The organism is Paenibacillus cookii, from assembly GCF_018333375.1.
Taxonomy (GTDB): domain Bacteria; phylum Bacillota; class Bacilli; order Paenibacillales; family Paenibacillaceae; genus Paenibacillus_AQ; species Paenibacillus_AQ cookii.
The window spans coordinates 1-115,343 of sequence record NZ_BORW01000011.1 but is presented as its reverse complement, the minus strand read 5'-3'; the positions used below and the strand labels follow the sequence as shown (position 1 = coordinate 115,343).

The 115,343-nt window shown below is 54.0% G+C and carries 100 protein-coding genes and 3 pseudogenes (1 of these 103 running past the window's edge); 25 read left to right on the top strand and 78 right to left on the bottom strand.

What is annotated here, in order from left to right; all coding sequences use genetic code 11:
- On the bottom strand, window positions 1-226 hold the 5' portion of the coding sequence (locus KI367_RS12705; RefSeq protein WP_036707437.1) for an IclR family transcriptional regulator. 515 nt of this gene lie to the left of the window's left edge; only the first 226 of its 741 coding nucleotides appear in the window; it begins with the start codon at window positions 224-226; the stop codon falls past the left edge of the window.
- Between the two features lie 281 nt (window positions 227-507).
- Here KI367_RS12705 and KI367_RS12700 point away from each other — a divergent pair, with 281 nt between their 5' ends.
- Complete coding sequence (locus KI367_RS12700) at window positions 508-1,539, top strand: alpha/beta hydrolase (RefSeq protein WP_212950055.1); 1,032 nt, start codon at window positions 508-510, stop codon at window positions 1,537-1,539.
- A gap of 111 nt (window positions 1,540-1,650) precedes the next feature.
- Here the strand turns inward: KI367_RS12700 and folE are convergent, their stop codons facing one another.
- From folE to KI367_RS12670, 6 genes are all read right to left on the bottom strand, one after another.
- Window positions 1,651-2,244, bottom strand: a complete 594-nt coding sequence (gene folE, locus KI367_RS12695; RefSeq protein WP_036707435.1) for a GTP cyclohydrolase I FolE — start codon at window positions 2,242-2,244, stop codon at window positions 1,651-1,653.
- A 61-nt stretch (window positions 2,245-2,305) separates the two neighbouring features.
- A complete protein-coding gene (locus tag KI367_RS12690) occupies window positions 2,306-2,548 on the bottom strand; it encodes a YneF family protein (protein WP_081992101.1) in 243 nt (80 codons plus the stop codon).
- Between the two features lie 93 nt (window positions 2,549-2,641).
- Window positions 2,642-3,676 carry an HD-GYP domain-containing protein gene (locus KI367_RS12685; protein WP_212950053.1) on the bottom strand — a complete coding sequence of 345 codons (1,035 nt, stop codon included), beginning with the start codon at window positions 3,674-3,676 and terminating at the stop codon, window positions 2,642-2,644.
- A gap of 48 nt (window positions 3,677-3,724) precedes the next feature.
- Entirely contained in the window at window positions 3,725-5,491 is a 1,767-nt protein-coding gene (gene queG / locus KI367_RS12680; protein ID WP_212950126.1) for a tRNA epoxyqueuosine(34) reductase QueG, read from the bottom strand.
- Window positions 5,492-5,539: 48 nt separating this feature from the next.
- The gene (gene lepB / locus KI367_RS12675; protein WP_212950051.1) at window positions 5,540-6,145 is read right to left on the bottom strand and encodes a signal peptidase I; all 606 of its coding nucleotides are present in this window, start codon (window positions 6,143-6,145) and stop codon (window positions 5,540-5,542) included.
- Window positions 6,146-6,353: 208 nt separating this feature from the next.
- Window positions 6,354-6,782 (bottom strand): GNAT family N-acetyltransferase, encoded by a 429-nt coding sequence (locus KI367_RS12670; protein ID WP_036707425.1) that lies wholly within the window; start codon window positions 6,780-6,782, stop codon window positions 6,354-6,356.
- Between the two features lie 478 nt (window positions 6,783-7,260).
- Here KI367_RS12670 and KI367_RS12665 point away from each other — a divergent pair, with 478 nt between their 5' ends.
- The gene (locus KI367_RS12665) at window positions 7,261-7,875 is read left to right on the top strand and encodes a superoxide dismutase (protein WP_036707423.1); all 615 of its coding nucleotides are present in this window, start codon (window positions 7,261-7,263) and stop codon (window positions 7,873-7,875) included.
- Window positions 7,876-8,149: 274 nt separating this feature from the next.
- Window positions 8,150-8,599, top strand: coding sequence for a class I SAM-dependent methyltransferase (locus tag KI367_RS12660; protein ID WP_036707419.1), 450 nt, complete (start codon window positions 8,150-8,152; stop codon window positions 8,597-8,599).
- A 120-nt stretch (window positions 8,600-8,719) separates the two neighbouring features.
- On the opposite strand, the gene mutY is transcribed toward KI367_RS12660, so the two are convergent.
- Both mutY and acpS read right to left on the bottom strand, forming a co-directional pair.
- Window positions 8,720-9,880 (bottom strand): A/G-specific adenine glycosylase, encoded by a 1,161-nt coding sequence (gene mutY, locus KI367_RS12655; protein ID WP_212950049.1) that lies wholly within the window; start codon window positions 9,878-9,880, stop codon window positions 8,720-8,722.
- Window positions 9,881-9,921: 41 nt separating this feature from the next.
- Window positions 9,922-10,317, bottom strand: coding sequence for a holo-ACP synthase (acpS, locus tag KI367_RS12650; protein ID WP_036707416.1), 396 nt, complete (start codon window positions 10,315-10,317; stop codon window positions 9,922-9,924).
- 528 nt (window positions 10,318-10,845) lie between these two features.
- Between acpS and KI367_RS12645 the strand changes: the two genes are divergently transcribed.
- A complete protein-coding gene (locus KI367_RS12645) occupies window positions 10,846-11,430 on the top strand; it encodes a helix-turn-helix domain-containing protein (protein WP_212950047.1) in 585 nt (194 codons plus the stop codon).
- Window positions 11,431-11,451: 21 nt separating this feature from the next.
- Window positions 11,452-11,889: a VOC family protein gene (locus tag KI367_RS12640; RefSeq protein ID WP_212950045.1), complete on the top strand. Its 438-nt coding sequence runs from the start codon at window positions 11,452-11,454 to the stop codon at window positions 11,887-11,889.
- 38 nt (window positions 11,890-11,927) lie between these two features.
- Here KI367_RS12640 and KI367_RS12635 read toward each other — a convergent pair whose 3' ends face one another.
- The 10 genes from KI367_RS12635 to KI367_RS12590 all read right to left on the bottom strand — a co-directional run bounded on the left by KI367_RS12635 (window position 11,928) and on the right by KI367_RS12590 (window position 25,997).
- Window positions 11,928-14,006: a beta-galactosidase gene (locus KI367_RS12635; protein WP_212950043.1), complete on the bottom strand. Its 2,079-nt coding sequence runs from the start codon at window positions 14,004-14,006 to the stop codon at window positions 11,928-11,930.
- Window positions 14,007-14,026: 20 nt separating this feature from the next.
- The gene (locus KI367_RS12630; protein WP_246536882.1) at window positions 14,027-15,067 is read right to left on the bottom strand and encodes a glycoside hydrolase family 53 protein; all 1,041 of its coding nucleotides are present in this window, start codon (window positions 15,065-15,067) and stop codon (window positions 14,027-14,029) included.
- Window positions 15,068-15,078: 11 nt separating this feature from the next.
- Window positions 15,079-15,957, bottom strand: coding sequence for a carbohydrate ABC transporter permease (locus KI367_RS12625; RefSeq protein WP_036707412.1), 879 nt, complete (start codon window positions 15,955-15,957; stop codon window positions 15,079-15,081).
- A gap of 17 nt (window positions 15,958-15,974) precedes the next feature.
- Window positions 15,975-16,871, bottom strand: a complete 897-nt coding sequence (locus KI367_RS12620) for an ABC transporter permease (RefSeq protein WP_212950040.1) — start codon at window positions 16,869-16,871, stop codon at window positions 15,975-15,977.
- Window positions 16,872-17,056: 185 nt separating this feature from the next.
- Window positions 17,057-18,721 carry an extracellular solute-binding protein gene (locus tag KI367_RS12615; protein ID WP_373316230.1) on the bottom strand — a complete coding sequence of 555 codons (1,665 nt, stop codon included), beginning with the start codon at window positions 18,719-18,721 and terminating at the stop codon, window positions 17,057-17,059.
- 129 nt (window positions 18,722-18,850) lie between these two features.
- Window positions 18,851-20,491, bottom strand: a complete 1,641-nt coding sequence (locus tag KI367_RS12610) for a response regulator (RefSeq protein WP_212950036.1) — start codon at window positions 20,489-20,491, stop codon at window positions 18,851-18,853.
- Complete coding sequence (locus KI367_RS12605) at window positions 20,488-22,254, bottom strand: sensor histidine kinase (RefSeq protein WP_212950034.1); 1,767 nt, start codon at window positions 22,252-22,254, stop codon at window positions 20,488-20,490. Before KI367_RS12605 ends, KI367_RS12610 begins: the two co-directional genes overlap by 4 nt.
- 475 nt (window positions 22,255-22,729) lie before the next feature.
- Window positions 22,730-23,539: an NAD(+) synthase gene (nadE, locus tag KI367_RS12600; protein WP_212950032.1), complete on the bottom strand. Its 810-nt coding sequence runs from the start codon at window positions 23,537-23,539 to the stop codon at window positions 22,730-22,732.
- A 150-nt stretch (window positions 23,540-23,689) separates the two neighbouring features.
- Entirely contained in the window at window positions 23,690-24,124 is a 435-nt protein-coding gene (locus KI367_RS12595; RefSeq protein ID WP_036707403.1) for a BrxA/BrxB family bacilliredoxin, read from the bottom strand.
- A gap of 115 nt (window positions 24,125-24,239) precedes the next feature.
- Window positions 24,240-25,997 (bottom strand): two-component system sensor histidine kinase NtrB, encoded by a 1,758-nt coding sequence (locus KI367_RS12590; RefSeq protein ID WP_246536881.1) that lies wholly within the window; start codon window positions 25,995-25,997, stop codon window positions 24,240-24,242.
- 267 nt (window positions 25,998-26,264) lie between these two features.
- Here KI367_RS12590 and KI367_RS12585 point away from each other — a divergent pair, with 267 nt between their 5' ends.
- Window positions 26,265-27,551 (top strand): BaiN/RdsA family NAD(P)/FAD-dependent oxidoreductase, encoded by a 1,287-nt coding sequence (locus KI367_RS12585; protein WP_212950030.1) that lies wholly within the window; start codon window positions 26,265-26,267, stop codon window positions 27,549-27,551.
- A gap of 126 nt (window positions 27,552-27,677) precedes the next feature.
- On the opposite strand, the gene KI367_RS12580 is transcribed toward KI367_RS12585, so the two are convergent.
- Together KI367_RS12580 and KI367_RS12575 are read right to left on the bottom strand one after the other, a co-directional pair.
- Window positions 27,678-28,985 carry an ABC transporter permease gene (locus KI367_RS12580; protein ID WP_212950028.1) on the bottom strand — a complete coding sequence of 436 codons (1,308 nt, stop codon included), beginning with the start codon at window positions 28,983-28,985 and terminating at the stop codon, window positions 27,678-27,680.
- A gap of 25 nt (window positions 28,986-29,010) precedes the next feature.
- On the bottom strand, window positions 29,011-29,730 hold the full coding sequence (locus KI367_RS12575; RefSeq protein ID WP_212950026.1) for an ABC transporter ATP-binding protein: 720 nt from the start codon (window positions 29,728-29,730) through the stop codon (window positions 29,011-29,013).
- A gap of 299 nt (window positions 29,731-30,029) precedes the next feature.
- On the opposite strand from KI367_RS12575, the gene KI367_RS12570 reads away from it, so the two are divergent.
- On the top strand, window positions 30,030-30,497 hold the full coding sequence (locus KI367_RS12570; protein ID WP_212950024.1) for a MarR family winged helix-turn-helix transcriptional regulator: 468 nt from the start codon (window positions 30,030-30,032) through the stop codon (window positions 30,495-30,497).
- Window positions 30,498-30,654: 157 nt separating this feature from the next.
- Here the strand turns inward: KI367_RS12570 and KI367_RS12565 are convergent, their stop codons facing one another.
- The 7 genes from KI367_RS12565 to KI367_RS12535 form a co-directional block, all read right to left on the bottom strand.
- Window positions 30,655-32,175, bottom strand: coding sequence for an MDR family MFS transporter (locus KI367_RS12565; protein WP_036707395.1), 1,521 nt, complete (start codon window positions 32,173-32,175; stop codon window positions 30,655-30,657).
- Window positions 32,176-32,219: 44 nt separating this feature from the next.
- Complete coding sequence (locus KI367_RS12560) at window positions 32,220-33,752, bottom strand: ABC transporter ATP-binding protein (RefSeq protein ID WP_212950022.1); 1,533 nt, start codon at window positions 33,750-33,752, stop codon at window positions 32,220-32,222.
- Window positions 33,733-34,350 (bottom strand): ECF transporter S component, encoded by a 618-nt coding sequence (locus KI367_RS12555; protein ID WP_212950020.1) that lies wholly within the window; start codon window positions 34,348-34,350, stop codon window positions 33,733-33,735. Before KI367_RS12555 ends, KI367_RS12560 begins: the two co-directional genes overlap by 20 nt.
- Window positions 34,351-34,431: 81 nt before the next feature.
- Window positions 34,432-35,202 carry an energy-coupling factor transporter transmembrane component T family protein gene (locus tag KI367_RS12550; RefSeq protein ID WP_036707387.1) on the bottom strand — a complete coding sequence of 257 codons (771 nt, stop codon included), beginning with the start codon at window positions 35,200-35,202 and terminating at the stop codon, window positions 34,432-34,434.
- Window positions 35,186-35,806: a GNAT family N-acetyltransferase gene (locus KI367_RS12545; RefSeq protein ID WP_246536880.1), complete on the bottom strand. Its 621-nt coding sequence runs from the start codon at window positions 35,804-35,806 to the stop codon at window positions 35,186-35,188. The genes KI367_RS12550 and KI367_RS12545 overlap by 17 nt, the downstream gene beginning before the upstream one ends.
- A 259-nt stretch (window positions 35,807-36,065) precedes the next feature.
- The gene (locus tag KI367_RS12540) at window positions 36,066-36,515 is read right to left on the bottom strand and encodes a disulfide oxidoreductase (protein ID WP_036707384.1); all 450 of its coding nucleotides are present in this window, start codon (window positions 36,513-36,515) and stop codon (window positions 36,066-36,068) included.
- Between the two features lie 30 nt (window positions 36,516-36,545).
- Complete coding sequence (locus KI367_RS12535; RefSeq protein ID WP_036707381.1) at window positions 36,546-37,271, bottom strand: DsbA family protein; 726 nt, start codon at window positions 37,269-37,271, stop codon at window positions 36,546-36,548.
- A gap of 297 nt (window positions 37,272-37,568) precedes the next feature.
- Here KI367_RS12535 and KI367_RS12530 point away from each other — a divergent pair, with 297 nt between their 5' ends.
- Window positions 37,569-38,579 carry an alpha/beta hydrolase gene (locus KI367_RS12530; protein ID WP_212950018.1) on the top strand — a complete coding sequence of 337 codons (1,011 nt, stop codon included), beginning with the start codon at window positions 37,569-37,571 and terminating at the stop codon, window positions 38,577-38,579.
- Between the two features lie 215 nt (window positions 38,580-38,794).
- On the top strand, window positions 38,795-39,274 hold the full coding sequence (gene msrC, locus KI367_RS12525; protein ID WP_036707379.1) for a free L-methionine (R)-S-oxide reductase MsrC: 480 nt from the start codon (window positions 38,795-38,797) through the stop codon (window positions 39,272-39,274).
- A gap of 117 nt (window positions 39,275-39,391) precedes the next feature.
- Here msrC and KI367_RS12520 read toward each other — a convergent pair whose 3' ends face one another.
- Together KI367_RS12520 and KI367_RS12515 are read right to left on the bottom strand one after the other, a co-directional pair.
- The gene (locus tag KI367_RS12520) at window positions 39,392-41,458 is read right to left on the bottom strand and encodes an endonuclease MutS2 (protein ID WP_212950016.1); all 2,067 of its coding nucleotides are present in this window, start codon (window positions 41,456-41,458) and stop codon (window positions 39,392-39,394) included.
- 576 nt (window positions 41,459-42,034) lie between these two features.
- Entirely contained in the window at window positions 42,035-43,726 is a 1,692-nt protein-coding gene (locus KI367_RS12515; RefSeq protein WP_212950014.1) for a glycoside hydrolase family 13 protein, read from the bottom strand.
- A gap of 307 nt (window positions 43,727-44,033) precedes the next feature.
- On the opposite strand from KI367_RS12515, the gene KI367_RS12510 reads away from it, so the two are divergent.
- Window positions 44,034-45,314 (top strand): ArsB/NhaD family transporter, encoded by a 1,281-nt coding sequence (locus KI367_RS12510; protein ID WP_212950012.1) that lies wholly within the window; start codon window positions 44,034-44,036, stop codon window positions 45,312-45,314.
- A gap of 91 nt (window positions 45,315-45,405) precedes the next feature.
- Window positions 45,406-45,696, top strand: a complete 291-nt coding sequence (locus KI367_RS12505; RefSeq protein ID WP_036707373.1) for a hypothetical protein — start codon at window positions 45,406-45,408, stop codon at window positions 45,694-45,696.
- A 255-nt stretch (window positions 45,697-45,951) separates the two neighbouring features.
- Here the strand turns inward: KI367_RS12505 and KI367_RS12500 are convergent, their stop codons facing one another.
- On the bottom strand, window positions 45,952-46,881 hold the full coding sequence (locus KI367_RS12500) for a hypothetical protein (protein WP_212950010.1): 930 nt from the start codon (window positions 46,879-46,881) through the stop codon (window positions 45,952-45,954).
- Between the two features lie 195 nt (window positions 46,882-47,076).
- Here KI367_RS12500 and KI367_RS12495 point away from each other — a divergent pair, with 195 nt between their 5' ends.
- From KI367_RS12495 to KI367_RS12485, 3 genes are all read left to right on the top strand, one after another.
- Complete coding sequence (locus KI367_RS12495; RefSeq protein ID WP_212950008.1) at window positions 47,077-47,817, top strand: peptidylprolyl isomerase; 741 nt, start codon at window positions 47,077-47,079, stop codon at window positions 47,815-47,817.
- Between the two features lie 182 nt (window positions 47,818-47,999).
- Entirely contained in the window at window positions 48,000-48,734 is a 735-nt protein-coding gene (locus KI367_RS12490; protein WP_212950006.1) for a ZIP family metal transporter, read from the top strand.
- Window positions 48,735-48,932: 198 nt separating this feature from the next.
- Window positions 48,933-50,282 carry an Nramp family divalent metal transporter gene (locus KI367_RS12485; RefSeq protein WP_212950121.1) on the top strand — a complete coding sequence of 450 codons (1,350 nt, stop codon included), beginning with the start codon at window positions 48,933-48,935 and terminating at the stop codon, window positions 50,280-50,282.
- A gap of 91 nt (window positions 50,283-50,373) precedes the next feature.
- Here KI367_RS12485 and KI367_RS12480 read toward each other — a convergent pair.
- From KI367_RS12480 to KI367_RS12470, 3 genes and pseudogenes are all read right to left on the bottom strand, one after another.
- Window positions 50,374-51,233, bottom strand: a pseudogene (locus tag KI367_RS12480) (MFS transporter).
- 231 nt (window positions 51,234-51,464) lie between these two features.
- Window positions 51,465-51,776 carry an ArsR/SmtB family transcription factor gene (locus KI367_RS12475; RefSeq protein WP_212950004.1) on the bottom strand — a complete coding sequence of 104 codons (312 nt, stop codon included), beginning with the start codon at window positions 51,774-51,776 and terminating at the stop codon, window positions 51,465-51,467.
- A gap of 59 nt (window positions 51,777-51,835) precedes the next feature.
- Window positions 51,836-52,312: a MarR family winged helix-turn-helix transcriptional regulator gene (locus tag KI367_RS12470; RefSeq protein WP_036707363.1), complete on the bottom strand. Its 477-nt coding sequence runs from the start codon at window positions 52,310-52,312 to the stop codon at window positions 51,836-51,838.
- 183 nt (window positions 52,313-52,495) lie between these two features.
- On the opposite strand from KI367_RS12470, the gene KI367_RS12465 reads away from it, so the two are divergent.
- Entirely contained in the window at window positions 52,496-53,770 is a 1,275-nt protein-coding gene (locus KI367_RS12465) for a serpin family protein (RefSeq protein WP_212950002.1), read from the top strand.
- 161 nt (window positions 53,771-53,931) lie between these two features.
- On the opposite strand, the gene KI367_RS12460 is transcribed toward KI367_RS12465, so the two are convergent.
- The 3 genes from KI367_RS12460 to KI367_RS12450 all read right to left on the bottom strand — a co-directional run bounded on the left by KI367_RS12460 (window position 53,932) and on the right by KI367_RS12450 (window position 58,080).
- Window positions 53,932-55,881, bottom strand: coding sequence for an ATP-dependent DNA helicase (locus tag KI367_RS12460; protein WP_212950000.1), 1,950 nt, complete (start codon window positions 55,879-55,881; stop codon window positions 53,932-53,934).
- Between the two features lie 145 nt (window positions 55,882-56,026).
- Window positions 56,027-56,902 (bottom strand): YwqG family protein, encoded by an 876-nt coding sequence (locus tag KI367_RS12455; RefSeq protein WP_212949998.1) that lies wholly within the window; start codon window positions 56,900-56,902, stop codon window positions 56,027-56,029.
- Between the two features lie 239 nt (window positions 56,903-57,141).
- Window positions 57,142-58,080: an AraC family transcriptional regulator gene (locus KI367_RS12450; RefSeq protein WP_212949996.1), complete on the bottom strand. Its 939-nt coding sequence runs from the start codon at window positions 58,078-58,080 to the stop codon at window positions 57,142-57,144.
- Window positions 58,081-58,262: 182 nt separating this feature from the next.
- On the opposite strand from KI367_RS12450, the gene KI367_RS12445 reads away from it, so the two are divergent.
- Window positions 58,263-59,000, top strand: coding sequence for an SDR family oxidoreductase (locus KI367_RS12445; RefSeq protein ID WP_036707357.1), 738 nt, complete (start codon window positions 58,263-58,265; stop codon window positions 58,998-59,000).
- Window positions 59,001-59,130: 130 nt separating this feature from the next.
- On the opposite strand, the gene KI367_RS12440 is transcribed toward KI367_RS12445, so the two are convergent.
- Window positions 59,131-59,568: a GNAT family N-acetyltransferase gene (locus tag KI367_RS12440; RefSeq protein ID WP_212950119.1), complete on the bottom strand. Its 438-nt coding sequence runs from the start codon at window positions 59,566-59,568 to the stop codon at window positions 59,131-59,133.
- A gap of 333 nt (window positions 59,569-59,901) precedes the next feature.
- On the opposite strand from KI367_RS12440, the gene KI367_RS12435 reads away from it, so the two are divergent.
- Complete coding sequence (locus tag KI367_RS12435) at window positions 59,902-60,558, top strand: glycosyl transferase (RefSeq protein ID WP_036707353.1); 657 nt, start codon at window positions 59,902-59,904, stop codon at window positions 60,556-60,558.
- A gap of 98 nt (window positions 60,559-60,656) precedes the next feature.
- Here KI367_RS12435 and KI367_RS12430 read toward each other — a convergent pair whose 3' ends face one another.
- The 24 genes from KI367_RS12430 to KI367_RS12315 all read right to left on the bottom strand — a co-directional run bounded on the left by KI367_RS12430 (window position 60,657) and on the right by KI367_RS12315 (window position 89,614).
- Window positions 60,657-61,241: a serine hydrolase domain-containing protein gene (locus tag KI367_RS12430; protein ID WP_212949994.1), complete on the bottom strand. Its 585-nt coding sequence runs from the start codon at window positions 61,239-61,241 to the stop codon at window positions 60,657-60,659.
- A 146-nt stretch (window positions 61,242-61,387) separates the two neighbouring features.
- On the bottom strand, window positions 61,388-62,539 hold the full coding sequence (locus KI367_RS12425) for an AI-2E family transporter (protein WP_036707350.1): 1,152 nt from the start codon (window positions 62,537-62,539) through the stop codon (window positions 61,388-61,390).
- 3 nt (window positions 62,540-62,542) lie between these two features.
- Window positions 62,543-63,853, bottom strand: a complete 1,311-nt coding sequence (locus KI367_RS12420) for a hemolysin family protein (RefSeq protein ID WP_036707348.1) — start codon at window positions 63,851-63,853, stop codon at window positions 62,543-62,545.
- Window positions 63,854-64,182: 329 nt separating this feature from the next.
- Window positions 64,183-65,682 carry a DHA2 family efflux MFS transporter permease subunit gene (locus KI367_RS12415; RefSeq protein ID WP_212949992.1) on the bottom strand — a complete coding sequence of 500 codons (1,500 nt, stop codon included), beginning with the start codon at window positions 65,680-65,682 and terminating at the stop codon, window positions 64,183-64,185.
- A gap of 47 nt (window positions 65,683-65,729) precedes the next feature.
- Window positions 65,730-66,356, bottom strand: coding sequence for a TetR/AcrR family transcriptional regulator (locus tag KI367_RS12410; RefSeq protein ID WP_036707526.1), 627 nt, complete (start codon window positions 66,354-66,356; stop codon window positions 65,730-65,732).
- Between the two features lie 489 nt (window positions 66,357-66,845).
- Window positions 66,846-67,505: a response regulator gene (locus tag KI367_RS12405; RefSeq protein ID WP_036707341.1), complete on the bottom strand. Its 660-nt coding sequence runs from the start codon at window positions 67,503-67,505 to the stop codon at window positions 66,846-66,848.
- Window positions 67,483-69,858, bottom strand: coding sequence for a sensor histidine kinase (locus KI367_RS12400; RefSeq protein ID WP_212949990.1), 2,376 nt, complete (start codon window positions 69,856-69,858; stop codon window positions 67,483-67,485). The genes KI367_RS12405 and KI367_RS12400 overlap by 23 nt, the downstream gene beginning before the upstream one ends.
- A 56-nt stretch (window positions 69,859-69,914) precedes the next feature.
- Window positions 69,915-70,088, bottom strand: coding sequence for a competence pheromone ComX (gene comX, locus KI367_RS12395; protein WP_156124503.1), 174 nt, complete (start codon window positions 70,086-70,088; stop codon window positions 69,915-69,917).
- Window positions 70,089-70,245: 157 nt separating this feature from the next.
- Complete coding sequence (locus tag KI367_RS12390) at window positions 70,246-71,166, bottom strand: polyprenyl synthetase family protein (protein WP_212949987.1); 921 nt, start codon at window positions 71,164-71,166, stop codon at window positions 70,246-70,248.
- A 218-nt stretch (window positions 71,167-71,384) separates the two neighbouring features.
- On the bottom strand, window positions 71,385-72,170 hold the full coding sequence (locus tag KI367_RS12385) for a hypothetical protein (protein WP_212949985.1): 786 nt from the start codon (window positions 72,168-72,170) through the stop codon (window positions 71,385-71,387).
- Window positions 72,171-72,187: 17 nt separating this feature from the next.
- A complete protein-coding gene (locus tag KI367_RS12380; protein WP_212949983.1) occupies window positions 72,188-73,015 on the bottom strand; it encodes a SagB/ThcOx family dehydrogenase in 828 nt (275 codons plus the stop codon).
- Window positions 72,999-73,913 carry a thiopeptide-type bacteriocin biosynthesis protein gene (locus KI367_RS12375; protein ID WP_212949981.1) on the bottom strand — a complete coding sequence of 305 codons (915 nt, stop codon included), beginning with the start codon at window positions 73,911-73,913 and terminating at the stop codon, window positions 72,999-73,001. Before KI367_RS12375 ends, KI367_RS12380 begins: the two co-directional genes overlap by 17 nt.
- Before the next feature lie 16 nt (window positions 73,914-73,929).
- Window positions 73,930-75,867: a TOMM precursor leader peptide-binding protein gene (locus KI367_RS12370; RefSeq protein ID WP_212949980.1), complete on the bottom strand. Its 1,938-nt coding sequence runs from the start codon at window positions 75,865-75,867 to the stop codon at window positions 73,930-73,932.
- Window positions 75,864-77,195 (bottom strand): hypothetical protein, encoded by a 1,332-nt coding sequence (locus tag KI367_RS12365; RefSeq protein ID WP_212949978.1) that lies wholly within the window; start codon window positions 77,193-77,195, stop codon window positions 75,864-75,866. The genes KI367_RS12370 and KI367_RS12365 overlap by 4 nt, the downstream gene beginning before the upstream one ends.
- Window positions 77,176-78,276: a hypothetical protein gene (locus KI367_RS12360; protein ID WP_212949976.1), complete on the bottom strand. Its 1,101-nt coding sequence runs from the start codon at window positions 78,274-78,276 to the stop codon at window positions 77,176-77,178. The genes KI367_RS12365 and KI367_RS12360 overlap by 20 nt, the downstream gene beginning before the upstream one ends.
- Window positions 78,257-80,836, bottom strand: coding sequence for a lantibiotic dehydratase (locus KI367_RS12355; protein ID WP_212949975.1), 2,580 nt, complete (start codon window positions 80,834-80,836; stop codon window positions 78,257-78,259). Before KI367_RS12355 ends, KI367_RS12360 begins: the two co-directional genes overlap by 20 nt.
- On the bottom strand, window positions 80,808-81,998 hold the full coding sequence (locus KI367_RS12350) for a M20 metallopeptidase family protein (RefSeq protein ID WP_212949973.1): 1,191 nt from the start codon (window positions 81,996-81,998) through the stop codon (window positions 80,808-80,810). Before KI367_RS12350 ends, KI367_RS12355 begins: the two co-directional genes overlap by 29 nt.
- Window positions 81,999-82,003: 5 nt before the next feature.
- On the bottom strand, window positions 82,004-82,729 hold the full coding sequence (locus KI367_RS12345; RefSeq protein ID WP_036707305.1) for an ABC transporter permease: 726 nt from the start codon (window positions 82,727-82,729) through the stop codon (window positions 82,004-82,006).
- Window positions 82,726-83,589 (bottom strand): ABC transporter ATP-binding protein, encoded by an 864-nt coding sequence (locus KI367_RS12340; protein WP_212949971.1) that lies wholly within the window; start codon window positions 83,587-83,589, stop codon window positions 82,726-82,728. Before KI367_RS12340 ends, KI367_RS12345 begins: the two co-directional genes overlap by 4 nt.
- 106 nt (window positions 83,590-83,695) lie before the next feature.
- Window positions 83,696-85,537 (bottom strand): YcaO-like family protein, encoded by a 1,842-nt coding sequence (locus tag KI367_RS12335; protein WP_212949969.1) that lies wholly within the window; start codon window positions 85,535-85,537, stop codon window positions 83,696-83,698.
- On the bottom strand, window positions 85,516-86,631 hold the full coding sequence (locus KI367_RS12330) for a hypothetical protein (protein ID WP_212949967.1): 1,116 nt from the start codon (window positions 86,629-86,631) through the stop codon (window positions 85,516-85,518). The genes KI367_RS12335 and KI367_RS12330 overlap by 22 nt, the downstream gene beginning before the upstream one ends.
- Window positions 86,632-86,653: 22 nt before the next feature.
- Complete coding sequence (locus KI367_RS12325; protein WP_212949965.1) at window positions 86,654-89,092, bottom strand: hypothetical protein; 2,439 nt, start codon at window positions 89,090-89,092, stop codon at window positions 86,654-86,656.
- Window positions 89,093-89,215: 123 nt separating this feature from the next.
- The gene (locus KI367_RS12320; protein WP_081992076.1) at window positions 89,216-89,386 is read right to left on the bottom strand and encodes a thiazolylpeptide-type bacteriocin; all 171 of its coding nucleotides are present in this window, start codon (window positions 89,384-89,386) and stop codon (window positions 89,216-89,218) included.
- A gap of 57 nt (window positions 89,387-89,443) precedes the next feature.
- Entirely contained in the window at window positions 89,444-89,614 is a 171-nt protein-coding gene (locus KI367_RS12315; RefSeq protein WP_156124501.1) for a thiazolylpeptide-type bacteriocin, read from the bottom strand.
- Window positions 89,615-89,943: 329 nt separating this feature from the next.
- Here KI367_RS12315 and KI367_RS12310 point away from each other — a divergent pair, with 329 nt between their 5' ends.
- The gene (locus tag KI367_RS12310) at window positions 89,944-90,525 is read left to right on the top strand and encodes a DUF6609 family protein (RefSeq protein ID WP_052146805.1); all 582 of its coding nucleotides are present in this window, start codon (window positions 89,944-89,946) and stop codon (window positions 90,523-90,525) included.
- Between the two features lie 210 nt (window positions 90,526-90,735).
- Window positions 90,736-91,047, top strand: coding sequence for a hypothetical protein (locus KI367_RS12305; RefSeq protein WP_212949964.1), 312 nt, complete (start codon window positions 90,736-90,738; stop codon window positions 91,045-91,047).
- Here the strand turns inward: KI367_RS12305 and KI367_RS12300 are convergent.
- The 3 genes from KI367_RS12300 to KI367_RS12290 all read right to left on the bottom strand — a co-directional run bounded on the left by KI367_RS12300 (window position 91,034) and on the right by KI367_RS12290 (window position 93,462).
- Window positions 91,034-91,207, bottom strand: a complete 174-nt coding sequence (locus KI367_RS12300) for a hypothetical protein (RefSeq protein WP_197069917.1) — start codon at window positions 91,205-91,207, stop codon at window positions 91,034-91,036. The genes KI367_RS12305 and KI367_RS12300 overlap by 14 nt on opposite strands.
- 2 nt (window positions 91,208-91,209) lie before the next feature.
- Entirely contained in the window at window positions 91,210-91,584 is a 375-nt protein-coding gene (locus tag KI367_RS12295; RefSeq protein ID WP_036707284.1) for a hypothetical protein, read from the bottom strand.
- Between the two features lie 180 nt (window positions 91,585-91,764).
- Window positions 91,765-93,462, bottom strand: a complete 1,698-nt coding sequence (locus KI367_RS12290) for a DUF4127 family protein (protein ID WP_212949962.1) — start codon at window positions 93,460-93,462, stop codon at window positions 91,765-91,767.
- 394 nt (window positions 93,463-93,856) lie between these two features.
- On the opposite strand from KI367_RS12290, the gene KI367_RS12285 reads away from it, so the two are divergent.
- From KI367_RS12285 to KI367_RS12275, 3 genes are all read left to right on the top strand, one after another.
- The gene (locus KI367_RS12285; RefSeq protein WP_036707277.1) at window positions 93,857-94,486 is read left to right on the top strand and encodes a flavin reductase family protein; all 630 of its coding nucleotides are present in this window, start codon (window positions 93,857-93,859) and stop codon (window positions 94,484-94,486) included.
- A 127-nt stretch (window positions 94,487-94,613) separates the two neighbouring features.
- Window positions 94,614-95,288, top strand: a complete 675-nt coding sequence (locus KI367_RS12280; RefSeq protein ID WP_081992074.1) for a M50 family metallopeptidase — start codon at window positions 94,614-94,616, stop codon at window positions 95,286-95,288.
- Between the two features lie 274 nt (window positions 95,289-95,562).
- The gene (locus tag KI367_RS12275; RefSeq protein ID WP_052146823.1) at window positions 95,563-96,939 is read left to right on the top strand and encodes an Nramp family divalent metal transporter; all 1,377 of its coding nucleotides are present in this window, start codon (window positions 95,563-95,565) and stop codon (window positions 96,937-96,939) included.
- Between the two features lie 67 nt (window positions 96,940-97,006).
- Here the strand turns inward: KI367_RS12275 and KI367_RS12270 are convergent, their stop codons facing one another.
- The 5 genes from KI367_RS12270 to KI367_RS12250 all read right to left on the bottom strand — a co-directional run bounded on the left by KI367_RS12270 (window position 97,007) and on the right by KI367_RS12250 (window position 103,004).
- The gene (locus KI367_RS12270; protein ID WP_212949960.1) at window positions 97,007-97,915 is read right to left on the bottom strand and encodes an ROK family protein; all 909 of its coding nucleotides are present in this window, start codon (window positions 97,913-97,915) and stop codon (window positions 97,007-97,009) included.
- A gap of 75 nt (window positions 97,916-97,990) precedes the next feature.
- Complete coding sequence (locus KI367_RS12265; protein WP_212949958.1) at window positions 97,991-99,466, bottom strand: glycoside hydrolase family 32 protein; 1,476 nt, start codon at window positions 99,464-99,466, stop codon at window positions 97,991-97,993.
- 99 nt (window positions 99,467-99,565) lie between these two features.
- Window positions 99,566-101,164 (bottom strand): ABC transporter substrate-binding protein, encoded by a 1,599-nt coding sequence (locus KI367_RS12260; RefSeq protein WP_212949956.1) that lies wholly within the window; start codon window positions 101,162-101,164, stop codon window positions 99,566-99,568.
- Window positions 101,165-101,221: 57 nt separating this feature from the next.
- Window positions 101,222-102,103, bottom strand: a complete 882-nt coding sequence (locus KI367_RS12255; protein WP_212949954.1) for a carbohydrate ABC transporter permease — start codon at window positions 102,101-102,103, stop codon at window positions 101,222-101,224.
- 16 nt (window positions 102,104-102,119) lie between these two features.
- The gene (locus KI367_RS12250; protein WP_212950118.1) at window positions 102,120-103,004 is read right to left on the bottom strand and encodes an ABC transporter permease; all 885 of its coding nucleotides are present in this window, start codon (window positions 103,002-103,004) and stop codon (window positions 102,120-102,122) included.
- Window positions 103,005-103,543: 539 nt separating this feature from the next.
- Here KI367_RS12250 and KI367_RS12245 point away from each other — a divergent pair.
- On the top strand, window positions 103,544-104,584 hold the full coding sequence (locus tag KI367_RS12245) for a LacI family DNA-binding transcriptional regulator (RefSeq protein WP_212949952.1): 1,041 nt from the start codon (window positions 103,544-103,546) through the stop codon (window positions 104,582-104,584).
- Between the two features lie 169 nt (window positions 104,585-104,753).
- Window positions 104,754-106,109, top strand: a complete 1,356-nt coding sequence (locus KI367_RS12240; protein WP_212949950.1) for a sodium-dependent transporter — start codon at window positions 104,754-104,756, stop codon at window positions 106,107-106,109.
- 123 nt (window positions 106,110-106,232) lie between these two features.
- Here the strand turns inward: KI367_RS12240 and fsa are convergent, their stop codons facing one another.
- The gene (fsa, locus tag KI367_RS12235; protein ID WP_036707271.1) at window positions 106,233-106,898 is read right to left on the bottom strand and encodes a fructose-6-phosphate aldolase; all 666 of its coding nucleotides are present in this window, start codon (window positions 106,896-106,898) and stop codon (window positions 106,233-106,235) included.
- Between the two features lie 68 nt (window positions 106,899-106,966).
- The gene (gene zwf, locus KI367_RS12230) at window positions 106,967-108,502 is read right to left on the bottom strand and encodes a glucose-6-phosphate dehydrogenase (RefSeq protein ID WP_212949949.1); all 1,536 of its coding nucleotides are present in this window, start codon (window positions 108,500-108,502) and stop codon (window positions 106,967-106,969) included.
- Window positions 108,503-108,649: 147 nt separating this feature from the next.
- Here zwf and KI367_RS12225 point away from each other — a divergent pair, with 147 nt between their 5' ends.
- Window positions 108,650-109,528 carry a LysR family transcriptional regulator gene (locus tag KI367_RS12225; RefSeq protein ID WP_212950116.1) on the top strand — a complete coding sequence of 293 codons (879 nt, stop codon included), beginning with the start codon at window positions 108,650-108,652 and terminating at the stop codon, window positions 109,526-109,528.
- Window positions 109,529-109,789: 261 nt separating this feature from the next.
- On the opposite strand, the pseudogene KI367_RS12220 reads toward KI367_RS12225, so the two are convergent.
- From KI367_RS12220 to KI367_RS12195, 6 genes and pseudogenes are all read right to left on the bottom strand, one after another.
- A pseudogene (locus KI367_RS12220) lies at window positions 109,790-110,368 on the bottom strand (dihydrofolate reductase family protein).
- Window positions 110,369-110,649: 281 nt separating this feature from the next.
- Window positions 110,650-110,946, bottom strand: a complete 297-nt coding sequence (locus tag KI367_RS12215) for an immunity protein TriTu family protein (protein ID WP_212949947.1) — start codon at window positions 110,944-110,946, stop codon at window positions 110,650-110,652.
- Between the two features lies 1 nt (window position 110,947).
- Window positions 110,948-111,286: a TreTu family toxin gene (locus tag KI367_RS12210; protein WP_444544267.1), complete on the bottom strand. Its 339-nt coding sequence runs from the start codon at window positions 111,284-111,286 to the stop codon at window positions 110,948-110,950.
- 58 nt (window positions 111,287-111,344) lie between these two features.
- Window positions 111,345-111,677 (bottom strand): annotated as a pseudogene (locus KI367_RS12205) (transposase); the annotation flags it as partial.
- 89 nt (window positions 111,678-111,766) lie between these two features.
- Window positions 111,767-112,147, bottom strand: coding sequence for a hypothetical protein (locus tag KI367_RS12200; protein WP_212949943.1), 381 nt, complete (start codon window positions 112,145-112,147; stop codon window positions 111,767-111,769).
- A gap of 11 nt (window positions 112,148-112,158) precedes the next feature.
- Window positions 112,159-114,933, bottom strand: coding sequence for an RHS repeat-associated core domain-containing protein (locus KI367_RS12195; protein ID WP_212949941.1), 2,775 nt, complete (start codon window positions 114,931-114,933; stop codon window positions 112,159-112,161).
- Window positions 114,934-115,343: the final 410 nt, after the last annotated feature.

Below are 115,343 nucleotides of genomic sequence, written 5' to 3'. Positions count from 1 at the left end.
TGGACAGCTCCCATACCTTCAGCCCCAGGCGGTATTTTTCCGTTGCCGCATCCCGCGCGACGAACCCCTTCTCCTCGAGCGTCGTCATCAAACGATGCACCGTGCTTTTGTGCAGGCCGATCTGCCCGGCGATTTCGGTCAGCCCGAGCTCGCTGCTTTTGGTAAAACACATCAATATGTCAAGCGCGCGCTCGACGGCGCGTACGGTTAATTTGCGGTCTTCCATTCCTGTTCCCGCCCCTCTTAATGTTTCACCAAATGAAACATGGTTACAATAATTATAAAAAATTCAGCCCCCAAAGTCTACTTTTTCGCTAAAAATCTGTTTCGGCGGCGCTAAAAAAAGAAACCGTTTTTTTGGGCCAGGCCGATTGACTTTAGGCGATCTACCGCATAGGATATAGAGTAAAATTTTTTCTGTTTCCGAATCGGGTGTATAATAGGTAAACTAGAGACAGGCTCGAAATTTGTAGAATCCTGAAATTTTGATATAAAGGAGGGGCTCTCATGAATATGGCAACCCGAAACGACGCCCAAATTTCTCCCCCCCTGACCGAGACACCCATTCCACTCACCCCGCGGCTGATCCGCGTGAAGCATATTCTCGTTGCCTTGCTGCTGTCGGTCGTGTTTTTCCTTCTATTTTGTTTTATCGCCTTGCACGCGTACATCGCTTGGGTGCTTTCGAACCCGACCGTTGCGCCGCTGTATTCGAATCCGAAGCAGGCAAAAAACATGGCCTATGAAAACGTGACCTTCCCCGCCTTGGACGGCAGCCGGATGATGCAGGGCTGGTACATTCCCGCCGCCGGATCGAAAAAAACGATCGTGTTCAGCCACGGCTACGGCGCAAACCGCGAGGAAACGTGGATTCCGATGTACGATCTGGCCCATTACGCGCACCGGATGAATTTTAACGTCATCATGTTCGATTACGGCTTCGCGTCCCAGACCAGCAAGGCGGTGGCCACCGGCGGCAAAGCCGAATCGCAGCAGCTGCTCGGGGCGATCGAGCTGGCCAAACAACGCGGCGCGAAGCAGATCGTCGTGTGGGGCTTTTCGATGGGAGCCGGGACGGCGCTTCAAGCCGGGCTGCAAACCAAGGATATCGACGCGATGATTTTGGACAGCACCTTTTTGCTGGAGCCGGACACGTTGTACCATAATATCAAAAACCAAATCGACCTGCCGCGCCATCCGTCGCTCGAAATTTTGGAGCTGCTGTTCCCGGTGCTTAACGGAACGAGCCTCCACCAAATTCCTTACCAGCAGGTCAAAAAGGAAGATTACCCGTTCCCGATCTTTTTCGTTCACGGCACGGAGGACGAGAAGGCCCCTTACCCGATTGCCGAAAAATTGGCATCCAACCAGTCGAATCCGTATTCGGACGTTTGGATCGTCAAAAACAGCCATCATGAGCTCATTTTCCGCGAGCATCCGCGCGAGTATCTTCGCCGCGTCTCCTCCTTCCTCGCCAACGTGAAGCTTGCCGAACGGAAGGACATCGACAATGCGCCCGTGATCCAAAACAAACGGTAAACAGCCTTTCGCCCAATTAGGCCAAGGCGCTTCCGAAGCCCGGGCATACAAAAAGGCATCATCGAAGATCCGATTCGGGTCTTCCATGATGCCTTTTTTATGATGTTCCGATTATTCTTTGATCAAAGACAAAAACTCGGCTCTGGAAGCCGGGTCCTCGCGGAAAATGCCGCGGACCGCGGATGTCACCGTTTTGCTGCCCGGCTTTTTCACGCCGCGGGCGCACATGCACAGATGTTCGCCTTCCACGACCACCATGACGCCATGAGGCTGCAGAACTTCGACCATGATGTCGGCAATTTGCGACGTGATGCGTTCCTGGACCTGCAAACGGCGCGTGATCGCCTCCACCAAACGGGCCAGCTTGCTCAGTCCCGCGATTTTGCCGCTCGGAATGTACCCGATATGGACTTTCCCGAAAAACGGCGCCATATGATGCTCGCATTGGCTGTAATAAACGATATCCTTGACGATCACGAGCTCCTCGTGGTTTTCATCGAAGGTAACGCCCAGCACATCCCTCGGGTCCACTTCGTACCCCGCAAAAATTTCCTCGTACATCCGCGCCACGCGCGCAGGGGTTTCAAGCAGGCCCTCCCGCTGCGGGTCTTCGCCGATCAATTTCAAAATTTCCGCGATGTGGTGTTCCACCTGTTCACGGTTTTCCCGAACCTTGTTGTTTACGTAATCTTTAACGCCGGCCACGGCACTTCCCTCCTCTCGCGGCTTCTTTTTTTTCGCTTCACGGATTTATCGACAATCCGGCTTATTTGCGTTTGCCTCCGCCAGGCTTCTTTTTGCCGCTGAACTGCGGATTGTTTTTCATCATTTGCTGCGCTTTCTGCATTTGACGATTGTTTAGATTATACCCCATCTGTTTGGCCATTTTTTGCAGCATTTGTGGATCACTCTGCATTTTCTCCATTTGCTTGCGCAAATAAAACACGCCGATGAAAAAGCCGCCGACCAAGCCGACGATCAGCGTAATCACAGGAATGACATATTGCATGTTCCGCCACCTCATCGTTATAAATCAATACTTTGCGTGCATAGCAACACGAACCTATCATAGCATGTCCCCGTGTGGCTCGCAAATGGATTTCTACGATAAAACCGCCTCGATGAATACCGTCGTCTCCTTCGCCAAATCCAGTTCTTTGACGTCGAACCGGCTGGCCTCCCCCTGAACGATCCGGATGACCGGACGCCCGGGCAGGCCGCGATGCTGGCGGACGACGACGCCCGTTTGCTTGTTGGACAAACGTACCGCCGTGCCGTTCGGATAAACGGATACGATCCGGTTGAACTGCAGCAGCACTTCATGGTCCAGCTGCTTTTCCGACATCGCCATCATTTCCTCGCAGGCTTCGTGCGGCAGCAGCTTTTTGGCCTGCGGAGGCAGCGGATGAACGAGCCGTTCGTAGGTATCCGCCGCCGACACGATTTTGGCGTACAGATGAATTTCATCCCCCGCAAGTCCCCGCGGAAGGCCCAGACCGTCCACCCGTTCATGGTGCTGCAAGGCCACGTGCGCGATCAGGAGGCTGAATTCCCTTCTGCTTTTCAGCTTTTCGTATCCTCTCCAGGTGTGATGCCCTTTAAGGTCGGGAATGAGCAGATCTTCCTCCCTCATGCCCGTTTTGCCGATGTCGTGCAGGAGGGCCCCCGTCGCAAGTTCCTTCAGCTGTTGATAGTTGAGGCCCATGTTGATGCCCATGACGCTGGATAACAGGCATACGTTGATGGCATGTATATATTGGCCGTTGTCCTTCGTCCGGATATCGGTCAATTGGACCAACACTTCCTTGTTGCTCATCACGTCCGTCAACAAGCTGTCCACGCTGCTCCCGATCATCTGGGTGTTCCAATCCTTGCCGGAACGGATCGCCTCGAACGTGCTGTTCATGGCTTGGATCATGCCCTGCTTCGTCGCTTCGCTGAGCATATCGTCCGTCTCGACGTCCTCGAACATCGGATCCTGGATGTACAGCATCGTCACGCCGATCCGGTTGAGCGTGCTGATCATGTACACCGTCAATTGAACGCCGGCGCCCAAAAGCACCGTCCCGTTCGCGGAGTAGATCGTTTTGCCCAAATACTGCCCGGGCTCCACATGGTCTATGCTCACATACCTCATCGTCTTCCCCCGATTTCGGAGCGGCCGAAAAAAGAACCCTTCGCCGCTTTACTCTTCGATCCGCTTGTTTCTTTCGGGGAGCGCATTTTCGTGGTTCAAAAGCTTCCGTTTCGTTTCAAGCCCGCCGCTGTAGCCCGTCAGGCCTCCGCCTTCCTCAAGCACGCGATGGCAGGGAATGATGACCGGAACGGGATTTTTGTTCACGGCTCCGCTGACGGCCCGCATCGCTTTCGGTCTCCCTATGGTCTCTGCGATCGTCCCGTAAGTGCGGATCTCTCCATAAGGAATATCGGCAACTGCGTCCCAAACCTGAAGCTGGAACGATGTGCCGCGCAAATCGAGCGGAACGTCAAACGTCTGCCGTTTGCCCGCGAAGTATTCGCCAAGCTGGCGTTTGGCCTCTTCCAGTCGTGCATCGTCGTGCTCCAATTCGCCGCCTCCGCACCAGGTGCGGGACCATTTTTGCAGGACGGCTTCCTTGACGCTGAAGCTGCCGAATTCGATCAGGCACAGCCCTTTGTCGGTGGCGCATAACGTTAACGGCCCGATGATCGACTGCATTTCGTCGTAATAAATCGTTTCCGGTTCTCCGCCGAGCGCCGGCGAAAATTCCGATGCCTCGTTTTTGTTTTCCGCTGCTTCCGCTTTCGTTTGCGATTGAAGTTGCGCTTTGGCGTCCGTGAGCATTTCCCTTACTTTCTCATCCTGCTCTTCCGCCAAGGCTTTATTCATGATGGTCAATGCCTCTTCGCCTCCTATGCGTCCCAGCGACCAGGCGGCGGTTCCCCGCAGCTCCGGCCGTGGATCTTTCAGCAGCACCTCTCCGAGTTTGGGCACCGCAGATTTGTCTTTGTAATTACCGAGCGCGATGACCGCGTTGCGCTGGATCGGCTTCCGGCCCCGCCAGGCGGCGGCGCTTTCGCCGAATTTTTCTTTGAACTCCCGGTTGCTCATGTCCAGAATCGGCAGCAATAGCGGCCGGTCTTTGTCGGGCACCGGCAACAGGTCCGGATGATGCGTCCAATGCTTGCCTTTGTTTTTCGGGCAAATCACCTGGCACGTATCGCAGCCGTACAGCCGGTTGCCGATTTTGCGCATGACCTCGTCCGTCAGAAATCCTTTCGTTTGCGTCAAAAAGGAAATGCAGCGCTGCGCGTTCAGCTGCCCCGGACCGACCAGCGCGCCCGTCGGACAAGCGTCGATGCATAGCGTGCAATCCCCGCAATCCTCCGTCACCGGCGTATCCGGCGGGAACGGGATGTTCGTGACCATCTCGCCGAGAAAAATCCAGGAGCCCCATTTCGGCGAAATGATGCAGCAGTTTTTGCCGCTGAAGCCGATTCCGGCCCGCTCCGCGACCGCCCTGTCCACAAGCGCCCCGGTATCCACCATGCTTTCCATGACCGCATCCGGCACCCGTTCGCGGATAAAAGCCTCCAGCTTTCCCATCGCCTCGCGCAGCACCTGATGATAATCCTTGCCCCAAGATGAACGCGACAAGACGCCCCGGTATTTGCCGGGTTCGTTTTTTGGCGGGTTTGGCATTTTGGAGGAATACGCGACGGCGATGGAGATGAGCGAGGCTGGTTCTGCGGAAGGCAATGCGGGGGTGATTCGTTTATCCAAATCCGGCTCCTCGAAGCCGGACTCATACCCAAGGTCCCGGTGATTTTGCAAAATGGCTTTTAACGATACGAAAGGGTCCGCGGAAGCGAAGCCGATCTCGTCGATGCCGAAATCGGCCGCCGCCTCCTTGATTTCCTGCTTCAGCTGCTCCCACCGGGAAGGCGGAGGAGCATAAGCGGATGGATTCATGGTTGTCAAAAGCTTGCGCCTCCTTCACAGCATGCATTCAAACCGATGTTACAAGCCCTTGATTTCGGAGATCGGCCAAAAAATGAATTCGGCCCTGCCGACGATCGCTTTGGCGCTGACGCTGCCGAAAGAGCGGCTGTCTTTGCTGGCGCGGGCATGCCGGTTATCCCCCATCACGAAATAATGATCCTTGTCCAGCTTGACCGGACCGAAATCCGGATCCTGAATTTCGACCTCGGTATACGGCTCCGTCTGGACCTCGCCGTTCACGTAAAGCTTGTGGTCTTTGACTTCCACCGTATCGCCGGGAACGCCGATGATCCGTTTGACCAGATATTCCTTTTTATCCGGCCCGTTGCTCGGATCATGCAGCACCACGATTTCGCCCCGGCTCGGCGATTTGAAATCGTACACGATTTTATCGATAAACAGCCGTTCCTTCTCATGCAGCGTGGGCTGCATGGATTGGCCTTTGACCATCGACAGGTTAAACACGAACAAATTCAGCAGCATCATGATCACGAACGCAATGACGATCGTTTTCGCCCAGTCCCACGCTTCGGCGGCAAAACTGCGCTTTTTCGGTTCCGCTTCGGGCGGCCGTCCCGGATCGTTCCCGGAGCGCCCCTGCTCTTGCAGTCGAGCTTGATTCATGCCACACCTCATTTTTAGACAAATTCCCCTTATATACAGAAAAGCATATCTTGCGCGGTTTTGCAACGGCAGCAAAGATATGCTCAATATAGAAAATATTGTTTATTGACAACAATAATGGATGTACTTTTTGTAATTTCTGGCGTTTTGGGCATGTCCGGACGGCGGCCGCACACACGCAAAGGTTATTTTCAGTTATAAAACTAAATTAGTGCTGCGGGCTTATGATGCTCAGCTTCTGGAATGCTTCCAGCACCTTGTTGGCACCGTAACCCATCGCTTCGTAAAGAGGCATCGCTGCTTTGTTATGCTCGTCGCCCGCGATCCATATCCGGCTCACCTTCCGGTTCTGGAAACGCTGCTCCATCGCCGACACAAGGGCTTTGCCGACGCCTTGGCGGCGGTAGTCGGGATGAATGGCAATGCGGTAATAGCAGCCGTGGTTGTGCTCGATCGTGCCGATCAACGCGCCCACGATTTCATCGTCTTCCTCTGCGACCAAAATCAGCTCCGAATCCCAGGACAGCTGCCTGGAGAACGGCCCCATCGTATTCCGGTAACATTCTTCGGACAAGGCAATCTTCATCAATTCGGTCACATCGGTACAATCACTTAACTGAAAGGAACGAACACGCATGATTAAATCTCCCTTTTTCGTCAGCTTGTTTGGATCCTCGGAAGATCAAGCTCCTCTTATAATCCAGAATAAATATTACGACAAAAAACGTTAAATTCCTGCTTTATCATCCATTAAAGCATAGTTTTCTTTAAAAAACACGCTTTTTCTTTTGAAAGCGCTTTATAGCAAACGTTTTCAATGTAATATAAGTTTATAAAACCAGATATTGGTTATTTGTCCGCGCATAAATATCCGTAAAACGGGTAATGGTTAATATGGGTTATAGGCCTTTATAACCTAATCGCACGGTCACGCAGACTTTTTAAACATAAATGTTGATTTAATTGAAAAAATACGGTTTAATTGTACTTGGAAGCATTACTGTTTGAAACCGGTCAATAAAGGAGATCCCGCCAACCGCGGCGTTTCCTTTATGAAGAGGATCAATGTTCATTGATTCCTTGAATAAAAGAAAACAATACAGGAGGTATTTATCATGGCATTTCAATTACCTGCACTTCCTTACTCCAACGATGCGCTCGAGCCGCATATCGACGCCCAAACGATGGAGATCCACCACGACCGTCACCATAACACCTATGTAACGAACTTGAATGCAGCGTTGGAAAACGCTCCTGAACTGCAAAATAAAAGCTTGGAAGAGCTGCTGACCAACCTGGACAGCGTGCCTGAAAGCATCCGTACCGCAGTACGCAACAACGGCGGCGGCCATGCCAACCACAGCATGTTCTGGGAAATCATCGGACCAAACGGCGGCGGCGCTCCGACCGGCGCTTTGGCTCAAGCGATCGACAGCGAGCTTGGCGGCTTCGATAAATTCAAAGAAGACTTCGCCAAAGCGGCTGCTGGCCGTTTCGGAAGCGGCTGGGCTTGGCTCGTCGTCGGCAAAGACGGCAAACTCGCCATCACCAGCACGCCGAACCAAGACAACCCGATCATGGAAGGCCAAACTCCGGTTCTCGGCCTGGACGTTTGGGAGCATGCTTACTACCTGAAATACCAAAACAAACGCCCTGATTACATCGCCGCTTTCTGGAACGTTGTAAACTGGGACGAAGTCGGCAAACGTTACGACGCTGCCAAAAAATAATAAGGGTTATGAGGTGACGGGCCGTTCCGTTGCCGTCCGATCCTTTGAAAAGCGGTTCAAGCCTAGGCTTGAACCGCTTTTTTTATTTTAGCCTGCAGTAAAATGCGTCTGCAGCACGCCTGCAAAAGCCCATGAGTCCCGTCATCGTGCCTCTTATTCAGCCTTGCATTCCTATCATCGAAAAAGCAAATTCAAGGTGGAACAAGGAAGGGATGGAATCAGAACCGTCGAAATTCAGTTAGGAGAGTACAAGCCCAAATAGGCGGTGAATATCGTGGATCAGTCAGTTCTTGTTTTTTATGATAACCTGGCAGAAGATTACCATCTTATTTTTCATGATTGGAAACATGCGGTTTCGGTGCAAGGCGAAGTTTTAAACGGAATCATTTGTTCTAAAGTCGGGAGTCCGGGCAACGAGGTTATGTCCCTATTAGACTGTTCCTGTGGGATCGGCACACAAGCAATCGGTCTGGCTAACCATGGATTCAAAGTAACCGCTACCGATTTAAGCCCGGTATCTGTTGAAAGAGCGAAAAAGCACTTTTTATTGCAGCAAGAGAATGGACAATGGATAACGAAGCATAGCAAAACAAGGTACAGAGCTTTATTGCGGGATGAATTCACCCATATGTTGAGTGCGGCCGGGTTCTCGGATATCGAGTGGTGCATGCCGTCAGAATCGGGTTATTACCAGCCCATTGTAACGGCGCGAAAGAAATTGTGAACAACAAAAAATGGATATGGCTCAGATCTGCTCTGAAACCTCTATCCATTTTGATTTTCACCTTATAATGCAGCCTTTTTGCTGTCCGCATGATTCAACTCTAAACTTCCCATGTCGGGTTTACGGCCGCTTCCCCTTAAAATGCTCCTTCAGGATTCTCAGGAACACGTTCGGAAAAGCGTACAGCTCCATATCCTCTTCGTTGATCCAGCGATACTGCGTGCGTTGCGCGCCAGCATCAGGGTCAGCATCAGGCGCATAAACCGCCCGGGATTCGGCCACGGAAAGCAAATCCTCCTCGCGGCAGCGGTACACCTGAAGGTTCCAATGAATATGGCTGAACGTATGCTCCGCATCCATCATGAACCCTTCCGGCCGTGCGTGAATCCCCTCTTCCAGCAGCATGTCCGCCACGATATCCATGGCCGGCTCGTCCGGGAGCCTTCCCTTGCGGCTTTGCGGAACCTGCACATGCGGCAGCTCCCACATGCGGGCGAGCAAACCTTCCTGCGGACGCTGACGGATCAGAACCTTGCCTTCGTGCGGACCCGATCCTTCGACCAGGGCGACCATCCGATACTCCGGACGCGGCGGTTTCGCTTTGGTTTTCACCGGGAGCGACTCTTCCACACCTGCGATCCTTCCGGCGCAATGCTCCATGACCGGACAAGTCAGGCAATGCGGCGATTTCGGCGTGCATACGAGCGCGCCAAGCTCCATGAGCGCCTGGTTAAAATCGGAAGCCCGCCCCTCCGGGATCAATTCCGTGACAAGCCCTTCCATGAGCGCCCTCGTGCTTCCTTTCATGATGTCTTCTTCGATCAAAAAATAGCGCGACAGCACGCGCATCACGTTGCCGTCCACCGCCGGTTCCGGTTTGTTGAAGGCAATGCTGAGAATCGCCCCCGCCGTGTACGGGCCGACGCCTTTGAGCGCAAATACCGCCGCCCTGTCATCCGGCACCTGTCCGCCGTGAAGCTCCTTTACCTGCTTGGCGGCCGCCTGAAGATTTCGTGCGCGCGAATAATACCCAAGGCCCTCCCAGCATTTCAGCACGTCCTGCTCCGGCGCGTCCGCCAAAGCCTCGACGGTCGGAAACCTTTCGATAAACCGTTTGAAATAAGGGATCACGGTATCGACGCGCGTCTGCTGCAGCATGATTTCCGATACCCAAATATAATAAGGATCCCGGTGGCGGCGCCACGGCAAATCCCGTTTATTTTCCATGTACCATTCCAGCAGGTGCCCGCTGAAATACTCTTTTTGTTCCGTTTGATCCATAACGCTGCTTCAAATCCTTCCGCTTTCTTCTCCCTCACGCTTTACAATCTTTTTTCGACCACCGCAAACGCCGAAGCCAGCTCGGTTTGGTGGGATATGGTCAAATGGATCGTATACTCCGGTTCGCCCGGAAGATTCAGGCGTTCCCATGCCCCCCGGCTCAGGGCGGCCACGGGTTTCCCGCTGGAATCCGGCAAAATTTCGATGTCTCCAAAGCCGATTTTACTCCCGATGCCGCAGCCGAAAGCTTTGGAAATCGCCTCTTTGGCGGCAAAACGGCCGGCAACGAACTCCGTCAGCTTCCCGCCTCTTTTTCTGGCTTCCTCCCGCTCTTTTTCGGTAAGCACCCGCTCCATGAACCTGAATCCAAGCTGTCCGCTTAGCAAAAGCGCAAGCCGCTTGATTTCCAGCACGTCATGCCCGATTCCGTGAATCAATGGACCACACCTTCCTTCCGTGACATACAAACTCTATTGTAGCAGGAGACATCCCGGGAAGCGAGTCCATGCCGGCCATCATTCAAGCGGTAACCTTCGGAAAATTTCTATGAAAAGCGCACGGGCCGTCGGCCGCATCCTATTTCCCCGTCCCGCATGGGCCGGACATGCGTCGGGCCTAAGCGCAGCCACGGAGAGCTTCTTTGTACATTCAATATATCATGGACCAACCGTATCCAATTCGATCATTGCCCCCGTCAGCCGGTCCAAACCGCAGTTCCGGTCACCTCATCATACGAACGGGCAGAATAGTTCAATCGTTTTCGTACTGCCTTCAAGCCGATAAAATCACCGGAGAAGGAACGCACAGAAAGCGTCGGTTTTTCACAATACCCATGGCGGTGTGCTCTGTTATAATTTCTGTGGAACCTGCGTAAATGAGGATGCCCAAATACGAGAAAACACGGGTGTGTGAAGCTCTTTCCAAAACCTGTTCCCGTAGAACACACGAAGAGGTGAGTTTGCACGATGGAAACCCTCCGTACAATTTATCCAAAACAGATGCCGTTGCTTGATCAGAAGACTATGCCGCTCCAGATCCCGCGTGATGGAGTTTGGCTCAGGCTTGCCCTCACATTGGAAGGAACGGTGCGCCGCAGCGCGTATGCCAAACAAATCCTTTGCTCAGAGCAATTTAACGCCGCGCGAACGCGCTGGACTCCTGCCGATTTGACTTTTCTGCAATCCGCACTAGAGCTGCTGTACAATACACAGGGCCGAATCCGTATAAGTACACTTGCCGCTGAGTGCTTTCTTTCATTGCGCCAATTCGAACGACGTTTTAAGCAGTGCATAGGCGTATCGCCGAAGGTGTTCGCTCGTCTCCTCCGCTTCGAGGCACTGCTTGGCTCATTAATACAAGGGCCGGCCATTTCTTTCACTGACGTCTCTTCCCGTCTTGGCTATCATGATCAAGCCCATGTCATCCATGAATTCAAAACATGGGCAGGCTGCACGCCAACGGCGTTTATCGCACGAGCCAAGCAGCGGGAGATGGGAAGGCCTATCGTTAACAAACCTCGATGTATTCCTGGACCTTTATATATCGTCTAAAAAAAAAGGAGAAGAAGAAGTATGTCTCTTACTGAAGGATCATTTCAAATTCCCTGGCAGGGTATCCACCACATCGCCTTGCTTACAGCGGATCTGGACGCGACGATTCGCTTCTACCGGGACGTGTTGGGGATGCAAGCCGGTGATATCGCCCTGTCCCAGGAAGGTCGCGGCAGGCACTGTCTTATTTTGGTTAAACCAAACGACGACAACGTATTGGGCTTTCATTTCTTTGAACGCCCGATAATTAAGACAACGCTGGGCCCTTCAGATACTCATCCACAGAGTTTGGCTCCCCATGTTGCCCTGCGGCTCCCGGACGCAACTGCCGCGGACGCTTTGCGCGCGCGTTTGAGCAATGCCGGCGTTCCCGTCACGGACATTCCCGAATTGGGGACATTTGTGTTTTTCGACAACAATGATCTGTGTTTAGAAGTCACTTGGCCCAAAGGTATGTGACCCTATGAAAAAAAGCGGAGCCGCTGGCTCCGCTTTAGTTATGATGAGATTGGCATCGCGTTCCTTTTCAAAATCCGGAAACCGTGCTTATTCAGCTCCATTCCGCCCTTTACGGTTTCCCCGCTCAACACGTCGGTGTACTGCCTGGAATCGAGCTTTACCTGCTGCACCCGGCCGCTGAAGTTCAGCACGAACACGTAATCCGTGCCGCCGTCCGATCTCAGCTGTGCCGTGACCCCTTCGGGAAGCTCCGTATCGATCGCTTGACGGACACCGGCCTCCCGGATCAACCGGGCATAAAAATCGGCGTAAAACGGCTCCTTCGCCCGCGATGCCAAATAATACGCTTTGCCTTCCCCGTAAGCATGAACCGTCAGCGCCGGACGCCCGGCATAAAAATCGGCGCCGTATTCGGCAAGCACCCGGGCGCCTTCCGGGTGGATCAAATCGCACAGGTCATATAACCCGTACGATCCTTCAAGCCCCAACGCGTTGTCTTTGAGGCATACCATCTCGTTGCGCTCGCCTTCATGCAGACCGTCCATCTCCTCGGACCAGATGCCGAGCACCTGCCGCAGCGGCCCGGGGAATCCGCCCAAATGGCACAGGTCGCTTTCATTGACGATCCCCGACCAGTACGTGGCGACAAGCGTGCCTCCCCCGGCGACAAACGCCTCCAGGGAGGCGCCGGCTTGCTCCGTGCACAGATACATCATCGGTGCCACGATCAGTTTATACCTGGAAAAATCGTCTTCGGAGCCGATGACGTCCACGGGTACGCCCATGTTCCACAAGGCCCGGTAGTGCTGCATCACCGTGTTTTCGTAGTCGATGCCCCGGTTCAGCGGTCCTTGCGCATCCTTCACGGCCCAGCGGTTGTCCCAGTCGGCGATGATCGCCGTCTCCGCCGGAACGCCGGAGCCGGTCACCTCGGCGATCGTTTCCAGCAACCCGCCCAGCTCGGCCACATCCTGAAATACGCGCGTATGCTCGTGACCCACGTGGTCCACGACCGCTCCGTGAAATTTCTCGCTCGAACCGCGGCTTTTCCGCCACTGAAAATACTGCACGGTGTCCGAACCGTGCGCCACCGCCTGCAGCGACGACAACAGGTGCATGCCCGGCCGTTTCAGCTTGCTGACCGGCTGCCAGTTCGTCAGGCTCGGCGTGCTTTCCATCAGCATGAACGGCCGCCCGCCCTTCAGCGAACGGAACAGGTCGTGATTGAACGAGAACCAGGCGGCAAGCTTGCCCGGCTCCTGCGTATCATGCCAGGTCGGGTACGCGTCCCAGGAGATGACGTCCAGCATGTCGGCAAATTTGCGGTAATCCAGGCCCTCGAACCAGTCCATCATGTTGGTCGTCACCGGCAAATCCGGCCGGATCGCCTTGAGCGGAGCGATTTCGGCCCTGCAGAAATCCGCCGTTTGGTCCGTCACGAACCGTTTCCAGTCCAAATTATGCCCGTGGACCATCTTCTCCCCGTGCGGGGCTGGAGATTCGATTTGCGACCAGTCCGTGTACGTATGGCTCCAGAACGCCGTCCACCAGGCGCGGTTCAGCGCTTCAAGCGTGCCGTAGCGCTTTTTCAGCCATTCGCGGAACGCTTCCTGGCAATTATCGCAGTGGCAGTCCCCGCCGTATTCGTTGGAGATGTGCCAGCCGACCACGGCCGGATGGTTGGCGTACCGCTCCGCCAGCTTCGTGTTGATGATCCGGGTTTTCTCCCGGTAGGCCGGCGAAGTGTAGCAGTGGTTGTGCCGCCCTCCATGCAAATTGCGCACGCGGTTCTCGGAAACCCGCAGCACTTCGGGATACCGCTGCGACAGCCATGCCGGCCGAGCGCCGCTTGGCGTTGCAAGCCACGCGTAGATCCCGTTCGCGGCAAACCGGTCCAGCACCCGGTCCAGCCATTCGAACGTAAACGTCCCCTCTTCGGGTTCCAGGGCGGCCCAGGCAAAGATGCCCACGGCCATCACGTTGCATTTTGCCAGCTTCATCAGCCGGATATCTTCCTCGAGCACTTCCGGGCTATGCTGCCACTGGTCCGGATTATAATCGGCCCCATGCATGAACCCGGTAATTTTCGGGCTGATGGGCGGATAAGTTTTCACCATGTATAACTACCTCGTTTCAGTTATGGAATGTACAGCGCTGGCAGCGGGCGGCCGTCGTGATCGAACAGCGTAAGATTGCTCCAATTGTTCGCGTGGCCGACCGACCACTCCCTCTGCGACGGGATCCAGCACGGCTCCCAATAATAAAACCCGATCCCCCGGCCGGCCGGCGTCCGGCGGATCACGTCCGCGAACGCCTTCATGTACGCCGCCTGCCCCTCCGGCGTGGCCGGATACGCGGCTGGCAATGCCTCATCATTCTCTACGATGAGGGGAAAACCCTCCTTGGCACGGAAAGTCCACGGGTAAGCCGTCTCCACGACGATCAGGTCCCGGCCGTACCGCGCCGCCAGCTCGTCCAGATTACGGCTTAGCTGCTCCAACGGGCCGTGCCACCAAGGATAATAAGACAGACCGATGACGTCATAATCGATTCCTTCCGCTTCCATCCGGTCGAAGAACGACAGGCTCCCTTCCGGATCGCCGCCCCGGTCGATATGCAGCATGATCCGGACGGACTCATCCGTATCCCGTACGGCGCCGATGCCCGCCTTCAGCAGGCCGCACAATCGGGCCCACTGTCCGTCGGCCGCGACAGGATCCCCTTCAGCGCCGATCCTGCCGTCCGGCCACAGCATGCCGTACGTGATTTCGTTCCCGATCTGCACCATGTCCGGCAGCGCGCCTCCCGCCCGCAGCACGGCAAGCACCTCGTACGTGTAGTCGTAAACGGCCTGCTCCAGTTCCCGGCCTTGGAGATCCGTCCATAACGCTGGCTTCCATTGGTTCGCCGGATCGGCCCAGCGGTCCGAATAATGGAAGTCAAGCAGAAGCTGCATCCCGAGCGCCTTCACCCTTTTGGCCATCAGAAGAGTCCGTTCCAGATTGCAATACGTTCCGGGCGGGTCGTTCCAGATCCGCAGCCGGATGGAATTGACGCCGCCATCCCGGAGGATGCGCAGCGCATCCCCGCTTTCGGTTGCGTCATGAAACATGCCCCCTCCCTGCTCGATCTCGTCGAGAAAGGATACGTCCATGCCCTTGATCCATGCTGATTCCATGCCCATCCTCCTTATTCTTTAACCGATCCCAAAACCAGGCCTTTAACGAAATATTTCTGCAGAAACGGATAGACGAGCAGCACCGGCAGCGCTCCGATGAAAATTTGCGCCGCGTTGACCGTCTTTTGCGACAGCAGCGCCACTTCCTTCGGATCGATGCTCATCGAGCTCATGTCCTTCTGCACAATGACCGTCTGCAGAAAGGTAGCCAGCGGAAACGACTTGGAATTGTTCAGGTACAACAGCCCGTCGAACCAGGAATTCCAATGAAACACCATGCTGAACAAAGCCAGCGTCGCGATGGACGGAAGCGAAACCGGAAGGTAAATCGCAAAAAGCGTACGAAAATGTCCGGCCCCGTCGATAAAGGCAGCTTCCTCCAGCTCCTTCGGGATGCCCCGGAAAAAGTTGAGCAGCAAAATCGTCAGATAAACGTTGACCGCTCCCGGCAGCACCAGCACCCAAAAGGAATTGATCAGATGAAGCTTTTGGATGACGATATAAAAAGGCACCAGCCCCCCGCTGAAAATCATCGTGAACACGAAGATCCACGAATAAGCGGTCCTCGCCTTAAACACGCGCGATTCCTTGGACAGCGGATATGCCGCCAGAAAGGCAAGCAGCAGCGTCAAGCCGGTCCCGATGACCGTCCGTTTGACGGACACCCAAATGGAATGCAAAAAGATCGGGTTATCGATCGTTTTTTTATAGGCTTCGGTCGAAAATTGAACCGGCCAAAGGCCGACCAGGTTGGCGTCCGCCGCCGACTTGGCGCTGAACGAAACCGCCAGCACATGCAGCAGCGGAATGATGCACGCGAGCGACAGGAACAGCAGCAGGATCGTGTTGAAAATGGTAAACAAGCGGTATGAAGCGGTTTTATGATACATGCGTTTATGTCCCCCTCTTAGAAAATCCGGTAGTTCGCCAGCTTATACGCCAATCGGTACGAGATCAGGATCAGCACCATCGAAATGACGGACTTGAACAATCCGATCGCCGTTCCGAGCCCCATTTCCCCGTTCAATATCGCCGTGCGGTACACGAAGGTGTCGATGATGTCCCCTTTTTGGTACACAAGCGGGTTGTACAGGTTGAAAATCTGGTCGAAGCCCGCATTCAAAATGTTGCCGAGGGCCAGCGTGCCGACGACGACCGCGATCGGCAGCATCGACGGGATGGTGATGTGCAGCGTCTGCTTCCAGCGGGACGCGCCGTCCACTTCGGCAGCCTCATAAAGCGACGGGTTGACGTTCGCCAGCGCCGCCAGAAAGACGATCGTCCCGAAGCCGAATTCCTTCCAAACGTCCGAAGCGATCACGGTAAAGCGGAACCAGTTGTTGTCGCCGAGGAAAAAGATCGGATCCATGCCGAACCAGGAGCTTAAAATCCGGTTCAGGAAGCCGCCGTCCGTGGACAGGAAGTCCAGCAAAATGCCGCCGAGGATGACCCAGGACAAAAAATGCGGCAAATAGACGAGCGTCTGGACGAAACGTTTGAAAAACGCCCTTCTCACCTCGTTGAGCAGCAGCGCAAACGTAAACGGCGCCACCAGGTTCAGGACGATTTTGAGCGCCGAGATGATCAGCGTGTTCCAAATGACCTCGATGCTGTCCTGCCGCGCGAACAAGGTCCGGAAGTTGTCCAGCCCGACCCACTCGGAATGCGCAAATCCGAGCCACGGCTTGAAATTTTGAAAGGCCATGACGATCCCTGCCATCGGCACGTAGCTGAAAATAATGAGAAACACGAGCGCCGGCAGCACCATCGCGTGCAGCGGCCAGTTTCTTTTTAAACGGTTCATGCGCGTTTTCCCCCTCATGATTGCTTATCTCCTTCTAGGTACCGACATTATAGCAAGGGGCCCGAAGCGGCCTGTAGCCCATAAAACCAACATAAATGGCACTATTGCAACCAATTGCGAAAGGGAATCGGCTGCACATCAAAAAGCGGCATGCCATCGCATGCCGCCCGTTTGCCTTTTGCCGGTTATTTGCCCAGCTTGGAATACCAGTCGTTCACTTCATTCGTCATCTGATCGCCGCCAGAGGCTTTCCACTGCTCGACGAACTTGTCGAAGGCCTCTACGCCCTGCTTCCCATAGATGATTTCGTTGAAGGTCTGGTTCTCGATTTTATTGAGGTAATCCAGCTTGGATTTCATGGTGGCCGTCGTCGGGCCGGTGTACATGTTCGGATAAGCGATGCCTTCCTGGGACATCAGCACTTTGGCCGCCGCCGGCGTTTCCAGGCCGTAGTTAAGCTTCACTTCTTTTTCCAGGCGGGTCGTCGCTTCCTTGCCGTCCGCCAGATTCAGGAGCGCCTTTATCTGGGCGTCCGGAATGCGCGCGCCGTCCCGAACGAGCAGGTAGCGCAGGCTGTTGACGTAACCTCCCGGAATTTGGTCGTACCGCAGCGGTTTTCCGCTCGCGTCGAAATCGTAGTCGTAGCCTTTGAACAAGCCGTTTTCGAATACGCCGCCCGGTTTGGAATCGGCCAGATTGTCATACATGTAGTTCTGGTACGTAAAAAACGCTTCCGGATGCTTCATGTCTTTGTTGATCAGCGTCACGCCGTTGGTAAACAGCGTCCCGTGGCGCCCGGCCTTGCCGTCCGGACCGGCGGGCAGAGGAATCGGTTCCCAGACCGCGTTTTTGGCGTTTTTCACCGTGTCGGAAAGCGGCCAGCCGCTCATCCAGTAAGGCCCCGGAATGATCCCCGCCTTGCCCGCCACCGCCGGTTCCGAGGTTTTGTTTTCGTCCCAAAGCGCGGCTTCCTTCGGGATATACCCTTTATTGAACCATTCGTTCAGCTTCTGCAGTCCCGGCTTCATGGCCGGGTTGATCGAGCCGTACTCCAGCTTGCCGTCCTGGCCTTTGTTCCACTGCTGCGGAATGGTGCCATAGGCGCCGAAAATCCAGGAAGGATCGCCCATCCATGTATTCATCGTCGTCTTGAACCCGATGCTGAGCGGAATGACCTCGTCCGGCTTCAAGCCGTCCGGGTTTTTGTTTTTGAAGGCATCCATCACCTTTTCCAGCTCATCGATCGTTTTCGGAGCCGCCAGGCCGAGCTTGTCGAGCCAGTCCTTCCGGATCCACAGCAAATAATCGTGGTTGTACGCATAATCCAGCACCGGAATGCCCATTTTTTGGCCGTCGCGGATGTACGGGTTCCACACGTTCGGATCCTGCTCCATCGCTTTCTTCCAAGTATCCGATGCATACTTGTCGAACAGCGATCCCACCTCCCGGAACATGCCCGAATCGATCAGGTCCTGCGCCAGCTGCGCGTCGCCGATCGTCACCACGTCCGGCATTTCCTGGCCGGAGGACATCGCGAGGCGAAGTTTGGTCGCAAAAGCGTTGTTCGTGTCGGTCACGGACCAAAGCGATTTGATGTCGATCCCAAGCGTATCCTTGGCCCATTTGGTGGCGACGTTGTTTTCGATCGTCTCCCCGTTCTTGAATTTCAGCTCCGGATCCACGCCCCAAACGGTGGTGATGGTGACCGGCGGATCGTATTTTTCTTTATAAGCGTTTTCGCTTCCGGATGCGGCCGGCGGATTTTGCGCCGAGTCGGCAGCCTCTCCGCCCTTGGAACCCGAACATCCGGCGAACAGCGCGCTGACCAGCACGAGGCTGGAAGCCAGCATCCATGCTTTTTTCGTATAAGCCTTCATGTCGCTCCCCCTTTATAGATCTTGCTACATGTTTCATTATAGAGGCGTCCGATTTTCCGTCCCATGTCATTCTTCGAACATTTCTGCACCTTTTGCAACCAGTTACTGATCCCTGAACTCGTTCGGATTGAGGCCGTAATGCTTTTTGAACATTTTGCTGAAATATTGCGGATTTTGGTAACCGAGCTCGGCGGTGATCTCGTATATCTTTTTGTTCGTTTTTTTCAACAGGTAAAGCGCCCGTTCCATGCGCATGCGGATAATGTAGTCCCCCAGGCTTTCGCCTGTTTCCGCTTTGTAGATTTTGGACAAATAAACCGGGTGCAAAAAGACCTTGTCCGCAATCGTCTTGACGGACGTGTCCTGTCCCAAATCCCTGGAGACCAGCTCCTGCACCTGATGAATGATATAGCTCCTCGTATACCGGTCGCTCGCCGACAGCTCCGTCCGCAGCTTCGCCAGCATGGCTTCGGCCCATCCTTTCAGCTTATCGAGCGATAGAACCATGCTGGGGTCATGCATCAGGTCAAAGCCCGACTGGTCGATCTGGTACGCAAACTGCCCCTGCTTGTGGGCTATGTACATAAACGCATTGGTCATCAGGAGGTACACCTCGTACAGGTGCTCCCGGGTGTAGTTCGTGTTTCGCAGATCCTTAAACACTTCGTCCACCTTGCTGCGCGCCGCGTCCCATTGCTTCGATTCAAGCAGATGGATGAGCGTCGGCGGCTTATACAGCGACTCGATGGATTGGACCGGCCGGGCATGCCCGGCCTGCAAATCCTCCAAATACATGATGGCCCCCGCTCCGTCGCACCCGGACATCATGATGCTTCCAAGCCCCGACCGGTAAGCCTGGGCCACCCCGTGCGGGAACCGGAACCAGTCCGAAATGACCATTCGGATGTCGCCCTTCAAATAACGGCTAACCTGCTCGCGGAAGCTTTCGGCCCGCTCGTGCAGCCGCCGTCTCCGCAGCGATTCGAAGTCCGGCGACCGCTCGATGCGATGCCGGAAGGAAGGCTGGGGCGACGCCAGCATGACGAGTCCGTCATGCGGGGCTTTGCAGATCCAAATCGCAAAGGAATCGGCAAACACCTCTTCCGCGATGTTGCCGACCGCATACTCCATCAAGGACATGGAATGATGATCGTAGTGCGCGAACTGCCCGCCAAGCTGCATCAGCAGCAGCACGGCGGGCTCGTCCACCGTCATCCCGATGTCGTATTGGGCCAGCTTGTCCGCCAAGGTTCGCTCCGACCAGGTTCGTCCTAATACCAGATCATGCATCAGGCTCGTTTTCAGCACGGGGGAACCCGATTTGACCGCGTAGGCCAGCTTATGGTATCTTTCGGCGGCCTCCCATTCGTCCTTCAAAGCTTCGATCACGTTCGTAAGGCTGCGGATAAACTCCTCGTCGTCGACCGGCTTGAGGATATAGTCAAACGCCTGCAGCTGCAGCGCCTTTTTTGCATATTCAAAATCCGAGTACCCCGTCAGCACCATGCAGCGGATATGCGGCCATTCCCGCTCAATCCGTTCGATCAGCTCCAGGCCGTCGATCTCGGGCATGCGGATATCCGTCACGACGATATCGATGGATTGCTCGCGCAGAACCGCCAGGGCCGCCTCCGCGGAATCGGCCCGATACACCTTCTCGACGCCGAGATCGTTCCAAGGAATCGTGGCTTCAATACTTTCGGTGACGTAGGATTCGTCGTCCACCAGCAAAATTTCGATCATGCATGTCCTCCCCTTTGCGTAACTGTCCGTTTCGTTTCCTGCCCGGCCGGCCAGTACAGCTCAGCCCTCACTCCGCCCAGCGCGGACGGCATAAACCTGAGGCCCGCGTCCTCGCCGTAGCGGATCAGCATGCGCTGCCGCACGTTCCAAAGACCGCAGCCCGTCTCTTCGTTCATCGGCCGGGACAAGGAGCGGCGCAGCTCCTCCAATTCCGGGCCGGTCATGCCTTTGCCCCCGTCCTCGACCCATATCCGGATTTCGGTTGCTCCGATTTCGCCTACGATCCGGACGCATCCCCCGCCGGACCGGGGTTCGATGCCGTGAAGCACTGCGTTTTCCACGAGCGGCTGAACCACCAGCAAAGGCACTTCCCACCGCTGCATCGCTTCCGGTACGTCGATGGAAAATTCAAGCTGCGGCTTGCGCATCTTCTGAATCTCCAAATAATTGCGCACGAATGCCAGTTCCTCCGCAAGCGGCACGACGTCCCGCTCCTGCCGGGTGGTGTACCGGTAATAACTCGACAGGTTTTGGGACATCGCCACGACCGCCTTCATGTTCCCCAGCTTCGCCATGCTTGAGATGAAGGAAAAGCAGTTATAGAAAAAATGCGGGTTGATCTGCGACTGCAGCTGCTTCAGCCTCGCTTCCCTGGCATGAATCCGTTCCATATACACGTTTTCGAACAGCTCCTGGATTTGCTCCACCATGGAATTAAAGCGCCCGAACACGAAACCGAACTCGTTGTTCCCTTTGGCCTGCAAACGGATGGAGTAGTCCTCGTGCTGAAGCTTTTTAAAGGCGACGACCAGCTTTTTCACCGGAACCTGTACCTGGGCGTACAGCATGTATGCCGCCAGACACCCCAAAAGAAGCGTGAGGCCTACCGAAAAATAGAACAAGCGGTTCGACTGTTCAATCGGCGCCACGATCTCCTTCAGCGGCATATAGTCGACAAGATACCAGCCCGTCGTGGCCGAAGCAGCCACATTGACCAGGTAGGTCTGCCCGTCGAGCTCGAGCGTGCGGTTCTCCTCGGCCTGGAGCGTTTCCTTCTGCAGCTGGCGCAAAATCCGTTCCGTCAGCGGCTTGTCCGCAGACCGGTTGTAAATGACGCCCAGACCCGGCTTGTAGTATACGGGATCCCTGCGCCCGTCGCTTTTGAATTTGTCGAGCATATCCTGGATGTTGCCGCTTTCGAACTGAAGCTCAATGATCAGGTTCGCGTCCTCCGGATGACTGAACGAGGAGTAGGGATAAGCCGTAAACAACGAAAACACGTAATACGCCTCGTCTCCCTGCCCCATTTTTTTCACCTGCCAGCCGGGCTTCATCCGCTTCTTGAGATCGTCGTTGTCATAGTGGTCCACATCGTTGTCGGATACCACCCTGCCAAGCGACGGGGAAAATATGTAAAGCTTCGTTTTCCAGTTGGAGGAGCTTTCCTGGATGTTGAGCTTGGTCTGGATTCGTTTCACCACGTTAATGATATCGAGGTTAAAATATTCGCTGCTTAAAAAAATGTCTTTGAACCCGAAAATGTCGGGATCCTGGATCAGCAGGTTCGGCCACAGCGAAAACAGGTCGATGTTCGTATTGACCTGCGACTGAAAAAAACTCAATTGGTTTGCGTTCGATTGGTTGAGCTCCGTTCCCAGCACTTCCGTGCTCGTACGGTTGGAGTAATAGTAAAGCCCTACGATCGGGACGAGCATCATGACGAGAAGAAGAACCATTTTTCGGAACAACGTATGTCTGGGCACGGGAAATTCACACCTTACGTCCATATTTTATCTGATGAATCGTTTGCCAAGCCTCACGGTGCCAAAAGCAACATCATTATACTGTATGCCGGCGGAATCCAGCAGATCCGTTTCGGCAAAGCCGGGACAGGCTGCAAAAAAACGCGAAAAGGAAGCCGCCGGAAACCGGCAGCTTCGCCATGCCGCGTTGGTTATCGGGGCCGATGCGAGCTCAAGCTGAACGCGCTTTCATATACAAAGTGGCAGCCGACGCATCTTTCTCTCCATTGTAACGGGCAGGCGCGAGGGCGAAAAGGGATGCCCCTGCAACATTTCTGCACTTTTCGCAACCCCTTGGCATGTCTCCGGCATCCGCCCAAAGACCTTCCGCAAAACGGCAAGCGCATTCAGGCCGTACGCGGACCCGGAGATGACCGAACCTAAAAAGACAGGCCGCAGCCGCGGCCTGTCCCTGCTGTTCACTTCCCGATATCGCTCAAATGCCCGGAATCGGACTGCGCTTGTGCGCGGTTCGTTTATAAAAGCTTTCAAGGCGCTTTTGCGCCTCCGGGCTGATTTCCTTGCCTTCGAGGTAATCGCTGTTTTCCTCATAGGTAATGCCCAGTTCGCCTTCGTCGGTCTGCCCTTCCCACAGCCCGGCGGTCGGAGCCTTGTCCAAAATGGCCTGCGGCACGCCCAAATAACGCGCGAGCCGACGAACCTGGCGTTTGTTCAGCGTGCTGAGCGGGGCAAGGTCCACCGCGCCGTCGCCCCATTTCGTATAAAATCCGGTCACGGCTTCGGAGGCGTGGTCCGTGCCCACCACAAGCAGCTTCAATTCGAACGCCAGGGCATATTGCATCACCATGCGGGTCCGGGCTTTGACGTTGCCTTTTCCCTGCGGGGACAAATGGCGGTACAACCCGATTTGCTTCAGTCCCTGCTCGGCTTCAAGCGCAATCTCGCCGACCGCGTCTTCGATGTTCGTCTCCGCGGTATGCTTCAGGTCAAAAGCCCGGGCCACGGCATAGCTGTGTTCGATGTCCTCCTGCGTCCCGTAAGGCTGGAAAACGCCAAGCGTCATGTATTCCCGGCCGGTTTCCGCCGACAGCTCGTCGGTCGCCTGTTTGCACAATCCCGCGGCCACGGCACTGTCGATTCCGCCGCTGATGGCGATTAATAGCCCTGTCGCTCCGGCCTCCTTTACATGCGCTTTCAGAAAGTCCACTCTTTTTCTGACTTCCGTTTCTTCGTCGATCACGGGTTTAACGCCTAATGCTGCAATGATTTCTTCCTGCAGACTCATCGCCGGCCACCTCTTTTCCTAGTGTCATGGACGCCCGCGCGTAACGAACCGGCATGTGTTCCATGTACCGCGAAACGCCCGCATCAAAACACGAAAGCCCCGACATCGGCTGACGCCGAAAATCCGGGGCAAATCCGAACGCGGAACCGGTTAACGGCACACGCGGTCAAAGGCTTCGATCAAATCTTCCGCGATTTCTTGGGCGGAACGGTCTTCGATCTGGTGGCGCTCGATGAAATGAACGAGCTCTCCATCCTTCAACAGAGCGATGGAAGGCGAAGACGGCGGATACGGAGCGAAATATTCCCTTGCTTTGGCCGTTGCTTCTTTATCCTGTCCGGCAAATACGGTGTACAGATTGTCAGGCACCAATTCGTTTTGCAGCGCCAGGGCTACGCCCGGACGGCATTGGCCTGCTGCGCATCCGCATACCGAGTTGACGACCACCAGCGTCGTGCCGGGCGCATCCTGCAAATGGGTTTCCACTTCTTCCGGCGTTCTGAGCTCTTTAATGCCTAAGCTGGTCAGCTCGTCTCTCATCGGTTGAATCATATCTCTCATATATCTGTCAAAAGACATCGACATTTCTTTCATCACTCCTCGATCCGCAAAATATCAGACTGCATTCAATACTATTATACCTTCCCAAGGTTCGAAATCAAGATAAAGCCCCGCGCCGGACGTCCGGACCCTGCTGCCGTCAGGATTCGTGAAGCGGCAGGGAAATGATGAACGTCGTCCCTTTCCCCTCTTCCGATTCCACGTCGGTTTTGCCCCCGTGGCGCTCCACGATGCTCAGGCAAAGGGCAAGACCCAGCCCCGTGCCTTTGGCCTTCGTCGTAAAAAACGGCTCGAAGAGCCGCTCCAGCCGGCTTTCGGACATGCCGACGCCGGTATCCCTGACGATCAGCTCCACCATGTTGTCGCTTTCCCTGAACCGGGTTTGGATGGTCAGCTTCCCTTTTTCCTCCATCGCCTCCATCCCGTTGCGCGCCAGGTTCAGCAGCACCTGCTTGATTTCCTTGGCGTTCAGGTGGAGCTTCGGCACCCGTTCGTCCAGCAGAAGCTCGATCGTCTGGCCGCGGAGGTTCGCGTCCGCCCACAGCAGCGGGCTGAGATCGTTGATGATCTGATGAAGATGCCACTGCTCCTTTTCGGATATCCGGTTTTGGGCAAGGGATAAAAAATCGTTGATGATGCCGTTGGCCCGGTCCAGCTCCTCCATCACGATCCGATAGTAATGGTCCAGCGAATCGGGGCTTTTTTCCTTCATCAGCTGCAAAAAACCGCGCACCACCGCCATCGGGTTCCGGATTTCATGCGTAATGCTGGCCGCCATCTGCCCGACCAGGCTCAGCCGTTCCACATTGACCAATTCGGTCCGCAGCCTCTCCAGCTCCGTAATATCCTGGATGACCAGCACGGCCCCGAGGATTTCGCCGGTATAGCTGTTCGTCAGCGGCGAAGTGCTCGTATAGTGGATTTGCGAGCCGATCCGGATCAGTTCGTTGTCCATCTTGACGCCGTTCAAAGCCTGGGCGATTCGGCGGTTGATGTAGTCCTCTTCGACCATGTCGACGAATACGCTGAGCGGCTGTCCCAAAACGTCGGTTTTGGTCAGCTCGGGCGAGCGGTTTTTGAACAATCCCATCATCATTTCGTTGACGCTGGTAATGCGCCCTTCGGTATCGACCGACACCATGCACAGCGGCGCCACATCCATTACCTGCTGGAGTTTTTCCTCTTCGCGGAGGTATTTTTCGGAGATGCCTTTGACTTGCTCGGTCAAAAGCAGCTTCTCCAGCGCAAATTCGATCATGTAGATCAAGGCCCCGCCGGCGAACACGGTGATCAAAATATAAAACAAAAGCATGAGAATCGGACCGGCATCGGAAAAATCCAGGTTCGGATCTTCAATGATCGGGGACGACGTAAACAGAAGCATTGCGGGCAAGAGGCAAACCCACAGCTTATTGATTTTGTCGGTCAGGGTATCCGTCCGGAATCTCGGCGACATCCAAACCAGAAGCGGATAAAACAATAACCCCGTATGTAGGAACAGGCTTGATAGCGACCAGCTTTCATTCGACAAATAATCGCATAGCAGGTACAACCCGGCCAAGGGAAGTCCGCTTTTGTAGCCTCCGTACAGCATGCCGATAAACAGCGGTAAAATGCCCAGATTCAAAGGGATCAGATGAAACAACGAGGAAGAGAAAAAAGAACACATTAAAATGCTCAGGGCGCTGGATATAATGATAACGACTTCAAAACCGGAAGCCCGCAATTTTTTGTTCCGGCTGATCAGCCGGACGTATTTGTCCAGGCTCAGCGGAAACAAAAACGCGAAGGAACCTGCCATGAGCACCTGTGTTATAATATTTTTCAGCGCATCGATAATCGCAATCCATCCTCCCTTCGGGGTGGCAAATACCCATTCGTCGCTTGGACCGGGCATCCTTCTGCTCCACCATTCAATGAAATGGCGACAAAGTTTATTGGTTTAATAAAGTATAAATCAGAATTTTGCGAAAATCATGATGTTTTATTATAGAGGAAACAACTAAATTCGTGCTTTTTTGGAAGATGGATGGTACTTTCGAAAGTAATATACATGTAGATTAAATCACAGCCTACACTATATTACAATATACCCTGAAATATCCTGCGGGGCATGATGAAAACCATCGATTCGTCACGTTTGGAGTCAAAAGGAGAGAATAAATTGAAGTCTTACGATGTCATTGTTATCGGAGGCGGGTCGGCCGGGTTGATGGCCTCCGTCGCGGCGGCAAGGTTCGGCGCATCCGTGCTGCTGCTCGACAAGGGCGCCAAGCTTGGGCGCAAACTGGGCATTTCCGGGGGCGGTCGCTGCAATGTGACCAACGCCAAGGAAACCGAGGATCTGATCGCCCATATCCCGGGCAACGGCCGCTTTCTGTACAGCGCTTTTCAGCATTTCAACAACCGTGATATCATGGCGTTTTTCGAAGGCTTGGGAATCGCCCTGAAGGAAGAAGACAACGGCAGAATGTTCCCGGTGTCCGACAAAGCCGCAAGCGTCGTCAATACGCTGATCGGGGAGGTCCGCCGGCTCGGCGTGGACATCAAAACCGACACTCCCGTATCGGAGGTCCTTTATTCGGAACACCGCGTATCGGGCGTAAAACTCGTTTCGGGGGACATGTTGCGGGGAAACGCGGTCATCGTGGCGACCGGAGGCAAATCGGTGCCGCATACCGGCTCGACCGGCGACGGATATCCGTGGGCGCAGGCCGCGGGGCATACCATCACCGAGCTCTATCCGACGGAGGTTCCCATCGTTTCGCGCGAAAGCTGGATCGCGTCGAAGGAACTGCAGGGATTGTCGCTTCGCGACGTTGAATTATCGGTATGGACGCCGAAAGGAAAAAAAGTGATCGGTCACCGCGGAGACATGATTTTCACCCATTTCGGGCTATCGGGCCCGATTGCGCTGCGGTGCAGCCAGTTCATCCGCCAGGTGAAAAAGAAATTCAAGGTGAGCGAGGTCGACATGGCGGTCGATTTGTTCCCCGACCTGCCTCCCCACGATTTGGACCGCATGCTGCGGGACAAGCTCGGGGCCGAGCCGAAAAAGGCGATCAAAAACGTGCTGAAAGCCCAAATCCCGGAACGCATGCTTCCGCTGCTCATGAACAAGGCCGGCCTTGACGGCGACGCCACGTTCGCCCACCTGCCGAAGCAGCAATGGGCATCCTTCATCGACATCTTGAAAAAGTTTGTCATCCGGGTGACCGGAACCAAATCGATCGAGGAAGCTTTTGTGACCGGCGGAGGGGTGAACCTGAAGGAAATCAATCCGAAAACGATGGAATCCAAGCTGATGCCGGGTCTGTTTTTCTGCGGAGAGATTCTCGACATTCACGGCTATACCGGAGGGTATAACATTACCGCCGCCTTCTCAACCGGTTACACGGCAGGCATGCATGCAGCAGAGGCGGCCCGCTCCGCTTCGTCCGGCCTTTCATAATCCCGCCCCGTTTTCGAGCGATCCGCTTCCCCGATTATCCGGGGCGGCATTCAAAAACCTCCCGCGTTTCATAACGAAACCGCGGGAGGTTTTTTTAGAATCGGAAAACGGGCAGGGCCGCGAAGGCTACATCTTTTTATGAAGAAAAAACATGCGCATGAGATAAGGCACCGCCCAGCCGGCCGCCATGCCCAGCGGAATGAAACCAATGGCCGCCAGCCATGGACTCAAGCTGGAAAACATGACAAGAGCGGAAGCCCATACCGAAAACGGAAGCAGCAGCGTCCGGACGGCCGCGAAGCCGGCCTGCACGCCGTCCGCTTCCGGCCAGGGCAGCAGCGCGATAAAGGGATCTTTCCTGAAAGCGGACCACTGCAGGAACAGCCAGTACGCGATTAAGGCATGCAGGGCCGCAAACGCCACGATCTGCATCTTCACCGGCAGCGTAACGAGCACCATCGTGCTGATTCCGGCAAATCGCAGATAAAGGGAGCGTTGTCCCGGATGGCGCAGCAGCGATTTGACCATCGCCCCGGCGATGCGTTTGGCGGGCTCCCGCGAGCGGAACACATGCCGCGATTTCCGGAATATCCATGTTTTGCTGCGGACCCGGCGCGGTTGATCGACCGACTGGCTGAGCAGCAGCCCCGTCAATCGGGTGCGTCTTGCAAGGTCCTCCTGGACGTCGGCCATGAACGTGCCGCGCAGGCCAAGCCTCGCCCTCAGCAGCAGCAGGCTGAGCAAAGCCAGCCCCAGCGCAACCGCCCAAAGCATGGCGGCCTGCTGGCTAAACATCAGAACAGCCCCCACATAAACGGCGCAAGGCACAACCGCGAACGGAACATAAAGCAGCCATCTCCGCATGCCTTTGGTCTGCACCTTGACCAGATGCCTGGACCACATCAGCACCCATTCGAAAGCGACCGTAAAAGCGAGCAGTCCCCCCGCGTACAAGCCGTCCGCATGAAACCGCCGGACCAGGAACGGCAGCAAAACGAGGAAACAAAGCGACGTTTTTACGGCCGCCGCGGCCATGCTGTACCAACCGCTCCGAAGCATGATGCCCCGCAGCCATTCGCGGCGCTGCACCAAAAACAGCGCATCTCCTTCCCGGACCAGCAGCAGGACGTCCCCCGTCAAGGCGATCAGCAAAAGCGATAACGGCACCATCGGGAACGACAGCATGCCGGCCCATTCCGGCAGCGGCTCCTTCCAAAACCCGTAATAAAACCGGCCGGCAAGCAAAAGCCCCGGGACGAGAATGTACAGCAAGACCGTCCAGTCGTCGACGACGGACCGCAAGGCGGCCGCCGTTTCTTTGAAATGGCTCCGAAGCCGCCGCCGGAACAAACTTGCGGGATTCGGAAACAGATATCCTTCTTTTTCCCTCGTCATCATCGTATAGTCCTTTCTTTCCGAAAAAATGGCCCCCACGGCCCCTCTTCCCGGAAACGAAGCGTTACGTCAGCGAATCGAAGCAGTCGAACAGCGACGCTTCGGGCAGCCCGGCCGTATCGCGGATGTCCGCCAGCGTCCCTTCGGCTACCGTCCTGCCGCCGGCGATCATGACGAATCTGTCGCAGATTCTTTCGGCCGTATCCAGCACATGCGTGGACATCAGCACCGCCGCGCCGCGTGCGCGCTCCTCGTCCAGCAGCCGCAGAAAATCCTTGGTCGCGCGCGGATCCAGCCCGATAAACGGCTCGTCCACGATGTACACGTCCGGTTCGCTCAAAAATCCGAGCATCAGCATCATTTTCTGCTTCATCCCTTTGGAGAAGCCTCCCGGCAGGTCATGTTTGACCTCCTCCATGCCGAATTGGCGCAGCAGCCTTTCCGCTTCCCCGCAAAACCTTTCGTAGTCGAGACCGTAAACGGCCGCGGCCAAATCCATATGCTCCCACAGCGTCAAATCGTCGTGGAACACCGGCTGCTCGGGGATGTAAGCATACCTTCCCGAACCGCCGAAAAACGAAATCCGGCTTTTGGCGTATTTCAGCAGCCCCAGCAGCGTTTTGATCGTCGTGCTTTTGCCGGCCCCGTTCGGGCCGATCAGCCCGAGCAGCTCGCCGGCATACACCCGAAAAGCGATACGGCGGATCTTCGGATGTCCTTCCTCGTATCCCGCTTCCTCTATTTCAACGTCCAGCAGCGGTTGTTCCGCGCTTTCCATGTCCATGCCGTTTCTCTCCTCCCCCAAAAAAAGCAGCTTCCGCACATTCCTCCGCCGCCCCGAAAGACGGCCGCAACGACCTCGCTCCAAACGGAAACTTGGCCGGATCTGCCCTTCCGTACTCCTTGATCCGGACCCTCCTCCGGCTGAAACAGGATTTACCGTAAATTTTAACGTTTCAAAGTTGATGGATTGTGACAAATGACATGTTTTTCGCACAATCCGAAAGGTATGATGTAACTACAATACGGATCAGACTGCGGTTATGTTTCATAAAAATATAAAACAAAAGGCGGGATTGTATCATGATTCACGCACAGGAACGCGATACCGAGTTATCTATGCAGCTGTACCGGGCGTTCGCCAAAAGCTTCAAAAGCGTCAGCGAACATGCCGCGATCGGCGCAAAGTCCGAAGGGTTCCATCCTACTGCCTTTGCCGTCATGGAAATGCTGTACTGCAAAGGAGCGCATCCCATCCAGCAAATCGGCTCCAGCCTCCTCCTTCAAAGCGGCAACGTCACGTATGTCATCGACAAGCTAGAAAAACGCGGATGCATTTACCGCAGACCTTGCTCAAACGACCGCCGCGTCATCTACGTGGAGCTCACGCCGGAAGGCGAAGCGTTGATGCGCGAGCTGTATCCCCGATACGCCGGCCGGATCGACCACGCCTTTAGCGGCCTGAACGGCGAAGAAAAGGCGGAGCTGATCCGCCTGCTTAAGAAGATGGGGATGCAAGCCGAAAAGCTGATGCCCGGAGGGCAAACCTAACCGCATCCGAAAGTGAAGGTTTTTCGGACCCTCGCTGCTTTTGCAACCGCTCCCGCGGTTTTGCGGAACAACCTGAAAACACAAAAAAACACCCCTGGGTTAAAAAACATCTCCCATGGGGTGCCGTGCCTTTTAGTTGGTCATCCGATCTTGACAATCAGGCTTTTTCCGTTTCCGCATCCTCTTCCGGCGATGGCACCGTATTGCGCAGCGCCAGGACGGAAATCAGGCTGATCACCGCAATGACTCCCATCACGATGTACAGCGAATGAAGGCTTCCTTCCAACACATGCTTCAGCTGATTCCATATTTCCTGCGGCATATCGGCGCCGCCTTCCGGCGTCAGCAGCCGGTTCACGTCCTCCTGGCCTACATGCTCGAGACCCGGCTGACTCGCAATCCGGCTGGCCATGCTCAGATTGATAAACGTTCCGAACACGGCAACGCCGACCGTCTGTCCCAAGGAACGGACGAACGTGTTCAGCGCAGTCGAAGCGCCGCGCAGCGAATATCCGACCGAGGATTGGGCGATGATCGTAAACACGGTGGTCGAGTAACCGAAACCCAAACCATAGATGAAGGTAAAAATCAGCAGCACATAATGCGGGGTTTGTCCGTTCATCCAAGCCAGTCCCGCTGCGCCGATCACGATGCCGGCAAGGCCGATGGCGCTCGTTTTGCGCGAGCCTGCCGTCAGGATCAGCCGGCTTCCGAACACCGAGCCGAACAGCCAGCCGATCGACATCGGAGCCATCGTCAGCCCCGACAGCGTCGCGTTTTTGCCCATGACGCCCTGGATCCAAAGCGGAGTATAGGTGGTTAACCCGATCAGGAGCGCGCTGGTCAAAATGCTGGCCACCGTGGACACCGAAATGTCGCGGATGCGGAACAGCTTGAGGGGCAGCATCGGTTCGGCCGCGCGGTTTTCAATCCAAACGAAGGCGACAAGAAGCACGGCCGCCAAAACAAAACATCCGATGAGCAGCGGCGAGCTCCAGCTGAAATATTGCCCGCCCGTTGCGAGCGCAAACAACAACGCGGTCATGCCGACCGTAAATGCCGCCGCGCCGGCCACGTCGACGGACACCTTCTCCCGCTTGTCCCGGCTTTCATGGAAATAACGGGCGATAAGCCACATGGAAACGATGCCGAACGGAACGTTAAAGCCGAATATCCAGCGCCAGTTCAAATAGTCGACGAAATAGCCGCCGACAAGCGGGCCGATCAGCGAGGAAATGCCCCATACCGAGCTGATCAGCCCTTGGATTTTGGCGCGCTCCTCGATCCGGTACACGTCGCCGATGATGGTGAACGTGACCGGAACGATGGCTCCGGCTCCGATCCCCTGGATCGCCCGGAACAGGATGAGCTGCTCCATGTTTTGCGAAAAGCTGCAAAGCAGCGAACCGAGCACGAACAGCAGCGAGCCGATTTGGAATACCGGCTTGCGTCCGTACAGGTCGCTGACTTTGCCGAAAATCGGCGTCGAAACGGCCATCGTCAGCAGGAAGGCGGTAAAAATCCAGCTGAGGAGCTTCATGCCTCCGAAGCTGCCGATGATCGCCGGGCCTGCCGGACCCGTCACCGTTCCTTCGATCGCCGACAGAAACGTCGATACCAAAATACCGATCAGAATATATTTGCGTTTGGCAAGTTGAACGCCAGCGTTATCAGACATGGGTTTCCTTTCCAGATGACGAGGCAGAAACCGCCGGAAGGGCCTTACGCCGGCCCGAGCCGCCGGAAATCGGCGGCTTGATGCGGAGAAAGCCTGAGCATAAACGAGGCTTCCCTCTCCGCCAAATCGGGATCATGCGTGATCATCAGCACGGCCGCGCCGGCCGCCGTTTTCTCCCGGCATAACCTGAGCACCCGTTCGGCGGCCCCAAAGTCGATCCCGGACGTCGGTTCGTCCAAAATGTACAACGCCTTGGGATGGACGAATTGGCCGATGATGCTGAGCAGCTTTTTTTCCCCTTGGCTCAGCATGTAAGGGGAGGCGCCGCGTTTTCCTTCCAATCCCGCGGTCCTAAGCAGCGCTTCGGCCGTTTCACGCTGAGCGGCGGTCGGCTCGGACGGTTCGCCTTTTGTCCGGCCAAGTCCGTACACCAGCTCGTCCCATACCGTATGGGCGACAAACTGATGCTCCGGCTGCTGAAAAACGTAGCCGATCCGGGTCGCCCGCTGCGACACGCGCCATGCAGCGACATCTTCGCCTTCCCAGTACACCGAGCCCGGCGGCACCGGCAGCAGTCCCATCAGCAGGCGCGTCAACGTCGTCTTGCCGGAACCGTTCTCCCCGGTGACGATGCCCCATTCCCCCGGCTTCATGACGAAGCTGGTCTCATGAAGCGCCGGGGCTGCGGCGCCGGCATAGGCGTAGCTCAGCCGGTCGATCTGGAGCAGGCTGCCGGAGCCCGCGGCAGCCCCGGGCGGCGCCGCGCTGCGAGGCGCCGCGCCCCGCGGGTCCGGGCCGATGGCCGGACCCGCCTGCGTCGCTGCCCCCTCCCAAGGGGGCAGCAGCCCGAGCTGCGCGAGCCGCTCCCGGCTCTCGCGCAGCAGCTGCCGCGGCGGCCCGTCCAGCACGACGCGGCCGCCGTCCAGGACGATGACGCGCCCTGCGGAGCGCGCGGCATCGTCGAAGCGGCCGGACGCGGTCACGAGCGTCCGGCCTTCCGCGTGCAGCTTGCGGCAAAGCTGCACGAACTGCTTCTGCGCCGCGGGATCCAGGCTGGCCCCGGCGTCGTCGAACACGACGATGCGGGGGCGCAGGGCAAGCACCGCGGCGATGGCCGTGCGCTGGCGCTGTCCCCCGGACAGCTCGCGCACCGGCGAGTGGCGGCGTTCCGACAGCTCCACCGCCGCCAGCGCCTCCTCTACCCGCCGCTCGATTTCCAGCGGCGGCACCCGCAGATTCTCCGGGCCGAAGGCGGCTTCATCCCCGGGCGTCCCCTGGACCAGCTGCGCGTCCGGGTCCTGGAACACGATGCCGCACAGCTGCGCGACGTCGGCGATGGCCGCTTCGGCCGGGTCCAGCCCGGCCAGCTCCAGCCGCCCTTTTCTCGTGCCCCCGCCGCTTCGCGGCAAATATCCGCTCAGCAGCTGGCACAGCGTGGACTTGCCGCTGCCGCCGGGTCCGACGACCGCCGTCCATTCCCCTTCCGGAATCGACAGGGTCACCTCCCGCAGCGCGGGTTCCCGCTCGTCATCATAATAGTAGGTTAGATTCGAACAATTAATGGATATCGGGCGCATGCTCGGCTCTCTTCCCTCCGATGGCAAACCGCCGCAGAAGTCCGCTGCGCTGAAGCATGTCCCCAAGCATTTTGGTCAATAAACCGCAAAGCACGATACCGCTTATAAGACGCATCACGAGCGTCAGCGCCAGCACCTGCCAGCTCCACGCCGTGTAACCGAACATATTGGCTGCGCATACGAACCACAAAGGAACCATCGCTCCGCCGGCAAGCATCATCATGCCCGTCCCCCAGCGTTTGTAGCGCGAAAGCGCAAAAACGGCTTCCGCCGCCACCATGTAGCAAAGCGCCGCCACGATCGCGGACGCGATGCCGTAAGTCGTTCCCACAAAGCACTGGATGGCTCCGCCGATGCCGTAGGTTATGGCAGCCGTGCCCGGCTTGCGGATAATATAATACGCGAGCAGGCCGTAAACCATGTACACCCCGACGATGGTCGATGTCGCTACAGGGCCGCCCAGGCTGTTCAGCATTTTATTGATATAAGACAAATAAAAGGTCAATACAGCATTGGCTGTAGCCAGCATGGCCATGAGCACGATATCCAATGTGGTAAAAGAAAGGCGGTTTCTCTTTGATTTTGATGAGGTTTCCATTCCGTGTCAACTCCTAATCTAAAAATGGCTTTACCTTGTTATTTTGCCTTGTCCGCCCGTTAACGTCAACCACAATTTTCGTCAAAGGTTAACAATGTGAATAAACCACCATAAAAACGCAGTAAGCGCGACCGCCGTCCCCGCCAGGACGATCCCCCGTCCGAGCGGCATGCTTTCCCGGACAAACGTCCGGTCGGGATATGCCCCGAAGCCTTTGGCCTCCATCGCCCCGGCCGTCTGCTGAATCCGCCGCAGCGCGTTGTGCATGACCGCCGAAATAAACGTCAGCCACCAGCGCAGCCGCCCCCGAAGGCCTTCCGGCGCTCCCCCGCCCCTGACTTGATGGGCTGCGGAAATGCTTCTTCCTTCCTCCTGCAGCAGAGGCAAAAAGGTTAGCGCCATCGATAATCCGAACGCAAACCGGTACGGAATCCGCAGCCGCGTCGTCAACGATACCACCATGTCGCGCGGATCGGTCGTAAACATGAAGACGTATGACGACAGAAAGACGGTAAACATGCGCACCGTAACCGATCCTGCCGAATCCAAAGCCTCCGTTGTGAGCCCAAGCGGCCCAAACTGTATAAACACATGTTCTCCCGCAGCCGTAAGCAGCGTCACGATAAAATACGGAACCGCGAAACCCAGCAGGATCGCCAGCGCTTTCGCCTGCTTCTTCCATGGCATGCCTCCCGCCCATCTCGCCAATGCGAACACGGCAGCAAGCAGCAGCGCTTGTCCGAGCGAAGAGTGAAACCTCATCGTCAGCAGCGCGATGCAGAACAGCAGCACCAGCTTGCCTAGCGGATCGGTACGGTGCAGCAGCGACGGTTGTTTATGAAATGCGATCATCTTGTTTGTCCCCCCGATTTCCCCTTGATGCCGGTCCTGTCCGGAACTTCTCCCAATCCCGGCGCAGCATGGCATGCATATCGGCATCGACGAAGCCCTGGTCCGTATGGCGATACTGGCGGAGCCGCCCCTCCAGCGTAAATCCGAGGGCGCGGAACAGCCGCCCGGCACGGTCATTGCGGGGATCGGTCAGCGCTTCGAGCCGGTTCAGGCCCATCTCCTCCATAGCATAATCGATGACAAGGCCGATCGCCTCCCGCATGTAACCCCCGCCCCAAAAAGGCCGGGACAGCTCGCAGCCGATTTCTCCGCGGTAGGCTCCTTCAAGCTGCCACCAGTTCAACCCGCAGCTGCCGATGATGCTGCCGTCCGGCGCCTGAATCCCCCACCGCAAGCTGTCGTCCGTCAAGGCCAGGCGGTTGAGGAGGCCGATCAGTTCCGCCGCCGCCGCGGCGTCCGGCATGCGGGGAAGATCCGCAAAACGCCTGACTTCCGGATCGGACCAGCATTCGAACATCGCCTGCGCGTCCCGCGCGGCAAGGCGGCGCAACACGACCCGTTCCCCCTCCAGCTCAGGGATGTTTCCTTCGCAGCTGTATGGCACGGCATTTCCTCCTTACACGCAAAATATCACCATCCACTGTACACCTTGAGCCCCATATCGATCAAGATGCCTTATTGCGGCAAGCGAGCCCCAACCATTCGAACCCCATCGATCGGGCGCAAAATTCCAAGCCGTCGTTCCATCCTTGCAAGGCCGATTAATACCCGCCTCCCATGACGGCATGCCCGCATTCTCCGCACGCAAAAAGCGCTTGCCCCTTCCGGATCTCCGGTTTCGGGCAAGCGCTTTTGACGGATGCTTATGCTTCTTGCATTTCCTCCTTGGGCTCGCGTCCAGCCAGCAGCAGCAGGACGATCAGGATAAATGCGATCAATGCCAGGAGCGGAATCGTGATGAATCCGAACCAGTTCAGGTAATCGAAATTGCACGGTATCCCGACGGTGCACGGAAGGGCTTTGGCCAGCGCAGGGATTTTCTGCTCCAGGTAATGGTAGATGGAGATGCAGCCCCCGATGATGCTGAGCGTCATGGCATAGGGAATGATTTTGCGGTCGTTCTTGTAGCTTGCGATCCCGAGCAGAATGACCTCCGGATACATGAAAATCCGCTGGAACCAGCACAGCTTGCATGGCTCGTAATGCATGATTTCGCTTAAGTACAAGCTTCCGCCGGCAGCCACGATGGATACAATCCACGCCATGTACAGGGCATACGGGCGAATAGACGCCAAGAAACGATTGCCTCCCATCGCTCTAACTCCTTTTTCTTCAAAGATTCGTCATTCTTTATTTTGTTCGGCCAGCTTTTTCTCGATAAACGGCTTCAGCACCGGATAGTTCATGGAAGCTTTTTCGGTCGCTTTTTCCCCGTTGACGAACACGGTCGGCGTGCTCATGACGTTGAGCTTCCGCGCCAAGGCGTTTTGGCTGTCGATTTCTTCTTGGTACGTTTTTTCGTCGATATCTTTGCGCAGTTGGTCATAATCGACCTTAATGTTCTCCGTGCGCGCGAGGTTCACGAGGAAATCCGGCGTGGCCCATTCGGTGGCCTCGTCCCCTTGGTTTCTGTAAATCGCCTCGTAATACTTCCAAAATTCATCCTTGTTCTGATGGAACACCGACTGGGCGGCCAAAGCGGCGGTATTGGAATCCCCTTTTGGACTGATGATCAGATAATTGCTGAAATACAAGGCGGCTTTGCCCGTGTCGATGAAATCCTTCTTCAGTTGAGGCGAAATCTCTTGCGTGAAGTATTGGCAGCTTGGACACTTGTAGTCGCCCATCTCCACGATTTTGACCGGCGCATCCGGATTGCCGAGCACCGGGAGCGAGCTGTAGTCAAAATCCCCCTTTTGGGACGACGGTCGGATGGCCAGCAGCAGCACCACCAAAACGACGATGCAGGCCCCCGTGATCCACATCACCCGTTTCATCCGCTTTTCCTGCTGTTCCCTCTGGGCTTTTTTCTGGGCGATTTTATTCACCGGATTTTTTTTTGCTTTCATAAATTGCCGACCCTCTCCTCTCTTCGAACTTCAGTTCGAGGCGCCTTGGCATGATTTTTTGTTTTCTTCCATAAATAGCCGCAAGAAAGCGCTACTTGTCCACTTTATTTTAGCATCTTGATCTTTGAAAGGCTATATCGGAGAGAAAGGATCTCACGATTTCAGACAACCATTTCCCCAATTCGTCAGAATTTCTCCAAAAGTTGGTAGCCGCATGTCGCATCATGCGGTTAAATTTGGTTATAGATGCATATACTAAACCTTGCCTATGAATAATCATCCGGGAGGTGAGCGGAATTGGACTGGTGGGCCGTCGTCCTCGTCGCTGCCGCCGCAGCGCTTGCGGTCGCAGGGATCACCCATTACGCATTCATACAAATGACGCAGATGAAAGCCTTAAATTATCAGCAGGTTTTTGACGCTTTTGAACGGGCCGGAGCCCGCTTCCGGGAAATGTACGAGCCGCTGCGGAAGGAGGAGGTCCGGATCGCGAGCCATGACGGCCTCCGCCTGCACGGGGTCGTCGTCAAAGCGGAGCAGCCTTCGCCCAAATGGGTCATTCTCGTGCACGGGTATACTACTTCCCTTCCGGCATCCATTCCTTTTATGGATATGTTTCGCGAGGAAGGGTTTAACGTCCTGCTGGTCGACCAGCGCCGGCACGGAAAAAGCGAAGGCAAATATACGACGTACGGTTATCACGAGAAACATGACGTGGCTGCTTGGGTCAGATACATCAAAGACGCTTACGGCGAAAACTGCGTCGTCGGTCTTCACGGCGTTTCGCTCGGCGGCGGCACCGTGCTGGAATATTTGTCGCTGCCGGAAGCCGACGCGAAATTCGTCATCGCCGACTGTCCTTATTCCGATTTGACGCGCCTGATGCATCATCAGTTGCAGCGCTTGAACCATCTTCCCGCGGCGCTTTTTCTTCCGCTGGTCAACGCCCGGATGCGCAAAAGGGCCGGTTTCACGCTCGATCAGGTCAGCCCCGTCCGTTCCGTGCAAAGCAGCAAAATCCCCGTCATGTTTATCCACGGCGCCAAGGACAACTATATTCCGCCGTCCATGAGCGAGGAGCTGTTTGCGGCCAAAACCGGGGCCAAAAGGCTGTTGCTCATTCAAGACGCGACGCACGGCTTTGCGCTGGACGCCGACCCGGCCCTGTACAAACGGTCCGTGCAGGAGTTCGTCCGCGAGGCGCTCGCAGGCAGCCCGGCGGAATCCGTGGAGCAAGCCGCGGAGCTGTCGCCGCCGGAAAAGGAGGAGTTTGGCGGATTTGGACTGACCGGCGTGCCAAATGCCTAAGACGGGTCGGTGCTTAGCCCGTTCCTTTCTTGAATAACCGCATCATCCCCTCGGCGGCCGGCCGGGGGTTTTCTTTTGACCGTTCCTGCCTCCATCCGGCTAAAACCAAATCCCGGGAAAACAGCCTCGCCGGCATCATCTTTTGCTTGACTCGGAGGTCATTCCTGTATACTATCGTTATAATTAACCAACGGTTAAAAGAAAGGTGGAGTATGATGTTTCAAGCACTTCCTTATGAAGGTAACCGGAGCGAGCAGTTTGCCGCCGTTCTGGAACAACTGAAATCCCTCATTCACGATGAACCCAGCTCCATCGCCAATCTGGCCAATGCATCGGCGCTGCTGAACAGCTTTTTGCCGGATATCAACTGGGTAGGCTTTTATCTTTACGACGGGCAAGAGCTGGTGCTTGGTCCATTCCAGGGTCTTCCGGCATGCATCCGCATTCCTTTGGGCCGCGGCGTATGCGGCACGGCGGCGGCCGAACGACAAACGATCGTCGTGGATGACGTGCATGAGTTTCCCGGACATATCGCCTGCGACGCGGCTTCCAACAGCGAAATCGTCGTTCCGCTCGTCAAGGATGGAGAACTGCGCGGCGTGCTCGACATCGACAGCCCGCTCAAAGGACGCTTTGATCATGAGGAGAAGCAATTTTTGGAGCAGTTCGCCGAAATTATCAGCTCCAAATTGTAATTTTATGTAAAAGAAGCGGTCGTTCGCCCAAAACGAATGCCGCTTCTTTTTTATGGGTCACGGGCGTTGTTCGCTTCCTTCCCGATCAGAAATCTGTTTCATCCCCGCAAGCCGCGTTCAAACATCCTCCGGTCTCCGGATGATCGATAGCCCTTCGACATGCTTCCGCTGCATCATCTTGCTTTTTTTCCGGTTTTCCTTGCTCTCGAAAACGATGTCGAAGTCGTAATCCTCCGGATAAAGATTGCCTTTCTCGATATACAGCTTCAGCCGCTTCTGATTGATTTTCAGCTTCTGCTTCTGGACCATGACCCCGACCATGCCTTTGGCATCTTCCTCCTGATACACGATTCCGACGCGCTGCAGGGAACTGACGAATACGGCGTCGCCCACCTCCAGCTTTTGCGGTTTTGCCGTTTCTTCGGGTTCCGCTCCCTCGTCGCTTTCCATGGATTCTTCCCGATCGTGGCGGTGCCTGCGCCCAGGTTCCCCGCTGTCCGGTTGGCGTCGTCCGGCTTCTTCCGGCAGCGTTCCCGCCCCGGATTGCTCGTATTCGGACTCCAACGGGTCTTGGCCGAAGTCCGCGTTGCTCCCGTTTTCCATTGCCGTTGCCCCATCCGAAAACATCGTCTCGGCCTTTGCGCCCCCCGCCATAGGCTTATGGTTGTGCAAAATCTCCCTGGACCGCTGCGTAATGCCTGAGGGCATGCCGAGTTTGGTGGCGATTTCGATCGCGTAGCTTTGGCCCGACTCGCCGATGGTCAAGCGGTACAGCGGTTCGAGCGTCTCGACGTCGAATTCCATGCGCGCGTTCTGAAAGCCCGGAGCGGATGAAGCGAAACCCTTCAGCTCGTTAAAATGGGTCGTGACCATCATCATCGCTCCGCGCCGGTTCAATTCCTCCAAAATGGCGATCGATAGCGACATCCCTTCCCCGGGATCGGTCCCGGCGGCAAGTTCGTCGATAAGAAGCAGCGTCGATCGGTCGGACTCCTCCACCATCGCGATCAGCCGGCGGATTTGGGCCGAAAAGGTGCTGAGCGATTGCTCGATGCTTTGCCCGTCGCCGATTGCCGTCATGACCTTGCCGTACACCGCAAACACGCTGCCCTCCTCAACGGGCACGAGCAAACCGGACTGAACCATCAAAGTCAGCAGCCCCAGCGTCTTCAGCGCGACGGTTTTGCCGCCCGTGTTCGGCCCGGTGATGATCAGCGAGCGGTAGCCGTTACCCATCTCCAGCTGCAGCGGCACCATCGTTTTCAGCATGAGCGGATGTTTGGCGCCCCGCAGCCGGATGCGTCCCTGATCGTTTAGCTGGACCATGCGCCCTTCGATGGAGCGCCCGTATTTGGCTTTGGCGAAAATGAAGTCGTAATTGCCCGTAATGTCGATGTTGAGCAGCAAATCGGGGCTGGACGCTTCGAGCAGGCCCGTCAGCATGCTGAGCACGACGGCCTCCTCCCGGGCTTCGTCCGCTTCCAGCATCCCGAGTTCGGTCTGAAGCTGGGAGATTTCCTCCGGCTCGACGAATATCGTCTGGCCGCTGGTGGACTGGTCAAGCACGGCCCCTTTGATCTGTTTGTGGTATTCCCGTTTGACCGGGACGACATACCGTCCTCCCCGGACGCTGATCAGATGCTCCTGCAGAATCGAGCCGTGCCGGGACAGGATGGAGCTCATTTTTTTCTGGATCCGCTCCTTGACCACGGCGATTTTTTTCCGGGTTTTCTCCAGCTGCTTGCTCGCTTGGTCATCGACCTTGCCGAAGCGGATGCAGCGCTCGATTTCGCTTTTCAGCCGCGGCAGCTCCTGCATCGATAAGGCATAACTGCTGACGGTCGGCGCCATGTCCCTTTTGCCCGCCATATATTTCTTCAGCTGCCCGCAGCTGTGCAAAAACGTCTGCACCGCCGCAAAATCCTGTTCGGTAAACAGGTATCCCGTATGCAGCAGCGACACGATGTGTTCGATGCCTTCCAGCGACGGCAGCGGCACGCTCGCCCCTTTTTCCAGTATTGCTTTGGCCTCGGCCGTTTCCCTCAGCGCCGCTTCGATCGCCCGCAGATGGCTTCCCGGCATCAGGTCGTCGATCTGTTTCCTCCCTGCGTACGATACTGCGTATTCCCGCAGATTTTCCTTCACTTTGTCATACTCCAGCATGCTCATGGTCATGTGATCCATCGCTTGATTCTCCTTTTTCGTTGTTTTAAAAAAACGCAAAAAAGGGACAAAGAACGCGCATGCGAGTTCTCTGTCCCTTTGGTTTTCGGCCGCTCCATTCTTCTTTTGTTTTTTTGCGTCTTGGATAGCCTTAAATCCGGCCCTCCCCTGGGGAATCCCGGAGACGGCCGAGGCTATAGCTATGTTTGCTTATCCTATGGACGCAAAAAAACCGTGCTGCAAGAGCACGGTCTCCAATAAAGTCCCCGCTGGCGGAGAAGCCGCTCACGAAGGAACATTGATTGAATAACAAAGAATGAAACGGCGCCAAAGTACCGTTTGATGCTTCGCGTGTTCTTAACTATTTTCCATGACCGCGCGCGAACCTTGCGGACTTCAAGCCCAGGCTTCGTCCGATGTTCAAGTCCCGAAAAGGCGCAAGGAAACAAAGCTGCCCTCCTAGGCAAGCTTGACCTGGTCTCTTCGTACGGTCTTCGTATGGAATTGGATTAGTTAAGAACAACCACCGACATCAAAATCTCTCCTTTGGTATAGGATGAGCTAAATTTAACAATTTTGTTCATCCATGTCAAGCCTTTATGCCTGAAGCATGTACACCCTGGCTTCATAAGGGCGGAGCCGGACGGTGCCGCCGAGATCGTCGTCCCCCGCAACCGCATAGTTGGAGATCAGCAGCTCCTTTGCCGAAAGATCCAGTTCCGGCGGAAGCTGGAGCTCCGGCTCCCTCCCGAAGAAATTCAGAATAACCAATAGCTTGGCTTCGCCCAGCGTCCGGGTGAAGACATAGATTTCCGGATCGTCCGGAAGCAACAGCTCGTATTTCCCGTACACGATAACCTCGTGCTCCTTGCGCAGCGCGATCAGCTTTTTGTAGTAGTGAAGGATGGAATCCGGGTCTCTCAGCGCCGCTTCGACGTTGATTTCGCGGTAGTTCGGGTTCACGGCGATCCACGGCGTTCCCGTGGTAAACCCCGCTTCTTTCGTTCCGTCCCACTGCATCGGCGTTCTGGCGTTATCCCTGCTTTTTTGGCGGATCGCCTGCATCACTTTTTCCTCGGACGCCCCCTGCTTCAGCTGGTCCCGGTAAAAATTGTGCGTCTCCACGTCCCGGTAGTCCTCGATCGAATCGAAGGCGATGTTGGTCATTCCGATTTCCTCGCCTTGGTAGATGTACGGCGTACCTTCGAGCATGTGCATGAAGGTGGCGAGCATTTTGGCCGATTCCACCCGGTACCGACCGTCATCCCCGAAGCGGGACACGGGGCGTGGCTGGTCATGGTTGCACCAATAGTTGGCGTTCCAGCCCCGGCCGTGCAGCACCGTCTGCCAGTTGCTCATCACCTTTTTCAGCTCAAGAAGGTTCCATGGCCGAATGTCCCATTTTCCCGAACCGCCGGATACGGCATCCAGCTGCATATGCTCGAATTGAAACACCATGTTCAGCTCCCCGCGCGTATCCCCGACGTAACTGAGCGCCTCTTCCGGTCCCAGTCCCGACGTTTCGCCCACCGTCATGATGTCGTAGTGGAACAGCAGCTCGGTATACAGCTGATGCAGCAGCGTGTGCACATGCTCCAGATTGGAAAACAGGTCATAGGCACGGACCGTCGGCAGGTGATGCGGATTATCCCCGTCCGGCAGGCCGACGGCCTTGGCGATATGCGCGATCGCGTCCAGGCGGAAGCCGTCCACTCCTTTTTTCAGCCACCATTCGATCATCTCGTGCATGCAGTCGACGACATCTGGATTTTCCCAGTTCAGGTCCGGCTGATGTTTCGAATACAGATGAAGGTAATATTCGCCGGTCGTGTCGTCGTATTCCCATACCGAACCGCTGAAATACGACTCCCAGTTGTTCGGCGGGCCGCCGTCTTTCCCTTTGCGCCATATGTAAAAATCCCGTTTCGGATTGTCCTTCGACGACCGCGATTCGATAAACCACGGATGCTCGTCCGATGTATGGTTGAGCACCAGGTCCATCATGATTTTAAGCCCCCTTGCATGGGCTTCCCGCAGCAGCTCGTCAAAATCCTCCATCGTTCCGAACTGCTCCATGATGTCCTTGTAATCGCTGATGTCGTACCCGTTATCGTGGTTGGGGGATTTATAGATCGGGCACAGCCAGACGACGTCCACCCCGAGCTCCTTCAAGTAATCGAGCTTCGACAGAATGCCGCGCAGGTCGCCGATGCCGTCGCCGTTCGAATCCAAAAAGCTGATCGGATAAATTTGGTATACGACGCTTTCCTTCCACCATGTTTTGTTCATGTCCGTCTCCTTCCTTGCAGGTTAAGCCGGCTTGTCTTTACAAGCCGGGAGAATCCATTTATAATACATGTAAACTATTTTTCAGATCCCCTTTCACATGAGGGGCGACTGTTTTTTCAATCGCATAGAATAACATTCGGAGGAGCCTGCCACGTGCGGGCTCCGTTTGTCTTTTTCAGCCTTCTCGTCCCGATGGCGGGTCCGCATGGGCACTCTTCTCCTTCGGCAAAAGGAGGAATCGGATCATGCCATGATGATCAATCTAATCTTGCGGACTTCGACATAGAGACAAACGGGGAGGAACCATATGGAACAACAAGCGATTTTGGCTATCGTTATTTTTTTGATTGCGTATGCACTGATTATTTCCGAAAAAATCCACCGGACGATCATCGCGATGATCGGCGGCGTGCTGATGGTCGTGTTCGGGATCGTGAGCCAGGAAACGGCCATCCACCATATCGACTTCAACACGCTGGGACTGCTGATCGGCATGATGATCATCGTCAACATTACGGCCGAAACGGGGCTGTTCAAATACGTGGCCGTCTGGGCCGCGAAAAAAGCAAAGGGCCGTCCGCTCGCCATCCTGATCGCGCTGATGCTGCTGACGGCGCTCGGGTCGGCGTTTTTGGACAATGTCACTACCGTCCTGCTGATGGTGCCGGTTACGTTTAGTATTACACGCCAGCTGCAGGTCAATCCGCTGCCATTCCTGATCACGCAGATCATCGCCTCGAACATCGGCGGCACGGCGACCTTGATCGGCGATCCGCCGAACATCATGATCGGCAGCGCGGTCAAAGAGCTGACGTTTATGGCTTTCATTCAAAACCTGATGCCGATGGCGCTCATCATTATGCTGGTTCTGATTCCGATCTTCATCCTGCTTTTCCGGAAACAGATCCAAACGACGCCCGAACTGATGCAAAGCATCATGGATCTGGACGAAAAAGAGCTGCTGACCGACAAAAAGCTGCTGGTCAAATGCGTAACCGTGCTCGGGCTGACTATCGTCGGATTTTTCATCCACCAGCTCGTCCATATCGAATCCGCCACCGTCGCCTTGGCTGGCGCCTTCCTGCTCCTGCTTCTGACCGGGGAACATATGCTTGAAGAAGCGTTCGCCAAGGTCGAGTGGCCGACGATCTTTTTCTTCGTGGGGCTGTTCGTGCTCGTGGCCGGCTTGATCGAAACCGGGGTCATTTCCACCCTGGCCGAAAAGGCGGTAAGCCTTACCGGGGGCAACGTCGCATCGACCTCGATGCTCATATTATGGTTAAGCGCCATCGCTTCGGCGTTCGTCGACAACATCCCGTTTGTGGCCACGATGATTCCGATGATTCAGGACATGGGCAGCATGGGGATCAGCAATCTGGAACCGCTCTGGTGGTCGCTCGCCCTGGGCGCTTGCCTCGGCGGTAACGGTACCCTGATCGGCGCCAGCGCCAACCTGATCGTGGCCGGCATGGCCGCCAAGGAGGGATACCCGCTCAAATTCACGACGTTTTTGAAATACGGCTTCCCGATCATGATTTTGTCCGTCTTATTGTCCAGCGCATATGTATATCTCAGATATTTGATGTGACCAGGAGGAAAACGGACGGTTGTTAACCGGCAGGAATCGTGGAAAGGAATAAGCAAGGGAAAACATTTTAACCGGAATGGAGGCGCCCGCCATGCTGACTTACCGCTGCAACGAGGACGTTGCCCGCATCACGGAAACCGTCAACGGAGACGATGTCGAATTTCGCATCCATCTCCTCCAGGAGGAGCCGTATTTGAACCGTTTGCGGGAAATCCGGAAACATTTCGAGGATAACGACGTTTACACCGACGCGCTGTTTTACGCCTATAAAAACCATGAATACGCCGCCATCGTGCGGAAAGATTACTACGTGGATTTCGTGCTGGCGCTGATGAAGCACGGCCTGCTCCGCAGCGTCGAATGGAAGAAGAACGAAGCATAGGAAGCATATTTAAAGGAGGGCCAACGCCCTCCTTTTTATTTGCCTCTTACCTACGGCCGTAATCTGCCTCCATTCGGTAAATCCCCTTTTCGTGCACATGAACGACTTTATTTCTCACTAACTTTCTCCATCAAAAATTGACTCATCAATCCGAATAAGCTGCCGCAATCATGCTTTCCGGGCCGACCCGGGTCGGAACTGGACTAGTCGTGAGCTGCCCGGGGTCCAAGCGACATCGGGAGGCTCCTTCAAATCTCATTCGGCCGACTCGACCACGTACTCGTACCTTCTTTTTACGTCTGCCAAGCGTGTTTCCAGGCTGCGCTGCTCCGACTCGATCCGGCGCACCACCCGCTTGATTGCATCCAGCTTTTCTTCCACCTGCGAAAGCGTGTCGTTGATCCGTCCCTGCACCATCCAGTCGGCAATAAACCCGTCGAAAAAATAATCCGAAAAACGCAAAAAACTGCCGATGTCGATCTCGACGGCCAAATGCATCTCCACATCCTTCAGTTCTTTGCGGAACCTCCGCAAGCTGGTTTGCGCGTCATGGATATAATCCATGGCCTCGTCGATCTTGTTATGCTTGAGGTGCGTGGACAGCATGCCGCCGCCAAGCATGTCGTAAGTGCCCCAACTGCGGGCGGACTGCAGGTAATCCCGGGCCTGCTCCAAATCATGAAGCACCGAGCGGCCCGCTTGCACCGCTTCCTTCATTTCCTTCAGCTGCACGGCGAGATCCGCCTGCCGCTCCGCCAGTTCCGCCAGTTCCCCGGGCTGCCGCAAAAGGATGGTTTCCTTTTCCTTCAATATCCGTTCATATTCGGATTCCGAATATCGCACGTCGCGGAGCAGCCGGTCCGTTTCCTCGCATTGCTTCTGAATGTCCTCTGCCGCCCGGACCGCCGCATCGTATTTTGCTTTCGCCTCCAGCACTTCGAGCTGTTCGCGTTCCATTTTTTCTTCCTTTTTGCCGATCAAGCCGAAAAACAACGCGGACAAAGAGGCGCCAGCCAGCCGTTCTACGTCCTTTTCCTCGTCCGCCAGCCGCTGTTTCCAGCGATCCGCTTCCCGCCGTCGTTCCTCCCGCTCTTTTTCCAGCTCCTGAAGGTGTTTTTCCCATTTGACTTTGTTCCTCATGCTCTCCTTCAGCTCCGTCAGACGGGCATTTTCCGCATCGAACATCGGCATCCCCCCATGTCAAAATTTACATTCATTACCTGTTTAAACGTTGCAGCGAATGGAGAAGTTTCAAGAATACCTGCAAAAAACCGGTTTTTTCTGCAAGGACGGGACAAACCGGAGGTGCGCTAGATTTTGGAGCGAAAAGCCGCTATCATTAGACATAGCGAAAATGCATAAGGAGTGAACAACCGACTCATGAAACTGAAAAAAGCGTATTTACTTCCGTTGATGATCATGATCGTGGTTGCCCTCGTCCTCGGCGGCTGCGGCAAAAAACCGGAATCGTCCGCCGAGCAGGCCAACCCGAACCAGTCCCAGGAAACGCAGCAGCCGCAGGACACGAAGGGTACGGATGCCAACGATACCGATACGAAGGATAACGGCACGAATGCATCGCAGGGGGCAAAAAGCTGGACAAGCCCGCCGGCCATGCAAATCGATACGAAGAAAACCTACGAAGCCGAGGTCAAAACGTCCAAAGGCACGTTTACGATCCAGCTGTTTGCGAAAGACGCGCCGAAAACCGTCAACAACTTCGTGTTTCTGTCCAAGCAGGGCTTCTACGACGGCGTCATTTTCCACCGCATCATCGAACCGTTTATGATTCAAACCGGCGACCCGACGGGAACCGGCACGGGCAGCCCTGGATATACCTTCGAGGATGAAAAAACGAACTACAAATACGAGCCGGGCATCGTCGCGATGGCCAACGCCGGACCGAACACGAACGGCAGCCAGTTTTTCATCTGCACGGGCGAGGACAGCAAGGATCTGAACCAGATCCCGAACTACACCATTTTCGGCAAAATCACCGGCGGCATGGACGTCGTGAAAAAAATCGCCGCCACGCCGGTCGAAGCGAATCCGGACACGGACGAGCTGAGCAAACCGACCGAAAAAGTGACGATCGATAGCATCACCATCAAAGAAAAATAAGGACATGACAAGGGCCCCGCGGCCAAATGCCGCGGGGCGTTTCTTTAGTCGGGACGATCGGCGGAACGGGCCGTACGCGGGTGGGGCCGCCGAAGTTTATTTTGCGAATAGAGTCCCGAACTTGCTCATATGGTTGTACAAGCGAAACATGCGACTGCAATCTACTGGGTAAGGAGGATCCTATGAACGCCATTTTGCTGGGAAGTCTGGCGACTTCGCTTTGCACCGCTTTGGGCGCGCTGCCCGCGCTCCTGTTCAACAATGTCACGCATCGGAGGCGGGATATATTGCTGGCGTTCACCGCCGGCATCATGGTTGCGGCTTCGACCTACGGCCTCATCCCGGCGGCGCTGAAGTTATCGAACCTGTGGATTCTTACGATCGGCACGCTGCTGGGAACGGCGGTTCTAACCATATTGGAGCTGATCATCCCCCATCAGGATCCCGCCCATAATCTGCGCATCGAAAAAAACGATCGGACAAGCTCGCTCATGTTCCTTTCCGCGATGGCGCTGCATAACTTACCGGAGGGGCTTTCGGTCGGGGTCAGCTACGGGAGCAGCAGCCAGGATCTCGGAACGATCGTCGCGCTCAGCATCGGCCTGCAAAACATTCCGGAGGGGTTCCTCACCGCTTTGTTCCTGATTACCCATGGCATGCGCCGGCGCTGGGCGCTGGTGCTGGCCGCGTTTACCGGCGTGCTGGAGTTTGCCGCCTGCTGGGCCGGGCTTCGCTTCGCCGAAACCTTCCATGCGGTCATCCCTTACGGACTTGCCTTTGCGGCCGGAGCCATGCTGTTCGTCGTCTACAAGGAGCTGATCCCCGAAAGCCACGGGGACGGCAATGAACGGGCCGCGACGTTTTCCTTCATTTTCGGCCTGCTGACCATGATTGGGCTCACCCATTTCCTGCGGTAGGGCGTTTCGCCATGAAGCGCCTTGACAAGGAGTCTGGTTTCAATCCACTGTTTTGCCTGCGGATCGCTTTGGAACATCCATGCACATAGAAAAGCGGTAGGTTCATATCTTACTTCGAAAAGGAACGATTTTTTTTACATCAAAAGTTGTCCGGAGGCAAAATAATTTCCTGTAAGAAAGAAGGTTGTACACATGAACATGTCCGCACCACGCGTAAAGGAATCGCAGTCCGAGCAGGGCTGGCGCTCCAAGCGGCATGCCCCCAGCCTGCCCGAAGTTTACAAGTCGATGAAGGTGCCGACGAAAGGCAGCTTTTTTCGGAAGCTGCTCGCCTTTGTCGGTCCGGGATACCTCGTCGCGGTCGGGTACATGGATCCGGGAAACTGGGCTACCGATTTGGCGGGCGGAGCCATGTTCGGCTATACGCTGCTGTCGGTCATCCTCATCTCCAACCTGATGGCGATCGTGCTTCAATCGCTTTCCGCCCGGCTGGGCATTGCCACCGGAAGGGATCTGGCGCAGGCCTGCCGCGACCATTACAGCAAACCGGTCAATTTCGGCCTGTGGATACTGTGCGAGCTGGCGATCGCAGCCTGCGATTTGGCCGAAGTGATCGGCTCCGCCATCGCCCTTCAGCTCTTGTTCGGCATGCCGCTCATCTACGGCGTGCTGCTGACGGTGCTTGACGTCTTGCTCGTGCTTTTCCTGCAAAACAAAGGCTTTCGCTACATCGAAGCGATCGTCATCTCGCTCATCGCCATGATCATGCTTTGCTTCGTCGCCGAAATGGTGCTGTCGAGGCCCGATCTTGGCGGCGTGTTGTCCGGTTTCGTGCCCAAGGCGGAAATCGTCCAAAATCCGGCCATGCTGTACATTGCCCTCGGCATTTTGGGCGCGACGGTCATGCCGCATAACTTGTACCTTCATTCGTCGATCGTGCAGACGCGGAATTACGAGGATACGGTGCAGGGCAAAAAATCGGCGATCCGTTTCGCGACGATCGACTCGACCGTGGCGCTTATGCTGGCCCTGTTCGTGAATGCGGCGATCCTGATTTTATCCGCCGCCACGTTCCATGCGACGGGTCACACGGAAGTCGCCGAAATCCAGGATGCGTACCAGCTGCTGACGCCGCTGCTCGGCACCGGCATCGCCAGCGTGCTTTTTGCCGTCGCGCTGCTCGCTTCCGGCCAAAACTCCACCCTGACCGGGACGCTGGCCGGCCAGATCGTCATGGAGGGTTTTCTTAACATCCGGCTCAAACCTTGGATTCGCAGGCTTATTACCCGCGCCATCGCCGTCATTCCGGCCGTGCTGGTGATCGGGATCGTCGGCGAACAGGCAACCGGCAGCCTGTTGATCCTGAGCCAGGTCATCCTGTCCCTTCAGCTCTCTTTTGCCGTCATCCCGCTCGTCATGTTCACCTCGGACCGGAAGAAAATGGGCCCGCATGCCGCCCCCCGGTGGCTCCAACTGCTGTCCTGGTTCATCGCGATCCTCATCGCGGTGCTTAACATATATCTGTTGTACGGAACGTTTGCTTATTAACATAAAGATCGATCGCTTCGGCAAGAGCAAAGCTGCACCCGCTTCAAAACGGGTACAGCTTTTTTCCGGTTCATACCGGCGAGCCCCGGCGTTACATTTTATCGACGGACGCTCCCGGCGTTTCCCGGGATACGCTGAATAATTTCACTTTAGCCGCGATCAAAACGAAAGCCAACGCCGCAAACCACATGCCGCTCCAAATGAGCTGCTGAATGCCGAAAGAGGAAATAAACCAGCCGCCCAAAGAAGAACCGAGCGTAATGCCCAGGTTGGAAAAAGAGACGAATAGGCTGTTGCCGAATTCGGGCGCCTCTTCCACCTCGCTCATGAGCCACGTCTGGCTTACGATCAGCCCGCCGGAGTGAATGATTCCCCACAAAAAAACGATCGGCAGCATCGGAAAAAATGAAGCGCCAAAATGCCGATGAACGCGACCAAATTGACGGCGGCCGCAAACCCAAAAGCCGTGTCCAGCGAAATTCGTTCCGCCAAATACGAGGTCAACGGTACGCCGAACGCAAAACCGACGGTGATGCCGGCAAAAACCTTCGTCGCCGCCTGTCCGCTTTTTTCCGGAGAAACCAGCTGCGAAGCCGTAACGAGCGCAATCGAAAAGAACACCGGATGGAAGATCGCCGGGATGATGCGGAATGCCATCAGCACTTCAAAACGGCTTGTCATGACGTAACAAACGTTGGAAACGGCAAACATCAATACCGCCAAACTTAAAATCATCTTGCGGTTCAAACCGGATGCAAGCAGCGTGGCAAAAGGACCCGAAACGGCGACGACCAGCGCAAAAACGCTGACCGCCAGCCCCGCATGCGCCGCGGAAACATGGAATTTCTCCGTCACCTGGGGCAAAACGCCGACGATTCCCATTTCGGTCGCAATGATGCCGAAAACGCCCAAAGACAACATCATGACCAGCATCGTTATTTTGTTCTTCATATGTCGTAATCCTCTCTCCTATCCTATCGTTTGTAACTACATATCTGGATATATGGATATATAATCCCAAAAAAATAGCCTTGCCGTCTTCCTTTCATTTTTTTCTTTTCGCCCAAAAAGTTTTTCACTTAATACGTAACACCGCAATCCTCAGCCATTATACATCCAATTATCTAGATATGTAAATACGTATAGGTGTAAAAAAAGGAGTCTCCTCCTTTATTTACGGCACTACAATTCATCCCGGATATAATCGGCAAAAGCCTGAATAGTCTTTTCGTTGCGGCGGTAAAAGGTCCACTTGCCTACCCGCTCCATTTCGAGCAATCCGGCGTTTTGCATCATGAGCAAATAGCTGGAAATGACGGATTGGGCAAGCCCTGCCTTTTCCTGAATATCGCTGACGCAGGCGCCGATTCGCTGGGGCACTCCATGCTGAACGTAAGGCGTTTCGTCAAAATGCCGCTCCGGATGTTTTAACCACGTTAATATTTGACGGCGTGTTTCATTCGATAAAGCTTTTATGATTAGAGAGGGTTCCATGCGTTTTTCGGTCCTTTGGCATCATATTTTCAAACTTAATCTTTTCGCGAACGGGTACTTTACCAGGAAGGCCGCAGTTTTTTCGGCGCATCCCCTTCGCTAACGCTCTCGATGATCCGTTTCAAATCGGAACGCATCATTTGCAGGCGGTCATTCCCGATGATGGCTCCCCACCGGCTTTCAATGGTGCTGTAGATGCTTTCTTTGGCCTTCATCAGCGCCTGGCCGCGCTCCGTGAGCACCACCAGCTTGCCTCTGCCGTCCGAAGGATGCGGTTTTCTTACGACGTAGCCGCGCTCCTCCAGGTAATCCAGCATCTGGCTCACCGCCTGCTTGGAAATACCCAAAAGCTCAACCAGCGTTTTCGCCGTGGCCCCGTCCGGAATCAGCCCTTGAAACAAAAAACCGTGCATGGGCCGGAAATCTCCGAATCCAAGCTCGTTCAGCCGCTCATGCAGTTCCTCGTTCAACGCGCTGAATCCGAGCGAAAACAATGATGCCAAATCCTCTTGGTGTCGACGGGGTGTTTTGGGCATAAGTAGCACAACTCCTTGTTAGGTGTAAAAGTTAAAAATTGGTCAGTTTAATTGACTTCATATTCATTATACCGCCCCGGATCAAGCAGAATCAAATCGGGATAGGATTTCCGAGGCGCAACTTCCTAAGTTCTGGAAGCGTCTATGAATATCATGTGAACACGGAAGGCAGGTTAAACCGCAATGGTTCGGAAAAAAGGCTCGCTCCTTCTTATGCTTTGCGCTTCGCTGCTGCTGACGTCGTCCTGTGACGGCCGGCAGCCGATTTCCCCGGAATCGTCGAAAAAGCAGGCGCAGGTCCTCTCCCTCGCCGAAAGGCAGCAGGTCGCCGAAAAACTCCATCCGGACATGGTCCGCGCGCAAAATCGTTTCGGGCTGCGTCTTCACGAAGAGCTCGCGAAGACGGCAAAGCCGGGGGGGAATACCCTATTGTCTCCCTATAGTATTTTTACCGCATTAGCGTTAGCCTATCAGGGCAGCGGCGGAAACACCGCAGAAGAAATGGCGCGGATGCTCGGAATCGAAACCATCGGCAAGGAGCAGGCGAACGCCTCTGTCCGGACGCTGTACACGCTTCTTGGGGATGCGGGGTCGGGCGTCCGGCTGAATTCCGCCAATTCGGTCTGGTACAGCAGGGGCATGGAGATCAAAGACTCTTTTATTCTCACGGCAAAAGACAGCTACCATGCCGACGTTCAAGCCGTTGACTTTACCGAAAAGGGAACGGTAAAAAAGATCAACGATTGGGTAAGCCGGCATACGCGCGGTAAAATCCCGGGAGTTCTCGATCAAGCTCCCACCCCGGATACGCTGGCGATTCTGCTGAATACCGTCTACTTTAACGGCGCCTGGCAAAGTCCCTTCGATCCGAAGGACACCCAAGACGGCAAGTTCACGCTAGGCGACCAAACGACCAAACAAGTGCCGATGATGAGGCGGTCCGGTATGTTCGAATACAAGCAAACGCCCGAAGCTCAGGCGATTCGCCTGCCTTATGGGGACGGTCGGCTGAACATGCTGATCGTGCTTCCCGCAGGCGGGCATTCGCTCGCCGATGTCATGAACACCATCCGCAAGGCCCCGTCCATATGGCAAGCCCGGTTCGATCATGCCTCCGGCGAAATCCGGCTCCCCCGCTTCAAAGCCGAATCGTCGCTGGAGTTAAGAGAGGCGCTGATCGCGCTGGGCATGAAGCAGGCGTTTGATCCGGCGGCCGCCGATTTCACGGCCATGTCTGGCGCGAAGCCGCTTTTTGTATCTTCGGTGCTGCATAAGATGGTGCTTGACGTAAACGAGGAAGGCACGGAAGCCGCTGCCGTCACCGAAATGGCCATGGCAGGTTCGGCTCCGCCGGCGGGCCGGTTCGAGATGAACGTGGATCATCCCTTTTTCTTCTGCATCGAAGACGGCCAAACCGGGCTTTGGCTGTTCATGGGGACGGTTGAAAATCCGGCGTAAAACAGAACATAACCAACGTTCAACTTATCATCGAGTGCAAATACGGAGTTACAGTAATGGCTCCGCCGGACGCTTCCATAACAAAAAGCCGCGCATTTAGCGCGGCTTTTGCCGATTCTACGATGTATTTTTTCAGCTGCATCCGCAAGCCATGGCAACATTTAAAGCTGCTCCCGAAGCTCCACGCCTTCCGGCAGCACGGACAGCACCTTATCTTTGACCTCGGGATTCGTCCGCAGCTCTTCGCCCAGCAGCACGGCGATCCCCCGGTCGTCCCGGGAACGGATCAGCCGCCCGATGCCTTGGCGGAGACGGAGCAGCATATACGGCAGGTCCACTTCGTTGAACGGGTCGGCGGCGGCCTTCCGTTTGGCGATAAACACCGGATCATGCGGCGGGAACGGCAGCGACCAGATGATGACGTTCGACAGCGACGGCCCCGGCACATCGAGGCCTTCCCATAGGCTGACCGCGCACAGAACGCTTTCTTCTTCGCGCTGGAAGGACGAAATCAGGTGGCTGATTTCCCCGTCCCCTTCAAAGTAAAACGGTATTCCCGCCAGCAAAGGCTCGTCCTTCGCTGCTTGCTTGAACTGCCGCAGCTCCTCCCGCGTACGGAACAGGATCAGCGCCCTGCCGCCGCTTTCCTGCAGCAGCCGTACCGCTTCCTTCATTTTGCCTTCAAAGCCTTCCGCAAGATTCCATGCCGGGGCCAGCACTTCCATCTGCTCCGGATACGCGTACGGCGAAGCGACCGAAAAAGACAGGAAGCTTTCGATGCCGAGGCTGTCCGCCAGGTAACGGAACGAACCGTCCACCGACATGGTCGCCGACGAAAACACGATCGGCATGCGCAGGCCGAAGACATGCGTCTTCAGCACATCCTTGACCGTTCCCGGCATAATGGAAAGCGTAAGTCCTTCGGGGCTGTCCTCTACCCAGCAAATCAGCGCTTCGGAACGCTCGAACAGCATCAGCGCCTGCTGCATCATATCCAAATGCTCCTCCACGATGCGGAGCTGATATTCGTCCAGCGTGTACAGCTCGCCTTCGAATACCAGCTCTTCTTCAATCGCCGTCAGCAGCCCCCGGAACCGGTGCACTTCGCCGAGCAGCTCGTCCGTCAGCAGGATTTCTTTGCGGTCCGACCCGGGAATCGGGCGGCTGTTTCGCCCGAACAAGGCAAACATCGCTTCGCTTTGCACGATGGCGTCGTCGATCAGGACGGCCAGCGATTCGCGGATTTCGTTTTGCAGCAGGCGCGTAATCAGGTCCTCGAAGACCGTATGCTTCATTTTGTAGCCAAGCGCCTTCATGGCCGCCGACTCCAGCAAATGCCCCTCGTCCAAAACGACGGAGGAATGTTCCGGAAGCAGCGGCAGCTGTCCCTCCCGTTTGCGGCCGTCGTACGTCCACACATGCTCCAGGTAATAGTCATGCGAGCAGATGATCACGTCGGCGGCGCGGCGGTAATGGTCCCGCGACAAAGTCTGCCCGCAGCGGTGGCGGCGGTCGCAGGTGAAGCAGTCCTGGAAGGGATCCCAGCTGATTTTCTTCCACTCCTCGTCGCCAAGCTGCGGATAGTCCCGCCGGTCGCCGTAGGCTTGGAAGGTTTGCATCGGCGCAGAAGAATACACGAAATCCGGCAAACCGGCCGCGATGTCTTCCCAGACCATCTCTTCATCGCCTTGAATCCGCGCCTGATCCAGCTTTTTGAGGCAAAGATATTGATCCGGCGACTTGCCGAGCCGCGCGTCGATCACGAGATCCAAATGGCGGGCCAGCTTGGCGATATCGCCCTCCGGCTTGACCAACTGCTCGATCAAGGATTCGTCCGCGCAGGCGATGACCGCCGGCTTCCGCGTATAACGCGCGTAACACACGGCATACAAAAGATACACCAACGTTTTGCCCGTGCCGACGCCGGCTTCGGCAAAAATCGTTTTTTTCTCGGCAAACGCCTTTTCCAGTTGAAAGGCCATGTAAATCTGTTCGTCCCGGACTTCAAAGCCCGCTTCGGGCAGCAACTCATAAAATACATCCGCCACCCAATCCGACGCCTGCTGGATAAAAGGCCGGGAAGGATCATATGCAAATGGGTACCGTTCCACGTTCGAATAACCTCAGCTTTCCAATCAAAATCGTTCTACCGCTCATTTTTATAACGAACATCCCATTATCACATGCTCCATGCGCAATTACAATGGGGTGGCGGGAAATGCCTTGAAAAGCAATATCGGCCAACTCCTTCTTTAACTATGTACACTGCATCTCGCAAACCACCCGGTCAAAGCGCAGCGCCGCAAGATCGTCCTCATGAATCCAAAAATAAATCCGGCCGACGTCCCCCCACATCATTCCCGTCTTGTCCTCCTCGGAATCGATTTGCAGCAGCAAACGCCATTTTACAGCCGAATTCACGATCTGCTTGCGTTTTTCGGAATTCGCCATGTCATCCCAGCCGTACGCGCCGCGGGCTATCTCACAGCCGACTTGCATATCCCCTTGAATTTGATCCGGATGTCCCATCAGACGGTTCATATAGCCATCCTTCCCCCATGCCCGTTCAAACTCCGGCAAAAATACCTCCCAGTATTGATCAAAATGCTCACGGTTGCCGCTCCAGCCCAGGTCCAAGCTTTCCAGGAAGGCGGATTCCGAATCCGGGACAGATAGGGAAGATTCAAACGAAATACGGTTGGATTTCATCGTCGAAGCCTCTTTCAAACTAACAGGGATATTTCTGCGCGAAATTTGATCAAGCCGTTCGGCTTCGAAATAGAGGACACGGCAAGTATTTGGGTCGCCATTAAAGTCCTCATCGTCGAACATCGGCTCAACGGCATAGAAAAAAGATAGAAGGCCGCTCTCCGGAAGAGACAGATCCCGGGGACATTCCGCCAAGTTGATTTGGGCGATAAAGGTCATTTCGTAGTCCTTCCACGTCGGCCATTCCACATCTTCAGGCAGATCCGGACGACCGCCGACTTTGCTGCTCCCAACAGGGATCGAAGAATCATGCGCAGGCTGCAAATTCAGATATGCCGTCGGATAAATCCACCTGGCGATAGCCTGCTTGTAGGCTCCCAGCCCTGCCTGTTCTAACATTCGAACGATCTCTGCAATAGCCATTTTTTTAGACTCCTTTACAAGCGGTAGTTGGTATAGATCCCCCCGGCCATGTTAAAGACAGAGTTTTGTGTCGTATGCCGGATGCCGGTTTTTCACCACTTAAGGTTCATCAAGCATAGCGAGTTTCACTGATGTATTAATGTTTGTTAAGCATGAAAAAGCCCCCTTGCGCTAGCCAGTTTTCTTTTTTCGCCTGTCTACCATAACGGGAGCATATCAAAAATCTTTTTATCCGATTTTCAATGGGCAATCCTTTTGCCGTCGGCGGCCAAGCCGTGAAGTTCCTGAACGTCCCGTGCCGGCGGCTTTCCGTACATGCGGGCGTATTCCCGGCTGAATTGGGACGGGCTTTCGTAGCCGACCTGAAACGCCGCATCGGAGGCTTGCATCGATTCCGTCAGCATTAACCGCCGGGCTTCCTGCAAACGCACCGTTTTCTGGTATTGCAGCGGACTCATCGCCGTGACGCGCTTGAAATGCTTATGGAACGCCGACACGCTCATGTTCACGGTCTTTGCAAGCTGCTCAACCGCCAGCGGGTGGTCATATTCCCGATTGATCAACCGGATGGCTTGGGCGATGTTGTAGCCATGGCTGCCGCTGATCGCAAATTGGCAAAGAAGCTCGGCTTGCTCGCCCTGAAGCATGCGATACAGCACTTCGCGGATGGCAAGCGGCGCCAGCACCGGAATGTCCTCAGGCGCGTCAAGCAGCTGCACCAGCCGCACGAGGGCTTCGAGAAGCGCGGGAGACGTTTGGTTCACGGCGATCCCGCGGGCGGCTTCCGCGGGCGCGGGAGCGGTGCGGTTCGCCTTTTCCATGATCTCCAGGATGACGTCGATATCGAAGCCGAGCTTCAAACTTAAATAGGGAATCTCGGGCGAAGCCTCGACGATTCGGCCCATAATCGGCAATTCGACGGAAGTGACCAGGTAAGTCGAAGGATCGTACCGGTAGGATTCATCTGCCAGCGCGGCTACTTTAGCCCCCTGCGCCACAACGCAAATGGATGGCTTGTAGATGGATTCCAGCGGTTCCGACAAGCGTGTAGCATGCATCAGCGTCAACGAAGGGATCTCCGTCCGATGAATCCCTCCCTCCGGAGCATGGCGGCGTATTAAAAGCGCCAGTTGCTCCAAAGCATGTTCCAGGCGCTGCGGTTCATCCGTTTTGTCCATAGAGGCCGTTCCCCTTTCCAGGCAGGATGTTACATCTATTATATGGAGACGGAAGAGAATTAGGCAAGGATCGGACAGAAATGATCTAACGGCAAGGCAGCGATCCTTCCTATAATGAATTGGCAAGGTCGAATTCGGCGAACGACCGATCGGCCCATATCGGATGAAGGAGTGGAGAAGAAATGAGTTTGAATGGAAAAGTTGCACTGGTGACCGGAGCGTCGCGGGGGATCGGACGGCAAGTAGCCCTTCAATTGGCGAAAGCGGGAGCAAAGGTGGTTGTCAATTATTCTTCGAGCCGGGACAAAGCGGACGAGGTTGTCAAGACGATTGAGCAATTTGGCGGCCAAGCGGCGGCCATCCGGGCCGACGTGAGCAAGGTGGCCGAAGTCGAAGCCTTGTTCTCGGAAACGTTGGAGCGGTTCGGACGCGTGGACATTTTGATCAACAATGCAGGGGTTATGGCAAACGTTACGATCTCGGACGTGACGGAAGAGATCTTCGACCAGCATTTCGCGCTCAACGTCAAAGGTACGTATTTCGCTTGTCAGCAAGCGATGAAACATATGGCGCCGGGCGGAACAATCATTAACTTCTCGACGTCCATTGCGGGTGCAATGCTCCAGACGTACAGTCTATATGCCGCAACAAAAGGCGCGGTTGAGCAGCTGACACGGCAATTGGCCAAGGAATTCGGTCCCCGGGACATCACCATCAACTGCATCGCGCCCGGGCAAGTCGCGACCGAGCTGTTTCTGAACGGCAAATCGCCGGAGCTGGTCGATTCGTACCGCCGAATGAACGCGTTCGGACGGCTTGGCGAACCGGAGGACATTGCGAATGCCGTCGAGCTGTTCGTCAGCGATCAAGCCCGTTGGATTACGGGACAGACGATTCGCGTCAACGGCGGGTTCAATTGAATTCCCTGCGGCAAAAATCCCTTCGATCATGCGAAGGGATTTTTGCGCCTTCTGAAGTCGGCCAAACCGGCTATTCTCTAAAGACAAAATGTTTTGGTTTGTGGTAACCCGCGAGTAATCTGTCGCACATTCAGTCCCCCAACGTTTTTATCAGCAAAAGTTCATCGTCGACGACATAACCGCTATGTTCATACGTGCAAATTGCGGCGACATTGCCTTTCCCTGTCAGTACCTTAATCTCTTTTACCCCGCGCTTACCGAGGTAATCTTCCAGACAAGAGAGTATCGCAGCTGCAATCCCTCTTCTTCGAGCATGTTCTTCCACGTACAATTCGGTAATTTCGCCCTGCGGCTCCTCATAACAAAATGAATGGTAACTTTGCGCACAGCCAAAACCGACGACCCGGCCGTTTATTTCTGCCACGGCAACCAGTTCGTTGCCCGCGTTCAAACTTTTCGCGATGTGCGCCGGAGGTCTGCCGTCGCCCCCGTTAAACTCTTGATTCAGTCTCGACAATTCCTCCGCATCGGCGATGGATGCCAATCTTGCCCTTACACCGGTATTCATTGCATTCACCTTGGCCTTCCGGGATATGATTACAATATTCTACCACACAGAGACGGTTGATTTTTGCATCAAAAGAAAGGAACGGCCTTTCCTCATCGATAACGCTGGTTTGTTCAATTTTTAAGCGCCGCAAACGATGAGTTGACTGCGAACCCAATCAAAAATAAAATGGCTCCAAGGAGCGTGATCTTATTGCCAACCAAAAGGCTGAACGTGAGAATTCCCCGAATAAGCTGCTCATCATATCAACCGCAACCAGCCGCTGCATAAAATCGGAAAATCCACCCATAATAAGACAGCCTGTTTTATCCAAAGCACAGAGGAGCAGATAAAGTGAAAAACAAATGGTTACTGGCGCTGCCGTTAACTTTGGCGCTTTTGTTTAACATGACTCCGCAGGCATTTGCGCAAGCAAAGGCAGCAGAGGAAAAGAATCTGGATAAGACCTGCCTAAGTCCGAAAATGGTGCAGTTGAAAACCGATATGCAGAAGGTCTGGATTGACCATACGATATGGACCCGCAGCTATATTGTCAGCGCCATTTCCAATCGCCCGGATCAAAAGGACGTGTTGGACCGGCTGTTGCGGAACCAGCAGGATATAGGCAATGTGATCAAACCTTATTATGGAGAAGCCGCCGGCAATAAGCTGGCCGATCTTCTGAGAGAGCATATTCTGATCGCAGGAAAAATTGTCGATGCGGCCAAAGCGGGCAATCAGGCGGATGTGCAAAGGTTGGAGGCGGACTGGCATCGGAACGCCGACGATATCGCCAAATTTTTAAGCGCGGCGAATCCGAACTGGCCGTTTAAAACGCTGCAGGACATGCTGTATACCCACCTTCAGTTGATTACGGAAATCGTCCTCGACTGTCTCAAAGGGGACTGGAAAGCCGATATTGCGGCAACCGACAAAAACGAGATCCATATGATTCATTTGGCGGACATCCTGACGGAAGGCATTGTCAAACAATTCCCCGGAAAATTTTAAATAGATGCGATCGACGCCGCAAAGCTGACCGGCTTTTTATAATCACCCGATGGGGTGGCTATAGAAAGCCTTTTTATTGCCAACCGGCTGCAGACGGATTATTTCTTGGCGTCTTCCTCCTTGGCATACCCGAAAAACGTCATCTGTCCAGCTTCGTTCTCATGAATGTTATAAGGATGGATCTGGTCGGAATATTTGCGAACGAATTTTCCCTCGTCCACCGGATAGATTTCGATGTGGAGATTGCCGGCGAACCTCGTAAAGTATAACTTGCCGTGAATGAGTTCCACCTGGATTTTATCTTTGAAGTATGTACCGCAATACTGCTTAAGCTTGTTTTCGCCCATGAAGAATTCTTCGGGTTTGCCGGGAACGCCGACTTCAACGCCATGCAGAATATCCGAAACGGCATTGCCTAATCTATACTGATTCATCGCTTCGTTATTCGAAAGAATGATAATGCAAAGATCTTCTTCAAAATAATGCTGCACAAAAGCACTTACGCCAAGGTGATCTCCCCCATGGGAATAACGGTCCGTTCCGTACATTTGATGATGTTCCAGCCCATAACAATAGTTGTTTTTGTTCACATTAAAAAAACTGGCATACGTCTTCTGCGACAGCATTTTCCGGTCCCGCAAGCAGGCATGCCATTGGGTTAAATCTTCGTTTGCACCTGCCACACTCCCCCTGATCGGCTTTTTAATTCCTCTAAATGATATCATTTGCGAGCTAATAGATATACCTCAATCCCCACTGCTTCTCCTGCCTAATAGCTCCCTTATGAAACACAAAAAAATCCGCAGGACATGCCTGCGGATTTTAGCGTTTATGATTGCTCCGGCTTCACCGGTTCGTATAAACCGGAGCGGACTTTAAACCACCGGTAGATGTGGGAAACGACGACCTTCAACACGGCGTACCCCGGCACGGCCAGCAAAACGCCGACGATGCCGAACAGGTTGCCGCTCGTCAAGATGACGAAAATGATCGTAATCGGGTGGATTTTCAGCGTCTTGCCCATCACCTGCGGCGAAATGAACTTGCCTTCGATCAGCTGCACCACCGTCCAAACGATGATCATTTTCAGCAGCATCATCGGGGACGTAACCGCGGCGACGATCAGGGCGGGCGTAATCGCGATGGCCGGCCCCAAATACGGAACGACGCTGGTGAAGGCGGCGATGACGGCCAAAATGAGCGAATATTTCAGCCCGATAATAATATAGCCGATGAACAACAGCACGCCGATGCAGAAGCTGACGATGATCTGCCCGCGAATGTAGGAGCTGATCTGATGGTTCATCTCGTTCATGACGCGGCTTGTTTCCCCGCGCAGCTTGGTAGGGACGAAGCCGAGGATGAAACCGGGCAGCTTCTTCCCGTCCTTCAGCAAATAGAACAGGATGAACGGCACCGTCACGATGGCCAGCACCACTTCAATGATATTGCCGAGAACCCCGCCGATCCCCGTCCACGTTTTGTTCAGGAAGGTCGATGCCTTTTCGGAAACGGTGCGAATCATTTCCTGCGGGTCGAAATTGATGGACTCCTGGATTTGATTGATCAATTTGCTGCCCATCAGATGTTCGACTTGCACCCGGATCATCTCGCTGTATGCCGGAAAGTTCGTGACCAGGTCCATGATTTGCTGCCGGATGACCGGAATGACAAGCGTCAGCAGCACCGCAATGATGCCGATGATGAGCACGTACAGCAGCAATATGGACTGCAGCCGCCCCACCTTGTGCCGCTCAAGAAAATCGACGATCGGATTCAGCAGATAATACACAATCCCCGTGAGGATAATGGGCAAAATGACGGTTTTCAACAGAACGGCCACCGGATGGAAGATAAACGATATTTTGCTGAGCACCATAATATTGAGGCCGATCAGGAGCAGCACCAGCAAAAACAATACGAAACGGTTGTTCAGAAAAAACTTTTTAAAGCGGCTCGCCCAATTCACGGAGTTGTCCATCTTTTATTCCTCGCTTTGCGTTTCCTTAATAATTTCCAGCTTGCAGAAACGGTTGTTCTCCCGTTCCAGCAGCTTGAACGTCACCCCTTCATGCTCGAAGGACTCGTTTTCTTCCATTTCATTGCTCTGGCTGTACAGCCAGCCGCCGATCGTATCCCATTCCTTCGTGTCCAGCTCGAGATGGAAATAGTCGTTGATTTGGGAAACAGAGACCATGCCGTCAACGATCAGGTGGTTTTTCTCCACTTCCTGAACTTCTTCTTCTTCGTCCGCATCAAATTCGTCGCGGATCTCGCCCACGATTTCCTCGATGATATCCTCGATCGTCACGAGCCCGGACGTGCCGCCGTATTCGTCGATCAAAATCGCCATATGCGTGCCCTCCTTCTGCATCCGCTGCAGGAGCACGCTGACCGGCGTCACTTCCGACACGGCCATGACCGGATGAATCAACGTGGACACGTCGACGTTAGGGTCATCCTCGTAGGCAAGGAAAAATTGCTTCGTATTGATGATGCCGATGACGTTGTCTTTGCTGCCGTCGATCAGCGGGAAACGGGTGTACTGCTGCTGTTTGATGATTTCCACGTTTTCGCTGCGCGGCTTGTTTTTGTCGAGACAGACCATATCGGTCCGCGGCACCATGATTTCCTTGGCCAGCATATTGTCAAACGCAAAGATCCGGCTTACGTATCCGAATTCGTTGTCGTTGATTTTTCCGCTTTCGTAACTTTCATTCAAGATGATTTGCAGTTCTTCTTCGGTATGGGCTTCCTCATGCTCCGAAGCCGGCTTGACGCCGAACAAACGGACAAGCTGATTGGCCGAACCGTTAAGCAGCCAGATAAACGGGTACATGATTTTCTTAAACCAGATAATGGGGGCCGAGAACCAGAGCGCAATGGTTTCCGCTTTGCGGATCGCCACCGTTTTCGGCGCCAGTTCGCCGATGACCACATGAAGGTACGTAATGACGACAAAAGCGATCAGGAGGGACAAGAAAGAACTTAACCCTTCGGAAACATTCCATTTTTCAAACAGCGGATGCAAAATTTTCTCCACCGTCGGCTCTCCGAGAAAGCCCAGCACAAGCGACGTAATCGTAATTCCGAGCTGGCAGGCCGATAAATAGCCGTCCAGGTCTCCAAGCACCTTTTTCACGGCATTCGCGCCTTTGCGCCCTTCGGCGATCAGCTGGTCCACGCGGCTGGCGCGGACGCGGATCACCGCAAATTCCACTGCTACGAAAAAGGCCGACAATCCAATCATGAGTGCAACCAAAACCAAATTTAATACATACCTGTCACTGTCCATGTAAAGCTCATCTTCTCCTTTGCAAAATAAGATTAATCAATCTATATAAAATGCTAATACGATAATTCAGCTGCTAAGGTTTCAACTGCAGCCTAAAAAATTTTTGCCTGTTTCCTCCAAAAAGAAAACGTCTATCTTACATCTTATCCTGAATGGGCGCGAACATTCCACTTTCTGCAATATGCCGCCGCATGCCGGACGTTCAAACCTCTTGCGCGCGAATCCGAAGATTCCCGCCGGCGTATCAATGAGGAAAAGAGCCCGAAGCCGGATTCATGCAAGAAAACAGGCTTCAGGCTCTATGCGGCATTAGGGCGCGGCTGTCCGCATCAGTGTCCGATCATGAGCGACGGATCCGGCTTGCCTTCGCCTTCCGGCCCCGACCCCACGATCATTTCCTTCGGTTTCCGCAAAATGAGGCAAAGCGCAACGCCTGCGACGGCCATCCAGGCCGACAGCAAAAAGACGTCGTCGAAGCCAAGCACCGTGGCCTCCAGCGGGTTGCCTCCTTTTCCGGCCGCTCCGACATGATGGTTGATGCGGCTCGTCATATATCCGGTCATGCCGGCTACGGCAAAGGACACGACCACCTGCTGCAGCGCCGACGTAAGCGGCGTCACGCGGTTCACCCACTGGCGGGGCGCCGCATTCAGCACATGCGTGTTCAGCGGCATCATCGACAAGCCCATGCCGAAGCCCATGGCCCCAAGCAGCGGCATGATGACGTAAAGCGACGTGTCGGCATGGATTCCGCTCAGCAAAAACAAGGATACGGCAATGATGACGAGTCCGACGAAGGAGACCGGACGGGCGCCGTATTTATCGAAAAATTTGCCGCCGATCGGCATCGCAATGGCAGAGCAAAGCGCCTGCGGCAGCAGGATCAGGCCGGTCTCCAGCGGCGTGAATTGGCGGATGGTTTGCAGGTACAGCGGCACGAACAGCATGCAGCCGAACAGCGAGGCCTGCATGATCCACGTCAAAATGATCCCGCGCGTAAAATCCGACGAGCGGAATACCCGCAACTCGAGCAGCGGATTTTTATGAAGCAGCTCCACGATGATGAACAACACCAAAGCCACGCCGCCAATCGCAAGGCCAAGCTCGGCTCCGCGCGAGGTCCAGGATACGCTGCCGCCCTCGTTGACGCCGTAGGCCAGCATCGCAAACGCGATCGGCGCCAGAAGAATGCCCAGCAGATCCAGCTGCTTCGGCGCGAAGCGGTCGGCCTTCGGCAAATAAGCGATGCCGAGAATGACGGCAACGACGCCGATCGGCACGTTGATCAGGAAGATCCAGCGCCAGTTGGCGTATTCCACGAGCCACCCGGACAATACCGGTCCGAGGGCCGGGGCCAGCAGCATCGGCACCCCGAGCATCCCCATGATCGCGCCCCGGCGTTCCGGCGGCGCCAGCTTGAACACCATCGCCATCCCGATCGGCGCGACCATGCCGCCCCCGAGCCCCTGAATGACGCGGTAGATGATCAGCTGCGTTGCATTTTGGGCAATCGAACACAAAGCCGATCCCAGCACGAACAAGACGACCGTCGTGACGAAAACCTGCTTTGCCCCAAAGCGGTCGGTCATCCAGCCGGCAAGGGGAATGACAGCCGAAAGCGCCAGCGTGTAGCCGGTTATGGCCCACTGGATCGTTTTTAGATCCGAATTGAAAAAGTCTACCAGGTTCGGAACGGCGACATTCACGACCGTACCGTCCAAAATAACCATAATCATCCCGACGATGATCGCCAAAAGAGGCGGAAGGATCGCCTTGAGCGAAAAAGGCGCCTCTTCGGCGGCAGTATGGCCCGACAGCGGTTTAGACATAGGTTTCTCCACTCATTTCTATAGTTGGATTCGTCTCTAACATCCCTTTAATCTGTTTTGTACCGGTGAAAATAGTGACTGAACAGCATGTCGACCTGATCTTCCAGATCAGGCAGGTGAATCTCCGGCGCAGGCTCTTCCCCGCCCATGCCGAGGTAAGAGTTCATGATGACCGGGTAAAACAATGCTCCGTAAAGCTGGGCCATCATGCCGCGCACAACCGATTCGTCCGTTTCGCCCGTGATCTCCATTAACGTGTCCATCAGCTTTTCCGTCTTCATCACTTTGCTGTACCGGACATATTCGTTTTGGGAGCAGAGGATCAGCCGGCTCTGGTCAAGCAGCTCCTTGGCAAGGCCCGGATACTCCTGAAGATGCGAAATATACCGGCAAAAAAACTGCTTCAGCCGCTCAATCGGCTCCAGATCATGTTCGTCAAGCAAGGCGAAGGCGTCCCCAAAAGTGCCTACGATGCTGCCGATGGCTTGAGCGATCAGTTTCTCCTTCGAGCCGAAATGGTAGTTGACCAGCGCCAAATTCGTTGCCGCCTTATCCGCAATTCTGCGCAGCGTAACGCATGCGATCCCTTCCTCCCGGATCAGCTCGACGGTGGCGTTTAACAAGTCTAATTTGGTATCGTTCCCTGCTGCATTTACCGAGCTGTCTTCCTTCATCAAAGCGGGTTCCGTCCCCCTTTCCGGCCGTTTTTAAACAATGTTTAATACATCGTTTAATTTACCCGCCCAAATTTGGATTGTCAATATTTTCATACGGGGATTTGCAAAAATTCATAGTGCGTTAAAATGGTTGTTATTCGAAGCATTTTCACTCCTTATGTCAGCTTGCCGAAGACGCTCCGTTTCCTCCGCGATCCGGGAGGGTTCGATTCGCTCGAACAAGAGCGCGAGACCGGTCAGTTTGCGCAACGAAAAATCCGCATCCCGGCGTTCCGGTCCGTTTGCAATCAGGAAATACAGGATGGAATCCGGCTCGTATCGCGCAAGCAGGCCGGGAACCCACACCGCCCGTCGTTGACTCCTCCTTTTTTCGCTTGAAAATACAAAAAAGCCCTCATCCCCATAAGGGACGAGAGCCTGATTACTCACGTGTTACCACCCAAATTCATCAATGCCTCGCGGCACTCACATCCAAGAACCCCGGAATTACACGAATTCCCCATTGTGGATCAGCCCGAGCCTTTTAGCCTCTACAATCGCCTCCGAGCGTGAACGCACGCCCAGTTTTTCGAAGATCCGGGTCAAATTGTACTCGACCGTACGCTGGCTCATAAGCAGCTTCGCGGCGATATCCTTGTTGCTGCTGCCGCCTGCGACCTCCTGCAAAATTTCCTGCTCCCGCTCATTAATGGAGACGTCCTCCATCGTCTTATCGTTGCGGATGGAAGAGAGCCGTACCTCGCTTCGCCGCAGCTGCCTCAAAAGCGAAACAGGTATTACCGCTTCCCCGCGGAGCGCGCAGTGGATCGCATTTAACAGCTGCTCCCGGCTGGCCGTTTTGCTTATGATGCCCGAAACCCCCGCCTCCACCAGCAAATTGAAATTCGAGCTGATCTCGTAGCCCGTATAGATCAGAATCCGAAAATCCGGATTGATGCCCATCAATCGTTTGGTAAGCTCCAGACCGCTGATCACCGGAATGTTAAGATCAAACAGCATGACGTCAAATTCCTGGGTTTTGGCTATTTCCAGCGCCTCCGGCGAATGATAGGAAACCGTTACTTCCATATCGGGGTCCTGTTCGATCATCGTTTTCGTACCCTCACAAACCGAAGGATGGTCGTCAACTAGCAAAATACGAATCATCGTTCTCTCCTCCTTCTTCACTGTGGGGATTCATCGGCAGCGTTAACTGAACTTCAAAGCCTTTGCCCGGTTCCGAATGAAAAACAATATCCCCGTCAAGGCTGCGCACGCGTTCCTTGATACCCGAAATCCCCATATGTTTGAACGAATCGGTAAGTTCCGTCAGCTGAAGACCGCGGCCGTCATCCTTATAGTAAAAATACAATTCGCTGTCGCGCTGCTCCAGCTCGATCAGGATTTGGGACGCCCCCGCATGCTTGTCGGCGTTTCGCAGCAATTCCTGCACGATACGGTAAACCGCCAATATTTGCACGTCGTTAAGCTCGATGACGGTCGGTTCCGCCCGAAGCGTCACGGCATAATTGGAGCGGATCTGCTCCTGCTGAATCAGCTGTTCCAGCGCCTCCACGATCCCCATCTCTTTCAGGAGGGGCGGGCGCAGCTCGTTGCATGTCTGCCTGATCTGATGTATAACGTCGAGAAGTCCTTCTTTGATCTGGTCCAGCTGTTCCAGCAAACCGTCTTCCATCGGGTAATCCAGCATCAGCGACTCCAGCTTCCGGTACCAGATGAGCTGATCCTGCAAAGCCGCGTCATGCAGATCCGAAGCAAGCCGTCTGCGCTCGTTTTCGGAAAGGGTAAAAATCAGGCGGAGCACCCAGGATGGCGCCTCCCTCTGGCTTTTCATCTCCATTTCCAGGTTCTCGATCAACCCTTCGATCAGATACAGGTTTTCGTATACGATCCCGCTGTAATGGGCAATCGTTTTGAGCCAGTTTTTTTCGTCCATGTTGAGGCTCGTATGGTTAACCTTTTCGTCGATCCACAATACGTGCTGCGTTGTTCCGTAATTGCCCGTCACCAGCCCGGTGCCGACCGGCAGGCGAATCATATCTCCTACCGCCGGCTTATGGCCCAGTTTTTGCAGCGCGGCTTCGATCTCCGGAGCGGCTTTCCCGTCCCCCGAAACCGCAGGTCGGTCCATGCTTTTATCCTGAACGATTTTCAGAAAGGAGACATTCCGAACGGGCAAAATCATGCAGACCTCCCGCTCCAGCAGCTTCTCCAGATCGGAACGTTTCATCACCTTCGAAATCCGCTTGGAAAAGCGGTCGATGCTTCCTTGAAAATCATGAGTTTCCTTAAGAAAGTGAGGCCTGAGCCTATAGTCCATAAATTCCTTGGCGAACAAAAACAGCGTAATCATGAGGTAGACCAATAAAAAAATCTGAATCCACTTGACCCAGGTATATTGATCCTGATGCATAATTACGGCCATCAAACCGATGATGACCAAAGCCGGAATAAAAGAAATCGACGTATAATAAAAGAAGCGGTTCAGCACAAAGTCGATATCAAACAGCCTTTTCGTGATAAAGAGATAAAAATACACGACCGGAATGGCCACCAGAAAAATCGCCGTCAGCTTTGCCGGGGCAAAGGACAGGCCGAAAAACCCGGGAATCGCGTCAAACAGCAAAAATGGCAGAAAAGCAACCGTATGTCCGGTTAACGTAATTTTGAAAAGCGAGCGGAGCTCCCCGGAACGGTGCTTTATGAATTTGCTAATCAATTTGTAAACGATGACCACATTGGCGTACACGAAAAACACAAGCAGCGCCGTCGTCTCGTACGGATGGATCGGGATTCCGGGAATGACGCTCAGCACCATCATCATGCCGACCAACGAGGCGAACAGGTAAAACGCTCTAAGCCCCGCCCTGGTAATAAATCGTTCTTGATAGTTCCGAAGATAGGCCTCCATGAAGTGGATAAAGAAGACCGGTATGCTGGCGAAACTGATTCCGAGCGTAATTCTTCCGACGGGGTTCAGCAGCCCCGAAGCCGCCGAGCTGAAATAACTTAGACCAATGCTCAGAAAAAACAGGATCAAGAGCTTGGCAGCCCGGTCTTCCTTTTCCTTCTTGTATACATAAACCGAGAAAATCAGCAGCAGCACCAGAGATAAGCCGGGGATGACCAGATAAAATAACGTGCCGTACGCCGAAACGCCATGATCAACGGGCAGCGTCATCGTATACGAAGAACCGTCCGGGGCTTGACGTTCGATCTCGATGTGGTCTGCGCCTACAATGACTCCATACGTCCGGATCGCTTCCGATTGAAGGGGATCGGCTCCGTCCACATTGACCACGATGTCGCCGGGCTTAATGATGCCTTTGGCCCAGCTGTCGGGCTCGATGGCCGTCACGGCCATGCGGCCGTCCGCGTTCGGAGCGACGTCGATCCCCATGTCCCGCTGGTTGATGATGACGCCTGCCAAATATGCGACCAATACGATGAGTGCAATCCATCCTGCAGCAAGTTTGATGTTGTTCGTCCATTTCGACAATGAAGTAGGCCTCCAGATCACTTAATGTTGTATGGGGGTTTAAGCAACTTGAGAATTTAAGCCCAATATGCGCTTTTGCGGAGGGAGTCATCCGGTTTGCGCTCTTGCATGACATCCAAAAATGCGCGCTGTTCGAATGCCGACATGCCGGCCAGCTGCAGCTGTCCGTTTTGAATCCGGGCCATAAATTCAGGTTCCGTTACGATTTTGCGAATCATTTCTTTCAACATTGTCGTTTCCTCCCAATGGATCAATTTGCTTCCTTTGATTTCAATATATCAAGGCAGCATCCATTGCAAAACGACAACGTATCACGTATTTCCCGCAAATCGATTGCGTGGGAGTTTGCGGCATCATTGCGGTACCCCGAACAAGTTTATCGGCTTGTTAGCGCGCGGCTTCGATCATTAAGTCACGCCATTTCGCGTCCATCTCCATGCCCTCGATGATGTTCAGAAACCGGTAATAGTGGGATCGCATCCGAACGGAAGTATATAATGCGGTGCCTGTCCGCTGCACCACGGCGCAAAACTCCTCTTCGCGATGCAGCACCTCCTCCGGTTGGAGGCGGCCCGCGAAATAGTCCACGATCCAGCGTTCATCCTGTTCCTCGGCAGTAGAAAGCAAAAACAGTACCGGGAGCGTTTTTTTGCGCCGCAAAAAATCATTTTTGTTTCCCCAATCCAGCAAATCCCTATAATCGTTTTTAATCTGAGCGGCGATGCCGACCTCCCGGGCATACTCGGCCACCCGTTCGTCCGCCTGTCCGGTAGCCAAAATGACTCCAATCATGCAGGCGCATACCAATAGGGCCGCCGACTTTTGCTCCACCATCTTCAGGTATTCATCCTCGTCGCGGGCGGCATTCAGCAGATCCAACGTTTGGCCGTTAATGGCCACCAGCATTTGACGGTTTAAAAAGACTGCGGACTCATGCACCCTCTCCAGCGGAAAGTCGCTGTAAAGCAGCGTCTCCTGGGATAAGGTCAAAAAGCCGATGGCGAGGTTTAGCGCAATATCCTTCGAAAGCCGGTGCCAGGGCATTCCTCCATGGTCTTCATCCTGCAAATCGTCGATGATGTCCAGGCCAAGAATCATCAGCTCCACCGCTGCCGCAGCCCTGTAGACGGCGTCGCCTTCCCCGCCGAACATCCGGTAATGCAAAACGGTCATTTTGCCGAACAACAGGGATTCGGCTTGCTTCACCCGCAAAGACGCCAAAGCAGCCTCAAGCAGCATTTCCACTCTAAAAAACGCCTTTGCTTGGCCTTCCAATTCGGACATGATCCTGGGTTCAAATTGCTCCACGAACTCCCCTCCCGAAATTTCGCGATTTCCACCAATATTTAACTCTTATTTTAATGGATGATACAACTCGTTTCCATAGTTTTCCTAAAACTGCCCCGCAAAGCGGGGCCTTGCCTTCGAAGCGGATTCAGGTACTTAGCGGGAGCCCTGAAATTCGATAAACCCTATATTGAAAAAAAGAATCTGCAGGCCCTGGATCGGCCGGCAGACGCTTTTATTCAGCTTATTAGGCAATGGCAGCGGGAATAACGCGGGGTGATCAAACTCGTAAAACCGATCTCCCGATCGCGAAGCACCATTTTCCGCTCATGGACGGTAGAGAGCAATGTAATATAGGAGCTGTAGTGGTCGATCAGCGATTTAAGGAACTCCTCTTCCAGGAGCTGTCCGGCAGGCACCGACAAAGGACTCGACCAACGGATATGATAAGCTTCGAGCTTGCGGACCATGCAATCCAGGCAAAAGGTTGGGTGAGTGACGTACATCGGTCCAATCTCGGCGATCCGGCCTTGCATGACACGGCACAGAAACAGGGTATCTCCCCGCTTGGCATCCATCTCCTGCTTCAGCTGCCGAAGCTGTCCGGGCTCGCGGTACAAGACCAGATAGTTTCTCGGAGCGTTAGCGTCTTTAGGCGACGGGGTCTGCCACAACCGAAGGTCCAAGTCCGCGTCCTCGTATGCGATGACGGCAAACTCCGACCGCAAATATTCCCTGGCGACGACCAGCGACAATGAATAGAGATCCACGTCGGGGCCAACCTGCGAAAAGAACCGTTTGAACCTTTCCAGCCCTTCCGAGCGGACCCGGTCCACCAAAATCCCTTTATGGTACAAGTTTTGGACCCCCTGGGCGCCCGCAGGCAGGTCTTGGTTCTCCAAAATCCGCTTCAGCTTCTCGGGCTCTTGATGGGGAATCGTGTAAAGCGGATGGTCGCGGCGGTAACGGTTCATCACCCGCAAAGCCTTTTCGGCCGGCTCAAGTTCGAAAAAGGCATTAATCATTTGAATGTCCTCCTCCTTTACCCCAGCAGCATGGCGTACACGCAGTGCTGGTATTTTTGTTCACGCACCTGCAGCATTTCCTCCACTTTATCGGCAAAAAAGCCGCAGATGGGCAGCGTTCGTTTATCGAGCGCGGTGCTGATCAGCTGGATGTTCTGGGCGATGTGGCCTGCCTCGATCAATGCAAGCTTGTAAGACAACCGCCCGTATTTCCGGAAACTGTACTGCAGGTCTGCAATGAAAAACAGCAAAATCGAAACGCCTTCCAGCATGGAACTGCGGGCATCCGTTTTGTATAGCGTCATCGGAAGCATCCGTTCAAGCTCGCCTATTTCAAGAGAACCCCGATACCGGTAGAGCTCCTGCTGTACCGGCGCGTAATAGTACACGCCTTCCTCCAGCCCCTCCACGCCGCGGATATACATGTACAGCTTAATCGGATACATGGCGCCGCCCGAGGGATATGTACGCATCGCAATCACTTCTTCCGTTCCCCGGCTGCCCATATGGCGGTGAGTATCGCGGATTCCCGCCGACCAGGTCAACAAAGCGTTCACGTCGGATAAGGTCCACGTCTGCCCCATGCCGTTAATAAAGGTTGATCTTCGTTTAAGCAGCAGCCGGGCCAATTCGGCCTCCGCGTTTTCGGGAAACGCCGCTCCCCGCTCCAGCGAAATTTTCTCCAAATATTCAGGCAGGGGCACTTCATGCTTGGAAAAAACGTAATCGTCCAGCGGCCGCTGGTTAAAACGCCATGCGACGGACCGCGGTTCCTGATTCGCCAACTCCTCGAACAGCACGTCATAATCATAAAATTCGGAAAGCTCGTTATGAGACGGTTGCATTTACGTTCGCCTCCTGACCGGTATGGAATCTCCATAAAACTTCATAAAGCGCGTATTCATATTCCGGGCCCATCCCGAGACGGTTGTTCAGCATATGAAGATGCGAGTAGAATATCGACCTGACCTTTTGATCGTCTTCGATCGCATCCGCAATCGCGGAGCAGCCGGCGATCAGCCTTTCGCGCAACCTGCCGTACTCCTCATCGGAACGGATCAGGCGGGAGGCCGCTTCTTTCAGCCGGAGATAATCCTTCCCTGCTTGAACGAAACGGTCCGGAATCGGCATCCGTTCCAATTGATAGAGGCGTTTCCAGCTGTCCGCGCTTTTGCGGTAATAGGAAACCACGCCTCCAAGCCGGACGTTCCCGGCGAAAAAGAGATTCACCAGCTCCTCCACGGCCGTCATGGCTACCAAAAAACGTGCCGTAAACGAAGATTGCTGCGTAAGTCGGAGAAGCCGAACGGCCATCCGGCTCGATTCAAGAAAAAGCGTCTCCGTCAGCGGCATCAGCCGCACTCCGCCATACCGCTCGTATTCCGGCTCATAAGGCTTTGCCACGATCTCCCCTTCCTCGTACCAGCCCAGCTGTTCAAGCGGCAACGGCACCCCGTCGAATTTATGATTGCGGAAGTACTCCTGCTTGGTGAGCCGGCTGCCGACGGGATGCTGCCGTATCCACGATCGGGCCTTTTCGAACAGTTCTTCCGCATCCTGCCCTTCCGGACCGAGATAACGAATGCGGATATGCGGTCCGTCCTCCCAATATCTGAGAAAAAACCATTTTGAAATGTTCCCTTCGGCCATCCATCTCTCCATAAGATCGGCAAGCAGCAGGATAAGCCCGTCGTACATGGCGTAATTTTGATAATAAATCCGATAACTTTTCCAGGTTTCCATCGAATATCTCCTCCTATCAAGGAAACGGATGCGGCTCGGGATTCACTTCAAACTCTCCGCAAAAGCCCCGCCGCATCCGCTCGCGGCTTAGCCGCTCGGGAATAACGCGCCGATGCTGATGACCGAAAGTCATCGGGAGCATGCCGGGCACAAGCACCTTGGCCGCATAAAGGCCGAATTTTGCAACCTCGCCGGGCGTCACGTCTGCCACGTATATATTTTCGTAATGCTGAAGCACTTCCGACGCCAACTGTTCCAAATCCTCCGCCAAATCCTCATGGGTAAAGCGGGAGCTTTCATAAAATATTTCCCTATACGCTTGCCGGACCGGAAGTTTGGCGGATGCGTCCTGGTTCAGCAAGAATCCCAGACCTCTCCTGCAGTTTTCCTCGCTTGCATAATAAAGCACATGGTCCTCAAATTCCGTTACGGCTTCCGGCCGGCCTACCAGCTGCCGCACCCGCTCGCTCATCGCCTCATCCCGGCGAAGCGCATCTTCATAAATCGGAAGCGACGTAATGACCTCCATGGCGGCCGATTCAATGGCTTTTTCGGGAATAAAATGTGCCGCCGCCGCATTATAGGACTTCATCAGAGCATTCTTTCGGGTATCGTAAGCCACGGCCCATACGCTCGGCACCCGAAGCTCCATCGTAATATCGAAAAATCGGACTTGGATCCCTTCCAGCTCCAGGAAGTAAAGGAGCTGTTTCAACTCGTCCAGGCCGGTATCCTCGATGTCAAGCTCCTGCAACGGGAGCCGGTTATACCAGGCGCAGAGGAAATGATCCCGTTCGATCAGTTCGAACAATCCGTGGAGCACCGCTTCTTCACGGGAGCTTCCTAACGCAAGTCCGTTCGAGCTGTCGTACACAAACCGATTGGTCTGGTCTCTGAAATGCCCGTCGGCGTAATAAACGAGCTGCTCGGGGACCAGAACCTCCCGCTTCTCCTTCAGCGAATAGGCCGGCGTCCAGTATATAGGCAGCTCCTCCGTGTAATGTTTCAGCCGGAATTCCGGATGTTTCTGATCGGCTTCGGTATGCAAGCCGAAATCCACCGGATTCGCCGCGATGGCGCGCACTTGGGCATAACCTTTCTTCTCGGCCGAAGGCGCCTCGTGAGCGCACATGCCGCAATACCGCTCGACAGCCTCCAGAACGGCCACCTTCTCGGCATCCGTCCGACGATAGGCTCTTCCGAACCCGGTCTCGACATATGCCGGACTCACCCGAATTTCGACGCCGCCTGCTTCGATCATGGAAGAGCGAAGCTCACGATAGCTGTGCGTCGCCGTCCCGCTGTCCCTGTCGAACCAACGCTCTAGGACCGCGCCGGTATCCGGGCCGGAATTCAGGCGGTATGTCCGGGGGTCTGGCTTAAATCCGCTTTGAAAACCATGGATGAATGGATTTTCGCGTTTTACGTCCGGCGAACATATAGGGCAATATCCGCTTCGGCTCAACACATAGGAATCGGCCCGCAATGCATCAAACTGGATATGCTCCGCCCGCTGGTCATAACGTGCAAGCAGTTCTCCTGAGAGCTGAAACGCCTCCATCATATCGACGACAAATTCGGCCGCTTGGTGATGCGGCGAAGACAGCCCCGGCTCCCCGTATGCGAGCGAAACGATATTTTCCCTGCCATTCGCCTGCAGCCTCCTCTTCAAGCAGGCGAAGCATACGCCGGACCGGTCTGCGACATACGGGCCTACCAGGAGCGTATTCAGCAATTGATGATAGAAAAATACGCCCCCGGCGGGCTGGGGAGCCGGTTGGAAAAACGGCGCGAATTCCTCTTCCTTGAGGCCATCGGAGATGACGTGAAGGGTCATGCCCGGCTTGCCGGACCTCTCTTGGGTCAGTCGGTACAACATGCCGCGCCGGTCCATCTCGCCCAGAACTTGCTGGAGCAGCATGCCGCCCGTTTCATATAACAACAGCTCTTTCATGCTTGCTTCCCTCCTTTGCGGCGCAATTGAATCACGGATATTCCGCTGTCCTGAAGCAGCGGAATACGCATCACCCGTACCTCGTATATCCGGGTGATCAGCCGATACAGATCCTCCGCCCGGCAAGTCTCCGGACGGTCCAAGTTTCCGGGGGGTTGCGTTTCGATCATCCGGAAACTTTCCGGACCCGCGGCCCGGATTCCGTTTTGGCGGACTAAGGCATAATAACGGATCAGAGCATCCTCAATCACCCGTCTGGACGCGGTGCCGTATACCCTGTCCGTCCACGTCTCCTCTTTAGGGCCTGCGGCCGCGCTCCACAGCGAGGTTCCAGGAATATGGTCCACATGGAGATACAGCTGCTCCTTCTCCTTTACGAAACGGTTGATCATGGCATCTATTCGCCCATTCCGGGCAAGTTCTGCATAAGGAATGACCTGTCTTTCCACCGGCCCCTGCTCCAAGGCATAGGTCGTCATCAGAAATTGGGCGAGCCGATGGAGCCCGTGCCGGGATCCGGCCACCACCAACCAGGCTGCCTCCGGATCCATCTTCTCCAATCGGAGTTCCAGGTTGCGGCAGGATGCGTATACGATCTGCTCCGCGCCCGATTCCCCGGCAAAGAAACTGCCGTCATCCGCACTCGCGAGCTTGTAAGGGACCTGGATCCATTCATTCCGGCGGAATAGAAAGCTCGTAATGATGCGGCTTTCGAGGCGCTCCATCGCATCGATCATTGCGGTCCATTCGAAACGGTCCTCTCCGGGGAACAGTTCCCGCAAATCTAGTTCTTCCAATGCGTAGTCGCTTAACAGTTCTTTTTCTTCCACGATCCGTTTGGCGTCCATGGCAATCGCAAGAACGGTCTTGGCTTCTTCATTTCCTGCATCCCCCGCACGGGCCCGGCTTGCGGCTGCCAAATGCCCTGCGTAAATATCGAGCAAAAGATCGTCCTTTTCCTGCGGGCCGGCTTCGGCAGCTGCCACCAGCTCCGCATAGTTTTGTGGAGTCACGTTTCGGAACAGCACCGACGTTGCGCCGTCAAGATGCAGCATCTGCCACTGCCCGGACGCCGGAGGAAACTCCGTTTCCAATATTCTGGTGCCGGCCGCAGCAGAGGCCGGTTGCTGAACGGGACTCCCGGATGTTTTCCTTTTTAGAAGACGATCCGCCAAAGTCTGGTCGATCTCGGCCATTCTGCCCGGCTTGCCTCCAAGCACGGCTTCTTCCAATATCCGCTGGGTTTCCGGCGGCATTTGCAGGCGGTGAAGCCCCTTCTTTTCATACAGATAAAGCCGGTCTTCCTGCTTAATCAGCCAGTTTGCCATAATCGGTATCACCTGCCATCTTCATTTCCAAATATCGATATGCAGCCCGCCAGTCCATGTCGAAGCCACTCTCCACGCATTCCGCCACCAGTCCCGTAATCCGCTGCCTCCGCAGCGAAGAGATGCCCAGCAGCGGCATCAGCGAGTACAAAGCGGAAGCCACGAACCGGTATACAATAAACCCTTTATCGTGGTAATGCCGTAAAAATTGCGGATTCGAATAAAATGTCCGGTGAAATTCGCTCACTTCGTCATGACGTTCGAAAAAATCATCGCCATGCGTCAGCTTCTCCACCTCCAGCTCTCCCCCGTCATAAGCCTGCGCCAGCATCGCCGAAAGCGAATGGACGAAGATTTTGAACCGCCCGAAGAGGAACTCCCGCTCAAAGATCCCGTTCGAAAATTTCTGAACGCCGTCCGCGATAAATTCCTTTTCGACTTCCGACCGGCCCAATAGCGCCGCCCGGATTTTCGCTTCGATGGCCGGATTCTTTTTCATGGCTTCGATCTGGGTTTTAAAGTATTCGAAATTCGAACGCAGGGATAAATAGCCGACTTTGAGCCCTCCCGGACTGCCGCTGCCTGTAATGAGAAATATTTTGGCGAATTCCACGTTCTGCCTGTCTTCCGAAAGCTTGTTCCAATCCTCGTAAATGTCCGCAAGCAGCTGGCTTTTCAGCAGCTCCATCCCGTAATTGATCCTGGGGCTGCACAGCGGATTTCCGCCGGTCAGCCGCTCTTCCTCCTTCACAACCACTTCGCCGTCCCGGCACAAGGGTAAATAATCCCCGGAGTACCTCTCCATACCGGCAAGCTTATGGAGCATCTTCTCGTATTTTTCATATTCCTCCGCACTGCGCGGTTTAGCATAACGTTCCGCGGTCCGCCGGATCATCCGTTCAAGCCCTTGGTCGGCCTCGGACACGGGGAGCGTCGTCTTGACATGGAAGCCGTTCACCCAGCTTTTTTGCAATATGGCATTTTTCAGGCTCCCCGCCTGGATATACCGGACGATGCCTCGAAGCAACGACGCCGACGCCTCGCTGTCGTACAAAAAGCAGCTAATGGTTCGCAGCCGCATCGCCGTACACCTCCCCGCAAGTAATTTCGTAAGTGTACTCCCTGACGCATTCCTGTTTCGGATCCGCCACGGGAAACTCTTCTTCGAGCATCAGGTACCCGGTCTTACCCGCCAGCTGAATCAGCAGGTGGAACAACAAAGGCGATGAGAGGTTAATGAATTGCGGCTTGCGTTCGCCCCCTTCCGTGACTTCCTCCATCTCCGCCATGAATGCGCGGACATAAAACCGGCTGGGCACGCCATGTTCCTCCATGAAATCAAGCACCCGCTTCCAGGAGCCGAACCGATCCTTTTCTTTATACAGCTCAAGCAAAGTTTTGGCAGGAATCAGCCATTTGGCGCGGGAAACGATTAACTCGGAATCCCCGAAGCTGATCCGCGGGACGCGAATGGTTGCATCATCATGCCCCTCCCAATGTTTCAGCCGTTCGCGGATGACCAGCTCCCCAAGGTCAAAATAACTTGTTCCATGGGAAGACAACACGTCAAAAGTGGTTAAAATAGCCGGTGCGGCGACCAGGACAAGCGTACCCAAAAATTGCGGGCGCACAACCTCTCCGGTCTCCTTCTCAAAAAACTCCACGCTCCCTGTGGAAGCATTGTATCTCAGGCCCAAATCCAACCAGGAAAGGAACCGCTCGGATTCCGTCATCGATTGGATCGGCAGCGCGATCTCCCTTTCGACCGTTTTTTTCCGGATGTTCGCGTTAAAGCCAAACGTGTTCCGTATATCCGCCACCCGGTTGCCGTCGAAGCATTCGCTCAAGTATTCGCCATAGGCGGTTCCCGTATCTTTCAAATATTTGAGGAATCTCGCAAAATAGATCGAGAAGCCTTTATACATATGGTTAACGACCATACGTTCACCGTCTTCCTGCACGAAAAAGGAATGGGAAAGCAGCCGCTCGCCGAGCACCTTCTCGATTTGCCGCAGCCACCGGGAAATGTGGTCGTCCGGAATAACGATTTCCTGTCGATCCCCTGACCCGGTCAGAAAAGATGCCAACTCTCCGGCAATGTCATGCAGGCTGCGAATGCGCGGATGCATATATGCTTTATTCCAGTTGAAAAAGCCGTAGGTCTCTTTCATCAGTTCGGTATCCGAAAAGATCACCTGGGCCATATCCCTGAGCATTCTCGAAGCTTCCTGCGAATTGCTTGGTACAAAGGATCTGCCGTAACGCTGCCGGAAAAATTCGCCTGCGGCAAACTGCATTTTGACGACGGTGTCAAAACACATCATCAGCCATTGGTATTGCGACAGCCGATTCAGCTTATGCTGCTGCTCGCGGTAGCTGCGAGCGGTCACCTTTTCGTCGATGCCGTCAATATACAGCATGCTCCGCCGCGGGATCGGATCCATGCCGAACATCGCGGACAGTTCCTCAAGGGCTTCATACAGCCGTTCCGCCTTGGTACGGTCAAAGGACGCCTCCAGTTCTGCGGTCAGCTTGCGCAATTGCCGAAACGCGTTCAGGCACGGGTGTACGATGCCGTAATGCTCAAGTTTTCGGATGAGTTCAGCCAACAGCTCGCCGGATTGTTCGTTGAGCACGTCGGTACGTTCAAGAACGCCGCTTCCGATCAGGTGGCGAAGCGTGCCGTCCGCTTGATCCCCTTCAATGCCGAGGCCGGTAAGGGTTGATTTCAATTCGTCGTACGAAAGCGAGCCGCGATCCGACAATTTGCCAAAAAGAGCCCTGAGAGCTCCGCCCGAACGCAGCGTCACAAGACCCTGTCTGGATTTGTAAAGCTGCCGCTCCCCCTTCGCATTTTGCAGCACCGTAATGTAATATTTGCCTTCCAGCTCCACGCATGTGGCGTTCAGCCGGTAATGCAGGCGGGTCATAAGCTCGGGCTCCAGGCACAGCCTGTCGAATACTTGAAGGATCAGCGAATCGTTGATCCGGGGATACAATTTTTTGCATCCTTCCTTTCCCGCGCCGTCGAAGCTGCCCATCCCGGAGTATGTCAGATTGGCGAAAGGGCTCGTCTTCATGCTGGCCCGGGTTAAAAATTTGATTAAGGTATAGTCGAGCTTTCGCAAGCTGCGGTCATGCTGCTCCACCGGCGTCTGCAAATATTTTTCCAATTTGGGCACGATGGCGCTGTTCATGAACATGACGGCATCGCATAGTTCCGGATCTTCCCGGTAGACGTCGTGCAGCCATTGCCGGTCGGCGCTGGAAAGCTCGCCAAACTCTGCTTCAATCGCTGTCATATCGGACTGCGCGGCTTCACGGGCGGCAAATACGCCCTCCACCTTTTCCCGCAAACCTGCAGGAAACCAATGCTTCACCCGCTCGTAACGGCCTTGGGCCGAAGGCCGGGTATTAAAAAAATCACGCTTGAAGCGGATCGCCTCCATGCGGTCATGATCCTCCGCGATGCCGGCAATTTCATGCTCCATTTCTTCGATAACTTCTTTGACCCGGGGTTCGAGCCGGGTTGCCCGCGCTTTGGCTTCCGCATACCTTTCGGCCAAATCGCCCAGATAATGAGAGACCCGCCGCAGCGGAAAATGGGTTTCCCTATAGATATAAAGGGGGGATACTTTCATCGTTTTCACTCCCGGTTTCGTAAAGTCGTGTTCTTTCGGCCCGTTTTTCAGCCTGCTCGAACATCCGGACAATCGCCCGCAGGCTTTCATATCCGTACAGAAGGGCCTTTTCGCCAATATCGAACGACGCCGTATGCACCGCGTTATGTTCCCTTATATAGGCGCCTATAAAGAAATAACAGGTCCGAAGGCCCGGCAAATCCCTGGCATAGAAAGCAAAATCATCGCTTGAAAATAAAAAGGGCGAGTTCAACACCGACTCCTGACCGAATCTCTTGCCGAGCAAGCCCCGGATCCGTTCCGCCAATATGGGGTCATTGGCATACGCAGGATACTCCGAGACGACCCGGTTCCACAAAACGCTGCGCACGGAACCGTTGTGCTGCATCCGGTGGAGCAGCTGGGCGTATCCGCTGCGGTTCGCTTCCTCATCCGCCGATCGGAACGATAGGAAAAACGTTATCCGGTCAGGAACCGCATTGTAGTAGCCGTTCGTTTCGATATGCGTAACTTTACAGATGCGGCGCTTATCGTTATATTCCCGTTGGAACGCATGGACTTGGGCCAGCAGCTCCATAACATCCTGTTGGTCCGCCGCATGGCCGGAGGCGAGCTCCAATCCGAGCTCGGCCGTCAGGGCGCCGGCAAGCGCCGTGCCGCCCCGCAGCGCGAAGTATCCCGGATACAAATCAGGCGTGACATGGACCGCGAACATATAACCGATATCCCGGCCCCGCAGGAGCGGAACAAGCTCCCGCGCGCCTCCCAGCACTTCCTCGGCCGCCTGAAAGATGAAGACCAGATTTCTGCGGGGACCGACCTCATCCGCCCATCGCAGCAGCTGCAATAAAATCGACATGTGGGCGTCATGGCCGCAGGCATGATTCATGCCGGCATGGCGGCTTCTATAGTCGAGCTCCTTATCGTCCCGGATCGGCAGTCCGTCCAGCTCAGCCCGAAACGCTATGGCCGGTAGTTTCGACCCGCCGTCATAAGACGCAATCAAGCCTTTGTCGGAATGATGGTCGATGCGAATCCGCCGGGTATGCTGACGGATGTAACGCTCGACATAAGCCCTCGTTTTGATTTCCTTCCCTGCCGGCTCCGGAATCCGGTGAAGTTCTCTCCGAATTCTCCGCAGTTCTTCGAATACGTCCGGCATGGCGGCTACCCCATCATCGCGCTTCTTTTGTATCGGTACACGAACAACGTGACCACGAGCAGAGCCGCGATGTTAAGCGTCAGCATCCCGATGTCCTGGATCGCGTTACTGCCGGCCGATATCGCTCCGACGGCCTTGTTCAAATAAAATCCGGGGAAAAACTTCTGAATATGGACCATGAACTCCGGCATATGAAGTCCGAGATCGTTCGTCAGATTCATTGCCATAAATCCCATGTAGAGCGGGAAGGAGAGGGATTGAAGCGAAACGACATCCAGCAGGAATCCCAGGCTCAGCCCGATGAAAATGTAGTAGAGGCTGGAGTAGACCGCAAGCAGCTCCATTTTCAGCAGCATTCCGTCGATGTTCAATCTGAAAACGGCAAGGCCGAATACAATGATGACGGCGGCGATCAACACGTTGAGCAGCAGCTGGACAAACGCCGTCACAAAAATGAATTTTCCCGGCGAATACGGCGTGACGGCATAGATGCTGCCAATGTAGGACTTTTCCTTGGCGACGCGCGTGCTAAGCGTGTTCAGTCCGCTCCCCGCCGTTCCGAACAACGTGCAAAATACGGCAAGATAAGTAATGTATTGCCCTTGGTCGCCTTCCGGCTTGGCAAAAGCGTTCAAAACCACCAAAAACACCAGCGGCAGCACCAACGTAAAAAATACGAAACGTTTGTTGCGCAGCACCTTCAAAATTTCATAACGAATGATCGTGATCATGCCTGCTTCACTCCTTCTTCCGGATTCAGATCATAAATTTCCCGGTAACAATCCCTGACTTCCTTCAGCCTTTCCTCAAACGTCATGCCCCGCTGCTGCAAATACGCGCAAAGCACGGCATGTTTATTCTTGTCGGTGACATACAGCTTGCGGTCTTCCATCAGGCCGCCGAATTGGCGCTGAAGATCGAGTGCTTCCTCCGCCGTCTCCAGATAAACGACGATCACCTTTTGGGTGTTCAAATCCTCTTTGCGCACATCGGCGATAATCTCGCCGTTCTTCAGGAAAATAAACCGGCGGCAGTAGTCATTCAGCTCGTCGAGATGATGGGAGGTTACGAAAATCGACTTGCCCTGCTCCTGAATTTCCCGGATTTTATTCCAGAACATTCGGGAGGCCGTCACATCCATCCCTACCGTCGGTTCGTCCAGGAACAGCAGCTTGGGATCCGCCGCCAGCGAAAGTGCAAAAGACAGTCTCCGTTTCTGGCCGCCGGAAAGGTTTTGAACCATTGAGCGCGCTTCTTTGACAAGATCGCCGGCCTCGAGCAGGGCATGGGTGCTTACGTTTGATTTGCTGTAGCTTTTGTGCAATTCGATCACTTCCCTGACCCGCAAATGATCCGGAAACAAATCGTGCTGAAGCATGACGCCGACATCTTGCCGCGTATTAAAGTTCCGGACGATCTCGCCGCCATCAATCAATGTAAGGCCTAATACCGAACGGATCATCGTCGTTTTTCCGGCTCCATTCGGTCCGATCAGCGCGATGCTCTCCCCTTCGTCGATCTCGAAGCTTACTCCGGACAATACCTGTTTTTCCTTAAAGCGCTTTTCAACCTGGTTAAATTTCAACAGCATCAACAATCTCCTTCTTCCCTTTAAAATTTGGCCTTCGTAAAATATGCCATGTCTCTGTTTCGGGCTTCGTACGAGGAGCTTTATAGAAACTTTGGAGCCCTTTCCTTTATGGAAAAGGATGAGGCGCATGCTGAATGTCTCCCGGCGCAACGCCCCAGAGCCGGGCTGCTTGCTCCAGCCGCTTCCGGCTTAACATCCGATGTTCCTCTCCAAACCAGAGCTGCTGCAAATGGGGGATCAGCACTTTGACGACCTCCAGGCCCAGATGCGTGTATCCCTCCGGCGTCTGACGAACCAGAATGACGTCGCCGAAAATGGCTGTCAGCCGGTCAAGAAGCCCCGAAGTTTCGCTGGCCATATCAATGGCGGTATATCTGAGTTTTTCGTAATAATCTGCAAAGCGTTCCATGAGATCCACGTCGCCGCCCCCGAACAAAAAATCGAAATGATGCCTTTCCTCCGGCAAGAAGTAGAGGATCGGGTGGTCTTCGACTTCCCGAACGCCCTGGCGCTTGATGCGTTTGGCCTTCTCACGGATTTCGCCGGTATGCGTGTCGTAAAATTCAAGGGCGAGCAGCATTTCCTCGAGCGCGTTCTGAATGGCTTTCTCCGGATCGGGATGCGCCGCGGACGTCGAATACGCCGCAAACTTTTCCGGCGTCCTGCCGAAGCAAAGCGCCCAGATGACCGGGATTCCGGTATCCATGGTGATGTCGAACAACCTGACATCGTAGTCCAGTTGCTCCAGCCTTCCGCACATGTACCGGGCTTTGCCGTTCGTAACGGATTCCGGTCGAATTTCCGGGGGTGCATGCCGTAAATACCAATGATTCAGAAAAGCATCCCGTTCGATCAATTCGAGGCAGGCATAATACACGCTGTCCAGAAGGCCGGTACCCAACGCGTTGCCGTTGGAGTTCCCTTTATAAACCCGCAGCGCGCCGCCCGAATAATTCTGATCCATTTTGTAGTAAGCCAAGCTTTCGGGAACATACGTTAGCGCTTTTGAGCTCCAGGAATAGGCGGGGATCCATGGCAACTCGCCATCTTCGTCAAAGGGAATCAGACTCTCGCTTGAACCTGCAACATCCCTGATAAAGATCCGGGGATCCGTCACATGCCCTGACTGCCGCATGGCGTTAAAACTGGCGCGGGCAACCGTTCGCTCCCGGCCTCGCGGATGCATGCCCGCATACCTTTCGAGGGCTTCAAACAAAGACTTGCGCTCGCTTGCCCGATAATCGGTCGTGCTTCCGATCCCCATTCCATATTTTTCTTCCCTATTTACCCGGAAAAAGGTGGAGACGGAAAAGAAGGATCGCGTATTCCGGTCTTTATAAACGATAAAATTCGAGTCGGTATTATCCGCCCTGAAAACATCGCTCGGAATGGAGGCCTCCTTCGGGCGGTAACTGTCTCCATACGGGTACACCGCCTTCTCCCTAAAAGCCGCCGCAAACGCTTCGGCGTCATCCGGATTCCCGCCTTCCGAGCAATTGGAGCATCGTTCCGCCGGCCAAAAGGTTAGCCGTTTCAACAATCCGTTTCCGTTCATCCGGTAATAGTCCAGCAGTCCCGGCCGCCTGCGCTTGCGGAGCAGCATGCCGAAGCATTCCATCACGAGATCCTCGGGTACCCGCAGGTCTCCGACCAGCCTGCTGGGCGCCCCTTCAAGCCGATATTCATGCTCCCGAAGATTGAAAGTCCTCCGTTTCAGGAAGCAGGAAGGGCAGCCTAATTCTTCACGGTAAAAAACCGGCCCGACGATGCATTCATGCGCGTCCACGTGCAGCAGGGCAAATTTCGGAGGCTTCCGTTCCAAATATCCGTTTGTTTCCGGACGGTCGCCGTACGTGATCAAACAGGGCAGCCGTTCCCCCTCGACCTCCAAAAGCGTCCAAGGCTCTCTCCGGTTCAGTACCTCGTTCAACGCGTGCGTTGCGAACATAAATCATCACCTCCCCCCAATAAAGCAAACCCGTATTTGCGGGAAAACCCGTCTTCATATCGAAAAAGAGGAAGCTCGCCATTCTGCCGGTCCCGTGTATGATAGGCCCCCGCCAGCCTATTTTCATCCCTAAAAGCTCCTGCATTAGCCTCCGTGGATCCTTCCTTCGCGCGAAGTCTGTTCCATAACCGGAACAAGGCATCCTCCAGATCCTCTCCGAAAGCCCGCAAAAGAACTCCGCCGCTTTTCCATTCAACGCCGTATACCGGCATCAAGGCTTCAATGACCTGGTAACTCATGACCGGCGGGAATAACACGGGGCCAGGCATCCAAAACGAAAATTGTCCGGGATCGAAAATCCGCTGCTCTTTCTCTACCCCGCCATTCAATCCGTAACGGTTGAGATGATTCAGATAAGCGGCCCGAACGGTTAATCCGGGAGAAAGCGTGCGGTAGCTGCAATAATGGGTAAGCATGTATGCATACATATCCTCCAGCACACGGCGTTTGCTCGGACCGTCAAATTTGCGGACGTGATCTCCGAAATCCGCCGTTAACGTCCAGTACGTTTCGAAATCGATCTCTATTTGCCGCACCCGCTCCTGAACCAATTCCTGTTCAAGCACGCTTTCATCGCGTGTTTCTTCTCCCAACTTCAGAAGCGGGCTTCGGACCAGCGGGCAGCATTCCGCATGTGCGGTTTCGGGCAGCGGAGCAATGGCCGCAAGGCCGTCGGCATCCATCGTGATGATGCGATCTCCCTCCCATAACTGCGTTTCCAACAGCTTGGGAAGAGGAAACCTGTTCAAAGAAGACACCGGATATTGCCGCCCAAGACAGCTCATGCACACCCCATCGGCGAATATGATCCGGTCTCCCAACTCGTAACGTTCCTTCGGCCGGGGCGTTTCCGGCTCCCGCAGCAGGCTGCGAACGCGGGCCACCCACTCCGCTTCCTGCGGGTTCGGATCAGGCTTTGCAAAAAGATGGACGATATCGTCATAACTGGCAGCTGCAACACTGATGATCCGGCTGCGTCCGAGCAATTCAACCCTTCCGGGGCCGCCAATGATCCGCACGGGACTTTTATCCATCGCTTCTTCCTCCTTTCCGGCATTACATTTCGTACACATATTCAGCCGTATAATCGGTCTGATACGGATCCGGCAGCGCTTCTTCAAACACAACGGCGATGTCCCCATATTGCTGCCGGCTCCGCTGGATGTGCTTCAGCATTTCGATAACATAGAGCGGCTCTTCCGCATCAAAAAAAATCGGCTTGTGAATGGCCGTCGCCCCATATTCGATCTGGAGCTTTCCTTCGCGGACTGGAAAAAGCCTGACGAAAGAACGCAGCGGAATATCATGGGATTCTAGAAGCTCATGGAAAGAGCCGTATCCTTCCAGGTCGAAGGTCAGACTTGAGAAAAGGCTGGAGTGCAATATGTTTTTGCGGCGCTGCAAAATAAGATCACCGAAGCTGATTCTTCCCAGCTTCCTGCTCTCCCCGATCGAAATCTCGTTATACTCGAATCCAATTCCGTTTAAAAAGCCCGATTGACTTAGAAGGGCAATATTCCTGTAATCTTCCGGAAGATATGCCGGCGCAAGGCTGCCCGTGTAAAGCGCGATCCCCCGAACATCTCCTGCCCGCAGCTCAAACCGGTTCATGTCCGCGTTCCACTCCAATGTGCAGCTGTTTAGGGCAATCAAACGGGAGGTTTCCGAATGCCCCCCTTCCTCCGGATCGTGTATTTCTTCCGTCAAGGAATACGTTTCCGAAAAATCGTTCGTGTTCGGATTAAATCCGCAGGACGGCGAATACGTCAGCAGCAACGCCTCTTCGCATCCCAAAGCGGATCTTATTTTATGGAGCACCTGCTCATGGCGCCCCGGGTCATGGTAGATGGAATACGCCAGGTAACCGTTTTTGCAATCATTGACGACGTATTTGCCGTTCATCGCCGGCTGAATGAATAGCTGCAGCGTCCGCTGCGGCTTGATGCCGAGCTCCTCAAGCTGCGCTTTAAGATCCATAAGTTCATCTTCCCCGATATGCACGTCCTCGCCGTTTTCAGCCGGTTTGATCCGTTCCCGATAAACGTCCTTCAAATCTTCAAGGCGGGTTACCTGGGGCGATGCGGCAAACACTGTATTTCGGCTGGTCCGGCGCAGAGCTACCTCTTTTTCGTACATGCCGGCGTATTCCGAAAGAGACTGGCGAAGCGACTCATAGGAAGCAGGGAGCCGGTCCTTAAGCAATTCTTTCATGAACAGCCTGAACTTTAATCTGTGATCGAATAACGGAAGAATATCTGCCCATTCGTCGATCGTTCTTCTGGCGGAAGCCCGAATCTCATGGGGGCCCGCAGGAATATAGCTGTCTTCATGAAAAAGATCCAAGGGACGTTTTCCTTTCCACAACACCGCATCGCAGCATGCTGAAGCATGCTTCTGCGCGGAAAGGATCAGCGACTCCCGTATATGAAGATCCGAGGTGTTCTCCAGCCGGGAAGCGATGAGATGCAGTGCCTCCAGATGCCTGACGAAGCTGTCGACTCTCCCGGAAACGTTCCGGAAAGAAGACGCTTCGTCAATCAGAGTGTTTAAGGTAAGGGTCTCCGCCTTGCGCTCCAGCACATTTCGAAGATAGCCGGCGGCCAACAGCTTCGCGGTCCGGCTCTCAACCCAATCCGTTCCGACACCCAAGCGGGAGGCGAGTTCTTCCCATGTAACGATGCTGCCGGAAGGGAGATTTCGCAGCCTCGGTTCCTGTAACATGAATCGCCGTTTTTGACGCTGATATAGACCGGGCCGGACCTCTAACGGCTCCCCGGCGCCGACGGTCCAAACTGCTTCTCCGAACGGATCGGCCTCATATTTAATTCGAAAACGGCTTGCTCGGATGACTTCCGGCAGCAGGAGAAAATAATCAAACCATGCAAGCAATATCCACTGGGCCAAACGGATCCGGCTAGTCGATGTCCGGGTACCTATCCTGCCGATGGAGGTAAACGTGGATAACGGGGCGGTTTTGGCAAATGAACGCATCATAATTTTCCAAACCTTTCCTGTTTTTTTGGGGCTATAGGAATTGTTCATCGAACAATACATTTCAAAGTTGGTGAACAGCAAGGCATTTTGTACGTTTGACTGCTCCCGGAACAGCTCATAAAGCTCTTCCGCTTGTCTTTTATATGCTTTTTCAAATTGTTCCCGCAAAAGTTCCTCATGCTGCTGAAGCTCCTGTCCACGGATTAGATGGGACCGGATGTTTTCCAACAGAAGCGGATCTACGAATTCAAGCTTGGGGATCTTTTCGAACTGTATCTTGCCTCTTTTCATCCCCTGCTGGAGGCGTATGTATGCAATTCTGGCTCCCGGCTCACGTTCAATGAATCCGGATAATTGTTGGCGCAGCTTCTGCCGCTGCGTTGCATAGGCAGCGCGCTCTTTCCGATAGTTGGCGAATCGTAGGTAGAAATGATCCTTCAGGCGCTGAATAGAATGTGAAGACAGATGATTTTGGCGGATGAATACGTGGGGTTCCGTCACCAATGCTCCTCCTCCGGAAAATCCCTTGGATGAAGCGGCCGCTACCGCCCCATCCAAGGTTTTTGAATCCATCTTAGGAAAGTAAGTCTTGCGCAGGCGTTTGATTTGCTCGGCTGAATGTGATCAAGCACAGGAAGAAGAGCAGGAAGAACAGGAAGAAGATCCGCAGGTGGAGTGGCTGCCGCTTCCGCTCGATGCCGCAGTGGAAGGGATCGCTTCCGCTTGATCAAGTTCGATCAGCTCCAGATCGAGATTTTCCAGTTCTTTGTTCAATTCCTTGTTCAATTGGTTCATGTTTAACATCTCCTTTAACATTTTTAATGAGTTCGATCGGATGGACTCGCTTCAGGCTTATGCACAAGATGAAGAGCAAGAGGAGCAGGACGAAGATCCGCAGGTGGAACTGCTGCCGCTTCCGCTCGATGCCGCAGTGGAAGGGATCGCTTCCGCTTGATCAAGCTCGATCAGCTCCAGGTCGAGATTTTCCAGTTCTTTGTTCAATTCCATGTTCAGGTCGCTCATGACGTTCACCTCCTTTTTACGACGATTGGGTACGGGGCAAGTTAACGTTCAAGCAGTTTCCCAAAGGAATGTCTCCCTTCAAAAGTTCTTGGTGCATTTGTTAATTGCTTCCTGTAAACAGACTAACACAGCTTTTATCCGGCTTCACCGAATACGTGTTTAGGGTTCTCCACAATTGTCTTGCGGCCGGTTTTGCGGAGCCCGTTACGGTCGTTACGAGCAGCCGCAAGAGGCTAAAGAATCAGCATTTTTAGGTGTATGGGCAGGGTTTCAAGCCGAACATCCTGGTCTATAATGGTTACTGAACCAGTTGTTAGGGAGGGAAACAAGTGACGGAAAAGGCTTTATCTGGGGGAAGATGGAACAAATCAAACTTTTTGAATAAACGGGTTTGCGGGTTATGGCTGATCTGGGTCGCTGTGGTCATTTTCGCCGGGCTGATGGCGGGAGGAAAGCAGCTGATCATGATGCCCGTTTTTTCTTTCGGCTATGTCATCGGGATTTTCGGCATTTTGGCCAACAAATCCTTAAGCCGCAAATTATCGTACGGAAAGCCGACGCAAGGGCAAAACCGGATGCTTTTCTTTTCGATCATCCTCATGTTCGTACTGATGGTGCTGATCGGCGGGCCGCATTTTGCGGACGAAAATTACCGGCTGATTTGGCTTGGGGCGTTTTTGGCGATCGGCATTCATTTTATCCCGATGGCTTGGGTTCACGGGCCTTCGATGTTTGTGCTCGCCGTGCTGCTGATCGCTGATGCGCTTCTGGGCCTTCTCGATTCGAACATTAGCTTCCATCTGCTCGCATATGCCGATATCGGCGTCAAGCTTGTATTCGGCATTTACCTTCTATTGACCGGAAAGCCGATGAACAAGAAAGCGCAGACCGAAACCCCTTTAACCCATTAAGCGGGACGCCAAAACTGCCGAATCCATGGCTCTCCCAACATAAACAGGGATTCGATCGCTCCTTATCGGAGAGCTCGAATCCCTTATTTTGCGTGGAACGGAATCAAAAATCCACTTAACATAGGAACATATGTTTGGTATAATTTGAAATAAAGGACCGTTTATGTTTTTAGCGAAAACATAGGAACGAAAGAAACGGAGTTGATGGGCTTGACGACGATCGTTCAAAAAATGGATCCGGAAACGGGAGCCGCCGATTTAAGATGCCGGCTGCCCAAACAAATCAGGCAAGCGGTGATGGACCTGATCGAAGCCGATTCCGGTTCGGATTATTTCTATAAGCTGCTGACGGATCGCGCCCAGATCCAGCTTTTGCTGATCGAAAGGAACCGTAAGGAAAATTACGCCCAGTGCCACTGCTTTTCGACGGACATGGGCGACCCCGGGTACGCGTATGAAAGCCTGCCGCTTTCCAACGTCCGGGTGTTTGCCGATATGGCGGACAAGCTTAATCTTGTTTAGTCCCTTCCTTCAAAGCCTTGACGCGGGCATATTCCTCTTCGATCGTTCTCGACAGCAGCTCGGTTGCGGTCATGTTCAATTTTTTGGCCGTATCCGCCAGCATTTGCTTAATGTACACAGGAACGTCGTAATGAAATTTCACCTTGTTTCCGTAAGCCATCTTCAGCCTTCCTTCCCGAATACGCTTTGGTGTTTTCTTTCGATCAGGCGAATCAAAAGCTGCGTTGCGGACATGTCCTGGAGCTCGGCGGCTTCGATCAGCTTTTCCTTGATCTCGGGCTGAAACTCATAAGGAAGCTTCAGCTTCGGCTCGCTTAAGTGTCCGCTCATGCCTTTTTCGATTTCGATCGCGGCCCGAACCAGGCTTTCAAGGCTGTCCTGCGGCCCCGGCTGCCGTCCGTATTTTACCAATACCCGCAGCAGATATGCCCGCAGTGCGGCCTGATCCTCATCGTCAATGTCGATCCGCATCGTTCCGTCCGGAAAATCGATCCGGCAGTCAACCGTATATCCGAATAAATTGAGGGCGTATTTCATGCCACCTCTCCTTTCTCACGGTTGTATTATAGTATGCCTTGTAACGTTACGCAATATAAGGCATCCATCCGGCATGCCGTCATCCCTAAAAGAGCAGCCCGTTAGAAAACGGACTGCTCTCATGATTTTTACGATCTATAATTCCTTATAAGTTCCTGTGGCGGTTATGGATATCTTTATTCACTCCAACGTAACGCTTGGCCCGAGGGTAATTTCAAACGCGCGTCCCCAAATGAATGCCGGATTATCATACGCTAACGATGCGCCGGCATAAGCCGAACAAATCCAGCTGCCGGATCGTTTGATCTGGCGGATCGCCCGCGAAGCGCAGGCCTGGAACGCTTTACGTTCCGCAAGAGCTTTCGTATTTTCCTGCATCCGGTCCCGCAGCAGCTTCACGAGAACTTCATAGTCTTCCGGCGAGTTGAACAGAAGCATATTCTGGTCTGCATAAGGAACGTTCTCGTACAGGGAATGCGCCCGGGAGTAGGTCCGAACTTCGGCAATCGTCAGCTTTTTATAATAATAATCCTTCAGGAAACGTTTGAAGAGCAGCGAACCATGCGCATTGGCGGCATCCCCCAACGCATAGGGCCGGCGTTCCGTGATCAGAAACGCATACCGGGATTGGGCCATTCCGAGCGCAAGCCCGATTTTGTTTCCGGCCGTATTCCAACCGCTGTACCCAAGCAGCATTCCGGTGGCCGCATCGTCCAGCAGCGCCTGCGTCACGGTTTCGTTCGCCGCGCCGCCCCCCACGAAATCGATCGCGATCGTTGGGAGCTGCTGATCGGCATTGCCCGCGATATGGCTCCCGGCTTCTATAGCCTTGTCGGCTCCCGTGATCGCAACGATTTCGATGTCGCAAGGCCCCGAGTCTACGAAACGTCCGCCGATCATGTCCACATGATACCGGATATTATCGTGCACGCTCATATACTCATAGGGATTCACGATCGTCGAACCGTCGGGCCCGAAATACCGGACGCTGTATCGCGGTTTGAAGCCGCAGCGGTGCAAATGGAGTGCCATGCGCCCCATCAGGGAGTGGCCCAGGCCGTCCGCATCCGGTAGAAGGATGACGCGGTCCGGATTTTGGCCGTCATGGCCGTTCAAATGCTGGTCTACATAAGCCTCAAGAAAGTCGATTTCATTCGACTGCACGCCCTGCGTATACGAATCGTCGACGCCGATGGCAAGAAAATCGATCGCTCCCGAGCGGACGAGCTGGTCCAAAATGTAATAATTCGATTTGAACTTATGGCGCCGCGCATTGTAATACTGCTCCTTGTCGAAGTGTACCGGCGTCCCGAAATGCGTGCCGTCCGGCTTGATGTCGTAGCCGTCCAAAATCGCTTCGAATTCCGAAGCGGCCGCGCGAGGCTGCTGCGCAAAGGCGCGGGCCTCGTCGTACGCGCTTTGGGTCAGTCCCTCGACGAATACGGTCGTGGCAAGCCGCATAATCGTATCGAGTACGTACACGGGCTTATGGGGGCAGGTCTGCTTAATTTCGCGAATGACGTCAAGCAATCCGGTCGTTTCCGGATCATAGTCCGGATAAGTGCCGCCCCCGCTGGTGCGGAAGCGCCGGCTGCCAATGAGCCCTCCGTAGGCCAGCATATCGGACGAGATGATGAATCCGTCGACCGCCAAAATATGTTTCTGAATAAACCGCCGGATCCGATCCGTGTCTCCAAAGACCGGGGAATGCGTGTCGAGCAGCGTGTTCCCTTCGGCGTCCGCTTCGGTGTCGAGCCTGTTTTTCACGTCTTCCGCATCCGGAGTGATGACCTGGATCCCTGCCGCCCGGGCCTGCACGACCACGTCGTCAAGATTGCAAGGGCGATCGTCCAGAGGCACATACAAAACTTTTTTCATAAATACATCTCCTTTTCAACTCGAAATAGTATATGACGTTACGTAACGCGATATGAATGATTAAAAAAAAATCATTCCTTTCCTGTATCGATACCTTGGTCTGATTGGCGGGAACATCGCGGACGTCCGGACATCCCGGGTCATTCCCGAACCAACCCGAAGGCCATCTCATCGATATGCCCTTCGTTGAAATCATAATATCATGTAACGTATCGATACGCAATATGATTTGGTTAAATTTTTCCTGTACATTATTTTTGAGCAAGGGCCGGATCAGAACGCTAACATGCCGGAAGGGGCAGCGCCGAAACTAACATTCACATTTCGATGAGCATCGAATTTTTTCTCGATTAAACTATTCCTTGCAACCCATCGCAGAAAGGAATGTGATTTCATGCCTCATACGCAAAAGAAAACATCCGATGTTCGAATCGCCACGATAGAGCCCAAAATATTATATTACGGCACCCCTGTCCTGCTGCTGAATACGTTGAACGAGGACGAAACGGTCAATATCAGCCCGATCTCGTCCTCCTGGGCGCTCGGCGATTACATCGTCCTGGGGCTGGGGACAAGCAGCAAGGCGTACGACAATTTGATGCGCCATCCGGAGTGCGTGTTGAATATCCCCGATCCGTCCTTGTGGAAGCATGTCGAACAACTTGCCCCTTTTACGGGCAAAGACCCCGTCCCGGCGTTCAAACAAGCGTTAGGCTTCACCTGCGCCAAAGACAAATACGCCGTCAGCGGCCTGACGCCGATTCCGTCCGAAGCCGTCCGCCCGAGCCGCATTCTCGAGTGTCCGCTGCAAATCGAAGCGGAAGCGGTGAACATCCGCCTGCCGGAATACGCCGACTTTTTTGCGGTGATCGAAACGAAGGCCGTTCGCGTTCACGCCCATGAAGACATTTTGATTCGCGAAAACCACGTCGATCCCGCCAAATGGAGCCCGCTGATCTATAATTTCAGGCATTATTTCGCGCTGGGCGATTTTCTCGGGAAGACGTTCCGGAGCGAGACCTGATCTGCAGGAAAAGACACGTTCGGCATCCGCTTTCTCCGGATTCGCGCTGGCATTTCCCTTCAGCCGCATGTAAGATAGAAGCAAATCATACTGAAATGAGGGAACCGCCATTCAAGCTTGGTTAAAAATGATCGCGGTCGTCGTGTTGACCAGCATTTTAACGCGTTTTCTTCCGTTTTCGGCGTTTTTCCGCAACGTGGATACCCTTGTCCACGAGCTGTCGCATGCCCTGATGACGCTGGCCTTATCGGGCCGGGTCAATGTCATCCATTTGTACAGCAACCAGGGCGGAGTCACGCTCTCCACGTTTGACCGCAACTGGATGGCCATTCCGATCTCGCTTGCCGGATACGTCGGTTCCGCGCTGTTTGCGGTGCTGCTCTTTTACCTTTATGCCAGACGACAAGAGCGCGCCGGACTGATCACCGCCATGATTCTGGCCATCGTCGCGGCCGCGCTTTTCGTGCGCAACGGCTACGGGGTCATCTGGTGCATCGGTTTTGCGGTTTTGAGCGGGCTCGTCGCTTTTGCGGCTCCGCCTCTGCTGCAAAGATGCTATTATATGCTCATTGCCTTTATCTGCTTGGTCGAGTCCGTGATCAGCCCGTTCGTCATTTTGTTCCGGTCGGTGACGCGTCCCGGTTCCGCGGGCGATGCCGCCAATCTGGCCGAAGCGACGTATGTTCCGGCCGTCGTCTGGTGTCTCGTGTTCGTTGCGGTCTCCTTATGCTGCGCCAAGCTGTCGACGACGATGTTGTTCAAACGCGGATTCGGCTCCGGAAAGCCGAGAGAAACGCACTGAAAAACAGAATTTACGCCTATCCAAAAAATCGCCTCGGGTTTATCGGGCGGTTTTTTGTCGTTTATATTTTTAATAGGCAGGCGCCCGCAAGACCCTCCTTTTTTCGTCATCCTCCAAGGCTTGTACAACAACAATTAAGTTAATCGGATCAAATTATATTTGCCATTGACAAAAAAGTTTACCAGGGGCAAAATAGAGGTATCAAGACGCAGGAACGTTCTATATCATGAATCATTAAACTCATAAATAGATTGAAGGGATAACGATGGAAAACATGACTTCTATTGACCCAACCCCAAAACATAACCGGAAACATCAGGTATTCAGCTCCACGAACGGGCTCAGCCTCAGCGAAATCAACAATACCGTTTCGCTCCCGAAAAACGCGGGGTTCTGGAAAAAGCTTGCCGCCTATAGCGGACCCGGCGTCCTGGTCGCCGTCGGATACATGGACCCGGGAAACTGGATTACTTCCATACAAGGCGGAGCACAATATGGATATACGCTTCTAAGCATCATTTTGCTTTCCAGCCTCATCGCCATGCTGCTACAGAGCATGTGCGCCAAGCTCGGCATCGTGACGGGCATGGATTTGGCGCAGGCGACGCGCCAAGCGACAAGCAAACCGGTAGCCATCGTCTTGTGGATTTTGACCGAACTTGCGATCATGGCTACCGATATCGCCGAAGTGATCGGCGGCGCGGTGGCGCTGCAGCTGTTATTCAAAATTCCGCTTTTGGTCGGCGTGCTGATTACGACGCTGGACGTGTTGCTGCTGCTGCTGCTCGCCAAAGTCGGTTTCCGTAAAATCGAAGCCATCGTCGCAACGCTGATCGCCACCATTTTTATCGTGTTCTTTTACGAAGTGTTATTGTCCAGCCCAAGCATCGGGCCGCTGCTCCAAGGCTTTATCCCGAGTCCGGAAATCGCGACCAACAACGGCATGCTGCTGATCGCGCTGGGAATCGTCGGAGCGACCGTCATGCCGCATAACCTCTATTTGCACTCGTCGCTGGTGCAATCGCGCCAATTCGAACGCACCTCCGCAGGCAAAAAGGAAGCCGTTCGTTTCGCGACGATCGATTCCAACATCCAGCTCAGCATCGCATTCGTGATCAACTGTTTGCTGCTGGTGCTGGGGGCCGCCATGTTTTTCGGTTCGACCAGCGATTTGGGCCGGTTCACCGATTTGTACAACGCGCTATCCGATAACGCCATCGTCGGCGCCATCGCCAGCCCGCTGCTGAGCACCCTGTTTGCGGTCGCGCTGCTGGCTTCGGGCCAAAACTCGACCATTACGGGCACGTTGTCCGGCCAGATCGTCATGGAAGGTTTTATCCGGATGAAAATGCCCGGCTGGCTGCGCCGCATCATTACGCGGCTCCTCGCCGTCATTCCGGTCATCGTCTGCGTCGTTTTGTACGGCGGCCGGGAAAACGCGGTCGAACAGCTGCTTCTGTACACGCAAGTATTCCTGAGCGTCCAGCTTCCGTTTGCGATCATCCCGCTGGTCATCTTCACCAGCGACAAGAAGCGGATGGGCGAGTTCGCGAACCGCTCCTGGATCAAATATTTGACCTGGGCCATCGCGATCGTGCTGACGGTGCTGAACGTGTTCCTGGTCTACGGCACCTTTGCCGGCATCGGTTGAGTCGATTTTTTCTAGAGTATAAAAAAACTGCCCCGGGGAGACTCCCCAGGGCAGTTTTTGCTATGAGCTAGGATGATCCACAGGCGGCAAAATCGGCGCTTCCGCCCTGCAGCGCCTGCAATCCCAGCGCCAATGCGCCATGCAAGCCGGCATCGGTTCCGAGTACCGGCGGCACGATATATTCCCCGATCTTATCCAGCAGCTCTTCGGCCTGGACGTAACCGTTCAGGATGCGCTTCACCTCTTCCCGAATCAGAGGAAAAAGCTGACGCTGCTGCATGACGCCGCCGCCCAACACAATCTTTTGCGGCGAATGCGTCAGAATCGCCGCGGCGACCGCCTGGGCAATATAATACGCTTCAATGGACCAGGCGGGGTGCCCGGGCGGCAGCTGATGCCCGGGCGCCTTCCAGCGGGCTTCGAGCGCGGGCCCGGCAGCCATGCCTTCCAGGCAATCCCCGTGAAACGGGCAGATGCCGGGGAAGTCATCCTCAGGGTGACGCCGGACCGGCACATGCCCGCCTTCCGGATGAACCAATCCGTGGACGGGCCGACCTCCGGAATAGACGCCCATGCCGACGCCGGTTCCGATCGTGTAATAAATGCAGCTATCGAGGCCTCGAGCCGCTCCCCATGCGGCTTCTCCCAAAGCGGCGGCGTTGACGTCCGTATCCCAGCCAAACGGAACGGCAAAACGACGTTTAAGCTCCCCAAGGAAAGGGTACTGCGCCCAACCCGGTTTGGGGGTTGTCGTAATGCAGCCATATGTCGGGCTGTCAGGCCTGAGGTCGATCGGTCCAAACGAACCGATGCCAATTGCCCCCACCTGCGCATCCGCAAAGTAGGAAATGACTTTCGGGATGGTCTCGCCCGGGCGTTCCGTCGGAAAGCTGATCCTGTCTTCGATCTTTCCTTCTTCGTTTCCGATCCCGCAGACGAATTTGGTCCCGCCCGCTTCAATCGCTCCAATCCGCATATCCGTCTTCTCCTCTCCAATCTTTCCGGTTTCCGTAACCATCGCGTCTTCGCTTAACGAGTAAAACAAAATGGACTAGACGGATAAATCGTATATATCGAGGGCTTCGATCCTCAGCCGTTCATCATCGGCAGCAACGAAAATGCCTGTAGAGGCATGATCCGGATAAATCAAATCGGTCATCACGACCCGGCCCCCGTTTGCGAACACCTCGACGGAAGCGCGGTCAACGAAAATGCGGAGCGCAAGCTGCCCCGGCGCCTCTTCCAGCATGGCGGAATGCCTGCAGGCGAACGACGGATGGAAATCGGCGATGCCGGATCGGGTACGGTCCACAAATATCTCCGCCGCAGCCGCATCGTATCCGATGACCGTTTCCTCGCCGGCTCCGGCTCTTACGCGAAAAGCGATCTCCCCGGGGCTTGAATCCGGGAACCGTACGCGAGCGACGATTTCGAAGCTTTCCAGCCGCAGGCCGGATAACCGCTTCGCAGCGGCGGTCGCGTCGACGTTTTCCAGGGAAACGACCGGCTTGCGGTAGGCCTCCAGCTCACGGACGGGCTGCTGGATCAGCACTATGTCGCCGTTACATTCCCGAAGACGCAGCTCCCTGGCGATCGTCATCGCCCCCCTCCAGCCGTTCGTCGGCGTCAGGTTGGCGTATTTCCAATTGCTCATCCAGCCGATAAACAGGCGCCTGCCGTCTTCCGCCGGAATATCCGACCAGCTGACGCCGGCATAATTGTCCCGGCCGTAATCGAGCCACCGGACGTTCTCCCGCGAACTGGCATCCGGAATAAACCGCTCGCCGTCGAACTCCCCGATAAAATACTGCGTTCTTGACCCTTCCGCAAAACCCGGATGGTCGCCGATGCTGACCAGCATCACCCAACGGCTTTGGTCCTTCGCGCCTTCGACCGGAAGCGGGAACAAATCCGGGCATTCCCATACGCCATCATGGCTTCCGATCCCTTCCCCAAACTCGCTGGACAGCGTCCAATCCTTCAAATTCGGGGATCGGTAAAGGCATACCGTCTGGCCGCACGCGACAATCATCACCCATTGCGCCGACGGCTCGTGCCAGAACACTTTCGGATCGCGGAAATCGATATAGGAATCATGCCGCAGCACCGGATTGCCTTCGTATTTCGTCCATGTCCTGCCCTCGTCCATGCTGTAGGCCAAGCTTTGGCATTGGACGGGCGGCTGCGAACCGGTCCCTTCCGCATGATGGGTAAAAATCGCGACAAGCCCCGGCTCTTCCCCGAAAAACCCCGTCGTGTTACGCCGGTCGACCACCGCGCTGCCCGAAAAGATCATGCCGTGTTCGTCCGGCTCCAGCGCGATCGGAAGCTCCTCCCATGCCACCAGGTCCCTGCTGACCGCATGCCCCCAGTGCATCGGCCCCCAGGTCGTTCCGAACGGGTGATGCTGGTAAAACAAATGATATTTCCCCTTGAAATACACCATGCCGTTGGGGTCGTTCATCCAGTTCTCCCGCGGGGAAAAATGATATGCGCCGCGGTGGTTTTGCTTTGCGATTGTTGACATTCGTTAAACTCCTTCGTTATGGGCCCTCCTTGCGGAAACGGCTGCGCTTGGCCGGAACATGCCGTGCGCGGCCGCATTCCTTTATCGGTTTCAAGCCCGTTATTTGGCGTTCCGGTCGTAACCCGCCTGCTTGATTTTCAGCCATTCCTGCAATCCGAGACGGTCCAGCTCTTTCAAATAGGCGTCCCATTCCTGATCGATGTTGCCGTTTTGGTACCATTCGGTCCGCTTCCGCTCCACGTAAGGGAACAAATCCGCCTGAATGGTCGACAGCCGATCCAAGTCTTCGATGGAAAAGAATACGTTCGGATACGTGTTTTCCGCCTTCATATGCGGCACCATCACGTCTTTCAGCAGTTTAAGCCGCCATGCGGCATCATCCGGCATCGTCGTATATTTGCCGTAATATTCGTCCAAAATGGCCAGCGGGCCGGCAATGCTCGTTTTTTGGCGAAGCTCGACCGGAGCCGTTCCTTTCAAAGGCAAATGTTTCAGCATTCCTTTGGCTTCATCGAATTCAAAAATATTTTGCTGGGTTTCGTCCCCGTAGGTTCCCCAGTTGTTCTGGACGGACTGCAAAGGATCATAGAGCTGGTCCACCCACTTGGCCGTTTCCTCCAAATGCTTGTTGCTGCTCGTAATGACCATCCGCCCGCGGTCCAGCCCGATGCCGTTCGTTCTGGTCACGTTGATTTCCCCGCTCGGGCCGGCCAGCGGCGGCATCAGGTCATACGTATCGTTCGCCCCGGTAATGTTGGCTTTGTCCCACGTAAAATACAAGCCGTAGCGGTGATCTTTGCCCTTGGCCAGATAAGTGTTCCAATCCTGCTGGAACGCCTCGATGTCGACCAGGCCCTCCCGATACAGCTCATGGATGAACTTGACCGCTTCTTTGTAACCGTCCTGCGCCGCCGTAAACACCACCTTGCCGTCATTCGTCACGACGGTGTGGTCCCAGTTCTCGCCAAGCCCGAAGGAGCCGTACAGGAATGCCAGGTCTTCGCCGCCCGGCTTATTAATGAAGGATAACGGGATTTCGTCCGCTTTTCCGTTGCCGTTCGGATCCTGCGTTTTGAAGGCGATCAGCACCTTTTTCAGCTCATCGGTCGTTTTGGGCATCTCGAGCCCCAGCTTTTTCAGCCATTCGACGTTGATCCACGGAAGATCGTCCACCGACTGGATGCGCTCCTTCCCGGAACCAAGCTCTTCGATCCACGGGAAGGAATAGATGTGCCCGTCCGGAGCGGTAATCATTTTTTTGTATTCCGGAGCCTGTTCGAGCACCTTTTTGAAATTCGGCATATGCTGCTCGATCAAATCGTCAAGCGGAATGATGACCCCGTCCTTTGCCAGTTTCAGCAGATCGTAGTCGCCGTAGCCGGCATCGAAAATCGCGTCGGGCAAATCGCCGCTCGCCACCGCCAAATTCCGTTTTTCGGCAAACACGTCGTTCGTGTAGTTTTTCCAATCGATATGAATGCCCGTTTTTTCTTCCAGCCGTTTGTTGATCAGCTTGTCGTTCGGATCGGCCGGCGCGAGCGCCGAGCTTTGCGTCAGGAAATGGAGCGTCACCTTGCCGTCTACCGGCTCCTTGCCTTCCCCTCCGCCCCCGCCGCAGCCCGATAGAAGCAGCAGCGCCGCCAAGGCGGAAAGGGACAACGTGTGGACCATCGCTTGCTTTCTTTTTAGCTTTTTCATCGTTATGACCTCCATAATGTAAGGAATGGATCATTGCCATGGATGTTCAGGCGGCCTTTACTTCAAGGAACCGACCAGGACACCTTTTTCGAAATATTTCTGAAAAAACGGGTACATCACAAGCAGCGGGAGACTGGAGATGACGATCGCCGAATATTTGATCATTTCCGACAGCCGTTTCAGCTCGTTCATGGCCAGTTGGTCGCTGATCATGCCCGGCGCCGCCTGATTTTGGATCAAAATCGAACGCAGCACCAGCTGCAGCGGATGCAGCTTCGCATCCTCCAAATAAATCATCGCGTCAAAATACGAATTCCATTGTCCGACGAAAGCATACAACGCCAGCACAAAAATGATCGGTTTGGACAACGGCAGCACGATCCGGAAAAAGATGCCGGCCTCCGAAGCGCCGTCGACGTTGGCCGCTTCCTTCAGCTCGTTGGGCACGCCTTTGAAAAAGGTACGCGACAGGATGATGTTCCACACGTTGACGGCGCCCGGAATGATGACGGCCCACACGGTGTTCAGCATGCCCAGCTGCTTGACGAGCAGGTATGTAGGAATCAGCCCGCCCCCGAAAAACATCGTGACCACGAACAAGGTCATAAAAAAACGGCGGCCGGCGAGTTGGGCATGGGAAAGCGCATATCCGGCAAATATCGAAACGGAAACGGTGACGACGGCAAACGCGGCGGAATACAAGACGGCGTTGCCGAACCCGCGCAGCATGGCCGGATTCTCCAGAATCTTTTTGTATCCGTCCAAGGTCCAATCCGAGAACCGAAAAGACAGTCCCTGATTCAGCAGCACGGTCGGATCCATAAACGAAGCGACGACGATGTACACCAAAGGCACGACGACAATCAGGACGGCCAGCGCCAGAAAAACGGCGTTGAGGGATAATAACAACCGGTCGAACCGGGAATGTTTGACGGCCATGACCTAAAACTCCTTCCTAGTAGAGGCCTTCGCCTTCATTCAGTTTTTTGACGATCAGGTTGACGGTAACGAGCAGCACGACGTTGATGACGGAATTGAACAGTCCGACCGCCGCGGAATACGCGTAATCGCCGGACTGCAAGCCGACCTTGTACACGTACGTGGCGATGATTTCCGAAGCCGGAAGGTTCATCGAGGTCTGCATGAGATAAGCCTTTTCGAACCCGATCGACATGATGCCGCCGGCCGCCAGAATAAACACGATCGCCATGATCGGCCGGATTGTCGGAAGATCGATATGCCTGATCCGCTGCAGCAGATTCGCACCGTCCAGGCCGGCCGCGTTGTGAAGCTCCGGATCGACGTTCGCCAGCGCCGCCACGTAAATGATCGACGCCCATCCGGCCCCCTGCCAAATATCCGACAAAATGTAAATCCACCTGAAATACTTCGGATCGGACATGAACATCAGCGGCTCTCCCGTGATCCACGCGAGAAGGTGGTTGATCGGGCCCGTCGGCGACAAAAAGATGAACAGCATGCCGACGATGACGACCACCGATATAAAGTTCGGGGCGTATAAAAAGAGCTGCACGTTCTTTTTCACGGACGCCCTGCGGATCTGGTTCAGCATCAGCGCGAGCAGGATCGGCACGGGAAAGCTGCATAAAAGGCCGAACAAGCTTAATTTAAGCGTATTCATAAAAATGACGTCGAAATTCGGCGAGGACAGAAACTTCTCGAAGTGCTTCCATCCCACCCATTCGCTTCCCATAATCCCCTTGATCGGGCTGAAATCCTTAAACGCGATGACGGCGCCGTACATCGGGACGTATTTGAAAATAAGGGTCAGTACGAGTGCCGGAGCGAGCAGAAGATAAAGAAAATAATGCTTTTTCATCCCATGAAGCACCCGTCCCGTGGAACTCCTCCGCCTCAGCGCCGCTCCCCTGCGATCGACTTCCACTGTGTTTTCCAAACGTTGACCTCCATTCTTTCAAGAAGTTGTGCATGCAGCAGGCCGAAAGTGCTTTCAAAGTTACAGATGTGAACTGCTGCCTTTACAATTTACCAAACGATTTTCCGATCCGTCAATAACCTTTGTAAATTTATTTTTGTGCAATTGACAATTTAAATTTGTTCATAAACGACTTAAATCAGCATGAAATGTAACAAATCAGCGGAAATAATCGCATTTCCAAGGAAACGTTCAACCCAAATATCCCACATCGCATTATGCATAATTCTATGATTTCGAACAAACTACGGTCATAAACACGCAAAGTATTTTCATGGTGTAAATGTAAATTAAAATTGTGCATTTGTAAAATCATCATTGCTATTTTAGCTAAACTATTATACATTTGACGTATATAAAAGAGAGAAGACGACGGGGATCGGACGCGGATAACCAAAACTATTAGAGGTGGAATCGTATACATGGCGAAAGAGAAAGTCACAATTCAAGATATAGCCGATGCGCTGGGCATTTCCAGGAACACGGCATCCAAAGCGCTGAACGGCAGCGGCAGCATTCCGAGCGAAACCCGGAACAAAGTCATCAAAAAAGCGATCGAGCTTAAATATAAGCAGTTTGCCTACATGGAATCCGAGAACCTTATCACCAAAAACCCGGGAAATATCGCGCTGCTCACCGCCAATATGCCGAGCAACTCCCACTTCGGCTCGCGGCTGATCAGCGGGCTCGAAAAAAGGATCAGCGCCGAAGGATACAACCTTTCGATCCATATCGTGCGCGATATTGAGCGGAGCGCCTTGCAGCTGCCGAACAATTTCGAGGCGTCCAAGGTGGACGGCATCATCTGCATCGAGCTGTTCGACATGGAATACAGCAAGTTGATCACGAGCCTCGGACTCCCGACTATTTTTATCGATTGCGCGGCCGACATGTCCTATCCTACCCTGCAGGCCGACTTGCTCCTGATGGAAAACGAGCATAGCACGTACGACGTGACGAAAACCTTGATAGCAAGCGGCTGCGGCTCCTTGGGCTTCATCGGCGACTACAACCACTGCAAAAGCTTCAACGAGCGCTGGGCAGGCTTCAACAGGGCGTTGGCCGAGGCGGGAATCCGGCTGGATGCCGGCCAATGCATCCTGAATCCGGACCGCGAGTTTTCTTCGGAATCGGATTGGATGGAGAAACGGCTCGGCCAAATCAAGGAGCTGCCGGACGCGTTCGTATGCGCGAACGATTTTATCGCGGTCAACGTCATGAAGGCTTTGAAAAACCGGAACGTTGCCGTGCCGGACGACATCGCGGTGGCCGGTTTCGACAATGCGCCGGAGTCCCGGATCGTCGAACCCCATCTCACCACGGTCCATATTTACAGCGACGAAATGGGGATCGCCGCGGCGAACATGCTGCTCTCCCGCATCAAGGAACCTTCCCAGCCTTACCAAGTGACGCACATCCAGACCACACCGATTTTGCGGGAGTCGACCGGGGCGACGGTGTAAGCAATACCCAAAAATACCAGTGACAGCGGGTGTTTATTTCATGCATCATGTCGCCGGCAAAGCCCTATGGCATCCCCTTTTTTGCTTTTTAGGAAGATTTTCATATGGCTTTGCCGGGAAAATGAAATATAATAAAAGGAACTTTCAAAAATAAACTGGGGGAACATCTATGACAACACCGCAAAAAAACCCAGCGGCACCGGGAAAAAACGACCGTTTTTCTTCGGCGGGGTTTATTCTAGCCGCCATCGGCAGCTCCGTGGGTCTCGGGAACATGTGGAAGTTTCCGTACATCACGGGCCAAAATGGCGGCGCAGCTTTTTTTCTGCTTTTTATCGTTTGCTTGATCATCATCGGCTTGCCCGTACTGTTGGCTGAATTGGCCATCGGACGGGCCGGCAGGGGCAGCGCGGCGACCTCCTTCGTCAATGCCGGCGGCTCCAAAATCTTCGGCCGTCTCGGCCTGCTGCAAATCATCGCCCCGTTCCTGATCCTGACCTTCTACGTCATCGTGGCGGGTTGGACGCTTCATTACGCGGTACAATCGTTCAGCGGGCAATTGTACAACAGCACGGATTTCGAAGGGGAATTTAGCGGCTTCATCGGCGGTTATATGCCGGTCATCTGGCAGATCATCGCCATTGCGATCACGGGTTTTGTCGTGGTTAAAGGGATTTCCGGAGGCATCGAAAAATTCAACAAAATCCTCATTCCCGGCATGATCATTTTGCTGATCGTGATGATGATCCGGGCCGTCACCCTGCCGGGTGCGGGCGAAGGCGTGGAATTTTTCCTGAAACCCGATTTTTCCAAATTAACGACCGAATCCGCTTTGGTCGCGCTTGGACATGCCTTCTTCTCTTTGTCGCTGGGCATGGGGATTTTGCTGACGTACGGCGCTTACGTGGACAAGCGTCAATCGCTCGGGGCGGCGACGATCGCGATCGGGGCAGGCGACCTGATTTACGCCTTCGTTGCCGGGCTCATCATTTTCCCGACGACCGCTTCCTTTGGGATCGCGCCCAACTCCGGGCCAAGCCTCGTATTTATCGCCCTGCCGGCCGCCTTTTCGGCCATGCCGTTCGGCGCGTTTTTCGGGGGACTGTTTTTCATTCTGCTGGCGATCGCGGCGCTGACGTCGGCGGTATCGCTGCTGGAGGTTCCCGTCTTGTTTGCGATGGACCGCTGGGGCTGGAGCCGCATGAAGTCGGTGCTGATCATCTCGGTGCTCGTGCTGCTGGTCGGCCTTCCTTCGGCCTTGTCCTTCGGCATCGTGCCTGCCTTTACGCACATGGGCAGCAAGAACTTTTTCGACTGGCTCGATTTTATCGCCTCCAACATCCTGCTTCCGGTAGGCGGATTGATCACCACGCTGTTTGCGGGATACTTCTGGAAAAACGCCGCGGACGCGGCCGGACTCAAAGCCGGATGGTTCCGGGTATGGCTGTTCACGCTCCGGTACATCGCGCCGATCCTTGTCGTTCTCGTGCTTCTGCACACGACCGGCGTCATCAAGTTCAAATAAGGGAACGTCTCTCGAGATACCATCTTCGCATGCGTATCGCATAACAAGGGTAAAAAAAGAAAGGCAATCTCCCGGTCTGTCTTGGACAGCACCGCGGAGATTGCCTTTTTTTCATTTGTAGAATTACTTCACGCTGCTTTTCCAGTCGGCCGCAAATTTGACGAGGCCTTGGTCGGTCAGCGGGTGTTTCGCCAGCTGCGCAATGACGGAGAACGGCACCGTCGCGATGTGGGCGCCCGCCATCGCTACGCGGGTAACATGGTCCGGATGACGGACCGATGCGGCGATGATTTGCGTGTCGAGGTTATGGGTGCGGAACAGCTGCGCGATTTTGTCCACCAGCAGCACGCCGTCTTCCGAAATGTCATCGAGCCGGCCCAGGAAAGGCGATACGTACGTTGCTCCGGCACGGGCCGCAAGCAGCGCCTGATTGACCGTAAAGATCAGGGTAACGTTCGTTTTGACGCCTTTCCGGGACAGATAACGGCAGGCTTCCAGACCCGCCAGGGTCATCGGCAGCTTGATCGTGATTTTCGGATCGTTGCCGTTGATTTTGATCAATTCGTTGGCCTGCGCGATCATCTCTTCGGCGGTTTCCGCATCCGGCGTCACTTCGGCGGACACCGATTCGACCTCAGGAACGGCCTGGCAAATTTCGGCGATGCGGTCCTCGAATTTGACGCCTTCTTTGGCGACCAGGGACGGGTTCGTCGTCACGCCGGACAACACCCCGATTTTGTAGGCGGATTGGATGTCCTGCAAATTGGCGGTATCAATAAAAAACTTCATGAAATGCAACCTCCCGAAAATGTTTTTTTATCGTTTTTTGTTGGATTAGGTGATCCGTTTTGCCTTAATCAGCTGGCCGTGACATGCTCAACGGGCTGCTTCCGCGCCTCTGCGGCATTTGCCGCCTCCTGTTCGGACGGTTCGTCGAACCACCAGTGGAAACCGTCCTGGGCAAGCAGCTCGTTGGCTGCCTCCGGACCGTGGGAACCTGCGGGATACGGATAAAGCGGCACTTCGCCCGCTTCAAACGCTTCAAGGATCGGCTGAACCCACTGCCAGGACAAATCGACCTCATCCGAATGCACGAAAAACGTTGAATCGCCGTTCAGCGCGTCATGAATCAGCGTTTCGTAAGCCTCCTGCGCTTCTGCGCGGTCCGGGAACATGTCGATATGAACCGGCTTGAATTCGCCTTTATGATGCGGGTCTTTCGTATTCAGCTGCAGCGTGATGCCTTCGTTCGGACCGATCTCGAACACCAGCAGGTTCGGCACGCTCGAATCCTCCGCGGAAGCCGAGGAGCGGAGCGGCTCCTTGAATTCGATCACGATCCGCGTGTTTTTCGATTTCAGGCGTTTGCCCGTCCGGATATAAAACGGCACGCCCCTCCAGTAATAATTGTCGATGTTCAGCTTGGCCGCGATAAACGTATCGTTCGTCGAATCGGGCGAAATGCCCGGCTCGGAAGTATACCCTGGCACCGGCTTGCCCTGGATGGATCCCGCCGTATATTGGCCGCGCACGATGCGCGTGTGCACGTCCTGTCTGGCCAGCGGCTCCAAAGCTTCCAGCACGTTCTTTTTCTTCAGTCGGATATCTTCGGCCGTCGCGTTGCTGTTCGAAACATGAATCGACAACATCATAAGCAGCTGGAGCATATGGTTTTGGAACATGTCCCGAATGGCCCCCGCCTTGTCGTAATAACCGGCGCGGTCTTCCACACCGACCGTTTCGTCGGCCGTGATCTGGACGTTCGCGATGTAGCGGCTGGTCCACAGCGCCTGAATGACGGGATTCGCCTGTTTGAGCGCTTCAAGCCGCTGGACCATCGGTTTGCCGAGGTAATGGTCGATCCGGTAAATCTCGTCCTCGGTAAACGCCTGGCTGAGTTGGCTGTCGAGCTCCCGCGCCGAAGCCAGGTCATGCCCGAAGGGCTTCTCGATGACGAGCCTTTTCCAGCCCGTGACGCTGCCCAGGCCGCTCTGCTCGATTTGGGACGCGACCGTGCCGAAGAAGTCCGGGGCGACGGACAAATAAAACAAGCGGTTGGCCGCTCCTTCCTGTTCCTTCTCCCAGCGCTCCACCCGTTCCTTCAACTGAACAAAATGCTCCCCGCGGTCGATATGCAGGACATGAAAGCCGAACAAACCCAAAAAAGCTTGCAGCGTGTCGCCTTCTTGGACCTCCAGACGGTAAAAATCATGCAGCGACTGCTGGACGTGCGCGCGGAACGTCTCGTCGTTCAGCTCTTTTCGCCCAAGTCCAATCACGGAAAAAGACGCAGGCAGTTTTCCATGGATATATAAATGATATAAAGCCGGGTAGATTTTGCGCTTGGCCAAATCCCCGGTGGCTCCAAACAATACGAAAGTGGTAGGATTCATTTCGATTTTCTCCCTCCTTCAGAGCTTTGGGACGAGGGTGAAGACTTCGCCGGTTCCACTCTGGTTTCTATGTCTTGGATTCACTATAATACAAATAAGTACCATACACGTAATTGATATATTTCTGAGGAGATATAGATCATGTCTATGACTAATAATTATGAGCTGTATAAGGTATTTTATTGGGCGGCCAAAACGGGGAGCCTGACGCAAGCGGCCAAGGCGTTGTACTTGACCCAGCCCAGCGTCAGCCATGCCATCAAGCAGCTGGAGGAGCGGGTCGGCCTCACGCTTTTTTACCGCAACGCCAAAGGCGTGTCGCTGACGCAGGAAGGCAAAATTCTTTTTTCGTATATCGAGCAGTCCCAAATTCTCATTTCGTTGGCCGAAGAAAAAATGGAAGCGCTCAAAAGCCTCGAAAGCGGCGAGCTTCGCATCGGCGGCAGCGATTCGTTGTTCAAGCATTACCTCCTCCCGTATCTGGAAGACTTTCACGTGCGTTATCCGGGCATCAAGCTGCATTTGAAGCACGGCACGACGCCGGAGGTCATCTCCTACCTGAAGGAGGGCCGGATCGACCTCGGGGTCGTGCGGATGCCGATCGTGGACGCTCAACTGGAGGTGACCGAAAGCACCGAACTTCAGGACTGCTTCGTCGCCGGCGAACGGTATGCGGAGCTGGGCGGGCAGACGTTGACGATGGAAGAACTGATGAAATATCCGATCATTTTATTTTCGCGCAACAGCCGGGTCCGAATGGCGATCAACGAGTTGTTCGAAAAATACGGCCACGAGCTGAAGCCAGACATCGAGGTCGGCAGCGTCGACCTGCTCATCGAGTTTGCCCGCAGGGGGCTCGGCATTTCTTACGTCACGCGGGAATTCGTGGCCAAGGAGTTGAAGGAAGGTTCGCTGTTCGAGGTCAAGCTGGACGTCGAAATCCCGCCCTCCAAAGTCGGGATCATGGTCATGCGCAACCTCCCGATTTCCGCGGCGGCAACCAAATTCATCGAAATGGTGCCGTAAACAAGTCGCCCCGTCGCGGCAGTCACGTCTTTTTCTTACTCGTGTATTGAATATTGGGCGAAATTTTTATATAGGGGAACTCACGCCGTCCGTAAATTAAGAAAGGCAGCCGGCCAAAAAATAGGGCCGGCTGCCTTCAACTCTCTATAGTGCGTTATCGTCGTTGCGTTATCGTTCCCGTGAGCCTCATGCCGCATACGGGTGATTCTCAGGGGCGTTTCATTATTCGTTCGCGACGGCATTCTAATCTACGAAACAAGGTCATCTAACCGTCTGGTAAACGAGACCAATGGCCCCGGAATCAAAAGTTTTGTATTCGATAAGTTTAAGATTGATCTTCTCTTTGATGCCTTGGAATAACCGCAATTCGCTTCCGACCAGGACAGGAGAAACCGTGATTTTGTACTAATCAATTATATCCAGCCCCATAAGGTAGTGGGCAAACCTAGGACTGCCGAGGATGACCATGTCTCTGCCTGGCTGCTGTTTAAGGTTCATGATCTCTTCTTTCACATTATGTTTCACCAGCCTGGAATTGTTCCACTCGACTTTCTCCAGCGTTGTGGAGAAAACGATTTTATGTGTCTTATCGATCCACTCGGCATGTTCCAGTTCATGCTGCGAAGCTGACGGGTTCGATGGCACGGACGGCCAGTAACCGTACATCATCTGATAAGTCCCGCGTCCCCAAATGACCGTGTCGGCAGTACTCAGAATTTCTTTCGCGTGTTTTTCCAAATCGGCATCGTAGGAAACCCAGCCAATGTCCATTTCGCCGTTTGGCCCCTCTACAAACCCGTCAAGCGATGAATGCAAAAATAAAATAAGTTTTCTTTTGATGGAATTCCCTCACCAGAAACACCTTGTTTAATCAAAATTGTCCATCCTGTCCTTGACCCTAAACAAAACTTAAAATATCATCCATAATGTCACCATTTAAATGCTGAAGGTAATGATACTGTGCTATTAATCGATCATCCAAGAAAACAATATAGGGCTTACATTGGTTATCCATATTCAATAAATAACAAGCGGTCTATTCGGTACTAGGTTACCTAAAATACCTGTCACAAATATTAAATGAGGGTAGCCTGTTAATTAAACAAGCCACCCTCTAGTTATCATTGCATATTCTTTACATAATTCTCTAACAATAAATCAAAGTTAGGAAAATCATCGGTTATTTCCTTTTGTTCATAAAGCTTAGTATCTCCTGTATTGAAGTCTATTACTTCAATATCTATTTTTTTTGAACTCCAAACAGTAATTCTTCCCATAGAACTATCTGATACATGGTCAACACTTAGGCTAGGGTCAGGTGAACCTTCTACAGAATAAGTTAAATCATCTAACTTGATACCTAGCCCCTCAAGTTTTTTCTCGTTTTGAGATAACCATTCCTTTAGTAAAGTTAACATTTTACTTCATCCTTATCGTTCGTATATTAGTAGCGGATGGCATTTGTGGTATTGGTAGACCTTTTTTAACTGCTAAACGCCCTTCTAAACTGTTTGGTCCTATAATTTTTGCCCATCCTTCATTAGTTGGCTTCAAAGATGATAATGGAACATCAAATTCAGCGTACACACTTCCTGGTTTTGCTTGTTTTCCAAAAGCACTAGGATTAGATGGGTGGGCTACATGGGTAGTACCAGAATAACTTTCTTGTACTTTGCCTGTTTTAGTCATTTTTGAAAGTTCATCTTCTGACATCCATCTACCAACTGTAGTTTTACCTTCTCCTTTACCCTTAGGAATATCTAAAAATGTACTTAATGAAAGGATGGCAATTTATTCGACCGCCAACCCCATTTGATTAACTAGCTAATGTTTTTGATTGATCTGGAATGATATAAGCCGTCTTATTTTTCATCATACCATAGATTATTCTGACTAATCTTCTCATAATGCAAAGAAGGGCTTGAGACTTGGATTTTCCTTCTTTTAGCTTCTGATTGTAATAAGCGTAAAACACTGGGTTACGAGGAATTTTACTTCCTTTACATACTTGTACTTGTTGGACAGCTAGGTTGTAAAAGGTATCGTATGGCTTTCGATTGCCCTGTTTTGTTTTTTTCATCGTTTCCTTACCGGCCGAACTCATTCTGATAGGGGCTATTCCTGCATATCTTGCGAGTTTATCAGAGTCATATAAAATGAACTGTTCGTCACTGGGTAGCCCCACCAACCAAAAAGAAACCTTGAAAGGCATAAAGCCAATCAAGGTAGAGAAAGCACTTATTTTTCAGAGGTCAGGTTAAATGTTATTTTTTTCGCACAAACATAACATCCAAAATCATCGGGATAATCTTCGGGGGCAAAAGCAAAAATGCTATACCCTTGTTCCACCTGAAATTTCTTGTTTAGTATTATTGCCTTTTCCCCTTCTAAAATAGAAAGTACTTGTCTTGAAGTATCCGTCTTCCATTCAATTGGCAAAGATACAAAGAAGATATCTTCAAAAACTATCTCTATGTCATGCATATTAGAAATATCGATGCTACCTATGATGGTCAGCTTTTGTTTATCGTATTGCAATACTTCAAAGTCTAACCATAGTTGGCTTCTAATGAACGTGTTAATATCTTCAACAACTTTTTTAGTCTCTAATGTCTCCATTTTGTCACCCTCTACTTAAGTTGAATATGTGTATCTGCGGCAGCTTGAGCATTATAGGACGGGTTCTGAGGTTTTAAGCTACTTGTAGAATGCCAGTTACCATTCGAATCCATATACTCCCAACCCCTTCCTTGACCATTTGCATCTGTGCCTTGTTCACGCCTTGCTACTCGATAGATGTCTCCTTGCTTCCCGTATTTAGGGTCAGCAGGATGAATCCGAACTTCATAATCATATCCATCTTGAGACCATTTTTCTTTGAAATTACTTGGTGCTTTGTCAAGCCCTTGCCGTTTTAAGGCAGTGTTCAGATAATCATTCGGATTAGTTGAACTACTGAGTTTAGCACCATTTCCCGTCCCCTTATTCACTACATTACTCACATTTAAATATTTCGGAGTAAAGTAACTTTTATTCGAGGCAGCCTTAACAGGGAAATTGTTTAAACTATTTTTGACAACAATTTTACTAGGACTGCTGACTTTATAAGGTCCTGACGAAAGCTTGGTGGTTATATTTGTAACCCTTATTGATCCAACGCCTCCGCCGCGTTCACCACCACCGCCAAAATTTCTGGCTCCTCCAGAACCTCCACGAAAGTCAAAGAGGCGCCCCGCATGCCCACTCGGATCCACATAACTCAACGGATTATTCGCAACATACGTATACAAATACAACGAAAGCGGATCGGACAGTTCGCCTTTATACGTATCCTCACCCATAAACCGTGCCGTTCCAGGGTCATACCATCTCGCCCGCAGATATTGTAGTCCTGTTGTATTGTCCCAATATTCACCTGAATTACGCAGCACATTCGGGACTGTTTCTTCCTCGGTAAGCGGACCGCCCCAGATGTCATAGGTATAGCTGTTCAGCGTATTTCCGTCAGCATCCACCAATCCAATGACATCCCCATGGCCGTTCAGCTGGTAATATTGGAGTTTTCCGGTTTTCTTGTCGAGTCGTGACTTGAGTTCTCCGTTCAGGTCGTAGACATAAATGTAAGTTGTCTCCGGTTTGCCGGATGCGGAAACACTGGCTTCGGCAATCAGCTTGGCTTCGTCGTCATAATAATAACGGGTTGTTTCATCACCTTCAGTTCGTTCGTATAGCAGTCCATCTCCATCATAGCGATAGGTTACCTTTTTTCCTTCCCCCTGAACCTGCGTCAGTCTGTTTTGGCTGTCATAGGTATACTCGGCATTTTTAAGTCCATAAATTTTCCCGCTGCCATGGTCCACGCGGTTGCCGTTTGCATTATAGGAATATGTTTCGTTCTGGCTGCCGGATTCGCTTTTGATCCGGTTTAACGGATCGTACGTATATTGATCGGTTTTGCCGTTTTGAGTTCGTGAAATGATGTTTTTGTTATTGTCATACGTATATCCGAATTGGTGCTGCGTTTTGCCGTTCTGTTGAATCTGCATTCCGGATAAGTCATAACCGTTATAATCGTATCCTGTCCGTAAACCGTTGCCGAAAGATTGACCTTTCAGCATACTGTTGGCGCTGTAGTCGAATGTCATTCGATCCAGCGGGGACGCCGCTGCCGCTCTTAATCCGCTGACTCCCGAGCCTACCGTAACGTCCATGGCAATGACCCGGTTCATGTTATCCAGTTCACTGCGTACCTGTAAAGCTGCATCTTTGGACCCCGTTACAGAATAGCCGATTCGCTGCTGCTTGTTATTTTCATAATCGATTCGTGTCCCGTCCGGGTAACTCAAGCTTTGCAGCATTCCGTTCGCAGCCGAGTAATTGTATGAAGTGGTGCCATGTTCATCCGTCATTGATTTTCTGCGACCCATATTATCATACGTATAGGTTACCGAAATATCTGGACCTTTGATGCCTGTCAACATATCTTCGTTGGAATAGGTATATTCGGTCGTACGGCCTTGTCTGTCAATCAGTTTGACCAAATTGCTGCGTTGATCATAGAAATAAGTTGTTGTCTGTCTTTTGGAATCCGTTTCCTTGATTAACCGCCCCAATTCATCATGTTGCTTGAACACGGTCTCATTGGTCGGCAACATGATGCTCGTCAAATTACTTGTTTTGCTGTACATATAACGGAAAACACGTTGATCCGGAGTCGTGACGGTTGATATATTTCCAAGCGCGTCGTACGTGTACTGAGTACGCTGCCCATTACCATCAATTACAGCCGTAACGTCGCCAGCTAAATCATATTCCCGTTTTTCTAAAGGTGTAAATGCACCATTTTTCCATTCTTCCGTTGCCAGCGGGCGGCCAAGCAAATCCCTTTTTTCTCTGATTTTATTTCCTGCCGCATCCGTATAGGTTGTCGTACGTTCCACGACATTATAAGTAACGTTACTGCTTGTACCATCAGCGTAATTCGTTTGGGTCAAGCGCCCAAAAGCATCAGTGTCATATTTAGTTATATTGTTTTCCGCATCCGTTGAGGACGTGATATTCCCTTCATTATCATACGTATACTTGTAGACAGAATCGGCTGTTTGTTCTTCCGCAAGCAAGCCAAAGGGATTATATTGTTCTTTGGTTATGATACCGTCTGGAGCGGTACGGGTAATTCGGTTGTTGAAATCGTCATAAGCAGTGGTAGCTTGGGTTCTATCCTTAAAAAGGATTTTGGTCACTCTGCCACCAGCATCGTATTCATAAGTTTGTTTCTGTCCAGAACCGTCCGTTAGCGTTTGGAGCTGTCCAGCCGAAGTATAGTCATGTACAATAATGGAACGGGAGCTCGGCAAATAGCTTCCCTCGCTTACTCTCCGTCCCATCCGGATTGTAAATGACATAATCGAATTTGTCCTTGGTAGATCCGTTACTTGAAATTGACTTCTGGGTATTTCCAATATTCGTAAATCGATAGCTTTCCCCTTGATTTATTGTCACTCGAGCAAAAGCGGGCTCGTCACTCACTTCACCTCTGAAATACTGAGTTGGCATTGCTACAACAACAGGTTCAGGCCCAGTTCCCGTTAAGATGATTTCTTCACCTTTAGGAACACTTGGTGTTCCGTTAGCTTCAAAATTAGCCGTACGTAAATCGCCATTCTCTTTATAAATGACATAATCAAATAATCCTGAATTTCGAAAGTACTGCTCTTTGAAAATATGAAAAAGTGCTCAAATCTTTGGTAGAATGGTGTTTGTCGAGAACACATCACCCAAAGAGAGGAGCACCCTTAAGGTGAAGTCTACCACA

Coding starts and splice junctions, on each gene's coding strand:
- KI367_RS12195 (WP_212949941.1), bottom strand. CDS start 114,933: ATGTCATTTACAATCCGGATGGGACGGAGAGTAAGCGAGGGAAGCTAT.
- nadE (WP_212950032.1), bottom strand. CDS start 23,539: ATGAGTCTGCAGGAAGAAATCATTGCAGCATTAGGCGTTAAACCCGTG.
- KI367_RS12570 (WP_212950024.1), top strand. CDS start 30,030: ATGATTCACGCACAGGAACGCGATACCGAGTTATCTATGCAGCTGTAC.
- KI367_RS12300 (WP_197069917.1), bottom strand. CDS start 91,207: ATGGCTTACGGAAACAAGGTGAAATTTCATTACGACGTTCCTGTGTAC.
- KI367_RS12215 (WP_212949947.1), bottom strand. CDS start 110,946: ATGTTAACTTTACTAAAGGAATGGTTATCTCAAAACGAGAAAAAACTT.
- KI367_RS12445 (WP_036707357.1), top strand. CDS start 58,263: ATGAGTTTGAATGGAAAAGTTGCACTGGTGACCGGAGCGTCGCGGGGG.
- KI367_RS12225 (WP_212950116.1), top strand. CDS start 108,650: ATGACTAATAATTATGAGCTGTATAAGGTATTTTATTGGGCGGCCAAA.
- KI367_RS12615 (WP_373316230.1), bottom strand. CDS start 18,721: ATGCTGGCTTCCAGCCTCGTGCTGGTCAGCGCGCTGTTCGCCGGATGT.
- KI367_RS12470 (WP_036707363.1), bottom strand. CDS start 52,312: ATGCCCAAAACACCCCGTCGACACCAAGAGGATTTGGCATCATTGTTT.
- KI367_RS12375 (WP_212949981.1), bottom strand. CDS start 73,913: ATGGAAACCTGGAAAAGTTATCGGATTTATTATCAAAATTACGCCATG.
- KI367_RS12360 (WP_212949976.1), bottom strand. CDS start 78,276: ATGCGGCTGCGAACCATTAGCTGCTTTTTGTACGACAGCGAGGCGTCG.
- KI367_RS12450 (WP_212949996.1), bottom strand. CDS start 58,080: ATGGACAAAACGGATGAACCGCAGCGCCTGGAACATGCTTTGGAGCAA.
- KI367_RS12255 (WP_212949954.1), bottom strand. CDS start 102,103: ATGGCCGTCAAACATTCCCGGTTCGACCGGTTGTTATTATCCCTCAAC.
- KI367_RS12370 (WP_212949980.1), bottom strand. CDS start 75,867: ATGAAAGAGCTGTTGTTATATGAAACGGGCGGCATGCTGCTCCAGCAA.
- KI367_RS12425 (WP_036707350.1), bottom strand. CDS start 62,539: ATGGACAACTCCGTGAATTGGGCGAGCCGCTTTAAAAAGTTTTTTCTG.
- KI367_RS12410 (WP_036707526.1), bottom strand. CDS start 66,356: ATGAAGGAAGACAGCTCGGTAAATGCAGCAGGGAACGATACCAAATTA.
- KI367_RS12240 (WP_212949950.1), top strand. CDS start 104,754: ATGACAACACCGCAAAAAAACCCAGCGGCACCGGGAAAAAACGACCGT.
- KI367_RS12670 (WP_036707425.1), bottom strand. CDS start 6,782: ATGCGTGTTCGTTCCTTTCAGTTAAGTGATTGTACCGATGTGACCGAA.
- KI367_RS12510 (WP_212950012.1), top strand. CDS start 44,034: ATGGAACAACAAGCGATTTTGGCTATCGTTATTTTTTTGATTGCGTAT.
- KI367_RS12365 (WP_212949978.1), bottom strand. CDS start 77,195: ATGGCAAACTGGCTGATTAAGCAGGAAGACCGGCTTTATCTGTATGAA.
- KI367_RS12290 (WP_212949962.1), bottom strand. CDS start 93,462: ATGAAAAAAGTTTTGTATGTGCCTCTGGACGATCGCCCTTGCAATCTT.
- queG (WP_212950126.1), bottom strand. CDS start 5,491: ATGAATCCATCCGCTTATGCTCCTCCGCCTTCCCGGTGGGAGCAGCTG.
- KI367_RS12385 (WP_212949985.1), bottom strand. CDS start 72,170: ATGATTAATGCCTTTTTCGAACTTGAGCCGGCCGAAAAGGCTTTGCGG.
- KI367_RS12590 (WP_246536881.1), bottom strand. CDS start 25,997: ATGCCCGGTCCAAGCGACGAATGGGTATTTGCCACCCCGAAGGGAGGA.
- KI367_RS12535 (WP_036707381.1), bottom strand. CDS start 37,271: ATGAAAGCAAAAAAAAATCCGGTGAATAAAATCGCCCAGAAAAAAGCC.
- KI367_RS12270 (WP_212949960.1), bottom strand. CDS start 97,915: ATGCGGATTGGAGCGATTGAAGCGGGCGGGACCAAATTCGTCTGCGGG.
- KI367_RS12540 (WP_036707384.1), bottom strand. CDS start 36,515: ATGGGAGGCAATCGTTTCTTGGCGTCTATTCGCCCGTATGCCCTGTAC.
- lepB (WP_212950051.1), bottom strand. CDS start 6,145: ATGAATCAAGCTCGACTGCAAGAGCAGGGGCGCTCCGGGAACGATCCG.
- KI367_RS12275 (WP_052146823.1), top strand. CDS start 95,563: ATGACTTCTATTGACCCAACCCCAAAACATAACCGGAAACATCAGGTA.
- KI367_RS12575 (WP_212950026.1), bottom strand. CDS start 29,730: ATGGACATGGAAAGCGCGGAACAACCGCTGCTGGACGTTGAAATAGAG.
- KI367_RS12700 (WP_212950055.1), top strand. CDS start 508: ATGAATATGGCAACCCGAAACGACGCCCAAATTTCTCCCCCCCTGACC.
- KI367_RS12260 (WP_212949956.1), bottom strand. CDS start 101,164: ATGAAAAAGCTAAAAAGAAAGCAAGCGATGGTCCACACGTTGTCCCTT.
- mutY (WP_212950049.1), bottom strand. CDS start 9,880: ATGGATCAAACGGAACAAAAAGAGTATTTCAGCGGGCACCTGCTGGAA.
- KI367_RS12250 (WP_212950118.1), bottom strand. CDS start 103,004: ATGAAAAAGCATTATTTTCTTTATCTTCTGCTCGCTCCGGCACTCGTA.
- zwf (WP_212949949.1), bottom strand. CDS start 108,502: ATGAATCCTACCACTTTCGTATTGTTTGGAGCCACCGGGGATTTGGCC.
- KI367_RS12565 (WP_036707395.1), bottom strand. CDS start 32,175: ATGTCTGATAACGCTGGCGTTCAACTTGCCAAACGCAAATATATTCTG.
- KI367_RS12560 (WP_212950022.1), bottom strand. CDS start 33,752: ATGCGCCCGATATCCATTAATTGTTCGAATCTAACCTACTATTATGAT.
- KI367_RS12630 (WP_246536882.1), bottom strand. CDS start 15,067: ATGGAATCAGCATGGATCAAGGGCATGGACGTATCCTTTCTCGACGAG.
- KI367_RS12685 (WP_212950053.1), bottom strand. CDS start 3,676: ATGAGGTATGTGAGCATAGACCATGTGGAGCCCGGGCAGTATTTGGGC.
- KI367_RS12320 (WP_081992076.1), bottom strand. CDS start 89,386: ATGAACCAATTGAACAAGGAATTGAACAAAGAACTGGAAAATCTCGAT.
- KI367_RS12350 (WP_212949973.1), bottom strand. CDS start 81,998: ATGCCGGACGTATTCGAAGAACTGCGGAGAATTCGGAGAGAACTTCAC.
- KI367_RS12645 (WP_212950047.1), top strand. CDS start 10,846: ATGGAAACCCTCCGTACAATTTATCCAAAACAGATGCCGTTGCTTGAT.
- KI367_RS12440 (WP_212950119.1), bottom strand. CDS start 59,568: ATGAATACCGGTGTAAGGGCAAGATTGGCATCCATCGCCGATGCGGAG.
- KI367_RS12485 (WP_212950121.1), top strand. CDS start 48,933: ATGTCCGCACCACGCGTAAAGGAATCGCAGTCCGAGCAGGGCTGGCGC.
- msrC (WP_036707379.1), top strand. CDS start 38,795: ATGTTTCAAGCACTTCCTTATGAAGGTAACCGGAGCGAGCAGTTTGCC.
- KI367_RS12555 (WP_212950020.1), bottom strand. CDS start 34,350: ATGGAAACCTCATCAAAATCAAAGAGAAACCGCCTTTCTTTTACCACA.
- KI367_RS12465 (WP_212950002.1), top strand. CDS start 52,496: ATGGTTCGGAAAAAAGGCTCGCTCCTTCTTATGCTTTGCGCTTCGCTG.
- KI367_RS12330 (WP_212949967.1), bottom strand. CDS start 86,631: ATGGATAAAAGTCCCGTGCGGATCATTGGCGGCCCCGGAAGGGTTGAA.
- KI367_RS12595 (WP_036707403.1), bottom strand. CDS start 24,124: ATGTCGATGTCTTTTGACAGATATATGAGAGATATGATTCAACCGATG.
- KI367_RS12405 (WP_036707341.1), bottom strand. CDS start 67,505: ATGATTCGTATTTTGCTAGTTGACGACCATCCTTCGGTTTGTGAGGGT.
- KI367_RS12380 (WP_212949983.1), bottom strand. CDS start 73,015: ATGCAACCGTCTCATAACGAGCTTTCCGAATTTTATGATTATGACGTG.
- KI367_RS12345 (WP_036707305.1), bottom strand. CDS start 82,729: ATGATCACGATCATTCGTTATGAAATTTTGAAGGTGCTGCGCAACAAA.
- KI367_RS12280 (WP_081992074.1), top strand. CDS start 94,614: ATGATCGCGGTCGTCGTGTTGACCAGCATTTTAACGCGTTTTCTTCCG.
- KI367_RS12265 (WP_212949958.1), bottom strand. CDS start 99,466: ATGTCAACAATCGCAAAGCAAAACCACCGCGGCGCATATCATTTTTCC.
- KI367_RS12415 (WP_212949992.1), bottom strand. CDS start 65,682: ATGTCTAAACCGCTGTCGGGCCATACTGCCGCCGAAGAGGCGCCTTTT.
- KI367_RS12315 (WP_156124501.1), bottom strand. CDS start 89,614: ATGAGCGACCTGAACATGGAATTGAACAAAGAACTGGAAAATCTCGAC.
- KI367_RS12475 (WP_212950004.1), bottom strand. CDS start 51,776: ATGGAACCCTCTCTAATCATAAAAGCTTTATCGAATGAAACACGCCGT.
- KI367_RS12635 (WP_212950043.1), bottom strand. CDS start 14,006: ATGGTGAAAACTTATCCGCCCATCAGCCCGAAAATTACCGGGTTCATG.
- KI367_RS12620 (WP_212950040.1), bottom strand. CDS start 16,871: ATGAACCGTTTAAAAAGAAACTGGCCGCTGCACGCGATGGTGCTGCCG.
- KI367_RS12505 (WP_036707373.1), top strand. CDS start 45,406: ATGCTGACTTACCGCTGCAACGAGGACGTTGCCCGCATCACGGAAACC.
- KI367_RS12625 (WP_036707412.1), bottom strand. CDS start 15,957: ATGTATCATAAAACCGCTTCATACCGCTTGTTTACCATTTTCAACACG.
- KI367_RS12640 (WP_212950045.1), top strand. CDS start 11,452: ATGTCTCTTACTGAAGGATCATTTCAAATTCCCTGGCAGGGTATCCAC.
- KI367_RS12455 (WP_212949998.1), bottom strand. CDS start 56,902: ATGGCTATTGCAGAGATCGTTCGAATGTTAGAACAGGCAGGGCTGGGA.
- KI367_RS12355 (WP_212949975.1), bottom strand. CDS start 80,836: ATGAAAGTATCCCCCCTTTATATCTATAGGGAAACCCATTTTCCGCTG.
- KI367_RS12340 (WP_212949971.1), bottom strand. CDS start 83,589: ATGCTGTTGAAATTTAACCAGGTTGAAAAGCGCTTTAAGGAAAAACAG.
- comX (WP_156124503.1), bottom strand. CDS start 70,088: ATGTTGAAAGAAATGATTCGCAAAATCGTAACGGAACCTGAATTTATG.
- KI367_RS12610 (WP_212950036.1), bottom strand. CDS start 20,491: ATGATCGAAATTTTGCTGGTGGACGACGAATCCTACGTCACCGAAAGT.
- KI367_RS12295 (WP_036707284.1), bottom strand. CDS start 91,584: ATGAAATACGCCCTCAATTTATTCGGATATACGGTTGACTGCCGGATC.
- KI367_RS12500 (WP_212950010.1), bottom strand. CDS start 46,881: ATGTTCGATGCGGAAAATGCCCGTCTGACGGAGCTGAAGGAGAGCATG.
- KI367_RS12200 (WP_212949943.1), bottom strand. CDS start 112,147: ATGGAGACATTAGAGACTAAAAAAGTTGTTGAAGATATTAACACGTTC.
- KI367_RS12515 (WP_212950014.1), bottom strand. CDS start 43,726: ATGAACAAAACATGGTGGAAGGAAAGCGTCGTATACCAAATTTATCCG.
- KI367_RS12285 (WP_036707277.1), top strand. CDS start 93,857: ATGCCTCATACGCAAAAGAAAACATCCGATGTTCGAATCGCCACGATA.
- fsa (WP_036707271.1), bottom strand. CDS start 106,898: ATGAAGTTTTTTATTGATACCGCCAATTTGCAGGACATCCAATCCGCC.
- KI367_RS12550 (WP_036707387.1), bottom strand. CDS start 35,202: ATGATCGCATTTCATAAACAACCGTCGCTGCTGCACCGTACCGATCCG.
- KI367_RS12690 (WP_081992101.1), bottom strand. CDS start 2,548: ATGCAATATGTCATTCCTGTGATTACGCTGATCGTCGGCTTGGTCGGC.
- KI367_RS12490 (WP_212950006.1), top strand. CDS start 48,000: ATGAACGCCATTTTGCTGGGAAGTCTGGCGACTTCGCTTTGCACCGCT.
- KI367_RS12420 (WP_036707348.1), bottom strand. CDS start 63,853: ATGGACAGTGACAGGTATGTATTAAATTTGGTTTTGGTTGCACTCATG.
- KI367_RS12335 (WP_212949969.1), bottom strand. CDS start 85,537: ATGTTCGCAACGCACGCGTTGAACGAGGTACTGAACCGGAGAGAGCCT.
- KI367_RS12665 (WP_036707423.1), top strand. CDS start 7,261: ATGGCATTTCAATTACCTGCACTTCCTTACTCCAACGATGCGCTCGAG.
- KI367_RS12495 (WP_212950008.1), top strand. CDS start 47,077: ATGAAACTGAAAAAAGCGTATTTACTTCCGTTGATGATCATGATCGTG.
- KI367_RS12520 (WP_212950016.1), bottom strand. CDS start 41,458: ATGGATCACATGACCATGAGCATGCTGGAGTATGACAAAGTGAAGGAA.
- KI367_RS12245 (WP_212949952.1), top strand. CDS start 103,544: ATGGCGAAAGAGAAAGTCACAATTCAAGATATAGCCGATGCGCTGGGC.